The sequence below is a fragment of the Rhizobium etli CFN 42 genome, from assembly GCF_000092045.1.
GTDB classification, from domain to species: domain Bacteria; phylum Pseudomonadota; class Alphaproteobacteria; order Rhizobiales; family Rhizobiaceae; genus Rhizobium; species Rhizobium etli.
In genome coordinates this window covers 180,049-291,597 of the sequence record NC_007761.1, presented here as the reverse complement: position 1 = coordinate 291,597, position 111,549 = coordinate 180,049, and the positions used below count along the sequence as shown (strand labels likewise).

Below are 111,549 nucleotides of genomic sequence, written 5' to 3'. Positions count from 1 at the left end.
CGATCTGACGGTCGGCCTTGCCGACGGGCATGAATGGCACGGCGGCGCCTCCACAGCCAAGAACGGCATTACCTGCAATCCAAATATTCCGACCGAAGAAGTGTTCACCACGCCGCATGCATTACGGGTCGAAGGTCATGTCTCGAGCACCAAACCGCTGTCGCACCAGGGCACGCTGATCGACAATATCCAGGTGCGCTTCGAAGGTGGGCGGATCGTCGAAGCCAAGGCGACACGCGGCGAAGAAGTCTTGAACAAGGTGCTCGATACCGACGAGGGTGCGCGCCGGCTCGGCGAAGTGGCGCTCGTGCCGCATTCCTCGCCGATCTCGGCGAGCGGCATCCTGTTCTACAACACGCTGTTTGACGAAAACGCCTCGTGCCACATCGCGCTCGGCCAGTGCTACTCCAAGTGCTTCCTCAACGGCGCAACCCTGAGCCAAGAGCAGATCGAGGCGCAGGGCGGCAATTCCAGCCTGATCCACATCGACTGGATGATCGGCTCCGACAAGGTCGACATCGACGGCATCACACCGGACGGCTCGCGGGTTCCGGTGATGCGGCAGGGCGAATGGGCCTGAGCGGCATCATCGTGCGCTGACTGAGCCAGACGCTGGCGAGCACCATAGCAAAGCCGGCGATCTGCGCCGGCGTCAGGCTCTGGCCGAGCGCCAGCCAGCCGAGCAGGGTCGCGACGACGGGGCTGAGAAAGCCGAGCGATGCTGCGGCCGAGGGCTCGATGCGCGACAGGCCGCGAAACCACAGCAGATAAGTGAAGGCCGCGCCGATGAGGCCAAGATGGGCGATGCCCAGAATATTGGCCGCCGTCGGCATGGGAAGCCCCGGCTCCAGCACGAAGGCGACGGGCACGAGCAGGATGCCGCCCGCGGTCAACTGCCAAGAAGTGAAAGTCAGGCTGGAAACCGGCGGCTCCCAATGGCGACTCAGCACCGTGCCGAAGGCCATGGAGACTGCGCCGGCGAGACCGGCAGCGACGCCAACAGGATCGAGCGCCGCATTCGGCGTCAGCACCAACAGCGCTACCCCCGACATACCGATCAGGCCGGCGACGACGGCGAGATAGCGGATCGGCTTGCCGAGGAAAAGACGAGACAAGGCAATTACGATCAGCGGCTGCACGGCGCCGACCGTTGCCGCCACGCCACCCGGCAGTCGATAGGCCGAAACGAAAAGCATCGCCCAGAAGAACGAAAAATTCAGCGCGCCGAGAATGAAGGCGCGACCCCACCAGACACCCCTCGGCAGCTTGCGGACGATGAGCAGCAGAAGCAGGCCCGCCGGCAGGGCGCGCAGCATCGCAACGGTCAGTGGATAGCCCTGCGGCAGGAAGGATGTCGTGACGAAATAGGTGCTGCCCCAGATGGCCGGAGCGACGGCTGTGATCAGCACATCGGCGAGATATCGCGAATTTGTCTTCATATCAAGAATCTCTACATCAAGATAAATTCAGAATAGCGCAGTTTATCTTGACGTCAAGATATCTACTGCTATCGATGTTGCATGAGCGAAGAGAAGCAAGATCACGTCGACAGGATCCTGGCGCAATGGCGGCGCGAGCGGCCGGACCTCGACGTCGAACCGATGGGCATTCTCGGGCGCCTGAAGCGCCTCGGCACCCATCTCGGCCGCGAAGTCGAGGCCGTGCTCATGCAGCACGGGCTTTCCACCTCTGCTTTCGACGTGCTGGCCACACTTCGCCGCTCCGGCGCACCTCATCGGCTTTCGCCGGGCGAGCTCCTGGAAATGACAATGGTCAGCTCCGGCACAATGACGAACCGGATCGACCAGTTGGAGAAGGCGGGCCTGGTCGAGCGCATCGTCAATCCGCAGGATCGGCGCAGCGTGCTGATCGCGCTGACCGAAAAGGGGCTTGCGACCGTCGAAGAGGCGGTCGGCGCCCATGTCGCCAATCAGCAGCGGCTAACGCGCAACCTGACGGCCGGGGACAGGGCCGAGTTTGACCGGCTGCTGAAGAAATTCCTCGCGGATTTCGAATAGTCAAATGGCGGCGAGCGCCTTTCGGACACGCTCCAGATGCGCCTTGCGCCTGGCTTCCGTGGCCCGGTCCATGTCATGCAGGCTCAGCATGCGGAAGACGAGCTTTTTCGAACAGAAGCTGGCGATACCGCGCTTCAGCAGGCGGCGGACGGGATTGCCCATATAGAAATGCACCAGCCACCAGGGCGAGCCCGTCGTCGTCAGCGCATAGAGCAGCCTGATATTGGTGAGCTCCGGCACGATCCGGCCGCCGGCGGCATCATGCGTGAAGGCCACACCTGGCGCGAAGACGCGGTCGAAGAAGCCTTTCAGGATGGCTGGGAAATTGAACCACCACTGCGGAAAGACGAGGACGAGACCATCGGCCGCCTTCAGCCGGGCAACCATATCGGCCACCTCAGAGGTGCCGTAGGGCATATCGAAGTAAGCACGGCGCTCGGCTTCGGAGAGGCGTGGATCGAAATTCTGATCGTAGAGATCGACGAGGTCGACGGCATGGCCGGAGGCTTCCAGGGCTTCGCGAGCCGTGCGCGTCACCGAGGCGGCGAAACTTTCCGGCAGCGGATGGGCAAGCACCAGCAGGATCCGCATCGTTAGAACAGGCTTCCCTGCTTCGTCGGCTCCGCCGGTTTTGTGCTGCGCTTCTTGGCGCCGCCAGGCGGGGTGCCGCCTTCCGTGGTCATAGCACCGATACGGCCGTCGGCAAATTCGATGGCGATGCCCATGCCGGCGGAGAGTGCGGCCGCTTGCGAGACCGGCCTGTTGTCCTCATCGCGAATGACGGCGTAGCCGCGCCTCAGCACGTTCTTGTAGGAGAGCGACTGCAGCACGCGGTCCTGCGCCGAGAGCTCGGCGCGGGCGCGCGTCAGCTGGTGACGGATCGCCGTATCGGCATGACGGGTAAGATTGCCGAGACGCTCGCGGGAGCGGTCGGTTTGCGCTTTCAACCGTGCCGGCAGCGAAGCCAGGATCGCCTCGGCGCGCTCGACGCGCGATGCCGAGCGGTCGATCAGCCGCTCGACCATGCGCTCGGCGCGCACCATCCGCTCGTTCAACATCTGGCGGCGCTCGGAAATGCGGCCGGAAAGAAGGTCCGGGCGCAGATGCGCGATGACGCGCTCGAAGCCGCGGCGCTTGTTGATGGTGTTGAGCTCCAGCCCGCGGCCGAGGCCGGCCGCCGCCTCGTCGAAGCGGCGGCGCGGTAAGGCGAGAAGCTGATCGAGCGAGGGAAATGCCCGCATCAGGCTACGGACGGACTGGCGGCGCTGATCCATCTGCCGGTTCATGCAGCCCTGCAGGCGGGCGGCAAGCGCCGCAGCCTGCGCCTCGAGCTCCGCTTTGACGGGCACGGCCATTTCCGCCGCCCCGGTCGGCGTCGGAGCGCGGACATCGGCGGCATAGTCGATCAGCGTCCAGTCGGTCTCGTGGCCGACGGCCGAGATCAGTGGTATGCGGCTTTCGGCAGCAGCGCGCACGACGATCTCGTCGTTGAAACTCCAGAGATCTTCCAGGCTGCCGCCGCCGCGTGCGACGATCAGCACATCCGGGCGGGAGATGGCGCTGGCGGGCTCCAGCGCATTGAAGCCGCGGATGGCGTTCGCCACCTCCTCGCCGGATCCCTCCCCCTGGACCTTCACCGGCCAGACGAGAACATGCACGGGAAAACGGTCGGAGATGCGGTGAAGGATATCGCGGATGACGGCGCCGGTCGGCGAGGTGACGACGCCGATCACATGCGGCATGAAGGGCAGCCGCTTCTTGCGAGCGGCATCGAACAAGCCCTCGGCGCCGAGCCTGCGTTTGCGTTCCTCGATCAGCGCCATCAGCGCGCCGGCGCCCGCCGGCTCCAGCGTCTCGATGACGATCTGATATTTCGAGGAGCCGGGAAAAGTGGTGACCTTGCCGGTGGCGATCACCTCCATGCCTTCCTCGGGGCGGAACTTCAGCCGCGAGAAAGTGCCCTTCCAGATAACGGCGTCGATACGGGCGCGATCGTCCTTCAGTGCGAAATAAGCGTGGCCGGAGGAGTGCGGACCGCGATAACCGGATATTTCACCGCGCACGCGAACCTGGTCGAAAGCGGTTTCGATGGTGCGCTTGATCGAGCCGGAAAGCTCCGAAACCGAATATTCGGCAAGGTTGGTCGGCGAATCGCTGTCGAAGAGGTTGCTCATCCCTCCTTTCTATTTCCATTGGCGGGAAACGGGAAGGTCGCGACCACCGGAGAGACCCGTTTTCCCGACTGCTGAACCGTTTGCCTGGCAGAGTCGCCGCCGTTCCATCAAGCTTCATGCTCCAGGCATTGCGTGCATGCGATCGTTGCAGCAGCAAGAATGACAAGAAAAACGGGAAAATTCGTTTCGCCGGGGAACGCATAGATAAAAAGCGCGTTTTACCCGAAAGGGATTGCTAACCACCGCAATACAAAGGATTTTCAGCCGAGAGAGCCGGTAAATCTTTGTTAGTTGGCGCTTCCTATGCTTCCCCTCGTTCTCTCTGGGAAGGTGCTGAAATGATTATTCTCACAGCAGCAGCATTGGGCATCAGCGCCGGGTTAATGCGCTCGGCCGCCGGCATCGCGTTGGTGGCCGCACTGATCGGAATGAGCTTTACCCTGGCGGCGATAACCTCGCCCGGACCGGTGTCACTTCTGGCACTTGTTTATGCCATTCTCGGCTACAATGGCGGTCTTATCCTCTTCGTGCTCGGGCTTTATGCCAGCGACCGTCTGCGGGCCGTCCGCACGTCTCACTGACGTCAGCGCAACATCAAGGCTGTCGGCGTCAATTCGCCGTCGGCCGGTAGCGGAAGAACTGGACGCCCGTATCCGGCACCTTTGCAAGTGGCTCCAGATAGGGCGGAATATTGTCCTTGCCGAGTTCGGCATAGAGCCCATCCGGCTTCAGTTTGGCGAGTTCGCGCGTCTGCAGGTCCTTCGGGCAGAAGGCAAGCGCCGCCACACCGGCTCCCTTCAGAAAGGCTTCCGCCTCCTGTGGCTTTGCCAGGCCGATATGCATTTCGGTCAGCATGCCGCCCTGATCGCGGTGATAGGGGGCGGAGAGAACCCGATTTTGCGTGAAGCGGAGGATCGGCACGCCCATTTCCGACGGCGCGGAGACCAGGCCGGACGGGAGTTCGGTGAGCGGTGCCAGCGCCTCTTTCGATGTGCAGGAAAGCGTTTTTTCCGGCTCCGCCGCCTTCTTCTGCGCATCGTTCTCCATCTGCCGCGAGATAAGCCCGCCGCCGACGGCCCAGACCGCCGGAACGCTCGCGAGAACACTCATCACATAGACGAAGGCAACGGCGACATTCTCGCTGTCGCTGTTGGAGATGCGCCTGATATCGACGATCAGCAGGGCGAGCGGCAGGATCGAAAGCAGGTTCGAGAAAGAAGCGCCGCGCACCTGAACCAGCGCGATCGCCCAGCTCGTGGCGAGCAGGAAGAGCAGGACCAGATGGATCTGCACGCGGTCGCGCTGAATGATGCGAAAGATGCAGACGGCAATCCCGAAGAGGCCTGCCGCATAGAAGGCGCCGACCGAGGTGGGATCGGTGCGCGCCAGCGCCAGGAGCGACTGGGCTTCCGAAATATGCCGCAGCCAGAGTTCGACCAGCATCGGATCGAGACTGCCCAACGGATCGCTCAGGCATTGCGGTGCGATGACGATCGCCGCACCGAAAACGCCGGCGCCGACAAAGGCGAGCGCGGCAAAGCGCAAGGGTCGACGCAAGCCGCTCGCAAAAACGGCCGAAAACAACAGGAGGCCGCTGCCGATCGCCGCCAGACTGTAATAGCCGAGCGAGAGATTGTCGCAGGTGACCATCGAATAGAGCCGGGGCGGCACCGTTGCGAAGAAAAGAATGTTGATCGCAATCGTCAGTGACAACCCGAAGGCCCGGGCGGCGACGGCGAAATTCTCGCCTTCCCATGCCCAGAGCAGGGCGACCGTGAGGCAGACGCCGGCGACGAAAGGGGTGGTCTCGGCGCCGATGGCGATGGCGACAGCGGCCGCGACGCCGGCGACCGCGTAGCTCCAACCGCGACGCTCGGGATCGACGAGCATCGCCACCATCGTCGCGACCAGCGCCAGCTGCGCATTGTGATGATCGATGGCGCCTGGAGCGAAGCGGTTTCCGGTGTAGATTGCCGGAGCGGTGAGACCGAGGGCGATGTGCATGCCCGCGACGCCGCCGATCCGCCGGCCGGCAACGCCCATGGCGAGCATGGCAGGAAAGATAAGCGATACGGGCCAGACGGCGAGCGCCAGCGCCTCGGCGGTTTCACGCTGCGCAAACAGGTCGAAAAACCGGATCAGCGAAGCGATCGGCAGGTCGATAAGCCTCGACCAGTGCATCAGCGTACCGCCGGCAAGGCCGAGACGATATTGCATCAGATCGAACCAGCCCTGGCCGGCAAGAAAATCGCGAACCTCGACGAGACGCATGCCGTCGTCATTGTCGGGACCGACATAATCGGTGGCGCTGGAGAATTTGGTAACAAGGATAACGGCGGCGAGGATAACACTATAGGCAATGACGGCCGGCCAGAGACGCGTCAGCAGCGCCCCGACCCGGCGCCTGCGGGCGGCGGTCACGGCGGATGCATCAGCGATCGGCTGCACGGCGTTCATCGTGGTTAGCGCTTCGTTTCCAGATCGCCGAACCTTAGCGGGCGCCGATCAAGAAAGTGTAAAGCCGTCTGCGGACGCAGCCGATTTTGCCTGCGTCATAGCGTCTTATTAACGCTGCGTGATTTAGGTTGGTCACGGCTTTTCAGTGTAACGAGTAGAGTCATGGCCCGAACGCGTACCGATCACCCGGACATTGCCGTCCTACTTCCCTGCTACAACGAAGCTGCGACGATCGGCTCTGTAGTGCGGGGCTTCCGGGCGACGCTGCCGGAAGCTGCGATCTACGTCTACGACAATAATTCCACCGACGGCACCGCGCTGCAGGCGATGCTGGCCGGAGCGCATGTCGTGCGCGAGCGGCGGCAAGGCAAGGGACATGTTGTGCGCCGCATGTTCGCCGACATCGAGGCCGACATCTACATCATCGCCGACGGCGACGGAACCTATGCACCCGACGATGCCGAGGAACTGATGCGGACGCTTCTCACCGAGCAGGCCGACATGGTTGTGGGAACCCGGCGGGGCGTGCATGACGATGCCGGCCGTCAGGGCCATGCGCTTGGCAACCGGCTTTTCAACCTGCTCTACCGGACGATCTTCGGCCCCGACTTCACCGATATTTTTTCTGGTTACCGCGCTTTCTCGCGCCGCTTCGTCAAGAGCTTCCCGGCGGTTTCGGGCGGCTTCGAGATCGAAACCGAAATGTCCGTGCACGCCTCCCGGCTGAAACTGCCGGTCAGCGAGCTGGAACTGGATTATGGCCGCCGGCCGGAAGGTTCGCACTCCAAGCTTTCGACGTTCCGCGACGGCGGAAAAATCCTCTGGATGTTCGCGATGCTGATGAAGGAAACGCGGCCCTTCGCCTTCTTCAGCGCGATCAGCGCCGCCTTCATGCTGACGAGCCTCGGCTTCATGACGCCGGTGCTGGCGGAATACTTCGACACGGGTCTCGTCAGCCGCATGCCTACCTGGGTGCTGTCGATGGCGCTGATGATGATCTCCTTCATGCTTTTTACCGCCGGCGTCATCCTGGATTCCGTGGCCCGGGCCCGGGCCGAGCAGCTTCGCATCCATTATATGAACCTGGAGACCCCAAGTGCGGCCAAACTGCCTGATCGCGAGCCAGCGACGGCGTTGCGCCGGGGCCGTGGCAAGGCGGATGCCGCGTGAAGAAGCTCATCCGTTTTGCGATTGCCGGCGGCATCGGCTTTCTCGTCGACGCCGGTGTGCTGTCGGCGCTACTCGATCTGACGCCGCTCGGCCCCTTCGTGGCGCGGCTCATCGCGATCGCCTTCGCAATGGCGTCAACCTGGGTCTTCAACCGGAACTTCACATTCGATCGCTCGGGCCGCTCGCTCGCCGTGGAAGGCTTCCGCTACGGCTCGGTCGGAGTCACGGCGGCGCTCGTCAATTACGGGCTTTATTCGGCACTCCTGCTTTCGCTGCCGGGGCTTCAGCCGCTTGCGGCGATGGTGGTCGCCAGTATCGCCGCAATGGTCTTCAGCTTCTTCGGCTATTCGCGCTTCGTCTTCCGCGCGTGATTATCAGACCGCCTCCCAGCCATCCTTCTCGCTGGCGCGATAGATCGCATCGATGACCTTCTGGTTCAGCTTCGAATTTTCCAGCGTAACGACCTCTTCCTTGCCGTTCTCTACGGCCCGAGCGAAAGCCTCGACCTCGCGCCTGTACTGGCGGCTGTCCTGGAAGCGGAAGATGCGCGATTCATTGTGGCTGCGATCAGCCAGTTCGATCTCTTCAGGCCCCCAACGATTGGCGTTGAACGGCGACTTGACCTCGATGTAACCGTTGGTACCGTGAAAAACCATGATCTGGCGGTTGGCCATCTGCGTCGAGACATAGAAGCTCAGCTCGAAATCATCGAAGTCGGCCTTGACGCTCGAATAGATATCGGTGCCGAAATCCGGATCGCGCTCGGTATTCGCCTGGATCCGAAGCGGCTCCTTGCCGGTGGAAAAGCGCGTGCTCATGACGGGGTAGACGCCGATATCGGGAAGGCCGCCACCGCCGAGCTCGGGAATGTTGCGCATGTTGGAGGCATCGCGATTGAAATAGGTGAAGGCGCCCTGCACATGCCGGAGCGAGCCGATCGCGCCCTCATCGATCAGCGAGCGCACCTTCTGCCAGACCGGCGAATAGGTGATCATATAGGCTTCCGTGACCACCACCTTATTGCGGTCGCGCGCGGCGATCACCGCGTCGATATCGCCGGCCTTCAGGGCCAGCGGCTTTTCGCAGACCACATGCTTGCCGGCATCGGCTGCTTTGATCGACCATTCGATGTGCTGCGAGGTCGGCAGCGGGATATAGACGGCGTCGATGACGTCGGAAGCCAGCATTTCCTCATAGGAGCCGAAGGCATGCGGCACGGAGAAGCGGTCGGCCATCTCCCTTGCCCGCGTCAGATCGCGGCTGGCAATCGCCGTGACGACGCAATTTTCGGCGTCCTGGATGGCGGGAACGACATTGTCCCGGCCGATCTTCGCCGTTGAAATGATACCGAAACGCAGCATGTGCGAGCCTCCCAAAACCAATGTCGGCGAACCATATTCAGGCCTCCGCCGCGACGCAATGGCGAGGCATGAAATTGCGGAAGCCGGGTTTGCCCGGCGCCGGAAAAGCTCTAGCTTAGCCGGAGGCATTCTGCCGTTTCCGATTCAATAGACCCTTAGATATTTCACCCATTCTTGGAGAGCCTTATGGAAATGCGCCGGCTTGGAAAGACAGGTCTTTCGGTCGCGCCGATCGTGATCGGCGGCAATGTCTTCGGCTGGACGGCCGACGAGAAAACATCCTTCGCCATTCTCGACACCTTTTTCGATGCCGGGCTCAACACGATCGATACGGCGGACGTCTATTCCGCATGGGTTCCCGGCAACAAGGGCGGCGATTCCGAGGAGATCATCGGACGCTGGCTGAAACAGGCGCGGATCGCACGCGACAAGGCCGTCATCGTCACCAAGGTGGGCTCGGATATGGGCCAGGGAAAGACGCTCAAGGAGAGCTACATTCTTGCGGCAGTCGAGGCGTCGCTGCGCCGGCTGCAGACCGACTATATCGATCTCTATCTCTCCCATTGGCCGGATGCCGACACGCCGCACGAGGAAACACTCGGCGCCTTTGCGAAGCTGAAACAGCAGGGCAAGATCCGCGCCATCGGCTGCTCGAACTATGATGCGGATCTGCTGCAGGCGTCCTTCGACGCAGCTGAGAAAGCCGGCCTGCCGCGATACGAGGTGCTGCAGCCGGAGTATAATCTTTACCAACGCGCCAGCTTCGAAGGGCCGCTTGCCGATCTCTGCGTCCGTCAGAATATCGGCGTCATCACCTATTTTGGCCTCGCCGCTGGCTTTCTCACCGGGAAATATCGCAGCAAGGCCGACACGCAGGGACGGGCGCGCGAAGGCCGTGTTTCGCAATATCTCGACGAAAGGGGCCTGCGCATTCTCGCCGCGCTCGACAAGGTGTCTGCCGAGACCGGCGCCAAGCCGGCGGAAATCTCGCTTGCCTGGCTGTTGCGCAAGAAGGGCGTGACGGCGCCGATCGCCAGCGCGACCAGCCTGTCACAGCTCGAAAGCCTGGTGAAGTCTGCGACACTTTCCCTTTCCAACGACGCAATGGCGCTGCTCGACGAAGCCGGCACTGAAAGAACAGAGTCATGACCGCAACGATACGTGATGCCCGCCCCGAGGACGAAGCCCGCTGGCGCGAACTCTGGGCCGCCTATCTCGCCTTTTACGACGTGACTGTCGATGCCGATATCACCGACCAGACATGGCGCCGGGTCTTCGATCCGGCCTCGGCGATAGCGATGCGCGTCGCCGAGATCGATGGCAGGATCATGGGCTTTGCTCTTTTCCTGACGCATGAGGGCACCTGGATCCGCGGCAAGGACTGCTATCTCGAAGACCTCTTCGTCGATCCCGCTGCGCGCGGCAAGGGCATCGGCCGGGCGCTGCTGGACGATCTCGTCGCGCTCTGCAAGGCGAATGGCTTGTCACGGCTCTATTGGCATACGAGCGAGCAGAACACGACGGCCCGCGCGCTCTACGACAGCTATGTCGAAAGCGACGGCCACATCCGCTATCGCATCAGTTTCTGAGCGGGGGGAATCCTTCGTACAAAGCAGCGTGATCACCCTCCCAGTTCGCCATGCCCGGCTTGGTGAGGATGCCGCGCGGGCTGACATAGCTCTGGATCACCCGCTTCGGCCGTTCGTGCCATTGGATATTGAAGGCCCAGAGCTTCGGAAAGAAGCAGAGCGAGGCGTAGGGCAAATTGTCGTGGATCCACCAGGCGAGCCGCTGCCAGTCGCTTTCATCGCGATAGCGGTCGATCACCCACGGCACGGCAATGCAGACGGCGGCGCCCATGCACCCGTCGAAGTCCCTCATATCCCAGATGTGATGCGCAGCGGTGGCGGCATTGGTGGAACAGTTCAGATTGTTCGCGTTGCCGAAGCGGTTGACCTCAGGCGAGCGGTAGCCGGAGCGGATGTGAAGACGCCCGAACGTCGCTTCCAGCGGCTCCAGCAGTTCCTCGCAAAGCCGCGTGCCGGCTTCGATCGCCAGATCAGGATTCTCGGGGATATTGGGAATACGGTAGAAATCGGCGATCTCGGAATGCAGGAAATCGCGGAAGAAGAAGTTTTGCGATAGCCGCACGCGGCCGAGATCCTCCAGACCTTTCATCGAACCCGGCTTTCGCATGATCTTTCTTCCTCCCCATCGGCGGCAGGATGATTGCCCGGCGCGGTTTTCCAGTCCACCCGAAATCGATCGGGAACAAATTGCGCGATCTTCGCTTCTTAGAGTGTCGCCGCATTCGCGGCCTTTCCCAAAACAAGGATCGAGAAAATGGCCAAGGAAAAGACGTTGGAAGATCTCTTCTACGACACGCTCAAGGACATCTATTTTGCCGAGCGACAGATATTACGCGCCCTGCCGAAGATGGCGCGCGCCGCCCAGTCCTCCGAACTGAAGGCGGGCTTCCAGAAGCATCTCGAGGAAACCGAAGCCCAAGTCGAGCGCCTGCAGCAGGTTTTTGAAAAGATCGGCAAGCGCGCCCAGGGCAAGACCTGCGAGGCGATCCAGGGCATTATCGCCGAGGGCGAAGAGATCATGGAAGAATTCAAGGGCACGCCGGCGCTGGATGCCGGTCTGATTTCGGCCGCGCAGTCCGTCGAACACTATGAAATCGCCCGTTACGGTACGCTGAAAACCTGGGCTGCAACGCTCGGCCTCAAGGATGTCGTCAGCCTGCTCGATCAGACGCTGCAGGAAGAGACGGCCACCGACAAGAAACTCTCGCAGCTCGCCACCACCGCGGCGAACCAGAAGGCGAAGGCCGCCTGACCTATATGGGAAGGGTGGCCGTCATTTCTACCGGCCGCCCTTGCCCGTCTCCGCATATTTGAAGAAGTCTATGAAGGCGCGCAGCGCCGGCCGCATCTGCCGCCGGCTTGGATAATAGACGAATGGGCCGGGATAGGGCGCGCACCAATCCTCCAGCACCCGCACCAATCTGCCGGCTGCGAGTTCGGCATGCACCCGCATGTCGAAGAGATAGGCGAGGCCGGCACCGTTCAGAGCCGCAAGCAGGGCCAGCCGGTCTTCGCTGACAACAAGCGGTCCATCGACGGCAACGATCAGTTCCTGCCCGTCCTTTTCGAATTCCCAGCGATAGATCGAGCCGTTGGTGAAGCGCCGTTTGATGCAGCGGTGATGGACAAGATCGCGCGGGTGCTCCGGCTTCGGGTAGCGCTCGAAATAGTCCGGCGAGGCCGCGATGACGGTCGTCAGCTTGGGCGAGATCCTGACGGCGATCATATCGGCCTCGAGGCTCTCCTCCAGCCGGATGCCGGCGTCGAAACCTTCCCTGACAATATCGGTGAAACCGTCCTCATTGGCGATCTCCAGAGTGATGTCGGGATAGAGATTGAGAAAATCGCCGAGGCGCGGGGCGAGCAAAATATCGGAGGCGAAGCGCGGCGCGGTGATGCGCAGATTTCCCGCGGGCTTGCCGCGCGTATCTCTGACGGCCTCCAAGGCAACATCGATCTCCTCCAGCGCCGGTCGCAGCCTTTCGAGGAGCAGGCGGCCCTCCTCCGTCGGCGCGACGCTGCGGGTGGTGCGCGCCAGAAGTCTGACGCCCAGACTTTCCTCAAGGCTCGAGATCGCATGGCTGATGGCCGACGGCGCGACGAGGAGTTCCCTGGCCGCTGCACGAAAGCTGCGATGCTCGGAAACGGCGGCGAGAACGGCGAGTTGCGAGAGCTGAGTTCTGTTCATTGATCGAAATGATAGAACAGGCCGTTAGAAACTGCATGCATTTTCTGATCGATCCCCCGCCGATATCATCAGCCCGTACCGCAACGATATCCTTCACAATCAGCTCAGAACAAGGAGCGCATTATGAAAACCCGGAAACTCGGAAACGATCTCACCGTCTCAGCCGTCGGCCTTGGCTGCATGGGTATGAGCTTTGCCTATGGCACCAGCGATGAAGCGGAATCGATCCGGACGCTCAACCGCGCCGTTGATCTCGGCGTTACCTTCTTCGACACTGCCGAAGTCTACGGTCCTTTCACCAACGAGATCCTCCTCGGAAAAGCGCTGAAGCCCTTTCGCGACCGCGTGGTGATCGCCACCAAATTCGGCTTCAAGATCGATACCAGTAAAGCGGGCGCTGCCGCCATCGCCGGCGTCGACAGCCGCCCCGAACATGTCAGGGCGGTTGCCGAGGCTTCGCTGAAACGTCTCGGCATCGAGACTATCGACCTGCTCTACCAGCACCGGGTCGATCCCAACGTGCCGATCGAGGAGACGGTCGGCGTCATGGCCGAGCTGGTGAGGGAAGGCAAAGTCCGAGCGCTCGGACTTTCGGAAGCCGGCAGCGCCACCATCCGCCGGGCGCATGCGGTCCATCCGATCGCAGCGCTTCAGAGCGAATATTCGCTCTGGACGCGCGATCCCGAAGAGGATGTGCTTGCCACCTGCCGCGAACTCGGCATCGGCTTCGTGCCTTACAGCCCGCTCGGCCGCGGCTTCCTGACAGGAGCGATTCGCAAGGCCGACGACCTTGCCGCCGACGATTTCCGCCGGCAGGTGCCGCGTTTCCAGGCTGAAAATTTTGACGCCAATGCGGCGCTTGTCGCAACGCTCGAAAAGCTTGCGGCTGCAAAAGGCGTGACGGCGGCGCAGCTGGCACTGGCCTGGGTGCTGCACCAGGGCGACGACATCGTGCCGATCCCCGGCGCACGCAAGTTACACCACCTTGAACAGAACGTTGCCGCCGCCGATATCGTGCTCAGCGTGGAGGAACTCGATCAGCTCGGTGAATCGATCCCCGCGGCGCAGGTGGCCGGCAAGCGCTATTCGGATGCCTCGCTTGCCATGACGAACATTTGAGGCAGACAAGCCCGGCAGTTGCGACCGGCCGGGCTTGCCTTCGCGGTCGGCGAAACTATCTAACGCCATCTCGGAGAACGGGATGGAAACATGTCGGACAGGCAGGCAGTCGAACAGACGGTTCATCTCTATGTCGAAGGCATGGCCTTCGCCAATGCGGCGGCCTTGAAGAAGGCCTTCCACCCGAAAAGCTCGATCATCGGCTATTACCAGAATGCCGTCGAATGGCTGACGCGGGACGAATTCATCGCCGCGATCCTGGCCGAGGAGCCAGCCCCTCCCGGCACGCAGCCTTTTATGGACATCCAGAACGTCGATGTCGAGGGTGACGCAGCAAGCGTGAAGGTCACCGACGATTTCGCCGGAATGCGCTTCACCGACTATCTTTCGCTGCTGAAGATCGAAGGCCGATGGGTGATCGTCAGCAAACTCTATCATCTGCACACATGAAAAGACCGGCCGCTTGCGCGACCGGTCCATCCTATCTTCGGCAGATGAAGCTCAGCTTCTGAGGACGCCGCCGGTGAATTTCGTGACGCTGGCGACGATCTTCTGCGTCAGCGCCTCGAAATCCTCGTCCGTCAGCGTCCGATCGACCGGCTGGATCTGAACCTCGATCGCCACCGACTTCTTGCCCTCGCCGACCGATGCGCCCTCGAAAATGTCGAAGACGTTGATGCCGGTGATGAGCTTACGGTCGGCGCCGGTCGCAGCCTTGACGATCGCGCCTGATTCCACCGTCTTGTCGACGACGAAGGCGAAGTCGCGCTTGACCGCCTGGAAGGGCGACAGATCGAGCGCAGGCTTGGTGCGGGTCGCCTTCTTCTTCGGCTCCGCCATGGCATCGAGATAGACTTCGAAGCCGCAGAGAGCGCCGGAGACATCAAGGGCTTCCAGCGTCAACGGATGGAATTCGCCGAAATAGCCGAGCACGATCTTCGGCCCCATCTTGATCGTGCCGGAGCGGCCGGGATGAAACCATTCGGGGCCGCCCTGCTCGATCTGGATGTTGCCCATCGGCAGGCCGCAGGCTTCGATGACGGCGAGCGCATCGGCCTTGGCGTCGAAGACGTCGACCGGCTTGCCGCCGCCCCTGGCGACGTTCGACCACATGCGGCCAGCGCCGGCAAGCGAGGCCGTGCCGCGGCGGATGCCGCCGGCGACACGGCGCTGGCCTTCCGGCCGGTCGTTTTCATAGGTGCCGGAGACCTCGAAGATGGCGACGTCGGAATAACCCTTATCGGCATTGCGCTGAGCCGCGGTCAGCAGACCCGGCAGCAAAGACGGACGCATGTCCGACATTTCGGCGGCGATCGGGTTGGCAAGTTTGAGGGCTGGCGAACCGCCGCCGAAGAGCTTTGCCTGATCTTCTGGAATGAAGGACCAGGTGACCGCCTCGAGCATGCCGCGCGCGGCCAGCGCCCGCTTGGCCGCACGGGTACGGATCTGCAGAGTCGTCAGAATCCTGCCATTGACAGCGGCATGGCTTTCGAGCGGCGCCGGCTTGATATTGTCGACGCCATGGATGCGCATGACCTCCTCGACGAGATCGGCCTTGCCGTCGACATCGGGGCGCCACGAGGGAACAGCAACGGAGACGTGCTCGCCGGAACCGGAGACACTGAAGCCGAGACGCGTCAGGATCGTGTTGCTTTCCTCATTCGAGACGTCGAGGCCGGTCAGGCGCTTGACCTCCGAATAGGGGAAATCGACGACCTTCGGATCGTACCCGTGATAGCCGACAACCTCGGCCCTGGCGGCGGTACCGCCGCAGAGTTCCAGCACCAGTTCCGTCGTGCGTTCGAGACCGGGAACCATGTATTCCGGATCGACGCCGCGTTCGAAGCGATAGCGGGCATCGGTGATGATGCCGAGGCTGCGGCCCGACTTGGCGATGTTCATCGGGTCCCACAGAGCGGATTCGATCAGCACGTCGACGGTGTCGTCGTCGCAGCCGGAATGTTCGCCGCCCATGATGCCGCCGATCGATTCGATGCCCTCCTCATCTGATATGACGACGTTGTTCGGGCCGAGCTTGTATTCACGCTGGTCGAGCGCCAGCACGGTCTCTCCCTCCCTGGCGCGGCGGACGGTGAGATTGCCCTTGATCTTGGCGGCGTCGAAAACGTGGATCGGCCGCCCCTGATCGAAGGTCATGTAATTGGTGACATCAACCAGCGCATTGATCGGGCGCAGGCCGATGGCGGTGAGCCGCTGCTGCAGCCAGCGCGGGCTCGGACCGTTCCTGACGCCGCGCACGAGACGCAGGGCAAAGCCGGGGCAGAGCCTGGGATCGTCGAGATCGAGCGTCAGCTTCACCGGCGTTTCGCCTTCGATGCTGAAGGCAGGCGCAGACCGCGTCTTCAGCACGCCGAGACCGGAGGCGGCGAGATCACGGGCGATGCCGTGGATCGAGGTGCAGTCCGGCCGGTTCGGCGTCAGGTTGATCTCGATGACAGGATCGTCGAGATGGGCGTAGGCGGCATAACTTTGGCCGACCGGCGCATCTTCCGGCAGATCAATGATGCCGTCATGATTGTCGGAGATCTGCAGTTCCTTTTCGGAGCACATCATGCCGCGGCTTTCGACGCCGCGGATATTGCCGACGGCCAGCGTCACCTCGATGCCGGGAACATAGGTTCCAGGTGCGGCAAAGGCGCCGACGAGGCCGGCGCGTGCATTCGGGGCACCGCAGACAACCTGCACCGGCGCGCCGGATCCGGTATCGACCATCAGCACCTTCAGGCGATCGGCCTGGGGGTGTTTTTCCGCCGAGAGGACCTTGGCAATGACGAAGGGCTTGAACGCCGCCTTGTCGTCGACATCCTCGACTTCCAACCCGATCTCGGTGAGGCGGGCGCAGATTTCATCGAGCGTGGCATCCGTTTCGAGATGCTCTTTCAGCCAGGAGAGCGTGAATTTCATCGTCCCAAATCTCCGTTCAAGCGCTCAGACCGCCGAACAGCGTCGGCATGTCGAGCGGGCGGAAGCCGTAATGCGTCATCCAGCGGACGTCGGCATTGAAGAAGTCGCGCAGGTCGGGCATGCCGTATTTCAGCATGGCGATGCGGTCGAGGCCCATGCCCCAGGCAAAACCCTGATATTCGTCCGGATCGAGCCCGCCGTAGCGCAGCACGTTCGGATGGACCATGCCGCAGCCGAGAATCTCCATCCAGTCGGTGCCTTCGCCGAACTTGACGATCGGGCCGGAGCGGTCGCATTGGATGTCGACCTCGAAAGAGGGCTCGGTGAAGGGGAAGAAGGACGGGCGGAAACGCATCGTCACGCTGTCTACCTCGAAGAAAGTCTTGCAGAATTCTTCCAGCACCCAGCGGATGTTGGCGACATTGGCCTTCTTGTCGATGACAAGCCCCTCGACCTGATGGAACATCGGCGAATGCGTGGCGTCCGAATCCTGGCGGTAGGTCTTGCCGGGAATAATGATGCGGATCGGCGGCTGCTGCGCTTCCATGGTGCGCACCTGCACCGGCGAGGTATGGGTGCGCAGCACCTTGCGCTCACCATTCTCATCCGGATTGAAGAAGAAGGTGTCGTGCATCTCGCGGGCCGGATGGCCTTCGGGAAAATTCAGCGCGGTGAAATTGTAGTAGTCGGTCTCGATATCGGGACCTTCGGCGATCGAGAAACCCATGTCGGCGAAGATCGCGGTGATCTCGTCGACGATCTGGCTGATCGGATGGATGCGGCCGCGCTCGGCGGGCGAGGAGCGCACCGGCAGGCTGACATCGACCGTCTCGGCCTTAAGCCGCGCATTGACAGCCGCAACTTTCAGCACCGACCTACGCTCGGCAACGGCGTCCGTCACCGCATTCTTCAGGGCGTTGATCGCAGCGCCCCGGGTCTGGCGTTCCTCCGGCGTCATGGAGCCGAGCGTCTTCAGGAGTTCGGAGACGGAGCCCTTCTTGCCAAGCGCAGACACGCGCACGGCTTCCAGGGCTGCCTCGTCATTGGCGGCGGCGATTTCCGCGAGCAGCGATGAGTTGAGCTGGTCGATATCTGACATTGTCACTTCTTTCCGTCCAGTATCAGGCGGGGATCGGGAGGCAGGCGGCGCCGAACGGGCGCAAGGAATATAAAGAAAGAAAAACCCGCGCCAGCCCAAACCAGCGCGGGTTTCCCAAAATTCAAAAAAGCGTCAAGCTTGGGAAGCGCTGGTTACCGAACCGCGCCTTCAAACTCGTTCGCCGTGCCGGTTTCCTTGAGATACTCAAGGGCCTTCTTGGCGGCAGCAACCAGGGCGCCGAATGCTTCCGGCTCGTGGATCGCCATGTCGGAGAGAACCTTACGGTCGACTTCGATGCCGGCCTTGTTCAGGCCGTCGATGAAGCGGCCATAGGTCAGGCCGAATTCACGGACGGCAGCGTTGATGCGCTGAATCCAGAGGGCGCGGAAGTTGCGCTTGTTGACCTTGCGGTCGCGGTAGGCGTACTGCTTGGCGCGATCGACGGCAGCCTTGGCGGTACGGATGGTGTTCTTGCGGCGGCCGTAAAAGCCCTTCGCGGCCTTCAGAACCTTCTTATGCTTGGCGTGGGCTGCGACGCCTCTCTTTACACGTGCCATTTCATGATCTCCTTAATCTAACGCGTTACCGGAATAGTCTCAGAGACCGTTCGGCAGATAGTTCTTCACGACCTTGCGGCCATCGGGTTCTGCGAGAACCATCGTGCCGCGTGCATCGCGAATGAACTTGTTCGTGCGCTTGATCATGCCATGGCGCTTGCCAGCGGCAGCCGCCTTGACCTTGCCGGATGCGGTGATCTTGAACCGCTTCTTGGCAGCGGACTTCGTCTTCATCTTGGGCATTTTGCTACTCCTTCTGTCCTCCCTGCGCGCTTCATCAAAAAGCCCTCCTCGCGAAGTCCGGTTCTCCGGCCGTCGCAACAAGGTGCGGGAGCATTTGTTGTTGATCTGCGGCATCGGCGACGAACCGTTCCGCAAGCATTCGAAACTGCCACGGCATGCCCTGCCGGTCAGTTCGGACGCGCGCTTATAACCGCAGCGTCATTAAAGTGCAACGGGTCCGTGGAGGAATCTTCGCGCGCCGAAGATAGCGTGGCCGAACGCATAAAAGCCGCCCTTGCGGACGGCCTCGAGCAAAAAGTGTCTGGCGCTTACTTCGGCGCCAGCACCATCATCATCTGACGGCCTTCGAGCTTGGGCTCGGCTTCCACCTTGGCGATCTCGGTTGTATCGGCCTTGACCTGCTGCAGAAGCTTCATGCCGAGTTCCTGGTGGGCCATTTCACGGCCGCGGAATTTCAGCGTCACCTTGACCTTGTCGCCTTCGTCGAAGAAACGGCCCATCGCCTTCATCTTCACCTCATAATCATGGGTGTCGATGTTCGGGCGCATCTTGATTTCTTTGACTTCGACGATTTTCTGCTTCTTGCGCGCCTCGGCAGCCTTTTTCTGGTTGGCATATTTCAGCTTGCCCAGATCGAGGATCTTACACACCGGGGGTTCGGCATTGGGGGAAATTTCGACAAGATCGAGGCCGGCTTCTTCCGCCATTCTCAAGGCCTGGTCGGTAGGCACGACGCCCATATTCTGTCCGTCAGCCGCGATCAGCTGAACTTTGGGAATGCGGATTTCACGATTCGAGCGCGGTCCGTCCTTCACGGGCGCATCGGTCTTAAAAGGTCTGCGAATGGTCGTATTCTCCTCGCGTTGTTTCGGAACGTTGCAGCCGCGCGCTCCCGATCATCAGGGGGGCGCAAACCTATCTCGTTATCGCTGCAACGGAGTCAATATCACCCTATAGCGGAAAAATCACCTGCTGTCAGCCTGCCAAGAATCTGTTTTATAGGTCAAAACAACAGGAGTTTCGCCGATGCCCGACCCGATGGCCAATGCCCAGCCCCAGTTCGTGACGGTCGGTGAAGGCGAGGCGGCGCGTGAAATCGCCATGCTCGTCCGCCCCGCCCAAGCCGGCAATACCGCCCCGTCTCTCGTTTGGCTATCCGGCTATCGTTCGGACATGAGCGGTACCAAGGCCCTGGAGCTCGACGGGCTGGCGGGCGAACTGGGTGCGGCCTGCATCCGCCTCGACTACTCAGGCCACGGGCTTTCCGGGGGCAGCTTCCGCGACGGCACGATCTCGCGCTGGCTGGAGGAAGCGCTTGCCATTATCCGCCATGTTGCGCCCGAGCGCATCATTCTCGTCGGCTCCTCGATGGGAGGCTGGATCGCGCTCCGGCTGGCGCAGGAACTCGCCCGACAGGGTGGTCCGAAGCTCGCCGGCATGGTGCTGATCGCGCCGGCGCCCGATTTCACCTCCGAACTGATCGAGCCGAGCCTTACGGCCAAGGAGCGCAAATCGCTGGCGGAGCGCGGCTATTTCGAAGAGCGCTCGCAATACAGTCCGGAACCGAACATCTATACGCGGGCACTGATCGAGGACGGGCGTAAAAACCGGGTGCTCGACGGCATGATCGAGACGGGCTGCCCGGTCCATATCCTGCAGGGCATGAAAGATCCCGACGTGCCGCATGCGCACGCGATGAAGCTTCTGGAACACCTTCCCGCCGACGACGTGGTGCTGACCTTCATTCGCGACGGCGACCACCGGCTTTCCCGCCCCGGCGACATCGCCCTTCTCCTGAGCGCCGTCAAAGGCATCATGAGCGCATCCGCAAACGGGCAATAATCTCCCGAAGCGGGCTTCGAATCCTGTTGCATTTTAACCATGTCGGCGAGTCGCAAGGCTCTCCCAAGAAGTAACGATTGACTCTTCTCGGCCCTCTCCATTAACAATTTGTTAATAATTAAGGGGCGATCGAGGAAAGAGCGGGCGTGCGATTCAAAGGTATCTTTGTGGCCATGATGGCCGTGTTTGCGATGGCGCCTGCCGCCATCCCAGCTCCAAGCAGAAATGCTTCCATGCTAACAGGCAACGCCACTTCGCAACCGATCGGCCATTACGATTTCTGTCAGATCCACAGCAGTGAATGCGGCGCAAACCGCAACGCGGGGCCGGTCGAGATGACGCCGGCGAAGTGGTCGCTGGTCCGTTCGGTCAACGCCACGGTCAACAGCACGATCAAGCCGATGACCGACAAGGAAATCTACGGCAAGGACGAGGTCTGGGCCTATCCGACCACCGCCGGCGACTGCGAGGATTTCGCGCTCTTGAAGCGCCGCATGCTGATTCAGCGCGGCTTTTCGGCCGCCGACCTGCTGATGACCGTCGTGCGCAAGCCCGACGGTGAAGGCCATGCCGTGCTGACGCTGCGCACCGCCGGGGGCGATTTCGTTCTCGACAATCTCGCTGCCGACGTGAAGCCCTGGTTTGCGACGGCCTATACTTTCGTCAAGCGCCAGTCGAGCTACAATGCCGGCCGCTGGGTCACCATCGAGAACGGCCGCGACCTGCTGGTCGGCGCTCTTCGCTAAGCATTTCGAGGGGGACGTGGGGAAAGGCCGGCGAAAGCCGGCCCTTTGTTTTTGGGGAGATTGGAGAGGCGTCGCCAATGCCTTTCGCGGTCTCAAGGTATTCGTCGCTGGCGCTCCTCGCCCCTCATCTTGCCTGACGAGCAGTGAGGAGTGAGGATGATAGAAGCGAATCTACTGAGCGTGAGCGAGGGGCAAGAATGCCGGCACGCCCTCTCTCCAGCCTCATCGTGAGGTGCGTAGCCCATAGGGCGAAGCCCCGAAGGACGGGGCTGGCCACCGGTCCCGGAGATGCTGATGAGCGGCGTTCAGCCACCCGCCCTCGTCCTTCGAGGCTCCGGCCTGCGCACCTCAAGATGAGGGCTGATCGTGGTGCGTGCCGCCTGAGATGGGGTGTTAATATGCCGCACCGTTTCCCGGCCCTTCGCTTGGGCTCAGGGCGTTCGTCGCTGCAATCGATTCACTGGATCGATTGCTCGGCTTCGCCGACCGCTCCTCACCCATTCCCAATCAAAATACCGGCGGCGAGCACGAGGCCGCCGCCGAGCACGACCTGGAAGGCGGCACGCAGGAAGGGGGTTTCCATATAGCGGTTCTGAATGAAGGCGATCGCCCAGAGTTCGAAGAAGACGATGATGGCGGCGGTGATCGTCGCCGTCCAGAAATGCGGTATCAGATAGGGCAGCGCATGGCCGAGGCCGCCGAGCGCCGTCATAATGCCGCAGGCAAGGCCACGTTTGACCGGCGAGCCCCTGCCGGAGATCTTGCCGTCGTCATGGGCGGCTTCGGTGAAGCCCATCGAAATGCCGGCGCCGACCGAAGCCGAAAGACCGACGAGGAAGGTCTGCCATGTATCCTGGGTGGCGAATGCGGCGGCAAAGATCGGCGCCAGCGTCGAGACCGATCCGTCCATCAAGCCGGCCAGACCCGGTTGCACATAAGTCAGCACGAATTGCCTGTGCGCCGTCTCGTCCTCGTCATGCCTGACATCCTCGGGCGTGTGCGTGTCGCCCAGCATGCGGGCAATATCCTCATGTCCCTGTTCGGCGAGCGCGAGGTCGCCGAGCAGTTCACGCGTCGAGGCGTCGGTGGTGCGCTTTGCCGCCTCGACATAGAAACGATAGGCCTGCTCCTCCATCGCCTCGGTCTCCTGCCGCATCGCATCGAGTGAGAGGTTGGCTCTCAACCAGTCCGGCTTGCGCTCGTAAAAGCCCTGCACATGCTCGCGCCGGATCAGCGGGATGCGCTCGCCGAAACGCTGGCGATGGATTTCGAACAGCGATTTGCGGTGCGTGTCCTCAACCTCGGCCATATCTTCAAAGATCTTGGCCGAAGCCGGAAATTCAGGGCGCAGCCTGTCGGCATAGGCGAGATAGATGCGGGCGTCATCTTCCTCGGAGGCAATCGCAAGGGCGAGAATCTCCTGCTCGGAGAGCGAGTCAAAGGATCGTTTCGGCGACCTGAAAAAACGCGCCAACATAAACTTCTCCAACAATTTAGAATAATTCTAAACCTAAGCAAGGAAGCGATGGTGGTCAAGTGGCCCGGGCGGACCGGCTGACAGATTGCCGCAATCCGCACGAGCGGCTTTGGTTGGCGGCCGTAAAGACCTATATGGAGGCTGCCGCATCATGCGGCGCCGGGGGTTTTTGATGAACAATGACATTCAGGGCCGCCCTGCCCATGTGGCGGCGATCCGCGAAAAGGCGGAGGCCGAGATGCGGGCGATGGGGGTCGACGAAGCCTTTATCGGCAGGCTGGTCGAGACTTTCTACGGGCGTGTGCTGGAGCATCCCGATCTCGGCGCGGTATTCGATGCGCGGCTTTCCGGCCGCTGGCCGGAGCATATGGAGAAAATGAAGAGCTTCTGGTCGGCCGTCACCTTCCGCAGCGGCGCCTATGGCGGCAAGCCGGTGCAGGCGCATACGGGCGTTCAGAACCTGACGCCCGATCTTTTTCCGAAGTGGCTGTCGCTGTTTGCCGCAACGCTTGACGATGTCGCCCCCTCGCCGGAAGCCAAGGTCTGGTTCATGGCGACCGCCGAGCGGATCGCCAAAAGCCTGACGCTGTCGCTGTTCTACAATCCCGCTCTCGACGATCCCGCCAAAAAGGTAGGCTGATCACGGTCTTGCGGAAAAGGTCGCGCCGGCACTTGCGGCGACTACCAAGGCAGTTCCGGCCGTCTGCAGCAGCGTCATCGGCTGCGCCAGAATGACGAAACCTGCGAGTGCCGCAATGGCCGGCTCGAGGCTCATGAGAATGCCGAAGGAGGCTGTCGGCATGCGCCGTAGGGCAATCAGTTCCAGCGTGTAGGGCAGCAGCGGCACAAGAATGGCAAGGCCCGCCATTTCAACAAGGCCGTAAGCATCGAGCTTCGACACAGCGCCGGCGAAGCCGAAGGGTGTCGCGACGAAAGCGGCGACCATCAGCGATATGGACAGCCCTTCCAGCCCCTTGAAGCTCGCGCCGATCTTTTTTGTCAGGACGATATAGATCGCCCATCCGGTTCCCGCGCCGAGCGCAAAAACAATGCCCCCGGTATCGCCGACCCAGCCTTCGCCGTCATGGGCGAGGGCCAGAACGCCAAGTGCTGCAATGAGAGGCCAGAGGAGACGCCGGCTGAGGCCATAGCCGATCGTCGCAACGGACAGTGGACCGAGAAAATCGATCGCCACGGCCAGACCGAGCGGAATGCGCTCGATCGCCGCGAAGAAGCTCATGGTCATCAGCGCCGTCGTCGCGCCGAGAACCAGTGCGCTTGTCCATTGCGCCCTGTTGTAGCTGACGATGCGCGGCCGTACGACAACGGCGAGAATGATGGCCGCAAAAGCCAGGCGCAGCCAGCTGGCACCGGCCGGCCCATAGGTTGAGATGGCTGAGGACGAGAGTGCGGCACCGAACTGGATCGACGACATGGACAGGAGGCACATCAGCCCACCGGTCGCTACCCCGCCAAATGCTGCTGACGCCTCTACGGTCAGCGTGCCCGCGCCGGCATTTGCTCTTTCTTCCATGCTCGCCCCCGATTGTGCGCTCTTCTTACGAAGACGACTTGCGAGCGACAAATTCAAACTTCTGATCCGGGCAGCAACAGGCCTTATGCGATATCAGAGACGGCGGGCCAGGATGACATCTTCGGCATCCTCCAAACTCATGTCGAATACCTTCCTGCCGATGTCAAAGCTGAAGCCGTTGCGAGCGAAGGCCCAAAGCTCTTTGGCCTTTCGCTTTTCGTCAAGCTCGACGCGGCGGAAGGGGCCGAAGGCGCGTTTGCGAGCAAATATTGCCGCGGCGTAGAGATCGTCAGCCTCCTCAAGGGCGGCCTCGACCTTATCGCTGGCGACGCCCTTGGCCGCAAGTTTCCGGGCAATGGCGCGCTTCGATTTGCCGCCGCGCAGCTGGGAACGCGTGCTGATCTCGGCATAGGCGCCATCATCGAGCGCTTTGTTGTCATAGGCGACCCTGACGGCGAAATCGGCAAGGGCTTTGAGTTGCGCCGCGCCGATATCCTCGAACTTCTCCTTCGCCTTACGGGTGATGGCGTCATAGAGCTGCTTTTCCGTCATCATCCGGCGTTCGAGCCGATAGATGGCGGAGTTGCGGGCCCAGCTCAGCATGCGCGGCGTCGGTATATCGGAGGAAACAGTCTCGTCGGTCATATCAAGCGATCAGGCTTCCAGGCCCTCGAGGACATTGGCGACGTTGAGGCCGATTTCCGGCACACCGTAACCGCCCTCCATGCAGGTGACGACAGGCAGGCCGGCGGCGGAGATCATCTCTCCCATGCGAATGAAGTCTTCGGATTTCAGCTGGAAGAAGGAAATCGGGTCGCGCTCGAAAGTATCGACGCCGAGAGCCACGACGATCGCCTCAGCGCCGAAAGCCCTGATGCGGGCGAGCGCATCGGCAAGGGCCGAAGACCAGACCTGCCAGGACGTGTGCGGCGGCATCGGATAGTTCCGATTGCTACCCGTGCCCTGCCCTTCGCCTTCCTCGTCGGCATGGCCGAGGAAATAGGGAAAGGCAAACTGGGGATCGCCATGCAGCGAAGCGGTGAAGACATCGCCTCTGTAATAGAAGAGATCCTGCGTACCATTGCCGTGATGGAAATCGACATCCAGCACGGCGACCTTCTTCGCGCCGTGATCGATGAGCCGCTGGGCCGCGACGCCCGCATTGTTGATGAAGCAATAGCCGCCGAAGAGATCGATGCCGGCATGATGGCCAGGCGGCCGGCAAAGTGCAAAGGCGAAACGGTTGCCGGCATTCAGCCAATCCGCGCCGGTGATCGCGCAACGCATCGAGGCGATCGCCGCTTCATAAGAGCCTTTGGTGATGGAGGTGTCGGCGGCATTGGCGTAATGGCCGATCGCGCCGACGATATTGTCGGGCACACGCTGGCTGGTGCGGCGGACCGGGAAGGAATTGGCGATCGCTTCGCCTTCGAAACCAGCCGCCACCCAGCGATCCCAGACGGTGGCGAGAAAATCGAGATAGGCGGGATCATGCACCTTTCGGGCCGTTTCCAGCCCATGCGCATCCGGCGCCACGACATCAGCAAAACCCGCTTCCTTGACTGCCGCCAGGATCCACTCGGCGCGAAACGGCGCCTCGAAGGGCGTCACCAGCTGGCCCGCATGGAGCTCGGTCCTGGCGTCGCGCAGCTTGTGATCTTCGGAATAGATGACGCGCATTTCCGATTCGCCCCTGATTGAAAATCCAGACTTACATGGGTCGGCCGCGACAAAAAAGCCTGCGCGGCACCCTTGATCGTCAAAGTGAATGACTTCACCCTTCGCGTTGTTTTGAGACCGAAGGAAACTTCCGATGAAAGTGCTGATGGTCGATGTCGACGGCGTGCTCATTCACGGCCGTCCGGCCGACGGGCTGCCCCACTTCACTTACCTCGAGCGCGATCTCGGGCTGCGGCCCGACCTGCTGCAGCAGGAGTTCTTCCAGGTCCACTGGGGTGACATCATCATCGGCCGCGAAGCTCTGGAGCCAAGGCTCGCCGGCGTGCTCGCAAAGATCGCGCCACATCTCAGCGCCTCGGCCCTGATCGACTACTGGTTCGAAAACGATTCCCGGCTCAAGCGCAATCTGCTGGCGGATCTCGCCGCTCTCAGGCGAAGCGGCGTCACCCTCTTCCTGGGGACCAATCAGGAGCACAGGCGAGCGCGTTACCTGATGGAGCAGCTGGGCCTTGACGCCCATTTCGACGACGTCATCTATTCGGCAGCACTCGGATACAGCAAGCCTTCGCTCGACTTCTTCCGTATTGCGGCCGAACGTGCAGGGGTTCTGGCCGCGGAGATCGCCTTCATCGACGATGTGGCGGCGAATGTCGAAACGGCGCGGCGGTTCGGCTGGAACGCGGCGCAATGGACGGCGGGCGCAACGTTGGCCGGCGCCTTTCCCATATTCGCAGGTGGGCATGAGCGGCGCGGGCGCAATCAGGCGAGCCGCTTGTAGAACAAGGTGGTGTCGCAAAAGCCGCCTTCCGGCCACAGCGCATAATCGGGGATGACGCCGACGCGCTGCCAGCCCAAGCGCGGGTAGATCGCCTCGGCATTGCTGCCGGTTGCCGTGTCGAGCACGAGCAGGGTCTTGCCGCGGGCGGCCGCCTCACGTTCGGCGGCTTCCATCAGCAGCCGGGCGAGGCCGCGCCCGCGGGCGGAACGATGCACCAGGAGCTTCTTCAGATCGCCGCGATGCGGCTGGTTCGGCATCTGCGCGGCCCCCACCTGCACCGTGCCGACGATCCGGCCATCGAGTTCGGCGACCAGCAACAGGCTGCCGCCGCCGGCAACCGCATCCACAACGTCCAGCCAATAGCGCTCGGCATCTTCTGGTCCATAGGGCTGCATGAAGCCGACGGAGGCGCCGCCCCTGACGCAATCGGCCAGGACCTCCGAGAGGGCCGGAATGGCAGCGTGGGCCTCCTCGGCAGAAAGGCTGCGAATGTCAGGCATTTTCTTCTCCTGAAATGAAGGTTGTCATCTGCCGCCGCGATCGAGCACGACGCAATAGCGCGCCGGCGCATTGCCAGGATTATGGAAGGAATGGCCCTCGCCGACCGGCATGAACAGGCAATCACCTGGACGCAGCCGATAGACCATCTCACTCGTAGTCATCTCAAGCTCGCCATCGAAGAGCCAGACATGCTGTGTCATGCCATGGGATGCCGCATGCGGTGGGAAGCTGACGCGGGCGCCGGGCGGAAATTCGACTTCGACGATATCGACGACGGAGGCGGTTCCGGGCGCCGACACCGCGCGCCTGAGATAACCGGTTTCCGGATCGCGCCAGACCTGCTGCTCCTGCCGCCGCGCTAGCGGCGAGGCCTGCTGCCCCTCCTCCGCGAAGAAGGCTGACAGCGACAGGCCGAGCGCGGCGCAAACCCTTGCCAGCAGCGAAGCGGTCGGGCTTGCCTCTGCCCGCTCAATGCGCGAGATCATCGCACGGCTGACGCCCGACGCTTCGGCAAGCTCATCCAGCGTCAGGCCCTTTTCCAGCCGCAATGTGCGAATGCGGATGCCGATCGCCTGTTCGAGTTCCTGTTCCATCGCCGATCCATGATTCTACTATAAGAGAAATACATTATCTCATGATGGAATCAAGCCTCCCTCGGGCTTCATCTCGCTTGCCTTCACTCGCTGCCGCCGATATATGGCAGCGGCGCTTGCAGAGCGGAGGACATCATGGACGGCAGCATGCAGAACACCGAAATCACGGGAAGCTTCACGGCCGCCGCCTGGGAGAGGATCAAGCCTCTTATGGCCGAGATCGAGCGATTGCCGCTCTTGGAACGGCTTTCGGACGGCACACTGCCGCCGGAGGTTTTCCGCCACTACATCCTGCAGGACGCAATCTATCTGAAGCATTATGCCCGGTGCCTCGCCGTCGTCGCGGCCAAGGCGCCGGATAATGCGCAGGTGTTGCGTTTCCTCGGTTCGGCGCAGAAGGCCATCACCGTCGAGCAGGGCCTGCATGCCACTTTTCTCTCGCAGTTCGGCATTTCGAGCGCGGATGTGACGGCCGCAGAGCCCTCGCCTTCCTGTTTCGCCTATACGAATTTCCTTCTGGCGACCGCCTATCACAGCTCCTATGCCGTTGCGCTTTCGGCCATCCTGCCCTGCTTCTGGATCTACATGCATGTCGGCGAAGGCATCAAAGGCAGGCCGGCAATCGAAGGCAATGTTTTTCAGGCCTGGATCAACACCTACGGCGATCCGCAATTTGCAGCCGGCGCCCGCGAGGTGATCGCACTGACCGATATCGCCGCCCGCGCAGCATCGGAGACGGAGCGTGCCGACATGATGGACGTTTTCGTGCGCGCCTCGCAATATGAATGGATGTTCTGGGATTCGGCCTGGCGGCTGGAGACCTGGCCAGTCTAAGGCGCCTGCCGCGGACCCGCAAAATAGCGTAAATTCCGGGATAATTACCGCTTTGCGGCAGGGGGCGGCGCTGCTATATGGCGCGCATGAGCACCAATTCGACCACTCCGCTGTCCCATATCCGCAACTTCTCGATCGTGGCCCATATCGACCACGGCAAATCGACGCTGGCCGACCGCCTGATCCAGACGACGGGCGGACTTGCCGAGCGCGAAATGTCCGAGCAAGTGCTCGACAATATGGAGATCGAGCGCGAACGCGGCATCACCATCAAGGCCCAGACTGTGCGCCTGCACTATCAGGCGAACAATGGCGAGAAATATGTTCTCAATCTGATCGACACGCCCGGCCACGTCGACTTCGCCTATGAAGTCTCGCGGTCGCTGTCGGCCTGCGAGGGCTCGCTGCTGGTCGTCGACGCCAGCCAGGGCGTGGAAGCGCAGACGCTCGCCAACGTCTACCAGGCGATCGACAACAACCACGAGCTCGTCACCGTGCTCAACAAGATCGACCTGCCGGCGGCCGAACCCGACCGCATCAAGGAACAGATCGAGGAAGTGATCGGCATCGACGCTTCCGAGGCCGTGCTGATTTCGGCCAAGACCGGCCTCGGCATTCCCGACGTGCTGGAGGCGATCGTCCACAAGCTGCCGGCGCCGAAGAGCGCGGGCGGCGAGAAGGCGCCGCTGAAGGCGCTGCTCGTCGACAGCTGGTACGACACCTATCTCGGCGTCATGGTGCTCGTGCGCATCATCGATGGCGTGCTGACCAAGGGCCAGACGATCCGCATGATGGGCACGGATGCGAAATACCAGGTCGAACGTGTCGGCGTGCTGACGCCAAAGATGGTCAATGTCGACAGCCTCGGCCCCGGCGAGATCGGCTTCATCACCGCCTCGATCAAGGAAGTCGCCGATACACGCGTCGGCGATACGATTACCGAAGACAAGCGCCCGACCGCGGAAGCCCTGCCGGGCTTCAAGCCGGCGCAGCCGGTCGTCTTCTGCGGCCTTTTTCCGGTCGATGCCGCCGATTTCGAAGACCTGCGCGCCGCGATGGGCAAGCTTCGCCTCAATGACGCATCCTTCTCATTCGAGATGGAATCGTCTGCCGCACTTGGTTTCGGCTTCCGCTGCGGCTTCCTCGGCCTGCTGCATCTCGAAATCATCCAGGAGCGCCTGGAACGTGAGTTCGACCTCGACCTCATCGCCACGGCCCCTTCCGTCGTCTATCAGCTGACGATGACCGACGGCAGCGAGCGCGAACTGCACAATCCGGCCGATATGCCCGATGTCGTCAAGATTGCCGAAATCCGCGAGCCCTGGATCAAGGCGACGATCATGACGCCGGATGATTATCTCGGGGGCATTCTCAAGCTCTGCCAGGACCGCCGCGGCATCCAGACCGAGCTGACCTATGTCGGCACCCGGGCAATGGTGACCTATGAACTGCCGCTCAACGAAGTCGTCTTCGACTTCTACGACCGGTTGAAATCGATCTCCAAGGGCTATGCATCCTTCGACTATCACCTCGAAGGCTACCGCGCAGGCAACCTCGTGAAAATGTCGATCCTCGTCAACGGCGAGCCGGTTGATGCACTCTCGATGCTCGTGCATCGCACTGCAGCTGAAAAGCGCGGCCGCGACATGTGCGAACGGCTGAAGGAGCTGATTCCGAAGCACATGTTCAAGATCCCGATCCAGGCGGCGATCGGCGGCAACGTGATTGCCCGCGAAACTATCTCGGCGCTGCGCAAGGACGTGACGGCCAAGTGCTATGGCGGCGACGCCACCCGCAAGCGCAAACTGCTCGACAAGCAGAAGGAAGGCAAGAAGCGCATGCGCCAGTTCGGCAAGGTGGAGATTCCGCAGGAAGCCTTCATCGCCGCGCTCAAAATGGGCGATGAATAACGCTTCTCAATGACGTCTTATGCGCATGTGATTTGCGCATAAGACGAGGAGATCGTTAGGGGTCATCAGGCGCGAAAAGCCGCAAAAGCGATGCCATCATCGGCGCCATGGACTTTCTCCTCCAGGGCTTCTGAGCCTTATCCCCTGTCCATATACGCCTTCACCAGCCCCTCATAAGCGTCCATCTCCGGCAGCGCCGCATAACTATGCACCGCACCCGTCTCGGCAAATGCCAGCTTCTCACTCGTCCATGTCTCGATGAAGGGCGTGAACCAGCTGGGGTTATCGAGCATGGTGACGCGCAGATTGACGAACCAGTCCATGCCTTCCGGCCGGGTGAACATCCAGCTCATGCAGTGCGGACAGAAATAATGCTTGGTGGCGCCGTGCAGGCCGCCGATAACAGGCTCGCCCTTAGTGACCTCGAAGACTTCGCTGGGGATGGCGGCGCTCAGCGAATAGGCGCTCGCGGTCATCTTCTGGCAGCCGGTGCAGTGGCAGGCCATGGTCAGCAGCGGCGGAGCGCTGATCTTCAAGCGCACGCGGCCGCAACGGCAGCCGCCTTCCATAGGCAGATTCGGTGCTGTCATGATATCTCTCCCCTTCCGTCCTCTGATCTAGAGGAGCCGGCGCCATTGTCGAGGGAGCGCGCCGGTGCAAATCTCAAACGCGGTTTATCGGACGCGCGGGATTGCCGACCACCCTTGCGCCCGCCGGCACATCCTTCGTGACGACAGCGCCCGCACCGACGATTGCGCCGTCGCCAATCGTCACGCCGCCGAGAATGATGGTGCCGCCGCCGATCCAGACGTCACTGCCGATTGCGACCGGCCTGGCGATCTCGATTCCCTCACTCCGCAGCGCCGGATCCTTGTGATGCTCGGCGCAATAAATCTGCACGCCCGGCCCGAGCATGGTGCGATCGCCGATCGTCACGCTGCCTGAATCGAGGATGGTGCAGCCGGCATTGAAATAGACGCGCTCGCCGAGAACGATATTGATGCCGTAGGAACAGTGAAACGGCGCTTCAATGAAGACCTCGGGCGCCGCTTCGGCAAAGAGCCTCCTCAGGGCCGGTGCGACAGCGCCGCGCTCGTCCGGCGGTAGGCTATTATGGGCGTGGACGGCGACGCGCGCCTGCCGGCGCAAAATATCGAGCTCATGATCAAGGCAGCAGTACCACTCACCCGCCGCCATCTTTTCGCGTTCGCTTGCCGGCATCGCATTGCTCCTCAAGCGGAGAGCTGCGACGGCAGCCCGACCTCTTGCGGCTCGATCAGCTCGACCCAGGCGCGCGCGATGGCGAGGCCCGCGGCATCGGCGGCAGCGCCGTGTTCTGCCGCGAGGATCGCGTGGTTCTCGAGCCAGCCGGGGGCGATGCGTGCGATCGTATCGGGAAAGTCGGCTTTCCACTCCTCGACGACACGCATGTCGGCCTCGAAATGAAACTGGGTGCCGTAGACGGCGCGGCCAATGCGGAAGGCCTGATTCTCGGCGACAGCGCTGGTCGCGAGACGAACGGCGCCCTCGGGCAGGGAAAACGTGTCGGCATGCCATTCGAAGATGGTGAATTCGCCGCCAACCGCCGAGAGCAGCGGATCGATCCTGCCTTCATCGGTGACGCCGATCCGGTGCCAGCCGAATTCGCGGGCGGTTCCGAGATGGTTGTCGGCGCCATAGGCCCGGGCAAGAATCTGGCTGCCGAGGCAGATGCCGAGCACGGCCTTGCCGGCATCGCCGAAGCGGCGCGCGAGCCGGGCGAGCTCCGGCAGATAGGGATGCGTCTCGTCATCCAGCGCGCTCTGCTCGCCGCCGAGAACGACCAGCGCGTCATGACTGGCTATGTCTGACGGCAGGATGCCATCGCGCCAGACCCGGAACCACTCGATCTCAGCACCCGCCTCGTCGAGCGCCGTGGCAAGCGCGCCGAGGCCGGTGTTGCGCATATTTTCGACGACTGCGACTCGCATAGGTTCTCCCCGGTGGCCGGCAGGAAGAGACCATGGCGAAGAACGGCGCGCAAGATGCTTGCGCATGTGCGATTGCGTCCGCCCGCTGCAAGGGCTTAAATCACGCCAAACGAAAGGAAAACACCATGACCGAAAAAGCCCGCGTCTCGATCCTCTACTGCACCCAGTGCAACTGGCTGCTGCGCGCCGCCTGGATGGCGCAGGAGCTGCTGAGCACCTTTTCCGACAGTCTCGGCGAGGTGGCGCTGATCCCCGGCACCGGCGGCAATTTCGAAATACGCGTCAATGGGGATCTCATCTGGGAGCGTAAGCGCGACGGCGGCTTTCCCGGGCCGAAGGAGCTGAAGCAACGCGTCCGCGACATCATCGAGCCCGGCCGCGATCTCGGCCATGTCGACCGCGTTTCGCACGAAAGCTGACCCAAGCCCGGTCAGCGATAGGGCGAGCGGCAGACCCTGTAGACGCCTTCATAGGTGAGGAAGTGATCCGTCCGCGGATTATAGGAACGGTATTCATTGGTGCACCAGGCGATGTGCTTGTTCATATCTTGTGCCGGCTGCACCTGGCGCACCGGCGGCGGGTCATAGGTCAGCTGCGGCCGCCCCGCCGCGCCCGGCAGATAATAGGTCGGCCCCGCGCCCCGCGGACGATAATTCGGCTGGACATAAGCCGGGCGATGCCATTGCTGGGGCCCAAAACCGAAGCAGCCGCGAAAATCGCAGAGCGTCGATCCCGTGTTGACCGGCCCGAGACCCGGCTTCGGCGAATCAGCGCCAGCGACGGCAGGCGCGAAAACGGCAAGAAGGCCGGCGAGCAGAAGCGTGCGGGCAGCAGGCATGAGGCATTCCTTTCGATATTCTCCCTATATAGGGCGCCCGGAGCGAAGCGCTACGCCTCCCCTCCGGCCGCTCCCTCGCATGTGATCGGCTGTTTTTTGCAGACTGTCAGGAAAACTTCAAAAACCCAGTTGACAGTCACGAGCCACCCCCTTACATCGCTCTCCGTCGCCCAGATGGCGGAATTGGTAGACGCGCAGGTTTCAGGTACCTGTGCCGCGAGGCGTGGAGGTTCGAGTCCTCTTCTGGGCACCATTCCATTCAGAACGTATTGATTACGTTCAACTTCATGATATTGCTAAGTCTTTCGCTCACCCATTGCTACACACGGGTGACACACAGTGCATATCAGAATGGCCAGTCCAATGCGCCGCAAAGGCTCTACCTTTATCCAGTTCAGAAAACGTATTCCGAAGGATGTCATCGATAAGGCTGGCGGCGTAACTCTGGCCATTCCGGTTGGTGATGAAGTCCTCCATATCGTGGTAGGTGACAAGGCAACCGAGATAACTGGATCACTACGGACGCGAGACCCAAGGGAAGCCAAGGAGCGGCAGACCGTCGCCCTGGCTTATCTGGACAGCGCATGGCAATCACTCCGAGAAGGCCCGAAGCGGTTAACCCATAAGCAGATCGCAGCGCTTGCAGGGGAAGCGTACAACGCGCTTGTCGCGACGTTTGAGGATGACCCCGGTTCGTCTGAGACATGGAAGCAAATCATCCAGCTACACGCTAAGGCCCTGTCAGGGGACCATGATGCGCGTGAGAAGTGGTTCGGTCCCACCGTTGACCAGACCTTGGCGAAACATCGACTCATCATAGACAATGACAGCCGTACCGCTCTCATAGATGCAGTGGGTGTGTCGCTGTCGCTGGCGTCGGTACGTCTCGCACAGAATGCAGAAGGCGATTACGGCCCGGACACAATTGCGCCGCGTTACCCACCGCTTGAGCTACCAAAGGAGACCAAGACCACCAAGCCGCTACCGAACGGGTCTCAGACCATAATCGGATTGGCTGAAGGATGGTGGCGTGAGGCCAAGGCGGCAGGCAGGACGGTAAGCACGTACGACGCCTATTCTAGGGCCGCGAGGTTGCTTTCTGAGTTTGTGGGTCATGACGATGCCCGAGCTGTGACCCAAGACGACATCATAGCGTTTAAAGATCACAGGCTTTCCCAAGGCGTCGGTCTCAAGACGATCACAGGTGGCGACCTGCCAGGGATACGGCAGCTATATGCTTGGGGAATGGCCAACCGGAAAGTGAGCCATAACCCTGCCGACGGCGTGAAGGTCGCAAAGGTGAAGAAGAAGCGCGTGAGGAACCCAGAGTTCTCCGACGAGGAAGCAGGGGCGCTCCTTGCACACGCCCTCCACCACAAACGTACAGGCAAAGCCTCTGAGCATTTATCAAATGCCAAAAGATGGGTGCCATGGCTTTGTGCCTACACAGGCGCTCGGGTGGGCGAAATGGTCCAACTTCGAAAACAGGACCTCCGAGCGGAGGCAGGCATATGGATTATCAAAATCACCCCTGAAGCCGGTACTGTAAAGGACGCGGAATTTCGAGAGGTCCCCCTCCACCCACATCTCATCGAACAGGGCTTCCCTGAGTTCATATCCAAGGCGACTGACGGCTATCTCTTCATGAAGGTGTTCGGCGACACTGAGGAGGCCCAGAGAGCCGCCTGGCGCACCACAAAGAACAGAGTCACGGACTTTGCCCGCGAAGTGGTCACAGACCCCGAAGTCCAGCCCAATCACGGCTGGCGGCACAAGTTCCGTACCGTTGCCCGAGAAGCAGGGATCTCAAGGGATATTAGTTTCAGCATCACCGGCCACGACAGCAAGGACGAGGGCGACAAGTACGGCACGGTTACCAACAAGGCAAAAGCGGCGGCTCTTGCGAAATACCCGCGATATGAGGTGAAGCCTCTGGAAAACCCGTAACGTCCTGAAAAGCGCAAGATCGTTGCATCGGTGAGGACAATTTGGTCGCGAAGAAAATGATTGCGAGTGCCTGTTCACGTTCCAAAAAAACGACGCAAAAACTTCAGATGCCATCATTGGGCAAAGCGATGCCGCTTCTCCCCCCGTACCCGGCTGTTGCTCAATGGTGCTGCACGAGGCCGTTCTAGGCAACTGATGTAGCCTGCTGTCGCCGTTTCGACCACCGATGGATATTCGAGGAATTTGGCGGCGGGCTTTTGTCGCCTTTGCTAATTGCTGGCGTCCCCAAAGTAGTCCTCATCGACACCTTGCACTTTGTATGTCTGCCGAATGCGTACCCCGACGCCATGCTGGATCATGAGGCGAGCCAGACGTTGCCCATTGATCAACACTACGCGTTGTTGGACCTTCTGAAGGTATTCGTGTGCGTCCCTTGAGAAGTCGGAAGTCGTGACAAAAACGCCTTTGGATGGTAAGCGTCCGGCGAACGCATTTTCGGGTGTCGAGAGATGGAATCTATAGGCCGCGTTTCATCTCATCGGCCATGATGCGGTCGATTATTTCGGGATCGCACTGTGTGTCGATGAGGAACTCGCGGATACCGCCGTCCCACGTCCTGATGTCGGCGAGTAGGCTTTGAAGTTCTTCGATGCCATTCTCGGTCAGACCCTTCGTGCCGTCTTCACTGCCATCGCCGACGTAAACCAGTTCGCCTTCGGAGATGTTGTCCGAGTTTGCGGTCACTTCTTCGATCAGTTCGAGGTTTTCGCCGATCATGCCGGCGACTTGGCTGAGTGTGTAGATGAACCTCGAGCGCGCCATCAGGCGGCCTCGCATCGAGCTTTTGCCGGCGTCCAGTTCCAAGGCAGGAGGTCTTCAATTCGGTCTTCGGGGTGATCCTGGATCCGGGTCAGGACATCCGTCAGATAGACCTCTGGATTATGGCCTTGCAGTTTGACCGTCTCGATGATGGTGAGGATGTTGGCGATGCGCTCGCCGCCCTTGTCCGAGCCGGCAAACAGCCAGTTCTTCCTTCCAATTCCAAGCGGACGCATGGCTCGTTCAGCGATGTTGTTGTCGATTTCGACACGGCCATCGTCGATGTAGACGCTTAAGGCTGCCCATCGCGACAGGGCATATCGCATCGCCTCGGCCAGCCTCTGCTTCTGAGGCAAAGTCGAGAGTGTCGCCTCGATCCAGGCCTTGAGTTCGTCCAGAACAGGCCGGGCATGGTGTTGGCGCAGGGTGCGCCGCTCGTCAGCCGACATGCCTCGGATACGGTTCTCGATATCGTAGAGAGCGCCGATGCGTGACAGCGCTTCCTCAGCGATCGGAGACGGCTTGAGCTTTATCACATCATGGAACTTGCGGCGCACATGCGCCATGCAGGCGGCTTCAATGATCTGGTTGCCATAGAGCTTCTTGTAACCCCCGTAGCCGTCGGCATGCATGACGCCGCTGAAGCTTGCCAGGTGATCAGCCGGATGTGCGCCCCTGCGGTCGGGGCTGTAGTAATAGGCAATGGCTGCGGGAGTGGCGGATTGATAGCCACTGCCGTCAAAGATGTAGACCCAGACCCTGCCGGTTTTTGTCTTGCCCCGCCCGGGGTCGAGAACATCGACCGGGGTATCGTCCGTATGTATTCGGTCGAGTGCGGCGATATGGGCCCTGATTAACAGGACAAGTGGTGTCAGCAATGCAGATACCCGGCCGACCCAGTCGGCCATTACGGATCGGGAGATGTCTATCCCCAACCGGTCGTACATCTCTGACAGGCGGTAAAGGGGAATGTGATCGTCGAATTTGGCGATCATGATGTGGGCGAGCAGCCCCGGCCCGGGTTTGCCGCGCTCGATCGGCAAGGTCGGCATCTCGCCAGCCACTGTCGTATCGCATTCCCTGCAGATCATGCGCTTCTCGACATGCCGGACAATCTTGACCGACGCCGGCACGTGCTCCAGCACCTGGACCACTCTGTCGGCCGCCTTCAGGAACGAAGTGCCACCGCAGGTCGGGCAATTGCAGGGAGCTGCATAGACCAGTTCTTCGGTGGTGAGATCATCGGGTAGAGGCTTGCGCTTCGGCTTCTCGGATGCGTCGTCCAACTCCGGCAGAGGCGGTTTCCCGGAGCGCTGTTCAGCCTCGGCCCGGGAGGCCTCGATCTCCTCCAACATCAGCTCGAATTGCTCGATCTTCCTGTCGATCTTTTCCGAAGACGCGCCATGTTGCCGATGTCGGAGAAGCTCCAGTTGCGCGCGAAGAAGCCCGATTATGGAGTCTCGCTTGATGACCTCGGCTTCCTGGCTCTCAAGTTTTGCCGCCTGTTCCGCGACGAGTGCGCGCAAAGTATTGAGCTCGTCCTGACTGTCCAGCGGCGCTGTTTCCATATCCGCGAAACTAGCCGATTTGCCTCTGACGCACCAGCGTTAAGCTTCCCATGCCCCTGCAAAATATAGCTTTTATCCCGTTCGGCCGGGAGCGGAAGTCCACGCCGGGCGTCGCCAATCGATCCCCTCAACGAGCATCGAAAGCTGCGCCTGCGTCAGGTGCGCTACACCCTCTTTCGCCGTCGGCCAGGGAAAGTATCCGCGCTCCAAAATCTTGTAGAACAGACAGAACCCCTGGCCATCCCACCAAAGCAGCTTGATCCGGTCCGCGCGTTTTCCGCGAAAGCCGAAGATTGCGCCCGAGCCCGGTGCCTCCCTCACGACCGTCTCGACCAGCGCGGACAGACCATCAATGCCACGCCGCATATCGGTCACTCCGCAGGCCAGATAGACCCTCACATTCCCCGATGGGCCGATCATACCGCCTCCACGCAAGCGACGAGCGGGCCAAGCAGCTTCAACTCAACGTCAACCGCAACCTTCAAGCTCCGACCGTTTCGAAGCAAGATCTCAACGATCGTCGGCCTTGTTGATGCGGTAGACGGCTGGCTTACGCCAACCTCCTCCGTGATTTCCACCGGGAGGAACACCGTCGGCCGATCGGCATAGTTGAATGATTGCCGCCACAAGCGGATCTGGCCCGGATGAATGTCGTGCCGGCGCGCCACATCGCCAATGCGAGCACCGGGCTCATCAGCTTCCGCAAGTATCCTCAGCTTCGCCTCGTCCGACCAACGCCGTCTGCGCTCGGTACCGGACATGATCTCTATGCGAGCCATGAAACCTCTTCGTTCTGGTATTAATGTCAGCACTAATGCTGGTTCTAATGCCAGAACATCGCCTGATTTGGCCGATCAGCAAAAACAGCTCACCGTACGCTCACTTTGGATGCGCTTTCTCCATTCAATGATCCGATGAAGCGCTGGAGATCGGGGCGACCAATTCTGTTGTCGGGTGCGTATCGCTTCGCCTGAACATAGACAGCATCCAACCCAAGCGCGTCCTCATGGATGAGCCGTCAATTCCGCCGTCTCCGGTCACCTTAGTCATCAGGCTGTTTGCGTCGTCGCCACCTCCGTAGCCCATTGCAACCAACAAATCGAGTATTACCCGTTCGAAACGCCGTGGAGGGAGCTGGTAAAGCAACGACAGAAGATCATCTCGCAACGCAGCGTCAAGCAAACCCGAAGCGGCTTCCATCGCGTCCTCTGGTGTCTGCCGTTCGTCTATCGGTGCTACGTCGATTGGTGTTTGGTTCAGCGCCGGCGCGACGCTATTATCGCCGTGCAACTCACTATGGTCAGTTTGGCGAGACTGTTCGATCCACGCAGTGAAGCCAGGAAACTGGGAAAGCGTTTCGTTGTCTATTCTCTCGGGATTGGTCGCCAGCACCATACGCCCGCCTTCGGTAATGACATGCTGATTCCGCTTTGGCGACATTAGAAGGCCGGCTTTGGAAAGATAGGTGCGAGCCCAGTGTGCGCGGCTTTGCAGAATTGTTACGCGGCCACTGGGTATGAGTTGTGCGGCTTCTTCATCGGAGATGCCGAATTGTCTTTGGAGGACGGGGACACATGCGGCAACATTGGGCTTTCCTTCAGCAAACAAGCGAAGGACCGGGAGCATCAAGGTTTCGTAGTCAGGAATAGCCATCGCAATTTCTTCTCTGTTCGAACCCTTTGATGAGTGCAGAAGGGTGTTGGCTCAACCTATTGTGTCAGATCCGGGGCGTATAGCGGGGAAGGTCTCTTAGGGGCTGCCTCAAAATGTATAGCTGAGAGACGAATTGCGAGCGGCTTGGGTTGACAGAGTCTCTCACATGTCTCAGAGAGAGACTCTCTGAAACTCTTAGACATGCGAGACGCAATCATGACCATCGTAGCCTACGCTCGCGTTTCCTCCACCGGACAATCCCTCGACGTACAACTTGAGAAGCTGGCGGCCTTGAAGCCTACCAAGATCTTTCAGGAGAAGAAGTCTGGCGTCGACCGGCAGCGTGAGGAATTGAAGAAGGCGATCGACTATTGCCGCGAGGGTGACGTGTTCGTCGTGACGAAGATCGACCGCCTTGCCAGGTCGACCCGGGACCTTTTGAACATCATAGAGGAGCTTGCCGCCAAGGGAGTCGAGTTCAAGGTTATGGACCAGAGCGTGGACACGACCTCATCCACCGGAAAGCTAACCCTTCAAATCTTGGCGAGCGTAGCCGAGTTCGAGAACAGCATCAGGAAGGAGCGGCAGGCCGACGGGATCAAGAAAGCGCAGGCGGACGGCAAGCAGTTCGGACGGCACCCTAAGATGACTCAAGAGACCATAGCGACCATCAGGGAACTGAAAGCTGCCAGTATGTCCGTAAAAGACATTATGGCGAAGACGGGCATGTCGAAGGCGTCTGTCTATCGGGCACTCGACCTCTCCGGCGGGACCATAGCGGAATAGGTATACCCCTAGCACGACGAGAGTGACCGGCAGTAATCTAAGGGGTTCTCGTTGAATGGGGCCCACCAGCACAACGGGTTGTCCCCTAGCACGGCCAGGGGCCCCAGGGGATTACCTACTACACCAAGATAGGTTGCCCCCTAGCTCGATAGGTGGTCCACTAGCGGAATAGGTGCCCCTACCACGATGTGTCGCTCCCGAGCGATAGGTTGCCGACTAGCACAATAGGTACGACACTAGCACCGCCAAGTCGGGTTAGTGGAATAACCCACCGCCCAGCACGACCGTGTCCAATTCCGAATAAGCCACCTTTGAAAAAAGGTGACCATTGGGCGCTCCTGGTAGTACGGCCTTCCCTAGCACCAACCGAATTTCACACGCGAGCGCTCGCCTGTCAGACCTGCCTCCTCATCGGGCGAGACTGGCTGGAGCGCTTTCGTGTGCAATTCCATGCACAGAACTGGCGGAAATCCCGAGACCATGTGTCTTGGAATCGGTGCCATCGGGGCCCGAGCAAAGGCTGCCAGACTCGCGAAAAACCGCAGCCAATCAACGAAACACCAATGAGGATGAATGAATGACTTGCAATGCACGAAAGAGATCCGCGAAGGCCATAGCGTCAAGGCAACGGCTCCAGCGCAGCATCATTGCGGCAGCAATCGAGGCCGCCGATAAGGAAGACCGTAAGGCTCGAGCGCGAACTGCCACCCATGCCAACGAACTTGACAGGAACGAACGATGACCGGGGAGACGGTTGTCCTCGAACTGGCGGCGCTCGTCATGTTGCAGGAGAATCAAATCAGGGAGAAGACCGACCGGCACACAGTGCGGCGCTATGCCGAGCAGATGGCTGGTGGCGCAAAGTTTCCGCCGGTCAAGGTAACGCTGACCGACCCGACTAATGAAACCAAGGGCTACACTCTGGTCGACGGCTGGCACCGCGTCGAGGCAACGAAGGTGAACGGCGGCGGGACCATCGTGGCCGATGTTGTGGCGGCGAGACCTGAGGAGATTGCATGGTTCGCTGTGGTGGCGAACAGGGCTCATGGGCTTCAACTGAAACTTACCAGAGAGGTTCGAAGGGGCGTCTTCCGGGCGTACGTCCGTGCGGGGAAGCATCGCACCGGAAGGGGCAGGAAGGTGAAGGCGGTGAGTGAAATGGCCCAAGATCTGACCGGGATCGTGTCGAGGCGGCAGATACCATCATGGATGGCCGCTGATTTCCCGGCGATCTACAAGGCAATGAATGGCAACGGTCTTGAAGGGCAGGACCTTGGTGGACATAAAGAGCGTGACATGGACGAGGAATATGCCAAAGCTGCTCAAGCAGCGTTAAACGAGTTCTCTGCTTGCATGCGTGCGATGAATGACAATCGGAAAGCCCGCAGGGTGTTGACGACAGCGTCTGCGCATGTGCTTGAACTGGCTGCAGCCGTCACAGGTAAGCGAGAGTGGCCAAGGGCTGCCGTCGTGACAGCTGACGACTTCTGACAAAAAGCCATTAGATTTCAGCGGCTTATCTCGAAAATTGGCAATTGCCACTGTCTATGTACGGGCTGACCCCTTAAACCCCTGCAGCGCACGGGCTGTAGCGATTTCGCCTCGATATTCGAACTGCAAACGAGCGACACCCCGAGGGCTCGGAGCTATCCGGGCCCCCTCCAGTTCGTCCTACTTGATAGAAAATTCAGACGTATCCAACTCAAACTCCTCCTCGATCCCGAGCTTTTTCATAATTGCGGGCAAGACTTGGTGGATAGCCCGCATTCCACATAGGAGTTCGTTCATGTAGACGTCGGGATGAAGACGTGAAGAGTTCAACCCGAAGCTCTCCCTCTCCGCGTCATCACGAAGGTCCTCGCCAGATGAATGTATCATGGTCAGCAACTCCGCTCTTAACGGAACGCCGGCTCGAAACGCCTTGTCCTTCACGATGTTCAACCATCCTTCGAAGGCGTTCTTAGTCCGCAGCGCGAACTCATGGGCCTTCGGAGCAAAGCGCGGGTCGACCTCGACCTTAGTGGCAGCCAGATCAATGAGGCACGCAGGGATGTTTTCTGCAGGAGTATTCATGAGATCAAGCTCATCATCGAACATTAGCTCGCTCACGTATGCCGAATAGAACCCCCAAACGTTAGTGAGTGACGTGTAGATATCGTGGATCAACGATGAGTAGGGGTTTGCTTCGAACCTACTCCAGTTCTCATCAATTTGGTTCGTCCAACTCTCATCGTCATCACCGTCATCATCATTGGTAACGGCTATCTCGTAATCGAAATCTAAGTCTCCAGGGAACCTTGGCGGGATCGCTACTCCCATCTCCTTGAGAACCTGGAAGGTCTGCCATCCCAGTAGGCCCATAGGATCATCAAGGGGCTCAGTGTCGTATCCGGTTTCGGCACTCAACTGTGCATGGTTAGCTAGATAGTGCAGAAGTTTTTCCCATTTGAGGGCGTCCTCCAGAGATCCGGCCGACCGGACAAATGAAGGGTCTTTATCGCCAATCCTCGCAAGTTTGCGCAACCGCTCGTTCATTTCGGTCGACATGTGGTCGCCCTTCTTCCACTTGCTCACTTGTGTTGGCGAGACCCCGAGACGCATTGCGAGTTCCTTTTGCGAGCACGACTGGGCCTCCAAAGCGAGTTCGACTAGAGCTTCATTCTCCATGGGTGAATCCTACTTTTAGAGTTTAGTTTACGATAACCACCATTTAGTAAATTCTTATCTGGAATTCAGTGTTCCCACAAGAGAAATCAGTAAATTCACTTTAGGGGTCGCGGTGTTCGTACACGGGAATGATTGGAATCCGCTGTCGACATTACGACCACGCGGCCAAGTGCCGATCTCGTGAGCGCAAGACTTCAGCCAACAAGGGGGCTTCGCGGCGAAATTAATCAAACAGTGATTTCATCATGAAAGTCCGATTGACGAACGTCGGTGCTTAAGCAAATCTGCTCGAATAAAGGGTGAGGGACTCATGAGCACAATCGAAGAAAGCCTACGCGCCATTTCGGAGCGTGTAAGATCGCATTCCAGCACGATGGCAACTGAGGAGGCGGTAAAGACTGCGGTCGTGCTCCCGTTCCTTCGAGCCCTCGGATACGACGTCTTCGACCCCACAGAGGTTGTGCCGGAGTTCACTGCCGACGCGGTCGGAAAAAAGGGCGAGAAAGTCGATTACGCAATTAAGATCGACAAAGAGATTCGTATCCTCATCGAATGCAAGCCGATATCTGTGGCGCTCGACAAGAAACACCTGGATCAACTCTACCGTTATTTCAGCGTCACCAATGCAAAGTTTGCAATCCTCACCAATGGTCGCACGTTCAACTTCTACACGGACCTTGAAGCGCCGAACAAACTGGACACAAGGCCCTTCTTCGTCTTTGACGTGACGGACTTCAATGCTGGGATCGTGTCTGAGCTACGGAAGTTTGAGAAAGCAGCGTTCGATGTGGCGGCCATTTTGGCTACGGCCGAACGATTGAAGTACACATCCGGCATCAAGCAGGTGATCTCCAAGCTGATAGAGGATCCGACGGACGAGTTTGTCCGCATCGCTTCGGGAGGCGTCTACGAGGGCCGTATAACAGCTCAGGTGAAGGAGATGCTCACTGGCGTGGTGCGCACCGCGTTTCGTGAAGTGATCATGGATACTGTAAAGAGTCGGCTCTCCAGCGCTCTGGCTGACACCGAGGAGGTAATAGAGAAGATCGATACGCCCGTCGAGGAGGAGCCGGATGTTGTCACGACCGACGACGAGCGCGAAGGATACATGATCGTCAAGGCGATTGTACGGGATACCATTAGCCCCAAGCGTGTTGTGATGCGAGACCAGAAGTCCTACTGCGGCATCCTTATCGACAACAACAACCGGAAGCCACTCGCGCGGCTTTGGTTCAATCGATCAGTCAAGTACATCGGCCTATTCGATGGAGATAGCGAAGAGCGGCTGATCGTCGACAGCCTCGACCAAATCTATGACTATAGCGATCGTTTGCGAGCAACAGCCAAGAAGTACACCGATCAGTAAGCGCAACGAACTCCAACGAAACGAGAGGGTTGCGCCGGCCCCACACGACTGCTACACACGGCGTCGTTCACGAGCGAAATAATTAAGCAAAATCAATGGTGAGGTAGGCATGGAGCCCGGTCCTCTTCTGGGCACATTTCCTTTTGATCTTTGCCGAGATCAAATATTCAGATCTTTCCAAAATTACACACTTGGCTCTGTTGTCAGAGGCCATTGACGTGCTTGTCTGAATACCGGTTCCAAGAGCGGCGCAGGTTGCCGGCCTCTCACGCCGCCATGTGGGGTGTCGTCTTCCCGCTATCCGATATGACAGACAAAGCCGTAATGCCGGCTTCCCTGGCGGCGCGAAGAAGCAATTCCCTCAATTCCTCCATCCCGGCCTCTCCCGCGATGGCATCGTCGCAAGCCTTCACGGCCGCGACATATTCCTCTCCATCGTCGAACGGCCAATCCATTATCAGAACTTCGGCTGCGTCCCGGAGCGTCTTGACGACCCTTCGCCGACCGCCAAGAAAGAGGACAAGAGGTGCAAAATTCGGCGATGCGTTCCATTGCATGACACTTTCTCCCCAAAGGTTAGAATATTAGTAATGATGCAAGAAGCATGCCGGGGAGCGGGAGGCGCGTTCGCTGCCCGATAGAGCAGCGCGCCATGAATGATCTTGGCAAGAGATGAAATGAGCGGGGCGGACGCGGTTCCATTGTACAGCGCATGGGCTGCGGAAAACTCAGCCGCGTCTTCCGACCTCGCGCAAGCTCCGGCGTCCACGTCTTAACCTGCAACTGACCATCGATCCACACCGCCGCTTGGTACGATTCTCACCGCACCGGCTGGTAATGGCCGCGGAGCGGAACCTTTTCGCCCATGGTGACGAAGCCGTCGCGGTCGCAGACATACATCAGCGTCGGCATGCCGCCGGAGCGGAAGATTTCGTCATAGCGGCGGCGGAGCTGGACGGTCTCGGTGCGGCAATTATAGGATTCCTCTTCCTTCTTGTCCGGCTGCGCCTTGACGCCGGGAAGGCCCTTGTAGGGGTAGAGGGGTTGAACAGTCGAATCCACGGATTTCGTCCAGTCGACAGCGAAGGCTGACGCCGGGGCGAGGCTGGAAAGGACGCCGAACGATATCAGAAGCACCATCAACAGCCGCATGGGAATTCTCCTGCCGGCGACAAACCGCTTCTACCGCATGTAGGAAAACCAACGGCCCGCATCAAGCCGCCGCGGCGGGCGATTTCCTGAAATAGCCTCTGATAACGGGGTGGCCGAAGAGACCGGCGAGGATAGCAAAGGCGGCGCCCAGGAAGAAAGCGGCGAGGAAGCCGCCGATGATACCGGCGACCATCAGGATCTTCTTTCCCGGGCCATCGGCCTTGACCGGCGGTTCGGCCGGCGAGATGACGCGGATGTTGCTCTGGCTGAGGTTCTGCTCCTCGTTGGTCTGGCTCGAGCGCTTGAGCACCGTCTCGTAGATATCGCGCGCCGCCGTCGCCTTGCGCTGCAATTCGTTCAGTTCCACCTGCTTGTCGGAGACGGTTGCCTGCAGCGCCTTCTGAACGGCAAGCTCCTTGGCAATGCTGTCTTCAGCGGCCTTGGCCTGCTCGTATTCGCCCTTTGCCGAGGTGGCGAGACGTTGCAATTCGCCTTTGATTTCGCCTGCTATGCTCTGCAGCGAGGAGCGCGCCGCCTGCAGGCGCGGATGACGCGTGCCCATCTGGCTTTCGAGGCTGCCGACGGCGGCGGCCTGGGCGGCATATTGCTGACGCAGGCTGACGAGCGGCGAGGTGACGCCGCCCTCCGCCTGATTGCCGGCGACGATGTCTTCGACGCGCAGATTGGCGACGGCATCGGCGCGGGCCTTCGCCTGGATGGTCTTTTCCTGCGCCGTCACCAAGAGCGTGTTCAGTGAGGCGAGGCGCTGGTCGGAGATCAGGTTGCCATCGGTCGCGGCCATGTCGTTGTCGGCACGGAAGGTTTCGACCGCCTGCTCCGCCCCCAGCACCTTCTGGCGCAGGTCGGCAAGGCGTCCGTCAAGGGTCGAGGAGGTGTTTTCGTAGAGGCCGTTCGAGGCGCTGTTTTCCTCCTCGGTAAAGGAGGTGACGACCTGGTTGGCAAGCCGTGCGGATTTTTCGGGATCGTTGGTCGTCGCGGCGAGCGAAACGACATAGGTGCCGGTCTGGCGGGTGATGACAAGCGCCTTCTGCAGGGCGCCGATCACGGCGGCGCCATCCGTCCTGCCGCCGTTGAATTCCGGATCCTGGTCGAGCTTCATCGCCTCGACGACGCGGCGCAGCACATTGCCCGAGGTCAGAATCTGCACCTGGCTATCGATCAGTGCTGAGATCATTTCCGGCGACGGACCTGAAGATTGCGCGCCGGCCTCGGCCAGGCCGATCTGGCGCGGATCGAAATAAAGGCTGCTGGCCGCGGTGAATTTCTGGCCGATCAGCGGCGCCACCACACCACCCCCGACCGCTCCGACAAGGGCCAGCACAAACACCACCAGCCGGCGGCTCCAGATCGCCGCGATGCTGGAGCGGAGGTCGAGAAGCGGGGCGCCGGGCGCGGATGTGCTCTGCAGCGGCACTTCGGCCGCAGACGGTTCGGCGCTAGCGGGCGGCGGCTCGGATCGACGAATTTCTGCAACCCGTGCCGACGGCGGCGCGAAAGGCGAAGGGGTTGGCTCGGGTTCGGGACGGGCGAAATCATCCGGACGAACGACAGGACTGCGCAGGCGCACGCCTTCCGACGCAGTCTGCGACGGCTCGTAACTACGCCAGCCGGGCAGCCGGCTTACCCTGTTCCTGTCATACTGACTCATACGCGCACTCGTGTCCCGCCCAGCGTGAAAGACTGAAGCCGAGGTGCCGAGACTTTAGAAATTCTTAGCTAACGGACCGTTAAGATAGACGCAGCGACTCGATGTTGCGATTTTGCCGTGATTGAGAGGATAGCCATGGGGACGACACGACATCTGGTGGCGCTGCTGCTTGCGGCCGCCCTCATGCCGTCGCCGGTCTTTGCGGCCGGCGCGCCGTGTTATCGCGGCGTCAATCTTTCCGGCGGCGAATATGGCGAGCGCGGCGCCATCTACGCCACGAACTACATCTATCCGAGCGAGCAGACGATCCGCTATTTCGCCGAAAAGGGCATGTCGATCATTCGGCTTCCCTTTCGCTGGGAGCGGCTGCAGCCGGCGCTCGGCGGGCGGCTGGACGAAGACGAATTCAAGCGGATCAAGGATACGGTCGGCCTGATCCGAAAGCAGGGTATGGCCGTTCTGCTCGACCCGCACAATTTCGGCTATTACGATGAGGCGCAGGTCGGCACCGCCCCGGCAACGGACGCCGCATTCGCCGACTTCTGGGCGAGACTCGCGGTCGAATTCGCCAATCAGGACGGCGTTCTCTTCGGCCTGATGAACGAGCCGCACGACATCAAGGCGACGGACTGGCTCGATGCCGCCAACGCGGCGATCCGCGCTATCCGCGCCGTCGGCGCTCGCAATCTCATCCTCGTGCCGGGTACTGCCTGGAGCGGCGCTCACAGCTGGGAGGAGGATGTGATTGGCGGTGCCAACGGCACGGTGATGCTCGGCGTGCGCGATCCGCTCGATTTCTATGCCTATGAGGTCCATCAATATCTCGACGTCGATTCATCGGGAACCCATGCTAGCTGCGAAGGCGCCGCCGCCGCGGTCGAGGCCCTCGCCGGCGTCACCTCTTGGCTGAAGCGGAACCATAAACGCGGTTTTCTTGGCGAATTCGGCGGATCCGCCGATAAGGACTGCATGAGCGGCCTCACCAAGATCTACGCCATCATGTCCGGGAATAGTGACGTCTGGCTCGGCTGGTCCTATTGGGCGGCGGGCGAATGGTGGCCGGCGGACGAAGCTTTCAACGTTCAGCCATACAAGGGAACCGAGCGACCGCAGATGCAGCTTCTCGCCGCCTCGGCGAAAGCCGATGCCGGCGCCTGCACCGCCGTCAAGACCGCGGGGAACTGACCGTGGCAGCCGTCGATCAGAAGGCAGCGACTTTCACCGTGGCGGGCAACCGCCTCGATGCGGCCGGGGGGGCGTCGCGCATAGACCATCCGGTGCTGTGGCTCGGCCTGCTTTCGATGCTCTATAACGGTATTCTCGCCTTCATCAACCACAACATCACGCCGCTATCGATGACGCATGTCGCCGCCAGCGAAGGCTTGATTCTGGCAAGCGCCATCATCTACATCCTCCACAAAGGGATCTACGAGACGGATCTGCCGGCCTTCCTGTTCCTGCTGTTCACACTTGTCGTGACCATCTATGTGAGCGTGCTCAACCGCATGCCGTTCGTCGATCATTTCCGCAACGTGCTGATCATCTTCTGTTTTTCCGGCCTCGGCGGCTGGAGCAAAGAGAGAACGATGAAGCTGGCCTTCCGCTGGGCAAGCCTTACGGTGCTGATCTTCCTGATCTTCGAGATCATCAGCGTGCCCTTCTATGTCAGCATCGTGCATCCGTCCGATTATTTCGCCAATACGCGCGGGCTGCTGCCGCTGAGCTACAACACGACAGGCCTGTTCCAGAACGCCCTCGGCTTCCCCGAGCGCTTTTCCTTCGGCATCATCGACCATCGCTCGTCGTCGATCTTCCTCGAACAGGTGTCGCTTGCCAATTTCTGCGGCGTGATTGCGATCTACCTGATTTCGATGTGGGAAAGACTGGGGCGATGGGACCGGCTGCTCTTCGTCGGCACGGCGGTGCTGATCCTGGTGACGAACGATACGCGCACAATGCTGATCTTCTGTTTTGCCTGCATCGTCGGCTATTTCGTCTTTCCGAAGATCCCGCGGAATTTCAATCTGGCGCTGATGCCGCTGATCGTCGCCGCGGGGTTCGTCGTCTATACCCTGAAACCCAATGCAACGGGCGACAATTTCACCGGCCGCATCAACCTGACGATGAAGAAGATCATGGAGCTCGATCCTCTCGCCGTACTCGGGCTTTCGGTCGACAGGGTCGCCGAGTTCGCCGACAGCGGCTATGTCTACCTGATCTACGCGGCGACAATCTTCGGCGTCGTCGCGCTCTGGCTGTTCGTCTGCCTCTTCCCAGCCGGCCGTACGGCGGCGCAGCGGCGATGCGCCCATTCACTTTCTCTTTTCATTTTTCTGAATATGATGATCGGGGGGACCGCCGTTTTCTCGATGAAGATTGCCGGCCTCTTGTGGTTCGTCGTCGGATATATGCGCTTCCACGACAGCCCGCGCATCCGACAGGGTCGTGCGGCAGATGTACTGAGTTGACCGCAGCGGCACGGCAAACGGCGGCCGCGCGAGCCCGAGGAGCAAGACATCAGATGCTTGTCCAGCTTCAATATCTGCGCGCCGTTGCGGCGCTGATGGTTGTTTATTTCCATGCGATATTGCAGCTTGCCAAGGTCAATCCCGCCGCCGACGCCACGGCTTTTCTTTATGGCGAAACCGGCGTCGACATCTTCTTTGTCCTGAGCGGTTTCGTGATGTGGCTGACGACGAGCGGGCGCGCGATCAGCTCCATCGATTTCGCTCGCCGCCGCATCAGCAGGATCGTGCCCCTCTATTGGCTGGCAACATTGTTTTCGGGTGTCGTGGCGCTGATTGCGCCTTCGCTCTTAAAGTCGACAGTGTTCGACCTTCCACATCTCCTCGCCTCGCTGCTCTTTCTGCCATGGACCAATGCCGCCGATCCAAACACGATCACCCCCGTCGTTGTGCCGGGCTGGACGCTGAATTACGAAATGTTCTTCTATTTCGTCTTTGCGCTGCTGCTGCCGCTCTCGGAAACCCGCCGGATTCCAGCGATGTTTGCCGTCTTTGCGGTGATCCTGATTGCCTGCCGGCTGCTGCCGGAAACGACGGCCACTCGGTTCTACGGAGAACCGATCATGCTGGAGTTTCTCGCCGGCGTCGTGCTCGGCTGGCTGTACGGACAGAAGGTGCTTCTGCCGAACCGCTGGGCATGGGCGGCACTGGCCACCGGCTTTGTGTTCCTCTTCGTCAATGAAGCGCTGATGCCGCCGGAGAGTCGGTTCTACGCCTGGGGAATTCCGGCGATCTTCATCATCTACGGGGCAGTTTCCATCGACTTTTCCCGGTTGCCGGTTCTGGGATGGCTGCACTATCTCGGCGACTGCTCCTACAGCATCTATATCACCCACGCCTTCACGCTCGCGTTCCTGAGGGTGGCTTCGGACCGCCTGCCGATCAGCATCCTGCAGCAGCCGCTGCTCTTCGTGATCCTGTCGCTGGTGCTGTCGTCAATCGGCGGCGCAATTGTCCATGAAATCACGACGCCGCGCCGGAAGGTGGCTGTGGCAGGCCGTCCGCCGGCCTAGATCCACCGAATTCGCTGTCCGCTCTTCACATCCTTGGTTTCCCGCCTCTCGATGTCGCAAATTGCTCATCAGCTTTCAGCGGCATGCTTTAATTCATTCACTGAAGGCGAGAATACACATCCCGGCGGCGCTGGCGACACAGCGTTTTGAGCAATTTCTCCTAAGCTGATGTCGCGATGAGAGAACTTGCAGGAACGTGATGGTTTATCTTGCAATTTGTCGCATAAATGAAAGTGCGCCGGCCTATTCGCGGCACGGGCTTTGATCTAAGCACGGGCTGCGGCCTCCAAGAGGGAAGAGGGAGAGACATGAAAAGCTATGTATTGACGGTATCCTGCAAATCGACGCGCGGCATCGTTGCGGCGATTTCGAGCTATCTGGCCGACAAGGGCTGCAACATCATCGACAGCTCGCAGTTCGACGACCTCGATACCGGCAGGTTCTTCATGCGCGTCAGCTTCATTTCGGAAGAGGGCCTGTCCGGTTCCGCGATCAGCGCCGATTTTGCTGCCGTCGCCGCACCGTTCGAGATGGACTATGATTTCCACGACAGCGAGAGCCGCATGAGGGTGCTGCTGATGGTGTCGCGTTTCGGCCATTGCCTCAACGACCTGCTCTACCGCTGGAAGATCGGCGCGCTGCCGATCGACATCGTCGGCGTCGTCTCCAACCATTTCGACTACCAGAAGGTCGTCGTCAACCACGACATCCCCTTCCACCACATCAAGGTGACCAAGGAGAACAAGCCGCAGGCCGAAGCCCAGCTCGTCGACCTCGTCGAGCAGACCGGCACCGAGCTGATCGTGCTCGCCCGCTACATGCAGGTTCTCTCCGACCAGCTCTGCAAGCAGATGTCGGGCAGGATCATCAACATCCACCATTCCTTCCTGCCGTCCTTCAAGGGCGCCAATCCCTACAAGCAGGCCTATCAGCGCGGCGTCAAGCTGATCGGTGCGACCGCCCATTACGTCACAGCCGATCTCGATGAAGGCCCGATCATCGAGCAGGACACCGCCCGCATCACCCATGCGCAGTCGCCCGAGGACTATGTCTCGATCGGCCGCGATGTCGAAAGCCAGGTGCTGGCGCGGGCCATCCACGCCCATATCCATCACCGCACCTTCATCAACGGCAACCGCACCGTCGTCTTCCCGGCGAGCCCCGGGAGCTACGCCTCCGAACGCATGGGCTGAGTCGGCCGAGGTCGCGCATCTCTTTTGCTGGCAGGCGCAATCTCCCGTTGCCTGCCGGCAGCAAGTATTTGATTATCCCGCTTGGGGGGTAATCGAATCATGCTGCGAGAGGGGTGTCATGACCGACGAGGCGCTTGTTGATCGCATGACGCTGCCGCGTCCCGACGTCACCGTTGCTGACGCGGAAGAAATCCTTCTTGCCCATTACAGCCTGTCCGGCATGCTCTCCGAACTCGGCAGCCAGCAGGATCGGAACTACCGCGTCGACAGCGATCGCGGTCGATACGTCCTGAAGATCTGCCATGCCGCCTACGAGGCCCGCGAGCTCGAAGCGCAGAATGCCGCGCTCCATCACCTCAGGAGCCGGCAGGATGCGCCACGCGTTCCGAAGGTGATCGCCACGAATGACGGGCGGGAAATTGTCGTCCTTACCGTGCGCGGACGGGGCTATCAGGTCCGGCTGCTGGAATATCTGGAAGGCCAGAGACTGACGGAGATGAGATATCTGGCGCCGGCGTCCGTCGCAGCACTTGGCGCGCTCTGCGCGAGGCTGGCGCAGGCGCTTGCCGATTTCGACCATCCCGGCCTCGACCGCAGCCTGCAGTGGGATTTGCGACGCGCGGGCCCTGTCGCCGTACAACTGCTGTCCGCCATCACCGACAGCGCTGCCCGCGACCGGATCGCCAAAACCATGGTGATGGCCGTTCGCCGCATCCAGCCCCTGGCGCCGTCGCTTCGGCTCCAGGCCGTCCATCATGACGTCACCGGCGACAATGTCGTCGGCCATCGCGACGCCCATGGCCGCGTGATTCCCGATGGCGTGATCGATTTCGGCGACATCATCCGCGGGTGGCTGGTCGGCGACCTTGCCGTCACCTGCGCTTCGCTGCTGCAGCAGGCGAATGGCGATCCCTTTCATATCCTGCCCGCCGTCACCGCCTATCAGGCGATCTATCCGCTGAGCGACGTGGAACTAAAAGCACTCTGGCCGTTGATCGTCGCACGCGCGGTCATCCTCGTCGCCAGCAGCGAACAGCAGATGTCGATCGATCCTGATAACGACTATGTCCGCAGCAATCTCGACCGCGAGCGGGCGATCTTCAATACGGTAATGTCGGTTCCGTTCGAGCTGATGGAAGCCGCGATCCTCAAGGCGGCCGGCGCAGATGTCGCCGCCCCGTCAGCATCAGCATGGCTGCCCTTGCTGCCCAACATCGATCTCAGCACGATCGCCTATGTCGATCTCGGCGTGCGGAGCGCGCATTTTTCCGCCGGCAACTGGCTGAATGCCGATATGGACTGGCGGCTGCTTGCCCGGGCTGCAACCGAAAACGGCACGGCGGCGACGCGCTATGGTGAATATCGGCTTTCCCGCGCTGCCCTCGGAAACACGAGAGCACAGGCGACCTTCGCCCTGCATGTCGACATCTGCCTTGCTGCAGGAAGCGCGGTCGCGGCGCCCTTTGCCGGCCGCATCGGCTGGAAGGACCAGCATCTGACGCTGACGGACGACAGCATGACCCTGCATCTCGATGGACTCAACCCTTTGGTCGAGGATGGCGCCATGCTTGCCGCCGGCGATCCGCTCGGTTCGGTTTTCGGTGAAGCGTCGTCGCTCGGCGGCCTGCGCCTCCAGCTCTGCAGCGTTGCAGGTCTTGAACCGCCGCTCTTTGCCATGCCGCGCGAGGCGGCAGCCTGGTCGGTGCTCTGCCCTTCGCCTTCATCGCTTCTCAGTCCGGGAGCGGATGCGCCGCAACCGGAGACCACTGAACTGCTCGTCAGGCGGCGAACCCATCTCGCCGGCGCCCAGAAGAACTACTATGCCGCGCCGCCGCAGATCGAGCGCGGCTGGAGGGAACATCTGTTCGATGTCGAGGGCCGCGCCTATCTCGACATGGTCAACAATGTCACGATCCTCGGCCATGGCCATCCCCGGCTGGCGGCGGCAATCAGCGCCCAATGGCTGCGGCTCAATACGAATTCACGCTTCCACTATGCGGCGATCGCGGAATTTTCCGAACGTCTCGCGGCGCTCGCGCCTGATGGCCTCGACGCGGTCTTCCTGGTCAACAGCGGCTCGGAGGCAAACGATCTGGCGATTCGGCTGGCGCAAGCCCATAGCGGCGCCCGCAACATGCTCTGCCTGCTCGAAGCCTATCATGGCTGGTCGGCGGCGAGCGAAGCCGTCTCCACCTCGATCGCCGACAATCCGCTGGCGCTGACCACCCGACCGGATTGGGTGCATGCGGCCGTTTCGCCGAATACCTATCGCGGCGCGTTTCGCGGACCCGACACAGCGGCAAGCTATCTGGCCACGGTCAAGCCGATGCTCGAGACGATCGACGCCGGCGGCCAGGGCCTTGCCGGCTTCATCTGCGAATCGGTCTACGGCAATGCCGGCGGCATTCCGTTGCCGGAAGGGTATCTGAAGGAGATCTATGCCGAGGTGCGCGCCCGCGGCGGGCTCTGCATCGCCGACGAAGTGCAGGTCGGTTACGGCAGGCTCGGCCATTATTTCTGGGGCTTCGAACAGCAGGGGGTCGTGCCCGATATCATCACCATCGCGAAGGGCATGGGCAATGGCCATCCGCTCGGCGCCGTCATCACCAGACGGGAGATTGCGCGGTCGCTCGAGAAGGAAGGACCTTTCTTCTCCTCCACCGGCGGCAGCCCGGTCAGCTGCGTCGCCGGCATGACGGTGCTCGACATCATGGCCGAGGAGAAGCTGCAGGAAAATGCCCGTACGGTCGGCGATCATCTAAAGGCGCGGCTTGCCGCGCTGATCGACCGGCACCCAATCGCCGGCGCCGTCCACGGCATGGGTCTCTATCTCGGCCTGGAATTCGTCCGCGACAGAACGACGCTGGAGCCGGCGACGGAAGAGACAGCGGCGATCTGCGACCGACTTCTCGAGCTCGGTATCATCATGCAGCCGACCGGCGATCACCAAAATGTGCTGAAGATCAAGCCGCCGCTCTGCCTCAGCATCGAAAGCGCCGATTTCTTCGCAGACATGCTGGAAAAGGTGCTCCAGGAAGGCTGGTGATCCATGCTTTCGGGCGTTAACCAAATCGATCATTTCGAGGCACCTCGATTTTTAGCGACGAGGCCCATTGTCGGAATCAGACAGACTTCCTATTTCTGCTGCGGCAATCGAAAGAGTTTCGATTCTGTCATGCGAATTTTACGAAGAGCTGATATGTTCCTTCTGCAAGTTCGGGCCAGGATGGAATGAATTTTTTCGGATCGTCGATATTTTGACACGTTTCGGAATATGTTTCCGACAGGCTGTTGGGTAATCTCTACTAAGTTAGTAGATATTGAAGACAGCCATCACCGGCCCCGGGCTCTTCCGGGACCGTCGAGCGCAACGCCAACGAAAGGAACGAGACATGATAGACATCGAAATTCTCGCCACTCTCCTTGGGCGATCTGTGCTTGGCAATGACCGTCCGGGCGCCCTCTCCCGCCCGAACTGTCGAATGTGACGTTCGTCCTCCTTTCAACGGTCCCAGACAAGTCAATTCGCCATGGCTGCGCATGCCCGCGCGGCAGGAGTTCTATCTATGAAGAAGCAAGTTATCGAATATGCAGGCGTTCCCGTCGGAATCGTTATCCCCGACGAAGACCGGCTGAAGTTCATCGCCGTGAAATTCCATGTCCACGACCTCGACGAGCAGCGGTTCGGTTCGCCCGACGAGGTGCGGTTGGCCATCCACGACCTGATGACCCGCCGTCATCCGAAGCCGCTTCATGCCTGACGGCATGCGGCCGCTACCGACCTCTCTCGGCTTTTCTGATGTGACCGGTCCTGCAAAAAGGGCCGGTCTTGTTTTTTGAGGGCAATTGCAGTCCTATCGGCCGGATCAGCGCCACCGGGATCAGCCCTTGTCCGATTTTCTCAATCTGCTCACCGACATCGAAGGCGTTTCCGTCGGCCATGCGACGGACCTCGCGCTGGGATCCGGCGTTACGGTCATCGTCTTCGACGAGCCGGCGGTCGCATCCGGCACAGTGCTCGGCGGCGCGCCGGGCGGACGCGACACCGGCCTGCTCGACCCGTCGATGACCGTCAGTGCCGTCGATGCCTTCGTGCTCTCGGGCGGCTCCGCCTTCGGGCTCGATGCGGCCGGCGGCGTGCAGGCCGGCTTGCGCCAAGCCGGCCGTGGCTTTGCAGTCGGGGCAGTCAAGATTCCGATCGTGCCGCAAGCGATCCTGATGGACCTGCTGAACGGCGGCGACAAGGATTGGGGCCTCCACTCCCCCTATCGTGAGATGGGTTATGCGGCATTGAAGGCCGCGACGAAGGGCGCATTCGCGCTCGGCACCGCCGGCGCCGGCACAGGGGCGACCACGGCCACTTTCAAGGGCGGGCTCGGCTCGGCCAGTGCCGTCAGCAGCGCCGGCCATCGCATCGCCGCGATCGTCGCCGTCAATGCGCTCGGTTCGGCAACGATCGGCGACGGGCCGCATTTCTGGGCGGCACCCTTCGAAAAAGACGGCGAATTCGGCGGGCTAGGGATGCCTGCGACGACCGATCACCGGATGCGGCTCAAGGGGATGAGCACGCCGGCAACGACGATCGGCGCTGTCGTTACCGACGCGCAGCTGACGAAGGCGGAAGCGCATCGACTTTCACTTGCCGGTCATGACGGCCTTGCCCGGGCGCTGCTGCCGGCCCATCTGCCGCTCGACGGCGATACCGTCTTTGCCGCTTCTACCGCCAAACATCCAAGAAACGACATGGCAAGCCTGATGGAGCTTTGCCACCTCGCCACCATCGTCATGGCGCGGGCAATCGCGCGCGGCGTCTATATGGCGAGCGCCCTTCCGGCCGAAGGCGGGCAAATAGCATGGCAGGACCGCTATCCCCAACGTCGTTGATTGAATAGGGTCGCAACCTGGTAGAATGGCGGAGACACGTGAATGCAGATCCTGGCGCTGATGTATATTCGACGAGCTGGTGGGGACCGAGTCATGTGCCGGGGGATATGATGAATAAGGTTTCGTTTGCGTCTTCGGCGCGCTTCATCAGCCGGCTTTCCCTCGGTGCTGCGCTGTCGGCCGGTCTCATGATGACGGCAATGACACCGGCGGAAGCGGCCAAGACCACCCTCAATCTCGGCATGAGCGTCGAACCAACAGGCCTCGATCCGACGATCGCCGCACCGGTCGCGATCGGCCAGGTCACCTGGCAGAATGTGTTTGAGGGGCTGGTGACGATCGATCAGACCGGCAAGGTCCAGCCGCAGCTGGCGAAAAGCTGGGAAATCTCGGCCGATGGCCTGACCTATACCTTCAAGCTGCGGACCGGCGTCAAATTCCATGACGGCGAAGCGTTCGATGCCGCCGCCGCCAAATTTGCGCTCGACCGCGCCCGCGGCGCGAATTCGGTCAATCCGCAAAAGCGCTTCTTCGCCTCGATCGCCTCGATCGAGACGCCGGATGCCGAAACGCTGGTGCTGCATCTCTCGGCGCCGACCGGCAGCCTGATCTACTGGCTCGGCTGGCCAGCATCTATCATGGTCGCCCCGAAGTCGGCCGAGAACGATAAGGTCACTCCGATCGGCACCGGTCCCTTCAAGTTCGCCAGCTGGATGAAGGGCGACAGGGTCGAACTCGTCAGAAATGGCGACTACTGGAACAAGGAGGCGTCTGCCAAGCTCGACAAGGTGACCTTCCGCTTCATCGCCGACCCGCAGGCGCAGGCGGCCGCGCTGAAATCCGGCGATCTCGATGCCTTTCCGGAATTTGCCGCGCCCGAGCTGATGAGCTCCTTCGACGGCGAAACCAGGCTCATCACCAAGGTCGGCAATACCGAACTTAAGGTCGTCGCCGGCATGAACAATGCGAAGAAGCCTTTCGACGACAAGCGCGTCCGCCAGGCGTTGATGATGGCGATCGACCGGCAGACGGTGATCGACGGAGCATGGTCCGGCCTCGGCACGCCGATCGGCAGCCACTACACGCCGAACGATCCGGGCTACAAGGACATGACTGGGGTGCTGCCCTATGATGTCGAAAAGGCGAAGGCGCTGCTGGCCGAGGCTGGCTATCCCAACGGCTTCACCTTCACGATCAAATCACCGCAGATGGCCTACGCCCCGCGCAGCGCCCAGGTGATGCAGGCGATGTTTGCCGAAATCGGTGTGACGATGAATATCGAGCCGACGGAATTTCCGGCGAAATGGGTGCAGGACGTCATGAAGGATCGCAACTTCGACATGACGATCGTCGCCCATGCCGAACCGCTCGACATCGACATCTACGCACGCGATCCCTATTATTTCAACTACAGGAATCCGGCCTTCGATGCGCTGATGAAGAAGGTTCAGGAGACCGCCGATCCCGCCGCACAAAATGCGGTTTACCGCGAAGCACAAGAGATCCTCGCCGAGGACGTACCGGCGCTCTACCTCTTCGTCATGCCGAAACTCGGTGTCTGGGACAGAAAGCTGAAGGGGTTGTGGGAGAACGAACCGATTCCGTCGAATGTGCTCTCGGGGGTCTATTGGGAGGAGTGAGGCACTGTTGAATGCGTGAGACGTGGAGATGAACGAAGGGAAACCGGAGAGCGAGCCGTTCAATGCCGGGCACCACCCTCTCCATCCTTCATTCCTGTACTTGTCACAGGAATCCAGCGCGGCCAAGTCCTTGGGCGCAGGAGACTCTCTTGCTTGTGTGACAGTCATTCACGGCGCCGAGGCGCCGTGGCTGGATTCCTGTGACAAGCGCAGGAATGAGGGTGGGTCGGGTGGTCGTCGCATTCCCTCGAAAGCGCGGCACGCATGATCGCCCTCCTCGCCCGCCGCTTTGCCGGTCTCATCCTCACGCTCGTCATCGTCTCGCTGCTGATCTTCACCGTCATGGATCTCCTGCCCGGCGATCCAGCCTCGATCATGCTCGGCACCTCGGCGAGCCCGGAGACCTTAGCAGCACTGCGCCACGAGCTCGGCCTCGACCAGCCGCTCGTCCTGCGCTACGGGCAATGGCTGGCCGGCCTCCTGTCCGGCAACCTCGGCAATTCCCTGACCTACGGCGTCCCGGTCGCCGGATTGATCGTCGAGCGGCTGGCGGTGACGCTGCCGCTGGCGCTGATGGCAATCGTGCTGTCGGTGTCGATTGCCCTGCCGCTCGGCGTGCTGGCCGCTTCGCGCCGCGGCGGTGTCTTCGCCATCATCGCAACGCTCTTTTCGCAGATCAGCATCGCCGTGCCCGTCTTCTGGGTGGCACTGCTCTTGATCATCCTGTTTTCGACCCGGCTCGGACTGATGCCGGCGGGCGGCTTTCCCGGCTGGAACGAGGGGTTTCTGTCAGCATTGCAGGCGCTTGTCATGCCGGCCATCGCCCTGGCGATGCCGCAGGCGGGGGTGTTGACGCGCGTCGCACGTTCGGCGGTGCTTGAGACGATGCATGAGGATTTTGCCCGCACCGCAGTGGCCAAGGGGCTGTCAAGCGGCGCGGTGCTGCGGCGGCATATCGTACCGAATGCGCTGATCCCGATTCTGACGATGATCGGTCTGCAGTTCACCTTTCTGGTCGCCGGCGCAGTGCTGGTGGAAAACGTCTTCAACCTGCCAGGCCTCGGGAGGCTCGCCCTTCAGGCACTCTCCCAGCGCGATGCCATCGTGATGCAGGATGTCGTGCTGTTCTTCGCCGGCCTCGTCATCGTCATGAACTTCATCGTCGATCTCTCCTATCTGGTGATCGACCCCAGGATGAGGAAGGCGGTCTGAAACATGGCCCAGATCGTATCCTCCCCCATTGTCGGCCGCCGGAGAATTGCCAGGCTTAGCCGGCGAATGAACCTCATCGCGGGAGTCGCCATCATTGGCCTGCTGCTGACGGTGGCGCTGCTGTCGCTCGTCTGGACCCCTTTACCGCCGGCGAAGATGCAGATCATCCATAAACTGCAGCCGCCGCTTGCCTTTGGCCTGCTCGGCACGGATCAGTTCGGCCGCGACGTGCTGTCGATGCTGATGGCGGGATGCTGGAACTCCCTGTCGGTCGCCATCACCGCGGTTGCGATCGGCGGCACGCTCGGCTCGATCACCGGCATCTCCGCAGCGGCGATCCGTGGTCCAGCCGAAGCGCTGCTGATGCGCATCTGCGACGTCATCTTCGCCTTGCCGCCGATCCTGTCGGCGATGGTGCTCGGCGCCTTTCTCGGGCCCGGGCGGTTCACCGCGATCACAGCGATCGCCGTCTTCATGATCCCGGTCTTTGCACGGGTGACGCTGGCGACCTCGCTGCAGGCCTGGAGCCGCGATTATGTGACGGCGGCGCGCGCGATCGGCAATACGCGCCTGACCATTTCACTGCGCCATGTGCTGCCGAACATCATCAGCCAGATCATCGTGCATGGGACGATCCAGCTCGGGCTGGCGATCCTCACCGAAGCCGGCCTCAGCTTTCTCGGGCTCGGCATGGCGCCGCCGGCGCCGACATGGGGCCGGATGCTTGCGGATGCGCAAACCTATCTGGCGTTGGCCCCCTGGCTGGCGGTCCTGCCCGGCCTTGCCATCGCGCTCACCGTCCTCGGCTTCAACATGCTCGGCGACGGCTTGCGCGATCTTCTCGATCCACGCGAGGCGAGCCGCTGATGGCCGAAACCGACCTTACCATCCGTGAACTCAGGCGACGCTTCGCCGATAAGAGCCTCTCGCCGCTCGAATACTGGCTCTCCCTCGAAGACCATGTCGCCGCCTGGGAGCCGTCGATTTCCGCACTCTACCTCTACGACCCGGAGGCGGCGCGCGTGCAGGCGAAAGCTTCGACGGAGCGCTGGGCGAAGGGACGAACGCTCGGCACGCTCGACGGCATCCCGGCAACGCTGAAAGAACTGATCGCGACGGAGGGCCAGCCGGTGCCGCTCGGCACCAGGGCGGTGGAACTGAAGCCGGCGGAGGCCGACGCGCCGGCTGCCGCGCGGCTGCGCGAGGACGGCGCGGTGATCTTCGCCAAGACCACCTGTCCCGATTACGGCATGCTTTCCTCCGGCCTGTCGAGCTTTCATCCTCTCAGCCGCAATCCCTGGAACATCGCGCAGAATCCCGGCGGATCGAGCGCCGGCGCCGCAGCCGCGGCGGCGGCCGGTTACGGGCCGCTGCACATCGGCACGGATATTGGCGGTTCGGTACGGCTTCCTGCCGGCTGGACCGGCATCTTCGGCTTCAAGCCGAGCCACGGGCGCATTCCGGCCGATCCCTATTATGTCGGGCGCTGTCTCGGCCCGATGACGCGTACCGTCGAGGATGCCGCTTTTTCGATGGCGACGCTGTCACGGCCCGACTGGCGCGACGGCACCAGCCTGCCGCCCAACGATTTCGACTGGATGGATTTCGTTGTCGACATCTCCGGCATGAAGATCGGTCTGATGCTCGATGCCGGCTGCGGGTTTGCTGTCGATGATGAGATCAGGGTCGCGGTCGAATCGGCGGCGAAACGTTTCGAGAAAGCCGGCGCGACCATCGTCTCCGTTCAACCGGTGCTGACGCGCGCGATGCTTGACGGGCTCGACACGTTCTGGCGCGCCCGCCTGTGGAGCGATATCGCAGGGCTCAACGAAGAGCGGCGCGACAGCATCCTGCCCTATATCAGGGATTGGGCGAAGGCCGGCGCCGATATCAGCGGCGTCGATGCAGTCCGAGGCTTCAATCAGACGATCGAAATGCGCAGGAGCTGCGGACGGCTGTTCACCAGGGTCGACGCCCTGCTTTCGCCGACCAATCCCATCATCTCCTATCCGGCCGAATGGGCGTCGCCGACCAACGACCCGACGAGGCCGTTCGAACATATCGCTTTTACCGTACCTTGGAACATGTCGGAGCAGCCGGCCGCCTCGATCAATTGCGGCTTCTCCCGGTCGGGCATGCCGATTGGGCTGCAGATCGTCGGACCGCGCTTCGACGACATGCGGGTTCTGAGATTGTCGAAAGCTTTCGAGGATTGGACCGGCGGCGTGAGCGTCTGGCCGCAGCGGCCGATCGTTTAGCTAAACGGGCGGCGATAGCCGGTCGGCCGTTGGTACAGCGACCCGATGCGCTCGACGGCCGCGTCGAAATTCTCGCGCGCCACTGTCATGCTGTGGCCGTTGGCGTGGAGGATGGTTTGGGGATCTTCGAAGATGGCGACATGGCCCTTCCAGAACACCAGGTCGCCGCGGCGGATTTCGGAGCGGTCGATCGGTTCCCCGAGTCCGGCCGCCTGCATGTCGGTATCACGCGGCGCCGGTCTGCCGACCATCAGCATCGCCAGCTGAATGAGGCCGGAGCAATCGATGCCAAGGCCGGATCGGCCGCCCCAGAGATAGGGTGTCTCGAGGAAACGGGCGGCGATGCCGACATAATCGGCACCGTCGAGAGCGCCGATCGGCTGCACGTGTCTGGCGAAGATCGCCGTGCCGTCCGTCAGCACGACGTAGTGATTGCCGCGCACCTCCGCCTCGCCGGCGACGTGAACGCGGCTTCCCATCGACAGGATGGCCCGATGCGGTTTGCGCAGTTCCGGCTCCGGATAGAGGAAGGTGCGCTGGACGGTGACGATGTGGGTCGGCGCCGGCCCGGCTTGCGAGAGCGCCTCCGCCTTGAGATAGCCGACATAGCCGTCGGAGGCAGCTTTCACCCAGCACCAGCCGTCGGCACGATCGAAAACGGTTACATCCTCGCCGAGGAGCAGTTCCGTATCGATGCCGCGGGCAAGGTCCGGCTCAGGGCGCAAGGCGGCGACGGGAAGGGCAACACGCGCTGCGGCGCCTTCCACGAATCGCGACGCCTCAACCTTGCCCTCGAGCCCCGCTTCCGCGAGATCCGGCCGATAGGCATGCAGGCGGCGGTCGAGCATCGTCATTTATGTTCCTTTCAGATCGGCAGCCGGCGGCCCTGATCCCGCACGAGATCGCCGAGCTTTTCCAGATAAAGCGCACCGCCGACGGTACGTTTGATGATCACATTTCGGCGGTCGGCATCGTCGCGCACGCGATCAACCAGGCCCATCTCACCCATCGTATCCAAGGCGCGGGTAATGACAGGCTTGGTGACGTTGAGCGTGGCGGCAAGCCCGCGCACCGTGTGGGGCGGCGGCACGAGATAAATATGCAGCAGGATCGCCATCTGGCGCAATGTCAAATCGCGGTCGTCATGACGAACCTGATCGAGCGCCACGCCATGCCAAAGCCCCAGCGCCTGCGAGGCGGTCAGTTCGATCGGCACGGCCCCTCCGGAAATCGTTACGCTAGAGCCTTTCATGTTTTGACGGAAGCGTAGCCAGCATTTGAGAAGTAGTTGGCGCATTCCTCTGGCTTGATAGTGTCGGCGAGTATGCCCAGATAGCGCCAGGTTTCCTCGATGGTTCGCTTTTGGGCCTGGCGCATCCAGTGCTTGATCTTGGCGAAGGCCTGCTCGATCGGGTTAAGGTCGGGGGAATATTTCGGCAGGAACCAGAGCCTGGCGCCGACGGCCCTGATGGCATCGCGGATGGCCTTGGCTTTGTGAGAGCCGAGATTATCGAGGATGACGATGTCGCCAGGTTTGAGGGTCGGGATCAACTGCTGGCGGACATAGGCGTGAAAGCATTCGCCATTGATGGGACCGTCGAAGACGCAGGGTGCAGTGAGCTTGTCGCAGCGTAGGGCGCCGAGGAAGGTGAGGGTGCGCCAGCGGCCATGCGGGGCAAAGCCGCGTAATCTTTTGCCCCTCGGCCCCCAGCCGCGTAACGGCGCCATGTTGGTGCGGATCCAGGTCTCGTCAATAAAGACGAGCCGCTTCGGATCGAAGCGGTCTTGCCAGGCTTTCCAGCGAGCTCTGCGGCGGGCAATGTCGGCGCGGCCCTGCTCAAGGGCGAACAGCGTTTTTTTTAAAGCTCAAGCCCTCGCGGCGCATGAATTGCCAGATGGCATTGTGGGAGACGCTCACACCGCGGGCGGCTAACTCATCCTTCAGCCGATGTAGCGTCAGATGTGATGTCTGCTCGATCTGCTCGACAATGAAGGCGCGGTGCGGCTCCAGCACACGTCGGCGATGGCCGCCCATCTTACCGGGCGACACACTACCGGTGGCCCGATAACGCTGCGACCACTTCACCACGGATGAGATAGCTATGTTGAACCGCTCCGCCACCACCCGGCAGCTCTGACCGTCCACAACCGCTGCAATGACTCGCTCGCGAAGATCATTCGAATAGGGTCGCGTCATGGATGCTGGCCTCCATTCCAGCATCCATCATGAATCACAAATCTGCTGATTTGGGAATCCCGCACCGATTCCGATAAGAAATGATCCGCTCTAGCGTTTCATTTTCCGGCAGTTGTCGTGGACATGCAAGTGGTGGCGAGAACAGCCGCCCGGCAGGGTGAATAAAATTTTAACGATTGGCCGCGAGGCGCCGCGTGAGGCGGCGTCGCGACCTCTTTTGCATCCGTCAGCGCAGGCTTCCGCGGATATGATGAAAGAGCGCGCGGATCGCCTGTGCTTCGCCGCCGCCCGGCGAATGCGGCCGTTCGGACGGAGCCCAGCCGTAAATGTCGAAATGCGCCCAGCTCTTGGTCTTGCTGACGAAGCGCTTGAGGAAAAGGGCGGCGGTGATCGACCCAGCCATGCCGCCGGCCGGGGCATTGGTCAGGTCGGCGAATTTGGCGCGGATATCCTTTTCGTAGCCGGCATAGAGCGGCAGGCGCCAGATCGGATCGTCCGTCTCCAGGCTTGCTTCGGTCAGCTCGTGGGCCAGATTGGCATCATCGGTGAAGAAGGGCGGAAGATCCGGACCGAGGGCAACGCGAGCAGCCCCTGTCAGCGTCGCCATGTCGATCAAAAGGTCGGGCTCTTCCTCGTCCGCATAGGCAAGCGCATCGGCCAGGATCAAACGGCCTTCGGCATCGGTATTGTCGATCTGGACGGTCAGGCCCTTTCGGCTGCGGTAGATGTCGCCGGGGCGGAAGGCATTGGAGGAGATGGCGTTTTCGACGACCGGGACGATGACGCGCAGATCGACCTTCAGTTTGGCGTCCATGATCATCAGGGCCAGCCCCATGACATTCGCCGCGCCGCCCATGTCCTTCTTCATCAGCAGCATCGAGGCGGCAGGCTTGATATCGAGACCGCCGGTATCGAAGCAGACACCCTTGCCGACGAGCGTCACCTTGCGATGACCCTTCTTGCCCCAGCGCAGTTCGAGAAGGCGCGGCGCATCGGCGCTGGCGCGGCCGACGGTATGGACCAGCGGGAAATTCTGCTTGAGCAGTTCGTCGCCCGTGATGACCGAAAATTCCGCCTTGTAATGTCCGGCCAGGGCGCGGAAAGCGGCCTCGAGCTGGTCCGGCCCCATATCGTTCGTCGGCGTATTGATGAGGTCGCGGGCAAGAAAGACGCCAGCGAGCTGGCGTTTGATGTCGGCGCCGTCGGCATCGCGGGGGATCATCAAGGTCGCTGCCGGCGATTTTTCCGATTTGTATCGATCGAAACGGTAGCTGCCGAGCCCGAAGCCGAGGGCGAGGCGGTTTGCGGTTAGCGGCGCGGTCTCGATGTGCCAGTCGCCGGCGGGCAGCGCACGGGCCAGCCGGCCGGTGATGTAGGGCTGTTCCGACGGGTTGGTGCCGAGGCCGAAAAGCGCGCCGCCGAGATGACCCTCGGCCGTGGGGATCAGCAAGAGCGAGCCGCTTTCGGCCTTGTAGCCCGACTTGCGGGCCCAATCGAGCGCAATCGGATCGATCGTGCCGGTCTCGATATGGGCAGGCGTGACGGCAAAGATCGGCAGCGTCGAGCCGCCCTTCGTGTTGAAAGGAGTCGGTCTTTCGATGAACTGATAGGGGGCCATGATTGTCCTTCGGCGGTCGTCAGGAATCGTTCCTTAACGGTCTGTTAGGGTTAACAGACTATTGCTGGAGCGAAGATTGCGTCAAACCTTTCCCTGTTCCGCTTCGAGGTCAGGCGCCGATTTCGGAATCAGGAACGCAACATGCCTGCCTCGCGCATCATCATATCCCCCACCCGTATCCTGCAGGGCGCAGCAGCATCGCTGATCATCCTCGCGCTTGCCGGCTGCTCGACGACGGCCAAGGACCGGATGACGACCGGCTCGGTGCCGAAGCTTACCAAGCCGGTCGAAGAGATGGATGCGACCGAGTTGCGCTCGGCGACGGACCGGATCGGGCAGGCCTATGAAAGGAACCCGCGCGATCCCGTCAACGGCGTCAACTACGCCAACCTGCTGCGCATGAGCGGCCGCGACACGCAGGCGCTCGCCGTCATGCAGCAGGTGGCGATCGCCAATCCGGGCGACCGCAATGTGCTGGCCGCCTATGGCAAGGCGCAGGCGGCGGCCGGGCAGTTCCAGCAGGCGCTCGACACGATCGGCCGCGCCCAGACACCGGATCGCCCCGACTGGAGGCTGATCTCGGCCGAAGGCGCAATCCTCGACCAGATGGGCCGGGCGAGCGAGGCCCGGCAGCGCTACCGCGACGCGCTCGACATTCAGCCGAATGAACCTTCCATCCTTTCCAACCTCGGCATGTCCTACGTGCTGACCGGCGATCTGCGCACGGCCGAAACCTATCTGCACTCCGCCGCCGGCCAGCCGACCGCCGACAGCCGCGTCCGGCAGAATCTTGCCCTCGTCGTCGGCCTGCAAGGGCGATTTGCGGAAGCGGAACAGATCGCGCGGCGGGAGCTTTCGCCGCAGCAGGCCGATGCCAACGTCGCCTATCTCCGGGGCATGCTCTCGCAGCAGAATTCCTGGCAGAAGCTCGCTGCCAAGGACAAAATGCCGGGCACAGCCGATGGCAGCAACACCAACTGACCTCGTCATTTTGCCGGATGACCAGGCCTTCTCCGCCTGATCTACCTGACGCTGAGGCCCGAGAGAATGAGCCGCAGTCCAAGGCCGCCCATCACCGCACTGGCGGCCCGGTCGATCCAGCTCTTGGCGTGGAGATAGAGCCGCCGCGGGTGGCGGGCCGAAAAGGCAAGCGCCACGATCGAATACCACCCCGCCTCCACCGCGAAAACGCCGACCGGCAGCACGACGAGGAGATCGAGCGGCACCGCTCTCGGCAGAAGCGCCGCAAAAAGGCTGGCGTAGACGATGATGGTCTTCGGGTTGCTGAGCTGCGTCAGCAATGCGGTGATGAAGCTGCGCATGGGCGCGCGATGGCCATTGACGGCATCGGAAAGCTCGATCGGCTTTCCGGCGCCTCTCCAGATATTGACGGCGATGTAGAGGAGATAAGCCCCACCCGCCACCTTGAGCAGCACATAGAGCCATTCGAATTGCGACAGCAACGCCGTCAGACCGGCGAGCGCCAGGCCGGCGAAAACGACGCCGCCGGCGCCCATGCCGAATGCGGCCGCAAGTCCATCCAGCCGCGAACGCGAGATGGCGATCCTGGAGACGACGACGAAGCTCGGGCCGGGGCTCATCGCGCCGACGGCCAAGGCTGCCATGATGCTGATGAAAATGCCTGCGGAAGACATCGGAACCTCTCTTTCGGGATCGGATTGCGCTGGAAAAAGCGGCGGCCACTTCCGTGCTCCCCGACGGTCCGATCCGGTTTACCAGCTATGCCAGCGCCGGTCACGCGGGTCGAAGGCCCCCTGCGGTTCAGAACCTATCCGCCACCTGGATGCCGGCCGGGCCGAGGATGACGGCGATCAGCACCGGCAGGAAGAACAGGATCATTGGCACCGTCAGTTTCGGCGGCAGGGCGGCCGCCTTCTTTTCCGCTTCGTTCATCCGCTCGTCGCGTCCTTCCTGAGCCAGAACGCGCAGGGCCTGTGCAACGGGCGTGCCGTAGCGGTCGGCCTGGATCAGCGCCTGGGTCACCGAACGCACCAGCTCGAGCTGCGTGCGTGCGGCGAGATTGTCGAGCGCCACGCGGCGATCCGGCAGGAAGGAGAGTTCGGCGGTGGTTAATACCATCTCCTCGGCAAGCGGCGGCGACTGCTCGCCGAGTTCCTCCGACACGCGACGCATCGCCGCCTCCATCGAGACGCCGGATTCGACGCAGATCAGCATCAGGTCCAGCGCATCCGGCCAGGCGCGCTTGATCGAGTGCTGACGCTTGCTCATGCGGTTGGAGATATAGATATTCGGCGCATAAAAGCCGAGATAGGCGATGCCGATGACGGCGAGCATACGCATGGGCATGCCGCGATCAGCAAGGCCGCCGAGACCGAAGACCCAGAAGGCGGCGAGCGCGAGGAAGAGAAATGGCAGCAGGAAGCGCGCGACGAGAAAGGTATTCAACGCATTTTCCGAGCGAAAACCGGCGGCGCGCAGCTTGTTGACCGTGTTTTCGTCGACGAGCGCCTTACGCAGGTTGAAGCGTTCGACGATCTGGCGGACCGAGCGGTTGTTCTGGTTCCTGAGCGAAGTCTTGCCGGCGCCCGGTTCCGTGTTCATGCGGGCGCGTTCGCGGGCGCGGATCTGCTCGCGCTCGGTCGAGACGGCTTTCATGCGCTTGTTGAGATCGCCGCGCTCGAAGAAGGGGATGGCGATCGTGTAAAAAGTCGCGAAGACGGCGATCGCGACGAAAACAGCGATCAGCATGCTCGGATTGGTCAGCGTTGCGGCAAGATCCTGCGACACGGTGCTTCTCTCCCGCTAGATGTCGAAATTGACCATGTTGCGCATGACGAGGATGCCGATCGACATCCAGACCGCCGAGGCGCCCATGATGAAATGGCCGCGCGGATCGGTGAAAAGGACGATCATGTAGTTCGGCGACGTGAGGTAAACGAGGGTCGCGACGATAAAGGGCAGAGCGCCGATGATGACGGCGGACGCCTTGGCTTCCATCGACAGCGCCGAGACCTTGGCCTTCATCTTCCTGCGCTCGCGCAGCACCTTTGACAGGTTACCGATCGCTTCGGAGAGATTGCCGCCAGCCTGTGACTGGATAGCGATGACAATCGCGAAGAAGTTAACTTCCTGGAGCGGCATATGGAGCGTCATGCGGGCGCAGGCGTCGGGAATGCTGAGGCCAACCTGCTGGGCTTCGATCACGCGGCGGAACTCGCTCTTCACCGGCTCAGTGCCCTCAGTGGCGATGAGGCGGATCGCATCGTTGAGCGGCAATCCCGATTTGATCGAACGGGTAATGACATCGAGCGCATTGGGGAACTCGTTGAGGAACTTATTCTGGCGGCGCTTGATCAGGAAACCAATGACCCAACGCGGCAGACCGAGCCCGGCCACGAAAGCGATGCCGATCATGACCAGCCACGAAGCGCCGATGATGAAAGCCATGAACAGCAGCACCGAAGCGAAAATGGCGCTGAAGAGATAGAACTGCGTCAGCGTGACCGTCAGGCCGGCCTGCACCAGCCGCGATTTCATCGACAGGGTCTTCTTGGTCTTTTCGTTCTGGCGCTTTTCCAGATCCTTCAGATTGTCCTGCACCGATTTGCGCCGCTTCGACATCTCCTGCACCCGGTCGCGGGCAGCCTTGACCTTGGCGCGGTCGACCTCGGCCGATTTGACACGGTTGATGCGACTTGCCGATTTCTTGTCTGCCTCGATCCGGGAAAACAACAGGGCATAGGCGACCGCCGCGGCGGAGACAGCGGCGAGGATGACGATTGCCAGGACTACCGGATCGAATCCGAACATCACCCTATTCCTTCGATTTCGCTTCCATCGCATCGAGGGCGGCGGCCAGGCGTTTTTCCTCGTTGAAGTAGCGAGCCCGATCCCAGAAATGCGGTTTGCCGACGCCGGTCGACATGTGCCGGCCGATCAGTCGGCCGCCCGCATCTTCGCCATCGATCTCGTAGCGCATCAGATCCTGGGTGATGATGACGTCGCCTTCCATGCCGATCACCTCGGTAATCTGGGTAATGCGGCGCGAACCGTCGCGCAGTCGTGCCGCCTGGATGATGACGTCGACAGAGGTAGAGATGATCTCTCGGACCGTCTTTGCCGGTAGCGAGAAGCCGCCCATGGCGATCATCGATTCGATACGGCTCAGGCATTCGCGCGGCGTGTTGGCGTGGATCGTGCCCATCGAGCCGTCGTGACCGGTGTTCATCGCCTGCAAGAGGTCGAAGACTTCAGGTCCGCGCACTTCGCCGACGATGATGCGTTCGGGACGCATGCGCAGGCAGTTCTTGACGAGATCGCGCATGGTGATCTCGCCCTCGCCTTCGATATTCGGCGGGCGCGTTTCGAGACGCACGACATGCGGCTGCTGCAGCTGCAGTTCGGCCGTGTCCTCGCAGGTGATGACGCGCTCGTCCCGATCGATATAGTTGGTGAGGCAGTTCAGCAGGGTCGTTTTGCCCGAGCCCGTGCCGCCCGAGATGATGACGTTGCAGCGCACGCGCCCGATGATCTGCAGCACGGTCGCGCCTTCCGGCGTGATCGCGCCGAAGCGTACGAGCTGATCGAGCGTCAGCTTGTCCTTCTTGAACTTGCGGATGGTCAGCGCCGGCCCATCGATCGACAGCGGCGGCGCGATGACGTTGACACGCGAGCCATCGGGCAGCCGCGCGTCGCAGATCGGGCTCGATTCATCGACGCGGCGGCCGACCTGGCTGACAATGCGCTGGCAGATGGAGAGAAGCTGTGCATTATCGCGGAAGCGGATTTCCGATTCGATCGTCTTGCCGCCGACTTCGATGAAGGTCTGGCCGGCGCCGTTGACCATGATGTCGGCGATGTCGTCGCGCGCCAGCAAGGGCTCCAGCGGACCGTAGCCCAGAACGTCATTGCAGATATCCTCGAGCAGTTCTTCCTGCTCGGAGATCGACATCGCGAAGTTCTTGATGGTGATGATGTCGTTGACGATGTCGCGGATTTCCTCGCGCGCGCTTTCGCCATCGAGCTTGGAGAGCTGCGAGAGATCGATCGTGTCGATCAGCGCGGAGAAGACCTGCTGTTTGGTGTCATAATATTCGTCGGTGCGAACCGGTCGCTTGCGCTGCGGCGCCTGCATCGGCGGCGGCGTCACCTGCTGGCGCGAGGGTTCGCGCGACGGTTCGACGAGGACGGCAGGAGAAGAGGCCACGGGGGCGGCGGCCGGGGGCGGCGGTGGAGGAGCAATCGCGCCTCCGGCCTTTCCGAAACCTTCGTTTCCGCGTTTTCCAAACATGCCGCTTAATCCGATCTCTTCATGCTAGTCATCTATTTCCTCTTCAGGAGGCCGAGCAGGCCGCCCTTCTTCGCCTTCTTGATGGCGACCCGGCCGGTGACGATGTGCGATATCTGCGAAAAGGTTTCGGCCGTCGGCGACTTCGGATCGACTTCCGAGATCATCCGGCCGCTGTTGGCGGCGTTGCCGAAGAGGTTGATGTCAAAGGGAATGATCGCGATCGGATCGGCCTCCAGCGGCTCACAGAAATCAGACGGCGATATCTCCGGACGTTTCGGCATGCCGACCTGATTGAGGATCAGATGCGGCGGCTTGTCATTCGGCCGCATCTTGCGCAGCGCGTCCAGCATGTTTTTGGTGTTGCGCAGGTTGGCAAGGTCGGGAACCGCCGTGATGACCACCTCGTCGACGCTCGCCAGAACCGAGCGCGTCCATTCCGACCACGCGTGCGGAACGTCGAGCACGGTGACGGGCGCGCTGCGCTGCAGAACGTCGAGCACCGGCTGGAAAGCCTGGCCATCGAAATCATAGGCGCGGTCGAGTAGCGAGGGTGCGGCAAGCAGGGAAAGGTGCTCGGAGCATTTCGTCAGCAGACGGTCGAGAAAGACCTCGTCGAGCCGATCGGGCGCAAAGACCGCTTCGGCGATGCCTTGCGCCGGATCCTGATCGAAATCGATATTCGCCGTGCCATAGGGCAGGTCGAGATCCGCGAGAATCGTCTCGGTGGAGAAAAGATTGGAAATGCCGAAAGCGCAATTATGCGCGATGGTCGAGGCGCCGGTCCCGCCTTTCGAGCCGATGAAGGCGATGCTGCGGCCGAGCGGCTCGGCTTCCGGATCAACGAAGATCGAGGCCATCGCCGTCAGAATGTCGGGCATGGCGACCGGCTGAACCATATATTCGGAAATGCCGTTGCGGATGAGTTCGCGATAGAGCCCGATATCATTGTAGTAGCCGACGATCACGACCTTGGTGCTGGGGTCACAGACGGCGGCGAGCGGCGCAAGTTCGCCGAGCAGGCTTCCGGAATTGGCTTTGGTCTCGAGGATGATCAGGTTCGGCGTCGGAGCAGCGGCGAACATATTGGCGGCAGCGGCTATGCCGCCGCTGGTGATGCGCATGCTCACCTTCGCCATGCGCCGGTCGTTGGCGCAGCGTTCCATAACATGCTGCAGGGGCTCGCTTTCGCAGAAGGCGTGGACGGAGATGCGCGGCAAGGGCCGCATATTTTCCAGATCCGCCATGCGCACCGCCTCTTCGGCGTGACGAAGTTCGCTGGGGTTCCTGATTTCGTATTCGATCGCGCTCATCGTCCCGTTCCGCCTCAGAAGCTGCTGTCGCTGCCGGCGACATCCTCGATCGTCGACGTCGTCGTCCGGTATTCCTGGATCGCGTTGTTGCGCCGCTGTGCATCGATCGGGGTCATGCCGCGGGGTGCCACCAGGTCCTCCGGATTGGCGATCTGGGCGGCGAGATTGTTCTGCGAGGCGCAGCCAAAATTATAGTAGTTCTGGTTGGCGAGATCGTTCGAGATATCCTTCGGCCACTGGCCGCATTGCGTGGTGATCGCGGTCGTGCCGGTAAAGCTCAGCCGGATCGGCGCAGCATCGCCGGCGCCGGCAGCCGCATAGGACGTATTGATGATCTTCGAGCTTGCGATTCCTCTTGTCGTCAGCTCGGCACGGACCTGGTTGCGCAGCTGATCGGCGGCCGCGGAATTGGGCGAACCTTCCGGCGACAGGACATAAACCGGGCCCGAGGCGCGTGAAATGTAGTTGGCAGCAAAGCCGCGGATGAGGTCGCGCTGGGCGATGGTCAGGCGGCGGTCGGTCGAGGCGACGGGTATATCCACCGTCTGCTCGGCCTCCGTGACGATGATCGGATGGCGGGCGCGGTAGTCGTCAGGAATCCCGCCTGTCGTCAGCTGGTCATGCGGACCGGCGCATCCGGAAAGGATCGCCACCGAGATGACGACCGTGGTAACAAGCGCTCTGGAGTAACCGAGGCGGGGTGTCGTCGCATTCATATGGGCCATCGCCTGATCTCTGTTCTGTGCCATTGCTGCCGATCGTGCCCCGCTCATTTGTAGATGAACCCGATCGAGCCGTGGAACTGAGCGTCGGCGACGGGCGCCTCGCGGCGGCCATAGACCTTGTTCACACGGTTGAGGAAGAAGGTTGCGCCGTCATTCTCGGGGCTAAAATTGTCATCCGGCCGGTTGAGCTGGTTCCGCGCCACCGGACGCACCAGGTAGGGTGTCGCGATGATGACAAGTTCGGTTTCCTGACGTTCGAAACCCTTCTGGCGGAAGAGCGTGCCGAGCAGCGGGATCTTGGAGACGCCGGGTGTGCCGCCCATCGTCTGGGAAACATTGTCACGGATGAGGCCGGCCAGAGCGATCGAGCCGCCCGAGGGCAGTTCCACCGAGGTCTCCGCCGAACGGCGCTGATAGGTGGCGTTGCCGCTGCCGGCCACCGGCTCGGAGACGTTGGTCTTGATCTCCAGGCTGATGCGTCCAGACGACAGCACGACCGGTTTGAAGGCAAGATTGATACCGTAGTTGAAGGGAACGACAGTGACGTTGCCGTTATTGTCGGTCGTCGAATAAAGCTGCTGGCCGCCGGAATTGAAGGTCGCCGCCTGGCCGGATATCGCCGTCAACGTCGGCTCTGCAAGCGTCCTGACCACCTTGGCCTGCTCCAGCGCGTTGAGATAAGTGGAAATGTCGTATTTGCCGATCGAACTTTTGAAGAGCGCCGCCAGGCCGCCGCCGACGGTTGCCGTTGCGCTGTCGGCGTTAGGACTGCCAAGCTGGGCGACCGTCATGCCGGAGGAATTGGAAACGAGATTGTCGAAGCCGAGCTGCTTCAGCACCTCGCGGCGAACCTCGGTGATCGTCACCTTGAGGGTGACCTGATCCTCGCCCTGGATCTGCAGGAGGTTGACGACCTGCGACGTCTGGCGGCCTTCGGCAAAGAGTGCCACCGAGCTGTCGCCGCCGGTGCCGGATGCCGTCTCGGTTCTCGTCGTCGCTTCGCCGCCCTTCAGGAAGACCTGCGCCAGATCGGCCGCCTGCGTGGCGTCCTGCGGCGTGCGAACGGTGCCGGTCAGCACGATATTGTCGGAGACGATTTCGACTTTGATGTTGGAGTCGGGAATGAAACGGCGGAGATTGGTTTCAAGGCCGGAGACATCGCGCTCGATCTCAATATCAAGATTGACGACTTCCTGCCCGCCGGCGCCGAAGACAAAGATATTCGTTTGGCCGACCTTCTTGCCGAACAGGTAGATGCGCCGCGAAGTGCGGGTGACGGCATCAGCCATCGTCGGGTCGGAGACGAGGATATCGTGAGCATCCTCCGGCAGATCGACGACGACGGCCTTGTTCAGCCCGAGCTTCAGCCGGCGATGGGCGTCGGGGCCGGTTTGCGAGATGCGGACAAGGCTTTCCGCGGCACGCGCCTCATTGACAACGAGAAGCGGTCCGAAAGAGGCCGGTGCGATGCCGGTCGCGCCAACTGCCAGCGAAAGGCAGCCTGTCAGGAGAAGCTTGGCGCGCCGTGTTGAATTACCCATTTGCACGTCCCTTTACTCCGCCTTCGGCGCTGCGCCGGCATCCGTCACGATGGCGCCCGACTTGATGACCTGAATGATCGCGCTGCCGTTGTCGCCGCTCAGCAGATAGTCCGCCGCACTGGTATCCTGCTCCTGCGCATCGGCGACGGAGCGCAGAGCGAGCGAAAGCCGGTCAGCCATCTGCTGGGCAACGGCGAGAACTTTCGTCTGGTCGGGGGTCAGCTCGAGCGTTGCGGTCGTGCCGACCACTGTCTTCGAGCCATCGTCCTTTTCCTGGATCTGCTGGTCGATGGCGAGAACGCGCACATTGCTCAGCACGGTCTCGGTGATGAGCTTGTTGGCCTCGGTACCCTTGCGGACCATGATGACATCGACGCGATCGTTCGGCAGAATGAAACCGCCGGCGCCTGTTGCCACAGATATCTCGGTCGCAACGGCGCGTTTGCCGGCCGGCAACAGCGAGGACAGAATGCGGCTGCTGGAATCGGCGACCTTTTCGGGCCGGATCGGCTCGCCTTCGAAGATCGGCAGACGCACGACGGCGCCCTGCAGGTCCTTGATCGCATCTGGCCTGTCGGCTTCGGTGATGAAGCCTTGAACGACGCCCTCCTTCGGCCAGGCCATCCAATGCACCGAGTCGTCGCCCAGTCTCGCTCCGACCGGCAGATTTTTGTTCGAGACGAGAATATTGACGGTGGGTTCTTTCTTGATAACCGACTGCACCTGGGTGACGACGCCACCGCTGCCGGCCATGCGCATTGCCAGGAGCCCGGCTAGGCCGGCTGCCACCACGGCGACAGCGAGAATTATAAGGCGAGCCGGTTTCATCGATCATTCCTCAGGGCACGATATGTTCGCCCTGCAGAATGCTCAGGAATTGGTATAATTATGGTTAATGGAATGCTTACATTTTAAGTTAACGGGCATTTAAAATGCCGTTATTTCAAGCTTTCCAGCGCAGCGATGAAGAGCGGCGAGGACGGGAAGGCCATGAAGCCTCCGATCGCGATGGCGATGCCGTAGGGGATCTTCTTGGCGAGCAGCAAAGAGTTCGGCACCGGCAGTCCGATCGCAAGGATGGTATTCGACTGTCCCCTCACCAGCAGGATGAGCAGGGTAAGGAGGCCGCCGATAATGGCAACATCGGTCATCAGGAAAAGCAGGGATTCGTTCAGACCGAACCAGAGCGCGGTGGCGGTCAACAGTTTTGCGTCTCCGCCGCCCATCACATTAAAGGCAAAAAGAGCGAAGCATGCGGCAAAGACGATCGCGCCGGCGGCAAGATGCGTGCCGATCGCCTGCAGGCCGAGACCAAAAAACGGCGCCAGTGCGAGGAAAGAGACAACAAGGATCAGGGAAATACGGTTCGGGATCGTCATGGTGAACAGATCCGAGAAGGCCGCCATGGCGAGGCAGAGTGGCAGTATTACAAAGACTGCAGCTGCGATCATGCGTATACCCGATCTTAACAGAATGCGAAAAGGCTCACGGCCGTTCAGCGCGTGAGCCCGCTCGATAATTCGGCTGAAGGAAATCCGGCTAGCATTATCCTACCGCCGCCTGACGGCACCTATTTACGGGGTGGTCGTGGTCGTCGCTGCAGCTTTGGTGGCGGCATCATCCATGCGGTCGCTGAGGTTATTGAACGTGTCGCCGATCTTGCCCCCCAGGGATGTAGCGCCAGCAATCAGTGCTACGGAAATGAGGGCGGCGATCAGGCCGTATTCGATTGCGGTCGCGCCGGATTCGTCCTTCAGAAAACGGCTAAAAAGCTTGGTCATGGGTACTCCTAACTCCAGTTGATGTTCAGCACGTCCGCCAACTGTTGCCGTTGATCGGATGAACCGCAATCTAATGAATGGGCGTTTCCATCGGCTTAAGAAAAAGAGTTAACGGCATGTGAAAGCCGCCGGAGGCTCCTGCAGGGTAAGCTTTACCTTATTCATTTCGCTCGATATTTAATGATATTCAGAGGTTAACAACGGGATTCATCCGGAAACAGCACAGGCACCGCATCCAGCCGCAACACACCCCGGCCGGAGCCAGTGCCAAATCAGATCATCCTGCTTCACCGCGAAACAGCATGGCGAGTTTAAGGCTTCATTCACCATTTTTTTCCATTCTATCTCCTATTGCGCTGTGATCGTGAAAGAGGACCATATGTCATCGAGCGGCAAAACCATTTTCTTTGCCAGCATGATCGCCGTTTCCGGTATTTCGGGAGTTTCCTCGGCCGCAGACGATGACATGCTGCGCGTCTATATGGATCACGCGCGCGTCTTGAAGCTCGACCGCCCCGTCAGCAAGGTCATCGTCGGCAATGCCCAGGTTGCCGATGCGACCGTAGCCGATGCCAAGACGATCGTGCTGACTGGACGCAGCTTCGGAACCACCAATCTGGTTCTTCTGGACGCTGACGGCAACGCGATTCTCGACGAGCGCATCCTTGTGTCGATAGACGAGGGCAACACGGTGCGCGTCTACCGGCAGACCGAGCGCTCCGTGCTGTCCTGCACGCCCAATTGCGAGCAGCATGCGCAGCAAGCGGCCGCCGGCGCCACGTCACCCTGATCGGCCCGGCGCGGATATTCTGGCATCAGCGCCTTTCCTGGTCAGGTTCAAGCATTCTGTTAGCTCAACGGAGTCGGATGATCGACCGGCCGGCGCGCGTCGTAGCCCAGCTCTAAAAAAGCGCCGAACGCACTGATCGCTTCGCCATTTCGAAGCGGTGCGGCCGGTGGGCCGCGCATCTTTCCGCCAGGATCAGAGGCGATCGGTCGGACGTACTTGGAGGTATGCCCATCGCTAATCGCCTCTGGCCTGAGGCAAACCTGCTCTGGCGGAATGCTTCATTCTGACCAGGAAGGGCTCTTAGTTAAAATCGTCGTATCGGCCTGAAACGGAAAATCAACGAACGGACCCTAGTGTGGCAGGCAGAGATGTCGCTTGGGTCCAGGCAATGACGGTAGTTGATCAGAAGACGGATAGGGAGCGCGCCTACGCGCCGGACCGTTTCTGCAAGTTTCGCGCTGTCGCCCGCTCGCGCGACGGCGCAGCGGCGATCGAATTTGCGCTGCTTGCCATCCCGTACTTCCTCGTGATCTTCGCCATCCTTGAAACCTTCATCGCCTTCGCCGCCGAAGAACTCGTCTCCAACGCCGTCGATACGATGAGCCGCCGGATGCGGACCGGGCAGATCACCTACAATCTCGGCCGTACGACCGATATGAGCCGGACGCAATTCCGCCAGGCGTTCTGCAACGAGATCTCGATCCTGATCAGCTGCTCGACCAGCGAAGCCGCCACGCCGAGCAAGCTTTACCTGGATGTGCAGACGTTCGGCTCCTTCTCGGCGATTCCGACGACGATCCCCAAGGTTTCCAGTGACCGGTATGCCGACATCAACACCGCCGCCTTCAAATATACGCCTGGCGGTGCCGGCACGATCAACATGCTGCGCGCCTATTATCGATGGGAAATCATCACGGATCTGGTCCGGCCCTATATCACGACGATCCGTCCGTCCGACGGTTCGATGCCGACGCAATATCTGATTATCGCCACCTCCGCCTTCCAGAACGAGCAGTATCCATAATGGCGATGCGCAACCCGTTCACCAGACTGGTACTGACGGCGCGTCGGCTGGCGCGAGAGCGCAAGGGCGCCGGAGCGATCGAATTCGCGATCCTCTTTCCCGTGCTCGTGATGCTCTATATCGGCGCTTTCGAGATCACGATCGGCCTCAGCGTCAGCAAGCGCGCGACACGCGCCGCTGGTTCAATCGCCGACCTCGTCACGCAGCAGCAATCCGTTACGAAGAGCGCACTCGCGCAGATGCCGTCGGTCGCAACGGCGATGTTCGTGCCCTACAATTCAACATCGCTGACGCTGAAAATCACCGGAATTTCGATCGACGCCGGCGCCAATGCGAAAGTGCTCTGGTCCTGGGCGCAGGACGGAACGACGCCTTATGCCAAGAATGCGACGGTGAGCGACGTGCCGGCCGATATGAAAACGGCAAACAGCTTCCTCGTTCGGACCGAACTCAGCATCCCCTATACGATGTTCCTGTTCGCGCCGAACTTCATGCCGGATGGGATGCGCACGATTACCATCAGGCGCAGTTACTTCTACCGCCAGCGGCAAGGCGACTCGATCCCCTGCGGCGACTGCTGACCCCTTCCCCATCTCGAATTTGCCAAGCCAGGCGCGGCACTATATGCGTGGGCTTCAGCCTCCGACGGTCCGGAGGCCGGCGATCGGTCCTTTCGGGGGTAAAATGGCGCGCGCCTTTCTTTTCGTTCTCGATTCCTTTGGCGTCGGCGGGGCGCCGGATGCGGCAGCCTATGGCGACGAGGGCGCCGACACGCTCGGCCATATCGCCGAATTCTGCGCGGCCGGTGCCGGAGACCGCGCTGGGCTTCGTAGCGGGCCGCTTTCCCTGCCCAACATGTCCGAACTTGGGCTGATGCATATCGCGCGCGCGGCCTCCGGTCAGTTTCCGGCCGGCATGCCACTTCCAGAGAAGGTCTACGGCGTTTATGGAACCGCCAACGAGATTTCCCGCGGCAAGGACACGCCCTCGGGCCATTGGGAGATCGCGGGAACCCCGGTCAATTTCGATTGGGGGTATTTCCCGACGGAGGGCGACGCCTTCCCGCCGGAACTGATAGAAGCCTTGTGCCGAGCAGGCGATGTGCCCGGCATTCTCGGCAACTGCCATGCCTCGGGAACTGAGATCATCGCCCGTCTCGGTGAGGAGCATATCCGCACCGGCAAACCGATCTGCTATACCTCCTCGGATTCGGTCTTTCAGGTCGCCGCGCAGGAAGCGCATTTCGGCCTCGATCGGCTGCTTACCTTCTGCCGTATCGCCCGCGGGCTGCTCGATCCCTACAATATTGGCCGCATCATCGCCCGGCCCTTCATCGGCCAGTCGGCGTCCACCTTCCAGCGTACCGGAAACCGGCGCGACTTTTCCGTGCTGCCACCGGAACCGACTTTGCTCGACAGGCTCCTCCAGCACGGCCGGCACGTGCATGCGGTCGGAAAGATCGGCGACATCTTCGCCCATCAGGGAATTTCGCGCGTCATCAAGGCGACAGGCAACGAGGCGCTGATGGATGCGTCGCTCTCGGCGATCGACGCGGCCGAGGACGGCGATCTCGTCTTCACCAATTTCGTCGATTTCGACATGAATTACGGCCATCGCCGTGATGTACCGGGCTATGCCGCAGCCCTCGAAGCCTTCGACGCGCGCCTGCCCGAAGTCCACAAGAAGCTGAAGCCCGGCGACCTTGTCGTGCTCACCGCCGATCATGGCTGTGATCCGACCTGGCGCGGCACGGACCATACGCGCGAGCGCGTGCCGATTATCGCCTTCGGCCCCGGCATCCGGTCGCGTTCGATCGGGGTGCGCCGCACCTATGCAGATATCGGCGAAAGCATTGCACGGCATCTCGGCATTCCGGCAGGGCCGCACGGAAGGAGTTTTCTGTGACATCGCATTTGAAGAAGGTCGAGCTGCACTGCCATCTGGAGGGTGCGGCATCGCCAGCTTTGACCGAGGCGCAGGCGCGCAAATACGGCATCGACATCAGCGGCCAGCTGCGCGACGGCGTCTATATCTGGCATGATTTCGCAAGTTTCCTCGAATGCTACGATAAGGTTTCGGAGGTCTACAGGACCGAGGAGGACTATGCGCTTCTAACTGAAACCTATCTCGACGAACTCGCCGGCATCAATACGATCTACAGCGAACTCATCGTGTCGCCCGACCACGGCAAGCGCATCGGGCTCGGCGCAGATGCGTATATATCCGGCGTCTGTGAAGGCATCCGGCGGGCCAAGGCCAAAAGCGGCATCGAGGCCCGCCTGATCGTCACCGGCGAACGCCATTTCGGCCCGGAGAGCGTTATCGGAGCGGCCGAATATGCGGCAAAAGCCGGCAATCCCTTGATCACCGGCTTCAACCTGGCCGGTGAAGAGCGCATGGGCCGTGTCGCCGATTATATCAGAGCTTTCGATATCGCCCGCGATGCCGGCCTGGGGTTGACCATCCATGCCGGCGAGGTCTGCGGCGCCTTTAGCGTCGCCGACGCGCTCGATGCCGTGCGTCCCGCACGCATCGGCCATGGCGTGCGCGCCATCGAAGATCTCGATCTGGTGAAGCGGCTTGCCGATCTCGGCACTGTGCTCGAGGTCTGCCCGGGCTCCAATATCGCGCTCAGGGTCTATCCCGATTTCGCTTCGCACCCGCTGCGCCGGCTGAAGGAAGCGGGCGTTCGGGTGACGATCAGTTCGGACGATCCGCCTTTCTTTCATACGTCGCTCGAACGGGAGTATGCGCTTGCCGCTGAAGCTTTCGGCTTCGGCGATGCGGAGATCGACGCCATGACGCGCGTCGCAATCGAAGCGGCTTTCGTCGACGAGGAGACGCGGAAGGCGCTGCTCGCCCGCCTTTGAGGGTGAGAGCCTTTCTTGACCGCTCCGGAGGTTGGGGAAGATCGGGGCAAATTCGGCTGCACTCTTGCGGTCGGGCCAATTTCCGTGAAAGAAACATGCGATAGAAAGAATGAAAGGCTTCCCCATGGACGGCGTCACGGTCATCGATCACCCGCTTGTGCAGCACAAGCTCACCATCATGCGACGCAAGGAGACATCGACGGGAAGTTTCCGGCGCCTGCTGCGCGAAATCTCCACGCTGCTCTGTTACGAGGTCACCCGCGATCTCGAATTGACCATGGCAACGATCGAGACGCCACTGCAGACGATGGACTCGCCGATCCTGGAAGGCAAGAAGCTGGTCTTCGCCTCGATCCTGCGCGCCGGCAACGGGCTGCTCGAAGGCATGCTCGATCTCGTGCCTTCCGCCCGCGTCTCGCATATCGGCGTCTATCGCGATCACGAGACACTGCAGCCGGTCGAGTATTACTTCAAGGCGCCGGAAGATGTGGCCGAGCGCCTGATCATCGTCGTCGACCCGATGCTGGCGACCGGCAATTCTTCGATTGCGGCGATCGACAAGCTCAAGGAACGCGGCGCCCACAATATTCGCTTCCTCTGCCTGCTCGCCGCCCCGGAAGGCATCCGCAACTTCCGCGCGGCGCATCCGGATGTTCCGGTCTTCACCGCGGCGATCGACAGCCATCTGAACGAGAAGGGCTACATTATGCCTGGCCTCGGCGATGCCGGCGACCGTATGTACGGAACCAAATAATTTCGGCATTCCTTTACCAAATCGCAAGACTTTCTGGCCCGGACGGTGCGCTCCGGGCCTTTTTGTTATCGATATTAGCAAGTTATCAGGATTTGAGGATTAGCAAGCTGGAAGCATGAGGCCCTGCATGAAGCGGGGTTTAGACAGGAAGGATTTCTGTTTCATGCTCGTGCGTACCGTCATATTCGCCAGCATCGCCGCAGTGCTGGCCACGCAGGTACCTTCGCTCGTTGGAAGCGTCGGCCAGCAACCTACCGACGGTCTCTCCGCCAATTACGTATCGGCCGACGCCCACCAGCCCGCGGCACCGGCGCCCGCTTCCGGCAGTAGTACGATCCGCCTGCAGGCGGATGCGCAAGGTCATTATACCGGCAGCTTCAAGATCAATGGCAAGCCGGTCCTAGGGCTGATCGATACCGGCGCCACCTATGTCGCCCTCAATGAGACACTCGCCCGCCGGCTTGGCTACACCGCAAATCAGCTCGACTTCCGCTACGGTGTGAACACGGCGAACGGCCAGACGAAGGCCGCGCATGTGACCCTCGACCGCGTCGAAATCGGCGGCATCCGCGTCCGGAATGTCGAGGCTTTCGTGCTTAGGGACGATGCGCTGACGACCACGCTGGTCGGCATGAGCTTCCTGCAGAAACTCGCCTCCTATTCAGTCGCCGACGGCTCGCTCAGCCTCAAAGAGTAAACCGCATCAGACCAGGCCTGCAATGACGGGGGCCAATTCCGGCCTGTCGGCAGCAATGCGATAATGCACGGCAAGGGCCGCGGCTGCTTTTTCCGCCGCGGCTTCGTCGGCAGCGTGAACGACAGCGATCGGGTCGCCCGCATTGACCCGGGTGCCAAGCGGCAGGAGGCCGGAGAAACCGACGCGGTGATCGATCCGATCTGCCGGATGCCGGCGGCCGCCGCCGAGATCGATGACGCTGATGCCGACACCGCGCGCGTCGCAAGCGGCAAGCCAGCCGGATCGGGCAGCGGGGACTTCTTTTTCGACTGGCGCCCTGGCCAGGTATCTCTCCGAATTTTCGACGAGATCGGCCGGTCCGCCGAGCATGGATACCATACGCGCGAAGCTTTCGGCCGCCTGTCCCGACGACAGCGCTCGGCGCGCCATCGCGTCGGCCTCTTCAGAGGAGGCGGCAATGCCCGATTTGACCAGCATCTCGGCGACAAGCGCAAAAACCACGGTCTCGAGCCGCGTGCCGCTCTTCCTGCCCGCCAGGAAGTCCAAGCAGTTGCGCATCTCGACCGCATTGCCGGCGCAATCGGCGAGCGGCTCATTCATGTCGGTGATCAAGGCGGAGGTCTTCACACCCGCGCCGTTCGCCACCTCGACCAGGGAATGCGCCAGCATCTCCGCCTGACGGCGGTCAGCCATGAAGGCGCCGTTGCCGAGCTTGACGTCGAGCACCAGCGTCTCAAGTCCGGCCGCGAGCTTCTTCGACAGGATGGAGGCAGTGATGAGCGGAATGGAATCGACGGTGGCGGTGACATCGCGCACGGCATAAAGCCGGCCATCGGCGGGCGCCAATGTTCCGGTCTGGCCGATGATGGCGCATCCAGCCTCCTTCACCACCTTGCCGAAGAGCTCCGCATCAGGGTTGATCCTATAGCCGGGAATGGATTCGAGCTTATCGAGTGTGCCGCCGGTATGGCCGAGGCCGCGCCCGGAGATCATCGGGACGGCAAGGCCACAGGCGGCGACGATCGGCGCCAGCATCAGCGAGACATTATCGCCGACGCCGCCGGTCGAATGTTTGTCGGCGATCGGACGGTCGATGCCAGCCCATTGCAGCCTGTCGCCGGAATTGGCCATTGCCAGCGTCAGGGCCACGATTTCCTCGCGCGACATGCCTTTGAACCAGACGGCCATGGCGAAGGCGCCGATCTGGCCTTCGGACAGCTGCCCGGCGGCGAGTGCCGCGATGAAGGAGCTGATATCGGCGGCGTCGAGTTCCTCGCCATCGCGTTTACGCCGGATGATCTCCTGCGGAATCATCTCAATAGCTCGACGCCGCAGCCGCTGCCGGCTGCGCTCCGCTCAGAACCGCCAGTATGTCGTCGAGCAGGCCGGAAGCGCCGAAGCGGAAGGTCGAGGGCATGGCCCAGTCCGGCGCCATGATGGTTTCAGCAAGGCTGAGATAGAGCGCCGCATCCGCCACCGAGCCGATGCCGCCAGCCGGCTTGAAGCCGACCTTGCGCCCACTTTCACGAATGGCTCGGATCATGATGTCGGCGGCTTCGAGCGTCGCGTTGACGGCGACCTTGCCGGTGGAGGTCTTGATGAAATCGGCGCCGGCACCGATCGCAAGTTCGGAGGCGCGGCGGATCAATGCCGCATCCTTCAACTCGCCGGTCTCGATGATCACCTTCAGCAGGACGGGACCGGCGCATTCGGCGCGTACCGCCTTGACCATGTCGGTCACCGCCTTCTCATTGCCTGATATGAGCTTGCGGTAGGGAATGACCAGATCGATCTCATCGGCGCCATCGGCAATCGCCTCACGGGTTTCGGCGGCTACATCGGCCACTTCCATATCGCCCGCTGGGAAATTGACAACCGTTGCGATCCGCACGGGATGGCCGGCGCCGAGGATATTGCGGGCATAGGCAACGAAACGCGGCCAGATGCAGATCGCGGCGCTGTTGCCGTAGGGTGTCTGCGCGCGGACGCAGAGCGTGTCGATCTGCGCCTCGGTGCAGTCGTCCTTCAGATTGGTGAGGTCGAGAAGGGAAAGGGCGACTGCCGCCGTTTCCCGGATGGAATGGCTATTCATTTTTCGCTTCCTTCGGCCGCAATCATCTCTCTCAATATCTCGGCAAGACGGGCGCCGCCGACGGGCGCCATGTCCTTGGTTTCTTCATGGCTGAGCTCATTGCCGGTCATGCCTGCTCCATAGTTGGTGATAACCGACGCAGCCGCAACCCTCAGGCCCAGCATTCTTGCGATGATGACCTCGGGCACTGTCGACATGCCGACGGCATCGGCGCCGAGAATGCGCGCCATACGGATTTCGGCCGGTGTTTCGAAGCTCGGGCCGGAAAACCACATATAGACGCCCTGCGCCAGCTCGATGTTGAGCTTTGCCGCTGCCTTCTGCATCGCGGCGGCAAGACCGGCATCATAGGCATTGGTCATGCCGACGAAACGGTGATCGCTTTCCTCGCCGATCAGCGGGTTCATGCCGGAATAGTTGATGTGATCGGTGATCTGCATCACCGAGCCGGGCGGCATGTCGTCGCGCAGCGATCCGGCCGAATTGGTGAGGATCAGCGCCTCGACCCCGAGCGCCTTCAGCACCTCGATCGGCAGGCGCATGGCGTTGGCATCGCCTTTTTCATAAAAATGCACGCGGCCGGAAAGCATGATGACCGGCTTGCCGCCGAGCCTGCCGGCGACGACTTCGCCGGCGTGGCCGGAGACGGCACTGACGGGAAAGCCCGGCAGATCGCGATAGGGAATACGGACGGCGCCGTCCAGCTGGCCAACCAGGGAGCCGAGACCGGAGCCGAGCACGATGCCGTGACGCGGCTTGATGGCGCCGAGCAATGCGGCGAGCAGGTCGACCGTCGCGTTCATCCGAGTTCAGTCTCGAAGCTGAAGGGAAGAAGCTCTTCCATCGTCATGGTCTTCTGCACGCCCGCCTCATCGCAGAGATAGATCTTCGTGTCCTTGGCGGCGAATTCGGAAATCTTCTGGCGGCAGCCGCCGCAGGGCGGGCAGAGCGGCAGCTTCTCGGCGATCACGGCCATTTCGACGATCTTCCTGGCGCCGCCCATGATCATGGCGCTGATTGCCGTCGGCTCGGCGCACCATCCTTGCGGGAAGGAGAGGTTTTCGATGTTGGCGCCGGTATAGATCTTGCCGTCCTCGGCGCGGATCGCCGCGCCGACCGGGAATTTCGAATAGGGCGCATGCGCAAAGGCCATGGCGCCGCGAGCGGCCTCGAACAGGTCGTGGGACATGATCAACGTTCCTTCGTATAGGGCACGCCACCGGCCTTCGGCGGGATTGCGACGCCGATGAAGCCGGCAAGCAGAATGCAGGTCAGGATATAGGGCAGCGCCTGGAACACCTGGACCGGCACTTCACCGACCAGCGGCACCTGCTTTCCCTGCATGAAGTTCGCCAGAGCATCGAGGAAGCCGAAGAGCAGGCAGGCGAACATGACCGGTACCGGCTTCCACTTGGCGAAGACCAGCGCCGCCAGCGCGATATAGCCCTTGCCGGCCGACATGTCCTTGATGAAGGCGGCGGACTGGGCGATCGCGAGATAGGTGCCGGAAAAGCCGCAGAGGATGCCGGCGCACATGACGGCGCGGTAGCGCAGCCAGGCAACCGAAATGCCGGCCGTATCGACTGCGCCCGGATTTTCGCCGACCGCGCGCATCCGCAGGCCGAAGCGTGTGCGGTAAAGCACCCACCAGGAGAAGGGCACGGCGAGGAAGGCGAGATAGGTGAGGATATTGTTGCCCGATATAACGCTTGCATAGAGCGGACCGACGATCGGTATGTCGCGGACGGCATCGGCGCCCGGCAGGATGATCGGCGCGAAGCGGGCTTCGGGCGCCAGCTGCGGCGTCCGGCCCCCCTGGCCGAACCAGGCCTGGCCGAGCACGATAGTGATGCCGGCGATGAAGAAGTTGATCGCCACACCTGAGACGATCTGGTTGCCGCGATTAGTGATCGAGGCAAAGCCATGCACTAGGCTCAGCGCCACCGAGCAGAGGATGCCGGCGCCGAGCCCCAGCCAGGCCGAGCCGGTGAGATAGGCCACACAGGCAGCGGCGAAGGCCGAGCCCAGCATCTTGCCTTCGAGGCCGATATCGAAAACGCCCGCACGCTCGGAAAACAGGCCGGCGAGTGCCGTGAAGATCAGCGGAATGGAGAGCCGGACCGTCGAACTCAGGACGTTGATGAAAATGTCGTAGTAATCCATCATCCGCTCCTCAGGCTGGCTTGAACTGCTGGTAGATGTGCACCATTGCCGGCCGGAACATGTATTCCAGGGCACCGGCAAAGAGGATCACCAGACCCTGGATGACGAGGATCATCTCACGGGTGATATTCGGCATTTCGAAAGAGATCCAGTCACCACCCTGATAGAGGGTGCCGAAAAGGATCGCCGCCAGGATGATGCCAAGCGGATGGTTGCGGCCCATCAGCGAGACGGCAATGCCGACGAAGCCGGCGCCGCCGACGAACTCGACCTGCAGACGGGCGGAGGAACCCATGACGGGATTGAGCGCCATCATGCCAGCCAGCGCGCCGGAAAGCAGCATGGCGATAATGACGATCCGTGCATAGGGAATGCCGGCATAGTCGGCGGCTGTCGAGCTTACACCCAGCGTGCGCATTTCGAAGCCGAGCTTGGTGCGCCAGATGAGGATCCAGACAAACCAGGCGGCAAAGAGGGCGACGATGAAGGAGACGTTAAAGGGGGCGGCGCCGAGCTTGACTCCGAACATCGTCATCAGCCAGTCGAGCTTGGGAAGCTGACCGCCTTCGAGGAAGGTGCGGGTTTCCGGCGCCATCTTGCCGGGCACGATCAGCACGTGCACCAGCAGATAGACCATGAGGGCGGCGGCGATATAGTTGAACATGATCGTCGTGATGACGATGTGGCTGCCGCGCTTGGCCTGAAGGAAAGCGGGGATGAAGGCCCAGGCTGCGCCGAAAATGCCGGCGCCGACGATGGCAACCGGCATCGTCACGTACCAGGGCACGTAATTGTCGAGCGCCAGCGCCACCAGCGCGCAGCCGAGGCCGCCGATATAGGCTTGGCCTTCGGAGCCGATGTTGAAGAGACCGGCATGGATCGCCACCGCGACGGAAAGGCCGGTGAAGATGAAGCTCGTCGCATAGTAAAGCGTGAAGCCTATGCCTTCACCGCTGCCAAAAGCACCTTCGATCAGCAGGGAAAGGGCGGCAAGCGGGCTCTCGCCGATCAGCCAGACGACGAAGCCCGAGATCAGGAAGGCGACGATGAGGTTCAGAAGCGGGATCAGGCCGTAGTTGATCCAGTTTGGCAGCGGAATGGAAGCAGTGCTCATAAGGGCCTCACGCGGCAATGCCGGCCATCATCAGGCCGAGGGTCTGTTCACCGGCATCGGGCGTCTTCTCGCCGACGACATGGCCGGCGAACATGACAAGGATACGGTCTGAAAGGGCGCGGATTTCATCGAGTTCGACGGAGACGAGCAGGATCGCCTTGCCCGCATCGCGCATCTCGATGATCCGGCGGTGAATGAATTCGATGGCGCCGATATCGACGCCGCGCGTCGGCTGGCCAATGATCAGCATCTTCGGATCGCGCTCGATCTCGCGGGCAACGACGATCTTCTGCTGATTGCCGCCGGAAAAGTTCGCCGTCTTCAGCCGCGGGTTCGGCGGGCGGATGTCGTATTTTTCGATCTTTTCCATTGCATCCTTGCGGATCGCCTCGAGATCGAGCAGCGGGCCCTTGCTATAGCCCGGGCGGCGGTGATAGCCGAGCACGGAGTTTTCATATTCCTCGAATTTCAGCACCAGCCCCATGTGGTGCCGGTCCTCGGGAATATGGGCAAGCCCGAGGTCCCGCAGGCGGGCGGGATCGGCCTTGTCGATCGTCTGGCCGTCGAGAAGAATTTCGCCGGAGACGGGCTTGCGGATTCCCGCAATCGCCTCCAGCAATTCCGACTGGCCGTTGCCGGCAACCCCGGCTATGCCGACGATCTCGCCGGCGCGCACGTCGAAGGAGACATTGTCGACCATGGTGACGCCGCGATTATCCTTGACTGTGAGGTTGCGGACGGAAAGCACGGCAGCACCTGGATTGGCTTCGCCCTTCTGCACGCGCAACAGCACGCGGCGGCCGACCATCAGTTCGGCAAGCTCCTCCACCGTCGTTTCCGCCGTCTTACGGGTGGCGACCATCTCGCCGCGGCGCATGACGGAGACCATATCGGTGATCGCCATGATCTCGCGCAGCTTGTGGGTGATGAGGATGATCGTCTTGCCCTGGTCGCGCAGCACCTTGAGGATGCGGAAGAGGTGGTCGGCTTCTGCCGGCGTCAGCACGCCTGTGGGTTCATCGAGAATCAGGATCTCGGCGCCGCGATACATGGCTTTCAGAATTTCGACGCGTTGCTGCAGGCCGACCGGGAGCTCTTCGATCAGTGCGTCCGGATCGACCTCAAGGCCGTATTCGGTTTCCAGCCGCTTGAGCTCGGCGCGGGCCGATGCAACGCCTCTCGCCAGTAGCGAGCCGCCTTCGGCGCCGAGCATGACATTCTCGAGCACGGTGAAATTGTCGACCAGCATGAAATGCTGGTGCACCATGCCGATACCGGCGGCGATCGCCGCCTGGCTGTCGCGGATGCTGACCGGATTGCCGTTGACGCGGATCTCGCCGCTGTCGGCGTGGTAGAAACCATAGATGATCGACATCAGCGTCGATTTGCCGGCGCCGTTTTCACCGATGATGCCGTGGATCGTCCCCTTGGCAACGGTAAGATTGATGTCCTTGTTGGCGTGGACGGCACCGAATTTCTTATCGATGCCGACAAGCTCGATAGCGGGCTTATCTGTCACAGCAGGCTCCAAATAAGAAAAGGGCGTATGGCGAAAATCCCCTCCGCCATACGCCCGATCTCAATCGTCGATTACATCAGGGCACGGATCACTTCGGGCAAGCGTTGTCCGAGGTATAATCGTGAACTTTCACGGTTCCCGCAATGATGTCAGCCTTGGCCTTGTCGACCGCCGCCTGCATTTCCGGCGTGATCAGCGACTTGTTGTTGTCGTCGATCGCCGCACCAACGCCATCTTCCTTGACGCCAAGCGCCTGGACGCCGCCGGTGAACTTGTCGTTCTTGGTGTCGGTATAGGCGTTGTAGACGGCAAGGTCGACGCGCTTGACCATCGAGGTCAGCACCGAGCCCGGATGCAGATGGTTCTGGTTGGAGTCGACGCCGATCGACAGCTTCTTGTTGTCGGCGGCGGTCTGCAGAACGCCGAGGCCGGTGGCGCCAGCTGCCGCGTAAATGACGTCGGCGCCCTGGTCGATCTGGTTCTTGGTAAGCTCGCCGCCGCGAACCGGGTCATTCCAGGCCGCACCCGTGGTGCCGGTCATGTTCTGGAAAACCTGGATATCGGCCTTGGCGGCGCGGGCGCCCTGCTCATAGCCGCATTCGAATTTGCGGATCAGCGGAATGTCCATGCCGCCGACGAAACCGACCTTGCCGGTCTTGGAGGCCATGCCGGCGAGAATGCCGACGAGATAGGAGCCTTCTTCTTCCTTATAGACGACCGAACGGACGTTCGGCTTGTCGACGACGGAGTCGACGATGATGAATTTAGTATCGGGGAATTCGGCTGCGACCTTCTCAATGGCCGAAGTCCAGGCGAAGGAAACGGCGACCACGGGGTTGAAGCCGCGGCTTGCGAAGTTGCGGATGGCCTGTTCGCCCTGGGTGTCGCCGGTCGGCTCGAAGTCGCGATAGGCAATGCCGGTCTCGGCCTTGAACTTCTCGGCGCCGTTATAGGCCGCTTCGTTGAAAGACTTATCGAACTTCCCGCCGGTGCCGTAAACCAGCGCCGGCTTGACCTCGGCGGCAAGCGCCGTCGTTGACATGGCAGCCACGGCAAGGAGAGTGAGAAGGGATTTTTTCATTGTGCAGCCCTGTTGTTGCTATTCGTTAGGGGTCCTCCCGCAAGTCCTTTTGGACATGTCTGCGGAACCACCGACCTCCCCCCGGAGGCCTGGCTGGGCGCATCCTTGCATGGCTCACGGAAAAATTCACCAGAAATTTTTCAGGCGGTAAAGATTTGCAGCAATTGCTGAAAATCAGTTCTTCCGGGCTGATTTTTGGACATTTCGCCGACCGGCATGCAGATTTTTTAGCCGATCCGCCGGCTGTCCCTGAACCCGGGCCCTGAAACCGGCAAGGGCGAATGCCCCCGGTCTTTTGCTGGATCGCACCGGCTCAAGCACCACCGCTATGCGGTGAAGCGACCGGCGACCGGCGGCTTCTTGTAGCCGATCATCCAAAGAAGCAGCGCGATCACCAGAAAGACCGCAAAGGCCGGCTGGAGCATCAGCCACTGAAAGATGAAGGCATAGAAGCGCGGGTGAATATAGTAGGAAAGCGCGGATTGCAGCGACGTCAGCGTGTCCGGGCTCACATCCTGCCAGGCATCCGACATCGGCGTCATGACAACGGCGGAGGCAGCAACCGATTGAATCGAATCGATGGTCCCGGCAATAACGGCTGCCGCAAGCGCGACAAGACTCGCCAGACGCAACAGGAAACGCATCAATCCCTCCGACGCTTCGATATGCCGGACAATTCCGGCGAGCCCGCGCCATTCTCCACCTTGAGAATTATTTAGTCATCGCTGAGGTGAAGCACAATGGGATGGGCCGAGCGGAGTTTTATCGGAAGAAGTCAAAAAACTGTTAGATTTGGGTTGATCGGCAAAAATTCATCGGTATATATCGCGCCGTTCCGACGATTTGCTCCTATCCGGGCGAACGCCAAAGGACAGGTGGCCGAGTGGTTTAAGGCGCACGCCTGGAACGCGTGTGTACGTGAAAGCGTACCGAGGGTTCGAATCCCTCCCTGTCCGCCATACCGCCTTTCAATTTTGATTTCAAACCGTATCGAAAGCGGACGCGGAAAGCGTTTTTTCGCACCAAGGCACTAGAGCCTTTCCGGGTTAGATTGAAGCATTCTGCCGGAGCAGGTTTTCGTCAGGGCAAAGGCGATTGGCGACGGACATACCCCTCGGTACGTCCGAGCCGATCGCCTCTGATCCTGGCGGAAAGATCCGGCCCACGGCCGCACCGCTTCGCCGTGGCGAAGCGATTAGTGCGTCCGGCGATTTCCAAGTCTTGCAGATTTGCCGGGCAAATCTGCGGGAGGGTTGGCTGAAACGGGCCAGCTGATCGACCGGCCGGCTTGGCCGTAGAGCTGGGCTACGACGCGCGCCGGCCACCATCCGACTCCGTTTGAGCCAACAGACGGGGATTGGCGGCTCGGGCGAGGCCCATTGGCAAACCCGCTGGGAAGTATTGCACCCGGAAATGCGGCGTTTCCAATCAGCGGATTGGGATAAGCCCGACTTGGCAGACTGGCTCGCAGCTCTGGATCGCACCGTCGGCGCATCGGCAACCCCTCCCCTGCTGGTCGCCCATAGCCTTGGCTGTCTGCTGTCGCTCATTGGCAACAGATTTCATCGCTTGCCGTTGCAGGCGCTTTTCTTGTGGCGGTCCCGGATCCGCAGTCCGCTGCATTTCCTGCAGAGGCCGCCGGCTTCACGGATCCGCCATTACAAAGGATGCGCTTCCCCACTCTGATCATCGCAAGCGCCAATGATCCTTTCGGCACGCTCGACTATGTTTATGCAGGAGCCGATCAGTGGGCAGCGGGCTTGTGGAGATCGGCCCCTTTTGGCCATATCAACGGGCAAAGCGGCCTTGATGACTGGGGCCAGGGAAAAGCCTTGTTGGCGGCCTTCTCCGCCGGATTGGCAAAGCCGCAGCGGGCCTGATCTCGTTTCCGCATTGCCGATCGAATAGCCACACCCGAGCTTCCCGCATCCGGACTGGAACAACGAACCCGCCTCCCATGGCCGCGGTTTAGATGTTGCAAGATTCCTGATTTTTTACCACGCTGCTTCACCGCGTCTTTGCACGTTTGGGTTTAGGTTCTGCAAACTAAAAAACCGAGGTAAAACAGTTGGAAGAACTTTCGGTGAAGTCGAAGATCATCAAATCCGTCTATTTCAACCAGGAAGACGGGCGGCTCAGGATCTGCTTCAAGAATGGCGAGGAGCGCCTGTTCGAAGGCGTGCCCTCTTCGGAAGCCCATGCGATGACGGCGGCGCCGTCTCCCGGACATTATTACCTCGACCGGATCAGGACGCGGTTTCGCAGGCTGGCCGCCTGAAACCCGTCGGCCCGGCCGGGATTGCATCGGATTGAGACAGTGGCGGTGGATATTAATCCCCGGTTAACTCTCGCCTTCATCAGGGTTGGATCAGGTCGAGCAGAAAGCAGCACTCTATCAGTGCTGCCGCTTTCAGAGATTCGGTCAGCCGGGAGGCTTGGTGGCGGACCCCAGCCAGGAAGCCGAGCCTCCCCGTCACCCCATCCGTTTCGCCGGATCGATCCGAGGTCGGGCTGTAATCGCCTCGGAATAGCCAATTGGGGCTAATCCTGTGAAAAACCGGAATGCTCACATCCGGACTCGACAATGCTTCATTAGCATGATTGCATAAACCCATGGAAAGGGAGGCCGGGTGATGTTGTTCGAGAATCTGCTTGAGATGCAGGAGCGTGGCGTGCGCGATCGTGCTCGCGGCCGCAGCCTGGCGGACAATCCGATGTCGAAGCCGGATGTGCTGCCGATCACCGATTTTCAGGAATGGTATTCGATGTTCGACGCCTGGCGCTTCGGCTGGTCGATCGAGGATGCGATGGCGGGGCATATCGATGCGCCCCATCATGGCCGCGCCTCACCTCGTGCCTATACCAGGACGGTCTGATCGACCCGATCCTCGGCGCCGAAGAATTTCAGGTAGCGTTCGACCTCCGCCGGTTCGCCGGTCGCCTTCTGCGGATTGTCGGAGAGTTTTACCGCCGGACGGCCGTTGGCGTCACTGACCTTGCAGACGATCGAGATCGGATTGAGGCCTGAGATTTCCGTCGGCGCGCAGCCGGCAAAATCATTCGTCAGGTTGGTGCCCCAGCCGAAGCTCATGCGCACGCGGCCTTCGAAATGCCGGTAAGTGTCGATGATGGCGTCGACATCGAGACCGTCGGAGAAGATCAACAGCTTCTGGCGCGGATCGCGGCCCATCTTCTTCCACCAGTCGATGATCTTTTCACCGCCTTCGATCGGCGGCGCGCTGTCCGGACGGAAGCCGGTCCAGTCGGCGACCCATTCGGGGGCGTCGCGCAGGAAGGCTGCAGTGCCGAAGGCGTCCGGCAGGACGATCAGCAGGTTGCCGCCATAGAGCTTGTTCCAGTCGCGCAGGATCTTGTAAGGGGCATTGCGCAGTTGCTCATCGGTCTGCGCCAGGGCGGCTGCCACCATCGGCAGTTCGTGGGCATTGGTGCCGACCGCCTCGAGATCGGAATCCATCGCCAGCAATACATTGCTGGTGCCGGTGAAGGCCGGGCCGATGCCTTCCTTCAGCGCCTCGACGCACCAGCGCTGCCAGAGAAAGCTGTGGCGGCGGCGGGTGCCGAAATCGGAGATGCGCAGGCCGGGCAATTCCTTCAGCCGCTCGACCTTCGACCACATCTTCGCCTTGGCGCGGGCGTAGAGCACATCCAGCGTGAAAGGGCCGAGCGCCTTCATCGCCGAACGCGAACGTAGCTCGTTGACGATGGCGAGCGCCGGGATCTCCCACATGGTGGTTTCCTTCCAGGATCCATGGAAGTCCAGCACATATTGCCCGTCCTTCTTCGACAGCTCGTATTCGGGAAGTTGGAAATTGGACAGCCAGGCCAGGAATTCCGGCTCGAAGATCTGCGCGCGGCCGTAGAAACTATTACCCGCCAGCCATATCATCTCCTTCTTGGAGAGCCGCAGCGTGCGGGCGTGGTCGAGCTGTTCGCGCAAATCGCCCTCATCGATCTCTTCGGCGAGATGCACGCGCTTGGTGCGGTTGATGAGGGTGAAGGAGGCGTTCACATCAGGATAGAGCTTCCAGATCATCTGGAGCATCAGCAGCTTATAGAAGTCGGTATCGATCAGGCTGCGGATGATCGGGTCGAGTTTCCAGGCGTGATTGTAGACGCGTCTCGCGATATCGGTCTTGGCCATGAGAATCCTGCCCCCGTCCAATCCGGTCAGGTGCTGCCAAGTTCCGGGCCGGCGCACGAAACCGGCTCGTGCGCCTTCTTATCGAAAAATCGGCGGATAAAGTCCAGAAAAAACATAAACATCCCGCCGCAGCGTGGCGGCGGGATGCGGGAGATCGTCTGCCAAAGGCCTATTGGGCCGGTGCCGCAGGCTGGGTCGGTGCCGCAGGCGCGCTATTAGGGGCAGGCGCCGTTGCCGGCGTCTCGGTTGGACCCGCATTGCCATTCTGCATCGTCGGCGCGGGTGCTGCGTCGGATTGCTGCTGCTGGAGCTGTTGGCCGGGCTGCTGCGGCGCCACCTCGTTCGCCTCGCGGCGGCCCCAGATCTCGACTGGAATCCAGACCACGAAGGCAAGGATCAGCGCCACGAGCAGCACGGTCAGGATACGGTAACCCATACGCCCCTGCTTTGCCTTGACCGGCGGGATTTGCTGTTCCTTGTGAAGCTTTCCGTGGGATTTTTCCCAGCGTGTTTCGGTCTGATGCGCCATCATCGTCTCCTTCCGCTGCCTTGGCGGCGATCTGGCCGCAAAGAACTTCGCAAGGAAAACGGGTGGCCGTCTGGAAGGTTCCGGGCTCAAACGTGCCGCGATCTTGGAATAGCCAAACCGCCGCAGCTTTGGCGCGAGATGCCGCTAATAACCGGCGGCGCGATCGATCACGAACTGCAGCGGCTCGCCGCGCTCAAAACGGGCGATCTGCATCTCAACATGGCGAAACAGCGCGTTCTCCTCAGAGACAGCCGCGTCATGCGGGGTGATGAAGACGTTCTCCAACTCCCACAACGGGCTGTCGGTGGCGAGCGGCTCCACTTCGAAAACGTCGAGAGAAGCGCCGCCGAGGGTCCCCTCCCTGACGGCCGAGACGATGTCGGTCTCGATCTGGCTCTTGCCGCGGCCGGCATTGATGAAGACCGGCTGGCCGAGCGCACCGTCGCGGCGGAGCTTCTTAAATAGCTCACTATCATAGAAGCCCGTCGTCTCAGGCGTCAGCGGCAAGAGGCCGACCAGAATGTCGGTCTTGGCAAGAAACCTGTCCAGTTCGCCCGCGTCGAAGGTCTCGACGCCCTCGATTGTTTTACGGGTGCGTGACCAGCCGATGACGTTGAAACCCATCACTTTCAGCTTGGCGACCGCATCCTGACCGAGAATGCCGAGACCCATGACACCGACAGTCACCTCCGCCGCTTCCGGCGCAATCAATTTGGCCCATTCGCGCCGCCGCTGGTGACTGTCATGGCCATATTGCCCGCGTAGATGCATCAGACACTGCATGACGACCCATTCGCTCATGCGGGTCGTCAGGCTGCGGTCGACGAAACGAACGATTGGAATATCAGGCAGACCGGCCATGCCGATGATGTGATCGACACCGGCGCCGCCCGAGAAGATGACCTTGAGGTTCGGTGCCCGTCGAAAGAGGTCGGCATCCGGCTTCCAGAGAAGCGCGTATTCCGTTTCGCTGAAATCACGCTCGCGATTGGCGGGATCGGCGAGATTGATGCTGCCGCGGTCGGCAAAGGCCGTCTTCAGGACCCGGTCGACACCTTCGGGGTTGAACTTGATATCGACGAGGACGGGAGGACGAACTGACATGATCTTCTTTACTGCTGCACGGCGGGCGTCGGCACCGCCTCGATGTTGAACGCGGCTGCCATCAGCGCCTTGGTGTAATCGTCCTTGGGCGCGCGGAAGATTTCCGCGGAGGGACCTTGCTCCACCACCTTGCCGAACCGCATGACGATGACGTCGTTGGCGAGCGCCTTCACAACCTTCAGGTCGTGGCTGATGAAGAGATAGGCGAGGTCGTGTTTCTTTTGCAGATCGCGCAGGAGGTCGACGACCTGGGCCTGCACGCTCATGTCGAGCGCGGATGTCGGCTCGTCGAGCATGACGAAACGGGGCTTCAGCACCATGGCGCGAGCTATGGCGATGCGCTGGCGCTGGCCGCCTGAAAATTCATGCGGATAGCGCCAGCGGGTCAGCGGATCGAGGCCTACCTCCTCCAGCGCCCAGCAGACACGCTGGTCGCGCTCCTCGGCGCTCAAGGCGCGCTCATGCACCTTCAGCCCTTCGGCAATGATATCGCCGACCGACATGCGCGGGCTGAGCGAACCGTAGGGGTCCTGGAAGACGATCTGCAGCTGGTTGCGTAACGGCCGCATTTCGCTGAAAGAATAACCGGCTATATCTTTGCCGAAAAAGGCAATCCGTCCCTGCGACGAGATCAGACGGGTGAGGGCAAGCCCGAGCGTGGTCTTGCCCGAACCGGATTCGCCGACGACTCCGAGCGTCTGTCCGGCGCGCAGCGAAAGATCGATGCCGTCGACCGCCTTCACATGATCGACGACGCGGCGCATCAACCCCGCCTTGATCGGGAACCAGACGCGGATATCCGAGCCTTCCATCACCACCGGCTTCGACGGATCGGCAAGCGGCGGCTCGCCGCGCGGTTCGGAAGCGAGAAGATGGCGGGTATAGTCGTGCTTCGGATTGGCGAAGACCTCCTCGACCGTCCCGGTTTCGACGATCCGGCCCTTGGTCATGACGCAGACGCGGTCGGCGAATTTGCGCACGATGCCGAGATCGTGGGTGATGAACAGCAGCGACATGCCGTGCGCCGTCTTCAACTGCCGGAGAAGCTCTAGAATCTGCGCCTGTACGGTGACGTCGAGCGCTGTTGTCGGTTCGTCGGCGATCAGCAGTTCCGGCCGGTTGGCGAGCGCCATGGCGATCATGACGCGCTGGCGCTGACCGCCGGAGAGTTCGTGCGGATAGGCCTTCAACCGCTTCTCAGGCTCGCGGATGCCGACCTGGTTCAACAGTTCCAGCACGCGCATCCGCGCCGACTGGCCGGTGAGCCCCTGGTGCAGGGCGAGGATCTCGGCGATCTGCTTTTCGATCGTATGAAGCGGATTGAGCGAGGTCATCGGCTCCTGGAAGATCATGGTGATGTCATTGCCGCGCACCTCGCGCAGCGCCCGCTCCGATGCCTTCAAGAGGTCCTTGCCCTTGAACAGGATTTCCCCGGAGGGGTGGCTTGCCGAGGGATAAGGCAGAAGGCGCAGGATCGAGTTGGCCGAGACCGATTTGCCGGAGCCGGATTCGCCGACGAGCGCTACGACCTCGCCTTTGGCGATATCGAACGAGATCCGATCGACGGCAAGCGAGGTTTCGCCGCCCTGATGAAAGGCAACCGAGAGATCGCGGACGGAAAGGAGCGGTTCTGTCATGTCACTCATTGAAACGTCTTCCTCGGATCGAAGGCGTCGCGCACGGCTTCGCCGATGAAGATCAAAAGAGAAAGCATGATCGACATGGTGAAGAAGGCCGTCAGCCCGAGCCAAGGCGCCTGCAGGTTGGTCTTGCCCTGGGCGATCATTTCGCCGAGCGAAGGGGAGCCGGGCGGCATGCCGAAGCCGAGGAAATCGAGCGAGGTCAGCGTCGTGATCGAGCCTGAGAGAATGAAGGGCAGAAAGGTGAGCGTCGCCACCATGGCGTTCGGCAGCAGGTGGCGCCACATGATGGTGCGGTTGTTGACGCCGAGCGCACGGGCGGCGCGGACATATTCGAAATTGCGGGCGCGCAGGAACTCTGCGCGCACGACGCCGACAAAGCTGACCCAGGAGAAGAGCAGCATGATTCCGAGCAGCACGAAGAAGCCGGGCGGCAGGATCGCGGCGATAATGAGCAGGATATAAAGCACAGGCATCGACGACCATATTTCGATGAAGCGCTGCAGCAAGAGATCGGTCAGGCCGCCGAAATAGCCCTGCACCGCCCCTGCCGTGACGCCGATGATCGCCGAGCAGATGGTCAACGCCAGGCCGAACAGCACCGATATGCGGAAGCCGTAGATAACGCGCGCCAGCACGTCACGCGCTTGGTCATCGGTGCCGAGCCAGTTGAGATTGCCGAGCGTGCAGCCGGGATCGTTCGCGCCTTGCGGATAACCTGAGCAACGCTCCTCCTTGGTCATCAGCCAGAAGGGGGGAGTCGGAGCCGAATGCGGAATGTTCGAGTTGACCGAGCGGTAGGAATAATGGATCGGCGGCCAGATCATCCAGCCATTGGCATTGATCTCATCTGCTATCACCGAGGAGCGGTAGTCGGTTTCGGCGAGAAAGCCGCCGAATTTCTCCTCGGGATAGTCGATCAACACCGGAAACAGGATCTCGCCCTTATAGGAGGCGATGATCGGCCGGTCGTTGGCGAGGAATTCCGCGAAAAGGCTGAGCACGAACAGCAGCAGGAAAAGCCACAGCGACCAGTAGCCGCGGCCGTTCGCCCGGAAATTCTTCCACCGACGGATATTGGTCGGCGACAGCAGCCCCTTGCGCGGCGGTTTGACCGGGGTTGCGGTGGCAGGGTTTGCGGCGGCGTCCATCAGACATCCCTCCGCTCGAAATCGATGCGCGGATCGATCCAGGTATAGATCAGGTCTGAGATCAGGCTGACGAAAAGACCGAGTAGCGAGAAGATATAGAGTGTTGCGAAGACGATCGGATAATCGCGGTTGACCACCGAGAGATAGCCGAGGCGGCCGAGGCCATCGAGCGAAAAGATGTTCTCGATCAGCAGCGAGCCAGTGAAGAAAGCGGAGATGAAGGCACCGGGAAAACCGGCGATGATGATCAGCATGGCGTTGCGGAAAACATGGCCGTAAAGCACCTGCCGCTCATTCAGACCCTTGGCGCGGGCGGTGACGACATATTGCTTCTTGATCTCCTCGATGAAGGAATTCTTGGTCAAGAGCGTCGTCGTAGCAAAGGCGGCTAGCGAAAGCGAGATCAGCGGCAGAGTGAGGTGCCAGAAATAGTCGAGCGGCTTCTGCCACCAGGCGAGCTGGTCGAAATTGTCGGAAACGAGGCCGCGCAACGGAAACCAGTCGTAGAAGGAGCCGCCGGCGAAAAGCACGATCAGCAGGATGCCGAAGAGGAAGCTCGGAACGGCATAGCCGACGACGATGACGCCCGAGGTCCAGACATCGAAGGTCGATCCGTCCTTGACCGCCTTGTGGATGCCGAGCGGAATGGAAATCGCATAGGAGAAGATTAGGATCCAGATGCCGAGCGAGATCGACACCGGCAGCTTCTCCTTAATGAGGTCGAGCACCGAGGTGTTGCGGAAGAAGCTCTCACCGAAATCGAAGCGGATGTAGTTCCACATCATCTCGCCGAAACGCGTCAGCGGCGGCTTGTCGAAACCGAATTGTTTTTCGAGCTTGGCGATCAGCTCCGGATCGAGCCCCTGGGCACCCCGATATCTGGAGCCTTCATCCCCTCCTCCGTCACCCAGCAGGTCGCCGCCGCCCGACAGACGCTGATCGGCGCCGTCGGCCTGACCGGTCAATTGAGCAATGACCTGCTCGACCGGACCGCCGGGGGCGAATTGAACGACGATAAAGGAGATCGCCATGATGCCGATGATGGTCGGGATCATCAAAAGCAGGCGGCGAATGACATAGGCACCCATCAGCCTTGAGCCTCCGGAAATCTTCTTATTGTCTGCCTGCCGTCCAGTCCAATGCCGCTCAATCCGCCAGCCTTCCCTTGCCGGCCCTGCCGGCTTGTCGTGATTCGCTTGTGCCATTTGGAGCCCAGAGCCCCAGCATTGCAAGCCCGCTCATTTTGCCGCTGTCGACCACCAGGCATCAGGGAAGCCGAGGCTATAGGCCGGGAATTCTGCCGGATGGGTGATCGTGTTCCAATAGGCGACGTTATAGGTACCGCGGTAGAACAGCGGAATGACGTAATGGTTTGCGAGCAAGACCCGATCCATTGCCTTGACCGCGGCGATCTGTTCATCGCGATTCGACGCGAAAATGATCATGCGAATGAGCTCGTCGACGGCCGGATTGGCAATGCCGGCGTAGTTTTGAGAGCCCTCCTGATTGACCGAAGCGGATCCCCAATAATTCGCTTGCTCGTTGCCCGGGTTCATCGTCTGCGCCCAGACATTCCAGATCATGTCGTAGTCGAAGCTGCGTTCCCGGTTGACGGCTTGTGAGGGATCGACCGTCCGCACGCGCGCATCTATGCCGATTTTCTTGAGATTGTTGGCATAGGGAACGGCCCAACGCTCCAGCATCGGGCTCGACAACAGAATCTCGAAACTCATCGGCTGGCGGGTTTTGGTATTAACCATTCGATTGTTCTTGATCTCCCAACCGGCATCTTTCAGGAGCGCAATCGCTTTGCGAAGGTTATCGCGGCTTTTCTGCGGATCGCCGCCAACGGGATTTGTGTACGGCGTCGTGAAGACCTCGGGCGGAACCTTGTCCTTCATGCCTTGCAGAATTTCCAGTTCTCTGCCTTGCGGCAGGCCCGAAGAGGCAAGTTCGGTGTTCCAGAAATAGCTGTCGATGCGCTTGTAGCTGTTGAAGGCAACCGTGCGATTCAACTCCTCGAAATCGAAACCGTAGTTCAGCGCTTCGCGGACCCGTTCGTCCTTGAAAAGATCACGGCGCATATTGGGCACGAGAGCCTGCAGGATGCCGGTGGAGCGCAGCGGGTTGGCAACCTCCTCCTTCTTGACGCGCCCTTCCTTCACTGCGGGGAAATCATATCCCGTCGCCCAGCGAGCGGCAGTGGTTTCCTGCCAATAGTCGCTGTTGCCGGCCCGAAAGGCCTCGAACTCGACGTCCCGATCACCGAAATAGGTGTAGATGACGTTGCGGAAATTGTTCTGGCCGACGTTTACGTTGAGGTCCTTGCCCCAGTAGTCGTCGCGCAGTTCATAACGGATCGTCGCGCCGGGCGAGAAGGATGCAATCTTATAAGGTCCGGAGCCCATCACCGGCTCGAGCGTCGTCTTTGAAATATCGCGGGGTTTGCCGTCGGGTCCCTGCCCCTCCCACCAATGTTTCGGCACAACCACCAACTGCCCGAGAATATTGGGGAGCTCGCGGTTATTCTTCTCGTCGAAAGTCAAGGTAACGTCGCGATCGCCGGTCTTTTCCGCCTTTACCACGTGCCTATAGTAGTTCGCGGAGGCGGGATTGAGCTCTTTGGCCTTATCCAGGCTGAAAATGACGTCCTCGGGCGTTACCGGCTGCCCGTCCGCCCATTTCGCCTCTTTGCGCAGGCGAAAGGTCGCACTCGAAACGTCCGCGGGAAAGGAAAGTCCTTCGGCAAGCAGGCCGTAGGACACAAGCAGTTCGTCATCGGCGGGCTTCATCAAGGTGTCGTACACGAGCGTCAGGCCGACCGCCGTCTGTCCTTTGGCAAGCAGCGGATTGAAGGTGTCGAAGGCGCCGCTTGCGGAAAGGCGCAGGTCCCCGCCCTTTGGAGCATCGGGATTGACGTAATCGAAATGCGCAAAGCCCGGCTTGTACTTCATGTCACTGATAACCGAGCTTCCAATTTGAAACGGCTGGTCCCCAGCCACTGCCATCAGGGGCGTCAAAGCACCCGCAAGTGACAGAAACAGACCGATTTTCGACCACAGAGCCGCCATGCCATTCCCCTGAATATTGATGGATTCGACAATACGAGAAATAGGGGCGAAAAACAGGAGAGAGTTTGGTTTTTGCCGGGCTCGCGAAATTTTCCTGCCCAAGGCGTCGATGGTTGAAGCGCTGCGTCGATCCGTCACCGGCTGTCCCTACGCCGGCCCAACAAATCATCGATTCACCAAAATCGCTTTTCACGATAGATTCGAACGCAAATCACTTCGACATCGACGTAAGGGAACAGCATGGCTTTCGGCTTCGCCCAAGCTTTCAGAACATTCGGCAGATTGGCGCTTGCCGGCGCGATCGGCGCCGGCCTTGCCGCCGGCGACGTCGGCGCCGAGCAGAAACCGCCAAGCCCCGGCAGCGCCAAGGCGCTATTCGCAGGCGTCAGCCTGCCGACACAGGGGCCGGCGCAGCCGATCGGCTTCTATGCAAAGGGCTGCATGACCGGCGCGGTGGCACTGCCGACCGACGGGCCGACCTGGCAGGCGATGCGGCTTTCGCGCAACCGCCGCTGGGGCAACCCGGCGATGATTGCGCTTCTGGAGCGGTTTTCGCAGGATGCGGTCAAATATGCCGGCTGGCCGGGCATCCTCGTCGGCGATGTCGCGCAACCTCGCGGCGGGCCGATGCTCAACGGCCATTCCTCACATCAGATCGGCCTCGATGCCGATATTTGGTTCACCCCGATGCCGGCGCGCCGCATGACCGCGCAAGAGCGCGAGGACCTGCCCTTCACCAGCATGCTGCAGAAGGACAAGTTCCTCACTGTCAACCCCAAAGTATGGACGGAATCGCGCGCGCGGCTTTTGATGCTGGCGGCGAGCTATCCCGAAGTGGAGCGCATCTTCGTCAATCCGGCGATCAAGAAGAAGATGTGCGACACCTGGACCGGCGACCGCACCAACCTTGGTAAGCTCCGGCCGATATACGGCCATGACTCGCATTTCCACATCCGCATCAAATGCCCGCCCGGTGCTGCCGGATGCACGCCGCAAGCTCCCGTCGCCTCGGGAGACGGTTGCGACAAGTCGCTCGCCTATTGGTTCACCCCGGCGCCTTGGGCGCCCCCGAAACCGCCCAAAACCAGCGCCAAGCCCCCGAAGCCGCCGCGTGAGATGATGGTCTCCGACCTGCCGAAGGCCTGCGCCGCCGTGCTCGATGCTGCATCCGTCGCTTCGATGCAAGCCGCCACCTATGGCGGGCCTTCCGCCGCAAGCGCTCTCGCCGCCGCTCCGGCAGCCGCGCCGGCGGACGACGACGAGGCGTTGCCGGATGTCGGTCCGGTCCCGAACGACAAGCCGACGATCCAATGAAGGGACGGATGCATTGTCTTTCAAATCGCAAATACTTGTTATAAAGCGATCAAATCGATTGAATTGTTGGGGCGGAGATTGACTTCATGGCCGGCAGCAAATGCCTTGCGCTGATCGCGCATGACCAGAAGAAGGACGACATGGCGGCTTTCGCTCGCGCCAACCAGGAGCTTCTCTCGCGCTGGAAGATCGTCGCGACAGGCACCACCGGCGGTCGGGTGCTCGACGCCGCTCCCGACCTCGACGTCACCAGGCTGAAAAGCGGGCCGCTCGGCGGCGACCAGCAGATCGGCGCGCTGATCTCGACCGGAGAGGTCGACGCCCTGATTTTCTTCGTCGACCCGCTGACGCCGATGCCGCATGATGTCGACGTGAAGGCGCTTATGCGGCTCGCCATTGTCTACGACATTCCAATGGCGCTCAACCACGCGACCGCTATAAAGCTCCTTCCCACACTCGAAGCCTGATCAGCACGGAACCGGCCATGCCCAAATCCAACCACAGCACCGCTCCGCTTCCCTTCCCGATCCTGATCGGCGATATCGGCGGCACCAATGCCCGCTTCTCCATCCTGACCGATGCCTATGCCGAACCGAAACAGTTTCCGAACGTGCGCACGGCGGATTTCGCCACGATCGACGAGGCGATCCAAAAGGGCGTGCTCGACAAGACGGCGGTGCAGCCGCGCTCGGCGATCCTCGCCGTCGCCGGCCCGATCAACGACGATGAGATCCCCCTGACCAATTGCGCCTGGGTGGTGCGGCCCAAGACGATGATCGAGGGCCTCGGTATCGAGGATGTGCTCGTCGTCAACGATTTCGAGGCGCAGGCACTAGCGATTGCCGCCCTGTCGGATGAAAACCGCGAACGCATCGGCAGCGCCACCGGCGACATGGTTGCCTCGCGCGTCGTGCTCGGACCCGGCACCGGCCTCGGCGTCGGCGGGCTTGTGCATGCCCAGCATACTTGGATCCCGGTTCCCGGCGAAGGCGGCCATATCGATCTCGGGCCGCGCAGCAAGCGCGATTATGAGATATTTCCGCATATCGAGACGATCGAAGGTCGTGTTTCGGCCGAGCAGATCCTCTGCGGACGCGGCCTCGTCAATCTCTATAACGCCATCTGCGTGGTCGACGGTATCCAGCCGACGATGAAGGATCCGGCCGACATCACATCGCACGCGCTTGATGGCAGCGACAAGGTCGCCGTCGAGACCGTTTCGCTGTTTGCCACCTATCTCGGCCGCGTGGCGGGCGACATGGCGATGGTGTTCATGGCGCGCGGCGGCGTCTATCTCTCCGGCGGCATCTCGCAGAAGATCATCCCCGCGCTGAAGAAGCCGGAATTCCGGCAGGCTTTCGAGGACAAGGCGCCGCATAGCGCGCTGCTTCGCACCATCCCGACCTATGTGGTGACGCATCCGCTGGCGGCGCTCGCAGGGCTTTCCTCCTATGCGCGCATGCCGGCCAATTTCGGCGTATCGACGGAAGGCCGCCGCTGGCGGCGCTGAGCCAACGCGCGCCCCTCCGGGACGCGCCGCGGTCTAGCCAAACCAGTCCCAACTCTTTATAGAGCCGGCCACAGTGCGCGCCACGGTTCACGGCGCGCTCAGTCTCGGACAGGAAGCTTGATATTTGGAAGCCGTGGAAAGCAGAAAGCAGAGCGTCAGCAGCGATACCGTAACCGGCATCCTGAAGCGCATCGTCGCTGAAAACGGCCGCGACCATCTCTGGGGTTATGTCTTCGCGATCACCTGCCTCGTGGTCGTGGCGCTTTCGACGGCATTCACCGCCTGGATCATGCGGGCGATCATCGACGAGGCCTTCGCCAACCGCCGCGCCGACGTCGTCTGGATCATCTGTCTTTCGATCTTCGTCGCCTTCGTGCTGCGTGGCTTTGCCAGCTACGGCCAGGCCGTGGCGCTTTCCAAGGTCGGCAACAATATCGTCGCCCGATATCAGCGCCGCCTCTATGCGCATCTGATGACGCTTTCTGTCGGCTTTTTCAGCGAGGCACGCTCGGCTCACATCGCGGCGCAGGTGAGCCAGAACGTCAGCGGCATCCGTGACGTGCTCAACCTGACGATCACCTCGACGGTGCGCGACCTCCTGACCTTCGTTTCGCTGATCGGCGTGATGGTCCTCCAGGACCCGCTGCTCAGCCTCGCCGTGTTCGTCATGGCGCCGCCGCTGCTCTATGCGCTGCGTTATGTTTCCAAACGCCTTCGCTCAGCAACCCGCGAGGCCGTGCATCTGAACAGCCACGTGCTGGGAGCCATGCAGGAGACGATCCAGGGTATTGCCATCGTCAAAGCCTTCACGATGGAAGAGGAGCTGGAGAACAAGGTCAACAAGCTCATCACGGCCGCCGAAAACCGCGCGAACCGGATTGCCCGGCTCTCCGAGCGCACCTCGCCGCTGACGGAGAGCTTCGCAGGCTTTGCCGTCGCCAGCGTGCTTGCCTATGCCGCCTATCGCTCGATCTATTACAATGTGGCCCCGGGCGCCTTCTTCTCCTTCGTAACGGCGCTGCTGCTTGCCTATGACCCGGCCCGCCGCCTTGCCCGCCTTCAGGTGCAGATGGAACGCGCCGTCGTCAACGCGCGGATGATTTACGAACTGCTCGACATGGAGCCGCGCCAGCGCGACCTGCCGGATGCCCGGCCGCTTGTTGTGACGCAGGCGCGCATCGAATTCCGCAATGTTTCCTTCGCCTACGGCAATGAAAGCGTGCTGAACAGCGTCAGCTTCGTCGCCGAGGGCGGGGGAACCACGGCGCTCGTCGGCCCCTCGGGTGCGGGCAAATCCACCGTCATCAGCCTCATTCCGCGCTTCTACGATCCGCGCGAAGGCGAGATCCTGATCGACGGGCAGGATATCGCCCATATCACCAAGAAGTCGCTGCGCCAGCAGCTCGCCTATGTCTCGCAGCAGCCCTACCTGTTCGAGGGCACGATCCGCGACAATATCCGCTACGGCCGGCCCGAAGCGACCGATGCAGAGGTGGAAGAGGCTGCCCGGCTTGCCTATGCGCATGATTTCATCACGGCGCAGCCGCAGGGTTATGATACGCCTGTCGGCGAAAACGGCGTGACGCTTTCGGGCGGCCAGCGCCAGCGGCTGTCGATCGCCCGTGCATTGGTGCGCAACGCGCCGATCCTGCTGCTCGACGAAGCAACTTCCGCGCTCGACACCGAATCCGAGGCCGCCGTGCAGAAGGCGCTCGACGAGGCGATGACCGGGCGCACCGTCGTTGTCATTGCCCACCGTCTTTCGACCGTTGTGCGCGCCGACAAGATCGTCGTCATGCAGCAGGGCCGGGTCGTCGAGGAAGGCAATCATGAGACGCTTGCGAAGGTCAGCGACGGTCTTTACGCTCGCCTCAACAACCTGCAGAGGCCTTCGGCCTCGGATTCATACTAACCTGGTGAGACTGACATGAGCGATGCTGCGATGAAACTGGTGGTGGTTGGCGCAGCTGGGCGCATGGGGCAGACGCTGATCCGGCTCATTCATTCCATCGAAGGCGTGACGCTGCATGCCGCCGTCGAGCGCGCCGGCTCGCCCTTCATCGGCAAGGATGCCGGCGAGATCGCCGGGCTCGGCCCGACCGGCGTCATCATCGGCGACGATCCGCTCCAGGCCTTCCTGCATGCCGAAGGCGTAGTCGACTTCACCGCGCCTGCCGCAACCGTGGAATTCTCCGGCCTCGCCGCTCAGGCCCGCATCGTTCACGTTGTCGGCACGACGGGCTGCTCGACCGAGGACAATACGAAGATCGCCGCAGCGGCCCGCCATGCCCGCGTCGTCAAGTCTGGCAATATGAGCCTTGGCGTCAATCTGCTCAGCGTGCTGGCCGAGCAGGCAGCGCGGGCGCTCGATCCCGCAGACTGGGACATCGAAATCCTGGAAATGCACCATAGACACAAGGTGGATGCCCCTTCCGGCACCGCCCTTCTCTTCGGCGAAGCCGCGGCCAAGGGCCGCAATATTGATCTCGCCTCGAAATCGGTCAGGGTCCGCGACGGCCATACCGGCGCCCGCGAGGCGGGCACGATCGGTTTTGCGACGCTGCGCGGTGGCTCGGTCATCGGCGAACATTCCGTGCTTTTCGCCGGCGAAGGCGAAATCGTCACCCTGTCGCACAGCGCTGCCGATCGCTCGATCTTCGCGCGCGGCGCCATCAAGGCGGCGCTCTGGGCGCGCGATGAGAAGCCGGGGCTCTATTCCATGCTCGACGTGCTCGGGCTTTCTTCCCAATAAGATACTACGGAGGCATATTCATGAGCGGTACCCTCGTCCTCGTTCGCCACGGCCAGAGCGACTGGAACCTGAAGAATCTCTTCACCGGCTGGAAGGATCCCGATCTGACCGAGCTCGGCATACAGGAAGCCAACGCCGGCGGTGTCGCACTTGCCGAATACGGGATCAAATTCGACGTCGCCTATACCTCGGCGCTTGTGCGCGCGCAGCACACACTGAAGCTCGTTCTCGACAAGGTCGGCCAGCCCGATCTCGAAACGATCCGCGACCAGGCGCTGAACGAGCGCGACTACGGCGATCTCTCGGGCCTCAATAAGGATGATGCGCGCGCCAGATGGGGCGAGGAACAGGTGCATATCTGGCGCCGTTCCTATGATGTGCCGCCGCCCGGCGGCGAGAGCCTGCGCGACACCGGCGCGCGTGTCTGGCCTTACTATCTCACGGAAATCCTGCCGCGCGTGCTGCGCGGTGAGAAGGTGCTGGTCGCCGCCCACGGCAATTCGCTGCGCTCGCTGGTCATGGTGCTCGACAAGCTGACCAAAGAAGGCGTGCTCGCCCTCAATCTCGCGACCGGGGTTCCGATGGTCTACAAGCTGAATGCGGATTCCACCGTGGCTTCCAAGGAAGTGCTGGGCGATATGTCCGGCGCACACTGAATTCGGCGAGGCGTGCCGCCGGAGGCGGCCGGTACGCCAAGCCCTCAGTTGTCGATCGTGAACTGGACCCGGTCGGCCGCGAAACGGCTGATCGAATATTGCACCGGCACGCCGTCGAGGTCGGTGTTCATCGCCTTGGCGATCAGAAGGATGGCGCCGGGGGTGAGTTCCAGATCTGCAAGGTCGGCTGTGGCAGCATGGGCCGCCGTCACCTCGGTCGTCGCCCGCACGTAGTCCGCGAGGCCGAGCTCGGCGAAAGCCTTGGTGATCGATTGATGCTTGCGGTAGGCCTCGCCGATCCCGGCGAAGCGTTCGGCGGGGAACCAGCTCGTCGCCTTTGAAACCGGCCGCCTGTCGGCATGGCGCAATGTTTCCAGCCGGATCACCATCTCGCCCTGTTTCAGGCCCAGCCAACTGCCAACCTCGGCGCTCGCCTCCTCCTGCGCCTCATCGAGCAAAAGTGCGCGCGTCTCGCGCGCCTGATCGCCGATGCCGGCGGTGAAGCGCGTGCGCCGGGTGATCGGGAAGTTCAGCCGCTCCTTACGTTCGATCAGCGTGCCGCGGCCTTGTACCGCCCTCACAATTCCCTCCTGCGCCAGCGCCGCCAGCGCGCTGCGCACCGTGTGCCGGTTGACGCCGAATTGCAGCGCCAGCACCGTTTCCGGCGGCACCATCCCCGTTTCGTCATAGGCGCCGTTGCCGATCGCCTCGCGAATCCGATCGGCGATCTGGCGCCAGAGCGCCACGCCCGTCTGCCTCTGCACCTGTTTCAGTCCTGCCATCCCGCCCCTGCCTTGCCCAACGATGTCACACGCTTGTCACGACACCGATTTAAGGCTAGGTATAGCTTGTATACTTGTCTATATCAATAGACATTTCGAGGAGGCAGCGATGATATCAGCGGACAGGAAAGACGCTGCGTCACAGACGGTCGCGGAGCGCAAACGCGCCGCCGATCTGCTGGCGCGAGCGGAGCGGAGCGAACTCCAGGCGGTCTGGGATGCGTTGCCGCAAAAACCGGTGGCTTATCCGGTGCGCGGACCGGAGACCGGACTGGTGATGGTGCGCGGCCGCATCGGCGGCGGCGGGGCTCCCTTCAATCTCGGCGAGGTGACGGTGACACGCGCGACGGTGCGGCTCGAGTCCGGCTCCATTGGCCATGCACAGGCGCTCGGCACCGACCGTGAGAAGGCGCGCCTTGCGGCGATCTTCGACGCGCTCTGGCAGGAGGAGACGACCAGGGAGTTCATCGAACAGGCACTGCTTTCGCCGATTGCCGCACGCATCGCCGCCGCCGACCACCGCAAGGCGGATGAGACGGCGGCGACCCGCGTCGATTTCTTCACCATGGTACGGGGAGACAACTGATGGGCCTTGCGACAGAAGCCTTGACCGGCGGCTTTGCCGAGCCGATTTTCCATGCGCAGAGCGTCTTCAAGATGCTGATGGACGGCATGGCCCGCCCCGGTACCATTCAGACGGTAGAGCCCGATATCGATCCACCGCCGCCGCTCGGCATTGCCGCCGGCACGATCGCACTCACCCTTTGCGACCACGACACGCTCGTCTGGCTGACCTCGGGACTGGCGAAATCCGCCGTGCCGGAGTGGCTCGGCTTCCACACCGGCGCTCCTGTGACAGCCGAAAAGGCCGATGCGCGCTTTGCCTTCGCAGAGGCGGGCACTGCGCTTTGTTCTTTCGGCCTCTTCGCATCAGGCACGCAGGAATATCCCGACCGCTCGACGACTGTCGTCATCGAACTTCCCGAACTCGAGGGCGGACGCAGGTTGGCGCTGATGGGTCCGGGCATCCAGAGCGTCACGGAGGTCGCCCCGGTGAGCCTGCCGGAGACCTTTCTCAGGCTCTGGACCGAGAACCGTGCGCTCTTTCCGCGCGGCATCGACATCGTGCTGACATCGGGCAAGCGCTTCGTCTGTCTGCCGCGCACCACCACGATCACAGCAACGGAGATCTGAGCTCATGTATGTTGCCGTCAAGGGTGGCGAGGCCGCCATCGCCAATGCCCACCGTCTGCTTGCCGACCGCCGCCGCGGCGACCGGTCGCTGCCGGCGATCGGCATCGAGCAGATCGTGGCGCAGCTGGCGCTCGCCGTCGACCGCGTCATGGCCGAGGCCTCGCTTTTCGACCGCACCCTCGCAGCGCTCGCCGTGCGTCAATCGCGCGGCGACATGATCGAGGCGATCTTCCTGCTGCGGGCCTATCGCACGACGCTGCCGCGCTTCGGTTATTCCAGACCGCTCGACACGGCTGGCATGGTGATTGAACGCCGGATCTCGGCGACCTACAAGGATCTGCCGGGCGGCCAGCTGCTTGGCCCCACCTTCGACTATACGCACCGGCTGCTCGATCCCTCACTGCTTGAGGACGAAGTGGTCGAAGCGCCGGCCCAGCGTCCGGCCGAGACCGGCCGGGTCATGCGCGTCTGCGAAATCCTCGGCGAGGAGGGCCTGATAGAGGCCGACGGCGACATGCCCGAAGATCACGAGATCGGAGACCTGACCCGCGAGCCGATGGAATTTCCGATGACCCGCGATCTGCGCCTGCAGGCGCTTTCCCGCGGCGATGAGGGCTTCCTGCTGGCGCTCGGTTATTCCACCCAGCGCGGCTATGGCCGCAACCATCCCTTTACCGGCGAGATCCGCATCGGCGACGTCGAGGTGGAATTCGACGTGCCGGAGCTCGGTTTCGCCGTCTCGCTCGGCACGATCCAGATCACCGAATGCCAGATGGTCAACCAGTTCAAGGGGTCGGCCAAGGCGCCGCCGCAGTTTACCCGCGGCTACGGCCTGGTCTTCGGCCAGAGCGAGCGCAAGGCTATGGCAATGTCGCTTGTTGACCGTGCGCTGCGCGCAGAAGAGCTCGGCGAGGATATCACCGCGCCGGCGCAGGACGAGGAATTCGTCATCTCCCATTCCGACAATGTTCAGGCGACCGGTTTCGTCGAGCACCTGAAGCTTCCGCATTATGTGGACTTCCAGGCCGAACTCGATCTCGTCCGCCGCATGCGCCGCGAATTCGAAGCCGCCCGCAGCAGCGGCGAAGACATGAAGGAAGCCGCCGAATGAGCGATCTCGCCAGCTACAACTTCGCCTATCTCGACGAACAGACCAAGCGGATGATCCGCCGCGCCATCCT

At 61.3% G+C, this 111,549-nt stretch carries 113 protein-coding genes, 2 tRNA genes and 3 pseudogenes (2 of these 118 cut by a window edge); 55 read left to right on the top strand and 63 right to left on the bottom strand.

Going from position 1 to position 111,549, the window contains the following annotated elements:
• Positions 1-580, top strand: the 3' end of a protein-coding gene (locus RHE_RS01420; protein WP_011423665.1) for an aminopeptidase. The gene continues 674 nt to the left of window position 1, outside the view; the window shows 580 of its 1,254 coding nt (coding positions 675-1,254); its start codon lies beyond the left edge, outside the window; its stop codon occupies positions 578-580.
• Here the strand turns inward: RHE_RS01420 and RHE_RS01415 are convergent.
• Entirely contained in the window at positions 528-1,439 is a 912-nt protein-coding gene (locus RHE_RS01415) for an EamA family transporter (protein ID WP_011423664.1), read from the bottom strand. The two genes, RHE_RS01420 and RHE_RS01415, sit on opposite strands and share 53 nt — an antisense overlap.
• Positions 1,440-1,520: 81 nt before the next feature.
• Between RHE_RS01415 and RHE_RS01410 the strand changes: the two genes are divergently transcribed.
• Entirely contained in the window at positions 1,521-2,018 is a 498-nt protein-coding gene (locus RHE_RS01410; RefSeq protein ID WP_011423663.1) for a MarR family winged helix-turn-helix transcriptional regulator, read from the top strand.
• On the opposite strand, the gene RHE_RS01405 is transcribed toward RHE_RS01410, so the two are convergent.
• Complete coding sequence (locus tag RHE_RS01405) at positions 2,019-2,609, bottom strand: NAD(P)H-dependent oxidoreductase (RefSeq protein WP_011423662.1); 591 nt, start codon at positions 2,607-2,609, stop codon at positions 2,019-2,021. It abuts the gene before it with no gap.
• A 2-nt stretch (positions 2,610-2,611) separates the two neighbouring features.
• Complete coding sequence (gene xseA, locus RHE_RS01400) at positions 2,612-4,192, bottom strand: exodeoxyribonuclease VII large subunit (RefSeq protein ID WP_011423661.1); 1,581 nt, start codon at positions 4,190-4,192, stop codon at positions 2,612-2,614.
• 338 nt (positions 4,193-4,530) lie between these two features.
• Here xseA and RHE_RS01395 point away from each other — a divergent pair, with 338 nt between their 5' ends.
• Positions 4,531-4,773: a hypothetical protein gene (locus RHE_RS01395; protein ID WP_020920162.1), complete on the top strand. Its 243-nt coding sequence runs from the start codon at positions 4,531-4,533 to the stop codon at positions 4,771-4,773.
• A gap of 28 nt (positions 4,774-4,801) precedes the next feature.
• Here the strand turns inward: RHE_RS01395 and RHE_RS01390 are convergent, their stop codons facing one another.
• Positions 4,802-6,649, bottom strand: a complete 1,848-nt coding sequence (locus tag RHE_RS01390; protein WP_011423660.1) for a hypothetical protein — start codon at positions 6,647-6,649, stop codon at positions 4,802-4,804.
• 162 nt (positions 6,650-6,811) lie between these two features.
• Between RHE_RS01390 and RHE_RS01385 the strand changes: the two genes are divergently transcribed.
• Both RHE_RS01385 and RHE_RS01380 read left to right on the top strand, forming a co-directional pair.
• Positions 6,812-7,819 (top strand): glycosyltransferase, encoded by a 1,008-nt coding sequence (locus RHE_RS01385; RefSeq protein WP_011423659.1) that lies wholly within the window; start codon positions 6,812-6,814, stop codon positions 7,817-7,819.
• Positions 7,816-8,190 (top strand): GtrA family protein, encoded by a 375-nt coding sequence (locus RHE_RS01380; protein ID WP_011423658.1) that lies wholly within the window; start codon positions 7,816-7,818, stop codon positions 8,188-8,190. Before RHE_RS01385 ends, RHE_RS01380 begins: the two co-directional genes overlap by 4 nt.
• Positions 8,191-8,193: 3 nt before the next feature.
• Here the strand turns inward: RHE_RS01380 and RHE_RS01375 are convergent, their stop codons facing one another.
• On the bottom strand, positions 8,194-9,180 hold the full coding sequence (locus RHE_RS01375) for a Gfo/Idh/MocA family protein (protein WP_011423657.1): 987 nt from the start codon (positions 9,178-9,180) through the stop codon (positions 8,194-8,196).
• 186 nt (positions 9,181-9,366) lie between these two features.
• Between RHE_RS01375 and RHE_RS01370 the strand changes: the two genes are divergently transcribed.
• Entirely contained in the window at positions 9,367-10,329 is a 963-nt protein-coding gene (locus tag RHE_RS01370; RefSeq protein WP_011423656.1) for an aldo/keto reductase, read from the top strand.
• Positions 10,326-10,769, top strand: a complete 444-nt coding sequence (locus RHE_RS01365) for a GNAT family N-acetyltransferase (RefSeq protein WP_011423655.1) — start codon at positions 10,326-10,328, stop codon at positions 10,767-10,769. The genes RHE_RS01370 and RHE_RS01365 overlap by 4 nt, the downstream gene beginning before the upstream one ends.
• On the opposite strand, the gene RHE_RS01360 is transcribed toward RHE_RS01365, so the two are convergent.
• Entirely contained in the window at positions 10,759-11,376 is a 618-nt protein-coding gene (locus tag RHE_RS01360) for a hypothetical protein (protein WP_011423654.1), read from the bottom strand. The two genes, RHE_RS01365 and RHE_RS01360, sit on opposite strands and share 11 nt — an antisense overlap.
• 147 nt (positions 11,377-11,523) lie before the next feature.
• Between RHE_RS01360 and RHE_RS01355 the strand changes: the two genes are divergently transcribed.
• Positions 11,524-12,021, top strand: coding sequence for a YciE/YciF ferroxidase family protein (locus RHE_RS01355; RefSeq protein ID WP_011423653.1), 498 nt, complete (start codon positions 11,524-11,526; stop codon positions 12,019-12,021).
• Between the two features lie 27 nt (positions 12,022-12,048).
• Here the strand turns inward: RHE_RS01355 and RHE_RS01350 are convergent, their stop codons facing one another.
• Positions 12,049-12,957 carry a LysR family transcriptional regulator gene (locus RHE_RS01350; RefSeq protein ID WP_011423652.1) on the bottom strand — a complete coding sequence of 303 codons (909 nt, stop codon included), beginning with the start codon at positions 12,955-12,957 and terminating at the stop codon, positions 12,049-12,051.
• Positions 12,958-13,080: 123 nt separating this feature from the next.
• On the opposite strand from RHE_RS01350, the gene RHE_RS01345 reads away from it, so the two are divergent.
• On the top strand, positions 13,081-14,076 hold the full coding sequence (locus RHE_RS01345; protein ID WP_011423651.1) for an aldo/keto reductase: 996 nt from the start codon (positions 13,081-13,083) through the stop codon (positions 14,074-14,076).
• 90 nt (positions 14,077-14,166) lie between these two features.
• Positions 14,167-14,526 (top strand): nuclear transport factor 2 family protein, encoded by a 360-nt coding sequence (locus tag RHE_RS01340; protein ID WP_011423650.1) that lies wholly within the window; start codon positions 14,167-14,169, stop codon positions 14,524-14,526.
• A gap of 51 nt (positions 14,527-14,577) precedes the next feature.
• Here RHE_RS01340 and pheT read toward each other — a convergent pair whose 3' ends face one another.
• From pheT to infC, 5 genes are all read right to left on the bottom strand, one after another.
• Positions 14,578-17,001 (bottom strand): phenylalanine--tRNA ligase subunit beta, encoded by a 2,424-nt coding sequence (gene pheT / locus RHE_RS01335; protein WP_011423649.1) that lies wholly within the window; start codon positions 16,999-17,001, stop codon positions 14,578-14,580.
• A 16-nt stretch (positions 17,002-17,017) separates the two neighbouring features.
• Positions 17,018-18,100 (bottom strand): phenylalanine--tRNA ligase subunit alpha, encoded by a 1,083-nt coding sequence (pheS, locus tag RHE_RS01330; RefSeq protein ID WP_011423648.1) that lies wholly within the window; start codon positions 18,098-18,100, stop codon positions 17,018-17,020.
• Between the two features lie 152 nt (positions 18,101-18,252).
• Positions 18,253-18,657, bottom strand: coding sequence for a 50S ribosomal protein L20 (gene rplT / locus RHE_RS01325; RefSeq protein ID WP_011423647.1), 405 nt, complete (start codon positions 18,655-18,657; stop codon positions 18,253-18,255).
• Positions 18,658-18,696: 39 nt separating this feature from the next.
• Positions 18,697-18,900 (bottom strand): 50S ribosomal protein L35, encoded by a 204-nt coding sequence (gene rpmI, locus RHE_RS01320; RefSeq protein WP_011423646.1) that lies wholly within the window; start codon positions 18,898-18,900, stop codon positions 18,697-18,699.
• Between the two features lie 308 nt (positions 18,901-19,208).
• Positions 19,209-19,745, bottom strand: a complete 537-nt coding sequence (infC, locus tag RHE_RS01315) for a translation initiation factor IF-3 (RefSeq protein WP_073990355.1) — start codon at positions 19,743-19,745, stop codon at positions 19,209-19,211.
• Between the two features lie 181 nt (positions 19,746-19,926).
• On the opposite strand from infC, the gene RHE_RS01310 reads away from it, so the two are divergent.
• Together RHE_RS01310 and RHE_RS01305 are read left to right on the top strand one after the other, a co-directional pair.
• Positions 19,927-20,742 (top strand): alpha/beta hydrolase, encoded by an 816-nt coding sequence (locus tag RHE_RS01310; protein ID WP_011423644.1) that lies wholly within the window; start codon positions 19,927-19,929, stop codon positions 20,740-20,742.
• 146 nt (positions 20,743-20,888) lie between these two features.
• Entirely contained in the window at positions 20,889-21,488 is a 600-nt protein-coding gene (locus tag RHE_RS01305) for a transglutaminase-like cysteine peptidase (protein ID WP_042117744.1), read from the top strand.
• Positions 21,489-21,981: 493 nt separating this feature from the next.
• On the opposite strand, the gene mbfA is transcribed toward RHE_RS01305, so the two are convergent.
• Complete coding sequence (gene mbfA, locus RHE_RS01300) at positions 21,982-22,965, bottom strand: iron exporter MbfA (protein ID WP_011423642.1); 984 nt, start codon at positions 22,963-22,965, stop codon at positions 21,982-21,984.
• 172 nt (positions 22,966-23,137) lie between these two features.
• On the opposite strand from mbfA, the gene RHE_RS01295 reads away from it, so the two are divergent.
• Positions 23,138-23,605 carry a group III truncated hemoglobin gene (locus tag RHE_RS01295; protein WP_011423641.1) on the top strand — a complete coding sequence of 156 codons (468 nt, stop codon included), beginning with the start codon at positions 23,138-23,140 and terminating at the stop codon, positions 23,603-23,605.
• Here the strand turns inward: RHE_RS01295 and RHE_RS01290 are convergent, their stop codons facing one another.
• The 3 genes from RHE_RS01290 to RHE_RS01280 form a co-directional block, all read right to left on the bottom strand.
• The gene (locus RHE_RS01290; protein ID WP_011423640.1) at positions 23,606-24,499 is read right to left on the bottom strand and encodes an EamA family transporter; all 894 of its coding nucleotides are present in this window, start codon (positions 24,497-24,499) and stop codon (positions 23,606-23,608) included.
• Between the two features lie 93 nt (positions 24,500-24,592).
• Positions 24,593-25,144: a recombination regulator RecX gene (recX, locus tag RHE_RS01285; protein WP_011423639.1), complete on the bottom strand. Its 552-nt coding sequence runs from the start codon at positions 25,142-25,144 to the stop codon at positions 24,593-24,595.
• Positions 25,145-25,153: 9 nt separating this feature from the next.
• The gene (locus RHE_RS01280; protein ID WP_011423638.1) at positions 25,154-26,179 is read right to left on the bottom strand and encodes a histone deacetylase family protein; all 1,026 of its coding nucleotides are present in this window, start codon (positions 26,177-26,179) and stop codon (positions 25,154-25,156) included.
• Positions 26,180-26,312: 133 nt separating this feature from the next.
• Between RHE_RS01280 and RHE_RS01275 the strand changes: the two genes are divergently transcribed.
• Positions 26,313-26,957, top strand: coding sequence for an HAD family hydrolase (locus RHE_RS01275; RefSeq protein ID WP_011423637.1), 645 nt, complete (start codon positions 26,313-26,315; stop codon positions 26,955-26,957).
• Here RHE_RS01275 and RHE_RS01270 read toward each other — a convergent pair.
• Together RHE_RS01270 and RHE_RS01265 are read right to left on the bottom strand one after the other, a co-directional pair.
• On the bottom strand, positions 26,939-27,457 hold the full coding sequence (locus tag RHE_RS01270) for a GNAT family N-acetyltransferase (RefSeq protein WP_011423636.1): 519 nt from the start codon (positions 27,455-27,457) through the stop codon (positions 26,939-26,941). The two genes, RHE_RS01275 and RHE_RS01270, sit on opposite strands and share 19 nt — an antisense overlap.
• A gap of 24 nt (positions 27,458-27,481) precedes the next feature.
• Positions 27,482-28,051 (bottom strand): helix-turn-helix domain-containing protein, encoded by a 570-nt coding sequence (locus tag RHE_RS01265; protein ID WP_011423635.1) that lies wholly within the window; start codon positions 28,049-28,051, stop codon positions 27,482-27,484.
• A 135-nt stretch (positions 28,052-28,186) separates the two neighbouring features.
• On the opposite strand from RHE_RS01265, the gene tenA reads away from it, so the two are divergent.
• Both tenA and lepA read left to right on the top strand, forming a co-directional pair.
• The gene (gene tenA, locus RHE_RS01260; protein ID WP_011423634.1) at positions 28,187-28,885 is read left to right on the top strand and encodes a thiaminase II; all 699 of its coding nucleotides are present in this window, start codon (positions 28,187-28,189) and stop codon (positions 28,883-28,885) included.
• 77 nt (positions 28,886-28,962) lie between these two features.
• Positions 28,963-30,795: a translation elongation factor 4 gene (lepA, locus tag RHE_RS01255; protein ID WP_011423633.1), complete on the top strand. Its 1,833-nt coding sequence runs from the start codon at positions 28,963-28,965 to the stop codon at positions 30,793-30,795.
• 137 nt (positions 30,796-30,932) lie between these two features.
• On the opposite strand, the gene RHE_RS01250 is transcribed toward lepA, so the two are convergent.
• The 3 genes from RHE_RS01250 to RHE_RS01240 all read right to left on the bottom strand — a co-directional run bounded on the left by RHE_RS01250 (position 30,933) and on the right by RHE_RS01240 (position 32,765).
• Complete coding sequence (locus tag RHE_RS01250; protein ID WP_011423632.1) at positions 30,933-31,385, bottom strand: GFA family protein; 453 nt, start codon at positions 31,383-31,385, stop codon at positions 30,933-30,935.
• 73 nt (positions 31,386-31,458) lie between these two features.
• Positions 31,459-32,016 carry a sugar O-acetyltransferase gene (locus RHE_RS01245; protein WP_011423631.1) on the bottom strand — a complete coding sequence of 186 codons (558 nt, stop codon included), beginning with the start codon at positions 32,014-32,016 and terminating at the stop codon, positions 31,459-31,461.
• Between the two features lie 11 nt (positions 32,017-32,027).
• The gene (locus tag RHE_RS01240; protein ID WP_011423630.1) at positions 32,028-32,765 is read right to left on the bottom strand and encodes a type 1 glutamine amidotransferase; all 738 of its coding nucleotides are present in this window, start codon (positions 32,763-32,765) and stop codon (positions 32,028-32,030) included.
• Positions 32,766-32,890: 125 nt separating this feature from the next.
• Here RHE_RS01240 and RHE_RS01235 point away from each other — a divergent pair, with 125 nt between their 5' ends.
• Positions 32,891-33,184, top strand: coding sequence for a SelT/SelW/SelH family protein (locus tag RHE_RS01235; protein ID WP_011423629.1), 294 nt, complete (start codon positions 32,891-32,893; stop codon positions 33,182-33,184).
• Between the two features lie 11 nt (positions 33,185-33,195).
• Here RHE_RS01235 and RHE_RS01230 read toward each other — a convergent pair whose 3' ends face one another.
• Positions 33,196-33,603, bottom strand: a complete 408-nt coding sequence (locus RHE_RS01230) for a BA14K family protein (protein WP_011423628.1) — start codon at positions 33,601-33,603, stop codon at positions 33,196-33,198.
• A 168-nt stretch (positions 33,604-33,771) separates the two neighbouring features.
• On the opposite strand from RHE_RS01230, the gene RHE_RS01225 reads away from it, so the two are divergent.
• Positions 33,772-33,856, top strand: a tRNA-Leu gene (locus RHE_RS01225).
• Between the two features lie 110 nt (positions 33,857-33,966).
• On the top strand, positions 33,967-35,550 hold the full coding sequence (locus RHE_RS01220) for a tyrosine-type recombinase/integrase (protein ID WP_011423627.1): 1,584 nt from the start codon (positions 33,967-33,969) through the stop codon (positions 35,548-35,550).
• Positions 35,551-35,819: 269 nt separating this feature from the next.
• On the opposite strand, the pseudogene RHE_RS31350 reads toward RHE_RS01220, so the two are convergent.
• The 6 genes and pseudogenes from RHE_RS31350 to RHE_RS01195 form a co-directional block, all read right to left on the bottom strand.
• A pseudogene (locus RHE_RS31350) lies at positions 35,820-35,972 on the bottom strand (restriction endonuclease); the annotation flags it as partial.
• A gap of 94 nt (positions 35,973-36,066) precedes the next feature.
• Positions 36,067-36,372 carry a hypothetical protein gene (locus tag RHE_RS34950; RefSeq protein ID WP_009996984.1) on the bottom strand — a complete coding sequence of 102 codons (306 nt, stop codon included), beginning with the start codon at positions 36,370-36,372 and terminating at the stop codon, positions 36,067-36,069.
• Positions 36,372-37,937: an IS66-like element ISRel19 family transposase gene (locus RHE_RS01210; RefSeq protein ID WP_009996985.1), complete on the bottom strand. Its 1,566-nt coding sequence runs from the start codon at positions 37,935-37,937 to the stop codon at positions 36,372-36,374. The genes RHE_RS34950 and RHE_RS01210 overlap by 1 nt, the downstream gene beginning before the upstream one ends.
• A gap of 72 nt (positions 37,938-38,009) precedes the next feature.
• The gene (tnpB, locus tag RHE_RS01205; RefSeq protein ID WP_009996986.1) at positions 38,010-38,357 is read right to left on the bottom strand and encodes an IS66 family insertion sequence element accessory protein TnpB; all 348 of its coding nucleotides are present in this window, start codon (positions 38,355-38,357) and stop codon (positions 38,010-38,012) included.
• On the bottom strand, positions 38,354-38,716 hold the full coding sequence (gene tnpA / locus RHE_RS01200; RefSeq protein ID WP_009996987.1) for an IS66-like element accessory protein TnpA: 363 nt from the start codon (positions 38,714-38,716) through the stop codon (positions 38,354-38,356). Before tnpA ends, tnpB begins: the two co-directional genes overlap by 4 nt.
• 89 nt (positions 38,717-38,805) lie before the next feature.
• Positions 38,806-39,563 (bottom strand): annotated as a pseudogene (locus tag RHE_RS01195) (winged helix-turn-helix domain-containing protein).
• A 243-nt stretch (positions 39,564-39,806) separates the two neighbouring features.
• Here RHE_RS01195 and RHE_RS01190 point away from each other — a divergent pair.
• Entirely contained in the window at positions 39,807-40,376 is a 570-nt protein-coding gene (locus tag RHE_RS01190) for a recombinase family protein (protein ID WP_011423625.1), read from the top strand.
• Between the two features lie 738 nt (positions 40,377-41,114).
• The gene (locus RHE_RS01185; RefSeq protein ID WP_042117737.1) at positions 41,115-41,867 is read left to right on the top strand and encodes a hypothetical protein; all 753 of its coding nucleotides are present in this window, start codon (positions 41,115-41,117) and stop codon (positions 41,865-41,867) included.
• A 180-nt stretch (positions 41,868-42,047) separates the two neighbouring features.
• On the opposite strand, the gene RHE_RS01180 is transcribed toward RHE_RS01185, so the two are convergent.
• Complete coding sequence (locus tag RHE_RS01180; protein WP_042117735.1) at positions 42,048-43,043, bottom strand: helix-turn-helix domain-containing protein; 996 nt, start codon at positions 43,041-43,043, stop codon at positions 42,048-42,050.
• Between the two features lie 310 nt (positions 43,044-43,353).
• Between RHE_RS01180 and RHE_RS01175 the strand changes: the two genes are divergently transcribed.
• Complete coding sequence (locus RHE_RS01175) at positions 43,354-44,409, top strand: type I restriction endonuclease (RefSeq protein ID WP_011423622.1); 1,056 nt, start codon at positions 43,354-43,356, stop codon at positions 44,407-44,409.
• A gap of 266 nt (positions 44,410-44,675) precedes the next feature.
• On the opposite strand, the gene RHE_RS01170 is transcribed toward RHE_RS01175, so the two are convergent.
• The 3 genes from RHE_RS01170 to RHE_RS01160 form a co-directional block, all read right to left on the bottom strand.
• Positions 44,676-44,966 carry a DUF982 domain-containing protein gene (locus RHE_RS01170; protein ID WP_042117732.1) on the bottom strand — a complete coding sequence of 97 codons (291 nt, stop codon included), beginning with the start codon at positions 44,964-44,966 and terminating at the stop codon, positions 44,676-44,678.
• A 262-nt stretch (positions 44,967-45,228) separates the two neighbouring features.
• A complete protein-coding gene (locus RHE_RS01165; RefSeq protein WP_011423620.1) occupies positions 45,229-45,561 on the bottom strand; it encodes a hypothetical protein in 333 nt (110 codons plus the stop codon).
• 61 nt (positions 45,562-45,622) lie between these two features.
• Positions 45,623-47,230, bottom strand: a complete 1,608-nt coding sequence (locus RHE_RS01160) for a GNVR domain-containing protein (protein ID WP_011423619.1) — start codon at positions 47,228-47,230, stop codon at positions 45,623-45,625.
• Positions 47,231-47,365: 135 nt separating this feature from the next.
• On the opposite strand from RHE_RS01160, the gene RHE_RS01155 reads away from it, so the two are divergent.
• The 11 genes from RHE_RS01155 (at position 47,366) to RHE_RS01105 (ending at position 61,955) form a co-directional block, all read left to right on the top strand.
• Complete coding sequence (locus RHE_RS01155) at positions 47,366-48,415, top strand: glycoside hydrolase family 5 protein (protein WP_011423618.1); 1,050 nt, start codon at positions 47,366-47,368, stop codon at positions 48,413-48,415.
• Between the two features lie 2 nt (positions 48,416-48,417).
• A complete protein-coding gene (locus RHE_RS01150) occupies positions 48,418-49,698 on the top strand; it encodes a hypothetical protein (protein ID WP_041678517.1) in 1,281 nt (426 codons plus the stop codon).
• Between the two features lie 53 nt (positions 49,699-49,751).
• Positions 49,752-50,768, top strand: a complete 1,017-nt coding sequence (locus tag RHE_RS01145) for an acyltransferase family protein (RefSeq protein ID WP_011423616.1) — start codon at positions 49,752-49,754, stop codon at positions 50,766-50,768.
• Positions 50,769-51,076: 308 nt separating this feature from the next.
• The gene (gene purU / locus RHE_RS01140) at positions 51,077-51,961 is read left to right on the top strand and encodes a formyltetrahydrofolate deformylase (RefSeq protein ID WP_011423615.1); all 885 of its coding nucleotides are present in this window, start codon (positions 51,077-51,079) and stop codon (positions 51,959-51,961) included.
• 118 nt (positions 51,962-52,079) lie between these two features.
• Positions 52,080-55,007: an aminotransferase gene (locus RHE_RS01135; protein ID WP_011423614.1), complete on the top strand. Its 2,928-nt coding sequence runs from the start codon at positions 52,080-52,082 to the stop codon at positions 55,005-55,007.
• A gap of 520 nt (positions 55,008-55,527) precedes the next feature.
• Positions 55,528-55,722 (top strand): hypothetical protein, encoded by a 195-nt coding sequence (locus RHE_RS01130; protein WP_003544544.1) that lies wholly within the window; start codon positions 55,528-55,530, stop codon positions 55,720-55,722.
• A 127-nt stretch (positions 55,723-55,849) separates the two neighbouring features.
• Positions 55,850-56,845, top strand: coding sequence for a P1 family peptidase (locus RHE_RS01125; RefSeq protein WP_041678801.1), 996 nt, complete (start codon positions 55,850-55,852; stop codon positions 56,843-56,845).
• A 110-nt stretch (positions 56,846-56,955) separates the two neighbouring features.
• Complete coding sequence (locus tag RHE_RS01120) at positions 56,956-58,485, top strand: ABC transporter substrate-binding protein (protein WP_011423612.1); 1,530 nt, start codon at positions 56,956-56,958, stop codon at positions 58,483-58,485.
• Between the two features lie 264 nt (positions 58,486-58,749).
• Positions 58,750-59,697, top strand: coding sequence for an ABC transporter permease (locus RHE_RS01115; protein WP_011423611.1), 948 nt, complete (start codon positions 58,750-58,752; stop codon positions 59,695-59,697).
• Positions 59,698-59,700: 3 nt separating this feature from the next.
• On the top strand, positions 59,701-60,564 hold the full coding sequence (locus tag RHE_RS01110) for an ABC transporter permease (RefSeq protein ID WP_011423610.1): 864 nt from the start codon (positions 59,701-59,703) through the stop codon (positions 60,562-60,564).
• Positions 60,564-61,955, top strand: coding sequence for an amidase (locus tag RHE_RS01105; RefSeq protein WP_011423609.1), 1,392 nt, complete (start codon positions 60,564-60,566; stop codon positions 61,953-61,955). The genes RHE_RS01110 and RHE_RS01105 overlap by 1 nt, the downstream gene beginning before the upstream one ends.
• Here RHE_RS01105 and RHE_RS01100 read toward each other — a convergent pair.
• The 4 genes from RHE_RS01100 to RHE_RS01080 all read right to left on the bottom strand — a co-directional run bounded on the left by RHE_RS01100 (position 61,952) and on the right by RHE_RS01080 (position 65,770).
• Complete coding sequence (locus RHE_RS01100; protein WP_011423608.1) at positions 61,952-62,809, bottom strand: C40 family peptidase; 858 nt, start codon at positions 62,807-62,809, stop codon at positions 61,952-61,954. The two genes, RHE_RS01105 and RHE_RS01100, sit on opposite strands and share 4 nt — an antisense overlap.
• A gap of 11 nt (positions 62,810-62,820) precedes the next feature.
• Complete coding sequence (locus RHE_RS01095; protein ID WP_011423607.1) at positions 62,821-63,171, bottom strand: MarR family transcriptional regulator; 351 nt, start codon at positions 63,169-63,171, stop codon at positions 62,821-62,823.
• A gap of 32 nt (positions 63,172-63,203) precedes the next feature.
• A protein-coding gene (locus RHE_RS32840; RefSeq protein ID WP_076612137.1) for an IS630-like element ISRel6 family transposase occupies positions 63,204-64,152 on the bottom strand; the annotation gives its coding sequence in 2 pieces (ribosomal slippage) (positions 63,204-63,815 and positions 63,817-64,152; 948 coding nt in all).
• Positions 64,153-64,378: 226 nt separating this feature from the next.
• Positions 64,379-65,770: a leucyl aminopeptidase gene (locus RHE_RS01080; protein ID WP_011423606.1), complete on the bottom strand. Its 1,392-nt coding sequence runs from the start codon at positions 65,768-65,770 to the stop codon at positions 64,379-64,381.
• Between the two features lie 141 nt (positions 65,771-65,911).
• On the opposite strand from RHE_RS01080, the gene RHE_RS01075 reads away from it, so the two are divergent.
• Positions 65,912-66,751, top strand: a complete 840-nt coding sequence (locus RHE_RS01075) for a tetratricopeptide repeat protein (protein WP_011423605.1) — start codon at positions 65,912-65,914, stop codon at positions 66,749-66,751.
• Between the two features lie 41 nt (positions 66,752-66,792).
• On the opposite strand, the gene RHE_RS01070 is transcribed toward RHE_RS01075, so the two are convergent.
• From RHE_RS01070 to RHE_RS01025, 10 genes are all read right to left on the bottom strand, one after another.
• Positions 66,793-67,425: a LysE family translocator gene (locus RHE_RS01070; RefSeq protein WP_011423604.1), complete on the bottom strand. Its 633-nt coding sequence runs from the start codon at positions 67,423-67,425 to the stop codon at positions 66,793-66,795.
• Between the two features lie 127 nt (positions 67,426-67,552).
• Positions 67,553-68,539: a type II secretion system F family protein gene (locus tag RHE_RS01065; protein WP_011423603.1), complete on the bottom strand. Its 987-nt coding sequence runs from the start codon at positions 68,537-68,539 to the stop codon at positions 67,553-67,555.
• 15 nt (positions 68,540-68,554) lie between these two features.
• Positions 68,555-69,562 carry a type II secretion system F family protein gene (locus tag RHE_RS01060; protein WP_011423602.1) on the bottom strand — a complete coding sequence of 336 codons (1,008 nt, stop codon included), beginning with the start codon at positions 69,560-69,562 and terminating at the stop codon, positions 68,555-68,557.
• A gap of 4 nt (positions 69,563-69,566) precedes the next feature.
• A complete protein-coding gene (locus RHE_RS01055; protein ID WP_011423601.1) occupies positions 69,567-71,042 on the bottom strand; it encodes a CpaF family protein in 1,476 nt (491 codons plus the stop codon).
• A 32-nt stretch (positions 71,043-71,074) separates the two neighbouring features.
• On the bottom strand, positions 71,075-72,352 hold the full coding sequence (locus RHE_RS01050; RefSeq protein WP_011423600.1) for an AAA family ATPase: 1,278 nt from the start codon (positions 72,350-72,352) through the stop codon (positions 71,075-71,077).
• A 14-nt stretch (positions 72,353-72,366) separates the two neighbouring features.
• Complete coding sequence (locus tag RHE_RS01045) at positions 72,367-73,125, bottom strand: CpaD family pilus assembly protein (RefSeq protein WP_042117720.1); 759 nt, start codon at positions 73,123-73,125, stop codon at positions 72,367-72,369.
• Complete coding sequence (locus tag RHE_RS01040; RefSeq protein ID WP_011423598.1) at positions 73,122-74,618, bottom strand: type II and III secretion system protein family protein; 1,497 nt, start codon at positions 74,616-74,618, stop codon at positions 73,122-73,124. Before RHE_RS01040 ends, RHE_RS01045 begins: the two co-directional genes overlap by 4 nt.
• Before the next feature lie 12 nt (positions 74,619-74,630).
• Positions 74,631-75,446, bottom strand: coding sequence for a Flp pilus assembly protein CpaB (gene cpaB, locus RHE_RS01035; protein WP_011423597.1), 816 nt, complete (start codon positions 75,444-75,446; stop codon positions 74,631-74,633).
• Between the two features lie 110 nt (positions 75,447-75,556).
• Entirely contained in the window at positions 75,557-76,069 is a 513-nt protein-coding gene (locus RHE_RS01030) for an A24 family peptidase (protein WP_011423596.1), read from the bottom strand.
• Positions 76,070-76,192: 123 nt separating this feature from the next.
• The gene (locus RHE_RS01025) at positions 76,193-76,399 is read right to left on the bottom strand and encodes a Flp family type IVb pilin (protein WP_020920119.1); all 207 of its coding nucleotides are present in this window, start codon (positions 76,397-76,399) and stop codon (positions 76,193-76,195) included.
• Between the two features lie 379 nt (positions 76,400-76,778).
• On the opposite strand from RHE_RS01025, the gene RHE_RS01020 reads away from it, so the two are divergent.
• From RHE_RS01020 to RHE_RS00990, 7 genes are all read left to right on the top strand, one after another.
• A complete protein-coding gene (locus RHE_RS01020) occupies positions 76,779-77,189 on the top strand; it encodes a pilus assembly protein N-terminal domain-containing protein (protein WP_042117718.1) in 411 nt (136 codons plus the stop codon).
• Between the two features lie 388 nt (positions 77,190-77,577).
• On the top strand, positions 77,578-78,213 hold the full coding sequence (locus RHE_RS01015) for a TadE/TadG family type IV pilus assembly protein (RefSeq protein ID WP_011423593.1): 636 nt from the start codon (positions 77,578-77,580) through the stop codon (positions 78,211-78,213).
• Positions 78,213-78,794, top strand: coding sequence for a TadE/TadG family type IV pilus assembly protein (locus RHE_RS01010; protein WP_011423592.1), 582 nt, complete (start codon positions 78,213-78,215; stop codon positions 78,792-78,794). Before RHE_RS01015 ends, RHE_RS01010 begins: the two co-directional genes overlap by 1 nt.
• 103 nt (positions 78,795-78,897) lie before the next feature.
• Positions 78,898-80,118 (top strand): phosphopentomutase, encoded by a 1,221-nt coding sequence (locus RHE_RS01005; protein ID WP_042117715.1) that lies wholly within the window; start codon positions 78,898-78,900, stop codon positions 80,116-80,118.
• The gene (locus tag RHE_RS01000; RefSeq protein WP_011423590.1) at positions 80,115-81,083 is read left to right on the top strand and encodes an adenosine deaminase; all 969 of its coding nucleotides are present in this window, start codon (positions 80,115-80,117) and stop codon (positions 81,081-81,083) included. The genes RHE_RS01005 and RHE_RS01000 overlap by 4 nt, the downstream gene beginning before the upstream one ends.
• 124 nt (positions 81,084-81,207) lie before the next feature.
• Positions 81,208-81,837: a uracil phosphoribosyltransferase gene (gene upp / locus RHE_RS00995; RefSeq protein ID WP_020920114.1), complete on the top strand. Its 630-nt coding sequence runs from the start codon at positions 81,208-81,210 to the stop codon at positions 81,835-81,837.
• Between the two features lie 127 nt (positions 81,838-81,964).
• Positions 81,965-82,534: a TIGR02281 family clan AA aspartic protease gene (locus tag RHE_RS00990; RefSeq protein WP_011423588.1), complete on the top strand. Its 570-nt coding sequence runs from the start codon at positions 81,965-81,967 to the stop codon at positions 82,532-82,534.
• 6 nt (positions 82,535-82,540) lie between these two features.
• Here RHE_RS00990 and deoA read toward each other — a convergent pair whose 3' ends face one another.
• The 9 genes from deoA to RHE_RS00945 all read right to left on the bottom strand — a co-directional run bounded on the left by deoA (position 82,541) and on the right by RHE_RS00945 (position 91,147).
• Positions 82,541-83,848, bottom strand: coding sequence for a thymidine phosphorylase (gene deoA, locus RHE_RS00985; RefSeq protein ID WP_011423587.1), 1,308 nt, complete (start codon positions 83,846-83,848; stop codon positions 82,541-82,543).
• A gap of 1 nt (position 83,849) precedes the next feature.
• Positions 83,850-84,626, bottom strand: a complete 777-nt coding sequence (gene deoC / locus RHE_RS00980; RefSeq protein ID WP_011423586.1) for a deoxyribose-phosphate aldolase — start codon at positions 84,624-84,626, stop codon at positions 83,850-83,852.
• Complete coding sequence (locus RHE_RS00975) at positions 84,623-85,429, bottom strand: purine-nucleoside phosphorylase (RefSeq protein ID WP_011423585.1); 807 nt, start codon at positions 85,427-85,429, stop codon at positions 84,623-84,625. Before RHE_RS00975 ends, deoC begins: the two co-directional genes overlap by 4 nt.
• Complete coding sequence (locus RHE_RS00970) at positions 85,426-85,815, bottom strand: cytidine deaminase (RefSeq protein WP_011423584.1); 390 nt, start codon at positions 85,813-85,815, stop codon at positions 85,426-85,428. Before RHE_RS00970 ends, RHE_RS00975 begins: the two co-directional genes overlap by 4 nt.
• Positions 85,816-85,817: 2 nt before the next feature.
• Positions 85,818-86,789: an ABC transporter permease gene (locus RHE_RS00965; RefSeq protein ID WP_011423583.1), complete on the bottom strand. Its 972-nt coding sequence runs from the start codon at positions 86,787-86,789 to the stop codon at positions 85,818-85,820.
• 10 nt (positions 86,790-86,799) lie between these two features.
• Positions 86,800-87,903 carry an ABC transporter permease gene (locus tag RHE_RS00960; protein WP_011423582.1) on the bottom strand — a complete coding sequence of 368 codons (1,104 nt, stop codon included), beginning with the start codon at positions 87,901-87,903 and terminating at the stop codon, positions 86,800-86,802.
• A 7-nt stretch (positions 87,904-87,910) separates the two neighbouring features.
• Entirely contained in the window at positions 87,911-89,422 is a 1,512-nt protein-coding gene (locus RHE_RS00955) for an ABC transporter ATP-binding protein (RefSeq protein ID WP_011423581.1), read from the bottom strand.
• 88 nt (positions 89,423-89,510) lie between these two features.
• Entirely contained in the window at positions 89,511-90,503 is a 993-nt protein-coding gene (locus RHE_RS00950) for a BMP family lipoprotein (RefSeq protein WP_011423580.1), read from the bottom strand.
• A gap of 326 nt (positions 90,504-90,829) precedes the next feature.
• Positions 90,830-91,147, bottom strand: a complete 318-nt coding sequence (locus RHE_RS00945; protein WP_011423579.1) for a hypothetical protein — start codon at positions 91,145-91,147, stop codon at positions 90,830-90,832.
• A 225-nt stretch (positions 91,148-91,372) separates the two neighbouring features.
• On the opposite strand from RHE_RS00945, the gene RHE_RS00940 reads away from it, so the two are divergent.
• The 4 genes and pseudogenes from RHE_RS00940 to RHE_RS00925 all read left to right on the top strand — a co-directional run bounded on the left by RHE_RS00940 (position 91,373) and on the right by RHE_RS00925 (position 93,379).
• Positions 91,373-91,462: transfer RNA gene (locus RHE_RS00940), tRNA-Ser, on the top strand.
• Between the two features lie 367 nt (positions 91,463-91,829).
• Positions 91,830-92,383: pseudogene (locus RHE_RS00935) on the top strand (RBBP9/YdeN family alpha/beta hydrolase).
• A gap of 188 nt (positions 92,384-92,571) precedes the next feature.
• On the top strand, positions 92,572-92,781 hold the full coding sequence (locus tag RHE_RS00930; protein ID WP_042117711.1) for a KTSC domain-containing protein: 210 nt from the start codon (positions 92,572-92,574) through the stop codon (positions 92,779-92,781).
• Positions 92,782-93,136: 355 nt separating this feature from the next.
• Positions 93,137-93,379: a CrpP-related protein gene (locus RHE_RS00925; protein ID WP_187331707.1), complete on the top strand. Its 243-nt coding sequence runs from the start codon at positions 93,137-93,139 to the stop codon at positions 93,377-93,379.
• Here RHE_RS00925 and pncB read toward each other — a convergent pair.
• From pncB to RHE_RS00890, 7 genes are all read right to left on the bottom strand, one after another.
• On the bottom strand, positions 93,361-94,665 hold the full coding sequence (gene pncB, locus RHE_RS00920) for a nicotinate phosphoribosyltransferase (protein WP_011423575.1): 1,305 nt from the start codon (positions 94,663-94,665) through the stop codon (positions 93,361-93,363). The two genes, RHE_RS00925 and pncB, sit on opposite strands and share 19 nt — an antisense overlap.
• 169 nt (positions 94,666-94,834) lie before the next feature.
• Positions 94,835-95,197: a hypothetical protein gene (locus RHE_RS00915; RefSeq protein ID WP_011423574.1), complete on the bottom strand. Its 363-nt coding sequence runs from the start codon at positions 95,195-95,197 to the stop codon at positions 94,835-94,837.
• A 141-nt stretch (positions 95,198-95,338) separates the two neighbouring features.
• The gene (locus tag RHE_RS00910; RefSeq protein ID WP_011423573.1) at positions 95,339-96,298 is read right to left on the bottom strand and encodes a 2-hydroxyacid dehydrogenase; all 960 of its coding nucleotides are present in this window, start codon (positions 96,296-96,298) and stop codon (positions 95,339-95,341) included.
• 8 nt (positions 96,299-96,306) lie between these two features.
• The gene (locus RHE_RS00905; RefSeq protein ID WP_042117707.1) at positions 96,307-97,944 is read right to left on the bottom strand and encodes an ABC transporter ATP-binding protein; all 1,638 of its coding nucleotides are present in this window, start codon (positions 97,942-97,944) and stop codon (positions 96,307-96,309) included.
• Positions 97,941-99,089: an ABC transporter permease gene (locus RHE_RS00900; RefSeq protein ID WP_011423571.1), complete on the bottom strand. Its 1,149-nt coding sequence runs from the start codon at positions 99,087-99,089 to the stop codon at positions 97,941-97,943. Before RHE_RS00900 ends, RHE_RS00905 begins: the two co-directional genes overlap by 4 nt.
• Positions 99,089-100,177 carry a microcin C ABC transporter permease YejB gene (locus tag RHE_RS00895; protein WP_011423570.1) on the bottom strand — a complete coding sequence of 363 codons (1,089 nt, stop codon included), beginning with the start codon at positions 100,175-100,177 and terminating at the stop codon, positions 99,089-99,091. The genes RHE_RS00900 and RHE_RS00895 overlap by 1 nt, the downstream gene beginning before the upstream one ends.
• A 150-nt stretch (positions 100,178-100,327) precedes the next feature.
• A complete protein-coding gene (locus RHE_RS00890) occupies positions 100,328-102,160 on the bottom strand; it encodes an extracellular solute-binding protein (RefSeq protein ID WP_011423569.1) in 1,833 nt (610 codons plus the stop codon).
• A gap of 240 nt (positions 102,161-102,400) precedes the next feature.
• On the opposite strand from RHE_RS00890, the gene mepA reads away from it, so the two are divergent.
• The 6 genes from mepA (at position 102,401) to RHE_RS00860 (ending at position 108,392) form a co-directional block, all read left to right on the top strand.
• The gene (gene mepA, locus RHE_RS00885; RefSeq protein ID WP_011423568.1) at positions 102,401-103,474 is read left to right on the top strand and encodes a penicillin-insensitive murein endopeptidase; all 1,074 of its coding nucleotides are present in this window, start codon (positions 102,401-102,403) and stop codon (positions 103,472-103,474) included.
• Between the two features lie 86 nt (positions 103,475-103,560).
• Positions 103,561-103,941 (top strand): methylglyoxal synthase, encoded by a 381-nt coding sequence (locus tag RHE_RS00880; protein ID WP_011423567.1) that lies wholly within the window; start codon positions 103,561-103,563, stop codon positions 103,939-103,941.
• 17 nt (positions 103,942-103,958) lie between these two features.
• Positions 103,959-104,984, top strand: coding sequence for a glucokinase (locus RHE_RS00875; protein WP_011423566.1), 1,026 nt, complete (start codon positions 103,959-103,961; stop codon positions 104,982-104,984).
• 124 nt (positions 104,985-105,108) lie between these two features.
• The gene (locus tag RHE_RS00870; RefSeq protein WP_011423565.1) at positions 105,109-106,896 is read left to right on the top strand and encodes an ABC transporter ATP-binding protein; all 1,788 of its coding nucleotides are present in this window, start codon (positions 105,109-105,111) and stop codon (positions 106,894-106,896) included.
• 15 nt (positions 106,897-106,911) lie between these two features.
• Entirely contained in the window at positions 106,912-107,736 is an 825-nt protein-coding gene (dapB, locus tag RHE_RS00865) for a 4-hydroxy-tetrahydrodipicolinate reductase (protein ID WP_011423564.1), read from the top strand.
• A 20-nt stretch (positions 107,737-107,756) separates the two neighbouring features.
• Positions 107,757-108,392, top strand: a complete 636-nt coding sequence (locus tag RHE_RS00860; RefSeq protein ID WP_011423563.1) for a 2,3-bisphosphoglycerate-dependent phosphoglycerate mutase — start codon at positions 107,757-107,759, stop codon at positions 108,390-108,392.
• Between the two features lie 44 nt (positions 108,393-108,436).
• Here the strand turns inward: RHE_RS00860 and phnF are convergent, their stop codons facing one another.
• Positions 108,437-109,174, bottom strand: a complete 738-nt coding sequence (gene phnF, locus RHE_RS00855) for a phosphonate metabolism transcriptional regulator PhnF (protein WP_011423562.1) — start codon at positions 109,172-109,174, stop codon at positions 108,437-108,439.
• A gap of 109 nt (positions 109,175-109,283) precedes the next feature.
• On the opposite strand from phnF, the gene phnG reads away from it, so the two are divergent.
• The 4 genes in view from phnG to RHE_RS00835 are tightly spaced (at most 4 nt apart) and all read left to right on the top strand, a layout consistent with a single transcriptional unit that may run on beyond the window.
• The gene (gene phnG, locus RHE_RS00850) at positions 109,284-109,760 is read left to right on the top strand and encodes a phosphonate C-P lyase system protein PhnG (protein WP_011423561.1); all 477 of its coding nucleotides are present in this window, start codon (positions 109,284-109,286) and stop codon (positions 109,758-109,760) included.
• A complete protein-coding gene (gene phnH / locus RHE_RS00845) occupies positions 109,760-110,368 on the top strand; it encodes a phosphonate C-P lyase system protein PhnH (RefSeq protein WP_011423560.1) in 609 nt (202 codons plus the stop codon). Before phnG ends, phnH begins: the two co-directional genes overlap by 1 nt.
• A 4-nt stretch (positions 110,369-110,372) precedes the next feature.
• Complete coding sequence (locus tag RHE_RS00840; protein ID WP_011423559.1) at positions 110,373-111,479, top strand: carbon-phosphorus lyase complex subunit PhnI; 1,107 nt, start codon at positions 110,373-110,375, stop codon at positions 111,477-111,479.
• Positions 111,476-111,549 carry the 5' end (the start) of an alpha-D-ribose 1-methylphosphonate 5-phosphate C-P-lyase PhnJ gene (locus RHE_RS00835; RefSeq protein WP_011423558.1) on the top strand. The gene runs 802 nt beyond the window's last position, so only the first 74 of its 876 coding nucleotides appear in the window; the start codon lies at positions 111,476-111,478; its stop codon lies off the right edge, out of view. The genes RHE_RS00840 and RHE_RS00835 overlap by 4 nt, the downstream gene beginning before the upstream one ends.

What these genes read in the sequence shown, in the direction of transcription:
- RHE_RS01240 (WP_011423630.1), bottom strand. Translation starts at nt 32,765, where the DNA reads ATGCGAGTCGCAGTCGTCGAAAATATGCGCAACACCGGCCTCGGCGCG.
- RHE_RS34950 (WP_009996984.1), bottom strand. Translation starts at nt 36,372, where the DNA reads ATGGCGCGCTCGAGGTTCATCTACACACTCAGCCAAGTCGCCGGCATG.
- xseA (WP_011423661.1), bottom strand. Translation starts at nt 4,192, where the DNA reads ATGAGCAACCTCTTCGACAGCGATTCGCCGACCAACCTTGCCGAATAT.
- RHE_RS01265 (WP_011423635.1), bottom strand. Translation starts at nt 28,051, where the DNA reads ATGGAACAGGAACTCGAACAGGCGATCGGCATCCGCATTCGCACATTG.
- tenA (WP_011423634.1), top strand. Translation starts at nt 28,187, where the DNA reads ATGGACGGCAGCATGCAGAACACCGAAATCACGGGAAGCTTCACGGCC.
- RHE_RS01185 (WP_042117737.1), top strand. Translation starts at nt 41,115, where the DNA reads ATGACCGGGGAGACGGTTGTCCTCGAACTGGCGGCGCTCGTCATGTTG.
- RHE_RS00840 (WP_011423559.1), top strand. Translation starts at nt 110,373, where the DNA reads ATGTATGTTGCCGTCAAGGGTGGCGAGGCCGCCATCGCCAATGCCCAC.
- RHE_RS01130 (WP_003544544.1), top strand. Translation starts at nt 55,528, where the DNA reads ATGAAGAAGCAAGTTATCGAATATGCAGGCGTTCCCGTCGGAATCGTT.
- RHE_RS00975 (WP_011423585.1), bottom strand. Translation starts at nt 85,429, where the DNA reads ATGAACGCGACGGTCGACCTGCTCGCCGCATTGCTCGGCGCCATCAAG.
- mepA (WP_011423568.1), top strand. Translation starts at nt 102,401, where the DNA reads ATGGCTTTCGGCTTCGCCCAAGCTTTCAGAACATTCGGCAGATTGGCG.
- RHE_RS00925 (WP_187331707.1), top strand. Translation starts at nt 93,137, where the DNA reads ATGTTGTTCGAGAATCTGCTTGAGATGCAGGAGCGTGGCGTGCGCGAT.
- RHE_RS00915 (WP_011423574.1), bottom strand. Translation starts at nt 95,197, where the DNA reads ATGATGGCGCATCAGACCGAAACACGCTGGGAAAAATCCCACGGAAAG.
- RHE_RS01030 (WP_011423596.1), bottom strand. Translation starts at nt 76,069, where the DNA reads ATGATCGCAGCTGCAGTCTTTGTAATACTGCCACTCTGCCTCGCCATG.
- RHE_RS01385 (WP_011423659.1), top strand. Translation starts at nt 6,812, where the DNA reads ATGGCCCGAACGCGTACCGATCACCCGGACATTGCCGTCCTACTTCCC.
- RHE_RS01110 (WP_011423610.1), top strand. Translation starts at nt 59,701, where the DNA reads ATGGCCCAGATCGTATCCTCCCCCATTGTCGGCCGCCGGAGAATTGCC.
- RHE_RS01345 (WP_011423651.1), top strand. Translation starts at nt 13,081, where the DNA reads ATGAAAACCCGGAAACTCGGAAACGATCTCACCGTCTCAGCCGTCGGC.
- RHE_RS00970 (WP_011423584.1), bottom strand. Translation starts at nt 85,815, where the DNA reads ATGTCCCACGACCTGTTCGAGGCCGCTCGCGGCGCCATGGCCTTTGCG.
- deoC (WP_011423586.1), bottom strand. Translation starts at nt 84,626, where the DNA reads ATGAATAGCCATTCCATCCGGGAAACGGCGGCAGTCGCCCTTTCCCTT.
- RHE_RS01040 (WP_011423598.1), bottom strand. Translation starts at nt 74,618, where the DNA reads ATGGGTAATTCAACACGGCGCGCCAAGCTTCTCCTGACAGGCTGCCTT.
- rplT (WP_011423647.1), bottom strand. Translation starts at nt 18,657, where the DNA reads ATGGCACGTGTAAAGAGAGGCGTCGCAGCCCACGCCAAGCATAAGAAG.
- RHE_RS01070 (WP_011423604.1), bottom strand. Translation starts at nt 67,425, where the DNA reads ATGTCTTCCGCAGGCATTTTCATCAGCATCATGGCAGCCTTGGCCGTC.
- dapB (WP_011423564.1), top strand. Translation starts at nt 106,912, where the DNA reads ATGAGCGATGCTGCGATGAAACTGGTGGTGGTTGGCGCAGCTGGGCGC.
- RHE_RS01175 (WP_011423622.1), top strand. Translation starts at nt 43,354, where the DNA reads ATGAGCACAATCGAAGAAAGCCTACGCGCCATTTCGGAGCGTGTAAGA.
- RHE_RS01010 (WP_011423592.1), top strand. Translation starts at nt 78,213, where the DNA reads ATGGCGATGCGCAACCCGTTCACCAGACTGGTACTGACGGCGCGTCGG.
- tnpA (WP_009996987.1), bottom strand. Translation starts at nt 38,716, where the DNA reads ATGGCTCGCATAGAGATCATGTCCGGTACCGAGCGCAGACGGCGTTGG.
- RHE_RS01390 (WP_011423660.1), bottom strand. Translation starts at nt 6,649, where the DNA reads ATGAACGCCGTGCAGCCGATCGCTGATGCATCCGCCGTGACCGCCGCC.
- RHE_RS01370 (WP_011423656.1), top strand. Translation starts at nt 9,367, where the DNA reads ATGGAAATGCGCCGGCTTGGAAAGACAGGTCTTTCGGTCGCGCCGATC.
- phnG (WP_011423561.1), top strand. Translation starts at nt 109,284, where the DNA reads ATGATATCAGCGGACAGGAAAGACGCTGCGTCACAGACGGTCGCGGAG.
- RHE_RS01075 (WP_011423605.1), top strand. Translation starts at nt 65,912, where the DNA reads ATGCCTGCCTCGCGCATCATCATATCCCCCACCCGTATCCTGCAGGGC.
- RHE_RS01395 (WP_020920162.1), top strand. Translation starts at nt 4,531, where the DNA reads ATGATTATTCTCACAGCAGCAGCATTGGGCATCAGCGCCGGGTTAATG.
- lepA (WP_011423633.1), top strand. Translation starts at nt 28,963, where the DNA reads ATGGCGCGCATGAGCACCAATTCGACCACTCCGCTGTCCCATATCCGC.
- RHE_RS01165 (WP_011423620.1), bottom strand. Translation starts at nt 45,561, where the DNA reads ATGCGGCTGTTGATGGTGCTTCTGATATCGTTCGGCGTCCTTTCCAGC.
- RHE_RS00900 (WP_011423571.1), bottom strand. Translation starts at nt 99,089, where the DNA reads ATGGACGCCGCCGCAAACCCTGCCACCGCAACCCCGGTCAAACCGCCG.
- RHE_RS01155 (WP_011423618.1), top strand. Translation starts at nt 47,366, where the DNA reads ATGGGGACGACACGACATCTGGTGGCGCTGCTGCTTGCGGCCGCCCTC.
- mbfA (WP_011423642.1), bottom strand. Translation starts at nt 22,965, where the DNA reads ATGTTGGCGCGTTTTTTCAGGTCGCCGAAACGATCCTTTGACTCGCTC.
- RHE_RS01180 (WP_042117735.1), bottom strand. Translation starts at nt 43,043, where the DNA reads ATGGAGAATGAAGCTCTAGTCGAACTCGCTTTGGAGGCCCAGTCGTGC.
- RHE_RS01230 (WP_011423628.1), bottom strand. Translation starts at nt 33,603, where the DNA reads ATGCCTGCTGCCCGCACGCTTCTGCTCGCCGGCCTTCTTGCCGTTTTC.
- RHE_RS01295 (WP_011423641.1), top strand. Translation starts at nt 23,138, where the DNA reads ATGAACAATGACATTCAGGGCCGCCCTGCCCATGTGGCGGCGATCCGC.
- RHE_RS01270 (WP_011423636.1), bottom strand. Translation starts at nt 27,457, where the DNA reads ATGCCTGACATTCGCAGCCTTTCTGCCGAGGAGGCCCACGCTGCCATT.
- RHE_RS01350 (WP_011423652.1), bottom strand. Translation starts at nt 12,957, where the DNA reads ATGAACAGAACTCAGCTCTCGCAACTCGCCGTTCTCGCCGCCGTTTCC.
- RHE_RS00880 (WP_011423567.1), top strand. Translation starts at nt 103,561, where the DNA reads ATGGCCGGCAGCAAATGCCTTGCGCTGATCGCGCATGACCAGAAGAAG.
- phnF (WP_011423562.1), bottom strand. Translation starts at nt 109,174, where the DNA reads ATGGCAGGACTGAAACAGGTGCAGAGGCAGACGGGCGTGGCGCTCTGG.
- RHE_RS00965 (WP_011423583.1), bottom strand. Translation starts at nt 86,789, where the DNA reads ATGGATTACTACGACATTTTCATCAACGTCCTGAGTTCGACGGTCCGG.
- RHE_RS01220 (WP_011423627.1), top strand. Translation starts at nt 33,967, where the DNA reads ATGCGCCGCAAAGGCTCTACCTTTATCCAGTTCAGAAAACGTATTCCG.
- RHE_RS01410 (WP_011423663.1), top strand. Translation starts at nt 1,521, where the DNA reads ATGAGCGAAGAGAAGCAAGATCACGTCGACAGGATCCTGGCGCAATGG.
- RHE_RS01290 (WP_011423640.1), bottom strand. Translation starts at nt 24,499, where the DNA reads ATGGAAGAAAGAGCAAATGCCGGCGCGGGCACGCTGACCGTAGAGGCG.
- RHE_RS00905 (WP_042117707.1), bottom strand. Translation starts at nt 97,944, where the DNA reads ATGAGTGACATGACAGAACCGCTCCTTTCCGTCCGCGATCTCTCGGTT.
- pheS (WP_011423648.1), bottom strand. Translation starts at nt 18,100, where the DNA reads ATGTCAGATATCGACCAGCTCAACTCATCGCTGCTCGCGGAAATCGCC.
- RHE_RS01025 (WP_020920119.1), bottom strand. Translation starts at nt 76,399, where the DNA reads ATGACCAAGCTTTTTAGCCGTTTTCTGAAGGACGAATCCGGCGCGACC.
- RHE_RS00945 (WP_011423579.1), bottom strand. Translation starts at nt 91,147, where the DNA reads ATGCGTTTCCTGTTGCGTCTGGCGAGTCTTGTCGCGCTTGCGGCAGCC.
- RHE_RS01115 (WP_011423611.1), top strand. Translation starts at nt 58,750, where the DNA reads ATGATCGCCCTCCTCGCCCGCCGCTTTGCCGGTCTCATCCTCACGCTC.
- RHE_RS01050 (WP_011423600.1), bottom strand. Translation starts at nt 72,352, where the DNA reads ATGAGCGCGATCGAATACGAAATCAGGAACCCCAGCGAACTTCGTCAC.
- RHE_RS00895 (WP_011423570.1), bottom strand. Translation starts at nt 100,177, where the DNA reads ATGGGTGCCTATGTCATTCGCCGCCTGCTTTTGATGATCCCGACCATC.
- RHE_RS00960 (WP_011423582.1), bottom strand. Translation starts at nt 87,903, where the DNA reads ATGAGCACTGCTTCCATTCCGCTGCCAAACTGGATCAACTACGGCCTG.
- RHE_RS00890 (WP_011423569.1), bottom strand. Translation starts at nt 102,160, where the DNA reads ATGGCGGCTCTGTGGTCGAAAATCGGTCTGTTTCTGTCACTTGCGGGT.
- RHE_RS01005 (WP_042117715.1), top strand. Translation starts at nt 78,898, where the DNA reads ATGGCGCGCGCCTTTCTTTTCGTTCTCGATTCCTTTGGCGTCGGCGGG.
- RHE_RS00990 (WP_011423588.1), top strand. Translation starts at nt 81,965, where the DNA reads ATGAAGCGGGGTTTAGACAGGAAGGATTTCTGTTTCATGCTCGTGCGT.
- RHE_RS01135 (WP_011423614.1), top strand. Translation starts at nt 52,080, where the DNA reads ATGACCGACGAGGCGCTTGTTGATCGCATGACGCTGCCGCGTCCCGAC.
- RHE_RS01415 (WP_011423664.1), bottom strand. Translation starts at nt 1,439, where the DNA reads ATGAAGACAAATTCGCGATATCTCGCCGATGTGCTGATCACAGCCGTC.
- RHE_RS01190 (WP_011423625.1), top strand. Translation starts at nt 39,807, where the DNA reads ATGACCATCGTAGCCTACGCTCGCGTTTCCTCCACCGGACAATCCCTC.
- purU (WP_011423615.1), top strand. Translation starts at nt 51,077, where the DNA reads ATGAAAAGCTATGTATTGACGGTATCCTGCAAATCGACGCGCGGCATC.
- recX (WP_011423639.1), bottom strand. Translation starts at nt 25,144, where the DNA reads ATGACCGACGAGACTGTTTCCTCCGATATACCGACGCCGCGCATGCTG.
- RHE_RS01170 (WP_042117732.1), bottom strand. Translation starts at nt 44,966, where the DNA reads ATGCAATGGAACGCATCGCCGAATTTTGCACCTCTTGTCCTCTTTCTT.
- RHE_RS01120 (WP_011423612.1), top strand. Translation starts at nt 56,956, where the DNA reads ATGAATAAGGTTTCGTTTGCGTCTTCGGCGCGCTTCATCAGCCGGCTT.
- pheT (WP_011423649.1), bottom strand. Translation starts at nt 17,001, where the DNA reads ATGAAATTCACGCTCTCCTGGCTGAAAGAGCATCTCGAAACGGATGCC.
- RHE_RS01160 (WP_011423619.1), bottom strand. Translation starts at nt 47,230, where the DNA reads ATGAGTCAGTATGACAGGAACAGGGTAAGCCGGCTGCCCGGCTGGCGT.
- RHE_RS01365 (WP_011423655.1), top strand. Translation starts at nt 10,326, where the DNA reads ATGACCGCAACGATACGTGATGCCCGCCCCGAGGACGAAGCCCGCTGG.
- RHE_RS01015 (WP_011423593.1), top strand. Translation starts at nt 77,578, where the DNA reads ATGACGGTAGTTGATCAGAAGACGGATAGGGAGCGCGCCTACGCGCCG.
- rpmI (WP_011423646.1), bottom strand. Translation starts at nt 18,900, where the DNA reads ATGCCCAAGATGAAGACGAAGTCCGCTGCCAAGAAGCGGTTCAAGATC.
- RHE_RS00860 (WP_011423563.1), top strand. Translation starts at nt 107,757, where the DNA reads ATGAGCGGTACCCTCGTCCTCGTTCGCCACGGCCAGAGCGACTGGAAC.
- RHE_RS01045 (WP_042117720.1), bottom strand. Translation starts at nt 73,125, where the DNA reads ATGAGCGGGGCACGATCGGCAGCAATGGCACAGAACAGAGATCAGGCG.
- RHE_RS01145 (WP_011423616.1), top strand. Translation starts at nt 49,752, where the DNA reads ATGCTTGTCCAGCTTCAATATCTGCGCGCCGTTGCGGCGCTGATGGTT.
- RHE_RS01405 (WP_011423662.1), bottom strand. Translation starts at nt 2,609, where the DNA reads ATGCGGATCCTGCTGGTGCTTGCCCATCCGCTGCCGGAAAGTTTCGCC.
- RHE_RS01250 (WP_011423632.1), bottom strand. Translation starts at nt 31,385, where the DNA reads ATGACAGCACCGAATCTGCCTATGGAAGGCGGCTGCCGTTGCGGCCGC.
- RHE_RS01080 (WP_011423606.1), bottom strand. Translation starts at nt 65,770, where the DNA reads ATGGCCCCCTATCAGTTCATCGAAAGACCGACTCCTTTCAACACGAAG.
- tnpB (WP_009996986.1), bottom strand. Translation starts at nt 38,357, where the DNA reads ATGATCGGCCCATCGGGGAATGTGAGGGTCTATCTGGCCTGCGGAGTG.
- RHE_RS01355 (WP_011423653.1), top strand. Translation starts at nt 11,524, where the DNA reads ATGGCCAAGGAAAAGACGTTGGAAGATCTCTTCTACGACACGCTCAAG.
- phnH (WP_011423560.1), top strand. Translation starts at nt 109,760, where the DNA reads ATGGGCCTTGCGACAGAAGCCTTGACCGGCGGCTTTGCCGAGCCGATT.
- deoA (WP_011423587.1), bottom strand. Translation starts at nt 83,848, where the DNA reads ATGATTCCGCAGGAGATCATCCGGCGTAAACGCGATGGCGAGGAACTC.
- cpaB (WP_011423597.1), bottom strand. Translation starts at nt 75,446, where the DNA reads ATGAAACCGGCTCGCCTTATAATTCTCGCTGTCGCCGTGGTGGCAGCC.
- RHE_RS01020 (WP_042117718.1), top strand. Translation starts at nt 76,779, where the DNA reads ATGTCATCGAGCGGCAAAACCATTTTCTTTGCCAGCATGATCGCCGTT.
- RHE_RS01310 (WP_011423644.1), top strand. Translation starts at nt 19,927, where the DNA reads ATGCCCGACCCGATGGCCAATGCCCAGCCCCAGTTCGTGACGGTCGGT.
- RHE_RS00910 (WP_011423573.1), bottom strand. Translation starts at nt 96,298, where the DNA reads ATGTCAGTTCGTCCTCCCGTCCTCGTCGATATCAAGTTCAACCCCGAA.
- RHE_RS01375 (WP_011423657.1), bottom strand. Translation starts at nt 9,180, where the DNA reads ATGCTGCGTTTCGGTATCATTTCAACGGCGAAGATCGGCCGGGACAAT.
- RHE_RS01280 (WP_011423638.1), bottom strand. Translation starts at nt 26,179, where the DNA reads ATGCGCGTCATCTATTCCGAAGATCACAAGCTGCGCGACGCCAGGACC.
- RHE_RS01360 (WP_011423654.1), bottom strand. Translation starts at nt 11,376, where the DNA reads ATGCGAAAGCCGGGTTCGATGAAAGGTCTGGAGGATCTCGGCCGCGTG.
- RHE_RS01210 (WP_009996985.1), bottom strand. Translation starts at nt 37,937, where the DNA reads ATGGAAACAGCGCCGCTGGACAGTCAGGACGAGCTCAATACTTTGCGC.
- RHE_RS01245 (WP_011423631.1), bottom strand. Translation starts at nt 32,016, where the DNA reads ATGCCGGCAAGCGAACGCGAAAAGATGGCGGCGGGTGAGTGGTACTGC.
- RHE_RS01100 (WP_011423608.1), bottom strand. Translation starts at nt 62,809, where the DNA reads ATGACGATGCTCGACCGCCGCCTGCATGCCTATCGGCCGGATCTCGCG.
- RHE_RS00950 (WP_011423580.1), bottom strand. Translation starts at nt 90,503, where the DNA reads ATGAAAAAATCCCTTCTCACTCTCCTTGCCGTGGCTGCCATGTCAACG.
- RHE_RS01235 (WP_011423629.1), top strand. Translation starts at nt 32,891, where the DNA reads ATGACCGAAAAAGCCCGCGTCTCGATCCTCTACTGCACCCAGTGCAAC.
- RHE_RS01060 (WP_011423602.1), bottom strand. Translation starts at nt 69,562, where the DNA reads ATGTTCGGATTCGATCCGGTAGTCCTGGCAATCGTCATCCTCGCCGCT.
- upp (WP_020920114.1), top strand. Translation starts at nt 81,208, where the DNA reads ATGGACGGCGTCACGGTCATCGATCACCCGCTTGTGCAGCACAAGCTC.
- RHE_RS01105 (WP_011423609.1), top strand. Translation starts at nt 60,564, where the DNA reads ATGGCCGAAACCGACCTTACCATCCGTGAACTCAGGCGACGCTTCGCC.
- pncB (WP_011423575.1), bottom strand. Translation starts at nt 94,665, where the DNA reads ATGGCCAAGACCGATATCGCGAGACGCGTCTACAATCACGCCTGGAAA.
- RHE_RS01275 (WP_011423637.1), top strand. Translation starts at nt 26,313, where the DNA reads ATGAAAGTGCTGATGGTCGATGTCGACGGCGTGCTCATTCACGGCCGT.
- RHE_RS00875 (WP_011423566.1), top strand. Translation starts at nt 103,959, where the DNA reads ATGCCCAAATCCAACCACAGCACCGCTCCGCTTCCCTTCCCGATCCTG.
- RHE_RS01055 (WP_011423601.1), bottom strand. Translation starts at nt 71,042, where the DNA reads ATGTTTGGAAAACGCGGAAACGAAGGTTTCGGAAAGGCCGGAGGCGCG.
- RHE_RS01340 (WP_011423650.1), top strand. Translation starts at nt 14,167, where the DNA reads ATGTCGGACAGGCAGGCAGTCGAACAGACGGTTCATCTCTATGTCGAA.